Annotated in this window: 101 protein-coding genes, 1 tRNA gene and 3 pseudogenes (1 of these 105 running past the window's edge); 47 read left to right on the top strand and 58 right to left on the bottom strand. The window is 42.2% G+C overall.

The genetic code is table 11. From position 1 onward, the window contains the following. Positions 1–2,285: pseudogene (locus AC1D0K_RS15340) on the bottom strand (GH92 family glycosyl hydrolase); the annotation flags it as partial. 182 nt (positions 2,286–2,467) lie between these two features. Here AC1D0K_RS15340 and AC1D0K_RS15345 point away from each other — a divergent pair. The 5 genes from AC1D0K_RS15345 (at position 2,468) to AC1D0K_RS15365 (ending at position 5,453) form a co-directional block, all read left to right on the top strand. Next, on the top strand, positions 2,468–3,046 hold the full coding sequence (locus AC1D0K_RS15345; RefSeq protein WP_295716400.1) for a LemA family protein: 579 nt from the start codon (positions 2,468–2,470) through the stop codon (positions 3,044–3,046). A gap of 112 nt (positions 3,047–3,158) precedes the next feature. Next, positions 3,159–3,593 (top strand): TPM domain-containing protein, encoded by a 435-nt coding sequence (locus tag AC1D0K_RS15350; protein ID WP_295716401.1) that lies wholly within the window; start codon positions 3,159–3,161, stop codon positions 3,591–3,593. A 13-nt stretch (positions 3,594–3,606) separates the two neighbouring features. After that, positions 3,607–4,395 carry a TPM domain-containing protein gene (locus tag AC1D0K_RS15355; protein WP_477394596.1) on the top strand — a complete coding sequence of 263 codons (789 nt, stop codon included), beginning with the start codon at positions 3,607–3,609 and terminating at the stop codon, positions 4,393–4,395. Positions 4,396–4,504: 109 nt separating this feature from the next. Beyond that, a complete protein-coding gene (locus AC1D0K_RS15360; protein ID WP_477394594.1) occupies positions 4,505–4,909 on the top strand; it encodes a hypothetical protein in 405 nt (134 codons plus the stop codon). Continuing rightward, positions 4,902–5,453 carry an NUDIX hydrolase gene (locus AC1D0K_RS15365; protein WP_295716404.1) on the top strand — a complete coding sequence of 184 codons (552 nt, stop codon included), beginning with the start codon at positions 4,902–4,904 and terminating at the stop codon, positions 5,451–5,453. The genes AC1D0K_RS15360 and AC1D0K_RS15365 overlap by 8 nt, the downstream gene beginning before the upstream one ends. Positions 5,454–5,456: 3 nt before the next feature. On the opposite strand, the gene AC1D0K_RS15370 is transcribed toward AC1D0K_RS15365, so the two are convergent. From AC1D0K_RS15370 to AC1D0K_RS15425, 12 genes and pseudogenes are all read right to left on the bottom strand, one after another. Then, positions 5,457–5,912, bottom strand: a complete 456-nt coding sequence (locus tag AC1D0K_RS15370) for a nuclear transport factor 2 family protein (protein WP_477394592.1) — start codon at positions 5,910–5,912, stop codon at positions 5,457–5,459. A 137-nt stretch (positions 5,913–6,049) separates the two neighbouring features. Further along, positions 6,050–6,805, bottom strand: a complete 756-nt coding sequence (locus tag AC1D0K_RS15375; RefSeq protein WP_477394590.1) for an ABC transporter ATP-binding protein — start codon at positions 6,803–6,805, stop codon at positions 6,050–6,052. A gap of 2 nt (positions 6,806–6,807) precedes the next feature. Further along, positions 6,808–8,282, bottom strand: a pseudogene (locus AC1D0K_RS15380) (DUF5687 family protein). A 315-nt stretch (positions 8,283–8,597) separates the two neighbouring features. Further along, positions 8,598–9,878, bottom strand: coding sequence for a replication-associated recombination protein A (locus AC1D0K_RS15385; protein WP_477394588.1), 1,281 nt, complete (start codon positions 9,876–9,878; stop codon positions 8,598–8,600). 235 nt (positions 9,879–10,113) lie between these two features. Next, entirely contained in the window at positions 10,114–10,977 is an 864-nt protein-coding gene (tatC, locus tag AC1D0K_RS15390; protein WP_477394586.1) for a twin-arginine translocase subunit TatC, read from the bottom strand. Positions 10,978–11,052: 75 nt separating this feature from the next. Further along, positions 11,053–12,387 carry an acetyl-CoA carboxylase biotin carboxylase subunit gene (accC, locus tag AC1D0K_RS15395; RefSeq protein ID WP_477394584.1) on the bottom strand — a complete coding sequence of 445 codons (1,335 nt, stop codon included), beginning with the start codon at positions 12,385–12,387 and terminating at the stop codon, positions 11,053–11,055. 141 nt (positions 12,388–12,528) lie between these two features. Next, complete coding sequence (gene accB / locus AC1D0K_RS15400; RefSeq protein ID WP_295716413.1) at positions 12,529–12,996, bottom strand: acetyl-CoA carboxylase biotin carboxyl carrier protein; 468 nt, start codon at positions 12,994–12,996, stop codon at positions 12,529–12,531. Between the two features lie 258 nt (positions 12,997–13,254). Further along, the gene (locus AC1D0K_RS15405; protein ID WP_295716415.1) at positions 13,255–14,244 is read right to left on the bottom strand and encodes a beta-ketoacyl-ACP synthase III; all 990 of its coding nucleotides are present in this window, start codon (positions 14,242–14,244) and stop codon (positions 13,255–13,257) included. A 10-nt stretch (positions 14,245–14,254) separates the two neighbouring features. Further along, entirely contained in the window at positions 14,255–15,193 is a 939-nt protein-coding gene (gene plsX / locus AC1D0K_RS15410) for a phosphate acyltransferase PlsX (protein ID WP_477394582.1), read from the bottom strand. Positions 15,194–15,209: 16 nt separating this feature from the next. Continuing rightward, positions 15,210–15,401 carry a 50S ribosomal protein L32 gene (gene rpmF / locus AC1D0K_RS15415; protein WP_295716420.1) on the bottom strand — a complete coding sequence of 64 codons (192 nt, stop codon included), beginning with the start codon at positions 15,399–15,401 and terminating at the stop codon, positions 15,210–15,212. A gap of 16 nt (positions 15,402–15,417) precedes the next feature. Then, positions 15,418–15,942, bottom strand: a complete 525-nt coding sequence (locus AC1D0K_RS15420; RefSeq protein ID WP_295716422.1) for a YceD family protein — start codon at positions 15,940–15,942, stop codon at positions 15,418–15,420. A 178-nt stretch (positions 15,943–16,120) separates the two neighbouring features. After that, complete coding sequence (locus AC1D0K_RS15425; RefSeq protein WP_477394580.1) at positions 16,121–16,924, bottom strand: hypothetical protein; 804 nt, start codon at positions 16,922–16,924, stop codon at positions 16,121–16,123. Between the two features lie 374 nt (positions 16,925–17,298). On the opposite strand from AC1D0K_RS15425, the gene AC1D0K_RS15430 reads away from it, so the two are divergent. Further along, positions 17,299–17,622: a GYD domain-containing protein gene (locus AC1D0K_RS15430; protein WP_477394578.1), complete on the top strand. Its 324-nt coding sequence runs from the start codon at positions 17,299–17,301 to the stop codon at positions 17,620–17,622. 240 nt (positions 17,623–17,862) lie between these two features. On the opposite strand, the gene AC1D0K_RS15435 is transcribed toward AC1D0K_RS15430, so the two are convergent. Both AC1D0K_RS15435 and pdxA read right to left on the bottom strand, forming a co-directional pair. Continuing rightward, positions 17,863–19,047 carry a heparan-alpha-glucosaminide N-acetyltransferase domain-containing protein gene (locus AC1D0K_RS15435; RefSeq protein WP_477394576.1) on the bottom strand — a complete coding sequence of 395 codons (1,185 nt, stop codon included), beginning with the start codon at positions 19,045–19,047 and terminating at the stop codon, positions 17,863–17,865. A gap of 82 nt (positions 19,048–19,129) precedes the next feature. Then, a complete protein-coding gene (gene pdxA, locus AC1D0K_RS15440) occupies positions 19,130–20,185 on the bottom strand; it encodes a 4-hydroxythreonine-4-phosphate dehydrogenase PdxA (RefSeq protein ID WP_477394574.1) in 1,056 nt (351 codons plus the stop codon). A gap of 511 nt (positions 20,186–20,696) precedes the next feature. Here pdxA and rsmA point away from each other — a divergent pair. The 9 genes from rsmA to AC1D0K_RS15485 all read left to right on the top strand — a co-directional run bounded on the left by rsmA (position 20,697) and on the right by AC1D0K_RS15485 (position 29,609). Then, entirely contained in the window at positions 20,697–21,476 is a 780-nt protein-coding gene (rsmA, locus tag AC1D0K_RS15445; protein ID WP_477394572.1) for a 16S rRNA (adenine(1518)-N(6)/adenine(1519)-N(6))-dimethyltransferase RsmA, read from the top strand. A gap of 413 nt (positions 21,477–21,889) precedes the next feature. Further along, complete coding sequence (locus AC1D0K_RS15450) at positions 21,890–22,945, top strand: NHL repeat-containing protein (RefSeq protein ID WP_477394570.1); 1,056 nt, start codon at positions 21,890–21,892, stop codon at positions 22,943–22,945. A gap of 276 nt (positions 22,946–23,221) precedes the next feature. Beyond that, positions 23,222–23,971, top strand: a complete 750-nt coding sequence (locus AC1D0K_RS15455; RefSeq protein ID WP_477394567.1) for a carboxypeptidase regulatory-like domain-containing protein — start codon at positions 23,222–23,224, stop codon at positions 23,969–23,971. Positions 23,972–24,145: 174 nt separating this feature from the next. Next, positions 24,146–25,045, top strand: a complete 900-nt coding sequence (locus AC1D0K_RS15460; protein ID WP_477394565.1) for a helix-turn-helix domain-containing protein — start codon at positions 24,146–24,148, stop codon at positions 25,043–25,045. A gap of 82 nt (positions 25,046–25,127) precedes the next feature. Further along, the gene (locus AC1D0K_RS15465) at positions 25,128–25,961 is read left to right on the top strand and encodes an SDR family NAD(P)-dependent oxidoreductase (RefSeq protein ID WP_477394563.1); all 834 of its coding nucleotides are present in this window, start codon (positions 25,128–25,130) and stop codon (positions 25,959–25,961) included. A gap of 31 nt (positions 25,962–25,992) precedes the next feature. Continuing rightward, on the top strand, positions 25,993–26,724 hold the full coding sequence (locus AC1D0K_RS15470) for an SDR family oxidoreductase (RefSeq protein WP_477394561.1): 732 nt from the start codon (positions 25,993–25,995) through the stop codon (positions 26,722–26,724). 82 nt (positions 26,725–26,806) lie between these two features. After that, entirely contained in the window at positions 26,807–27,646 is an 840-nt protein-coding gene (locus tag AC1D0K_RS15475) for an oxidoreductase (RefSeq protein WP_477394559.1), read from the top strand. Then, positions 27,613–27,891, top strand: a complete 279-nt coding sequence (locus AC1D0K_RS15480; RefSeq protein ID WP_295716441.1) for an Atu4866 domain-containing protein — start codon at positions 27,613–27,615, stop codon at positions 27,889–27,891. The genes AC1D0K_RS15475 and AC1D0K_RS15480 overlap by 34 nt, the downstream gene beginning before the upstream one ends. Positions 27,892–27,986: 95 nt before the next feature. After that, positions 27,987–29,609, top strand: coding sequence for an NADP-dependent glyceraldehyde-3-phosphate dehydrogenase (locus tag AC1D0K_RS15485; protein WP_477394557.1), 1,623 nt, complete (start codon positions 27,987–27,989; stop codon positions 29,607–29,609). Positions 29,610–29,719: 110 nt separating this feature from the next. Here the strand turns inward: AC1D0K_RS15485 and AC1D0K_RS15490 are convergent, their stop codons facing one another. After that, positions 29,720–32,179, bottom strand: a complete 2,460-nt coding sequence (locus AC1D0K_RS15490) for a PIG-L family deacetylase (protein ID WP_477394555.1) — start codon at positions 32,177–32,179, stop codon at positions 29,720–29,722. 535 nt (positions 32,180–32,714) lie between these two features. Between AC1D0K_RS15490 and AC1D0K_RS15495 the strand changes: the two genes are divergently transcribed. Genes AC1D0K_RS15495 through AC1D0K_RS15510 form a run of 4 tightly spaced genes read left to right on the top strand, consistent with a single transcriptional unit; the run spans position 32,715 to position 37,356 of the window. After that, positions 32,715–33,362 carry a TetR/AcrR family transcriptional regulator gene (locus AC1D0K_RS15495; RefSeq protein WP_295716446.1) on the top strand — a complete coding sequence of 216 codons (648 nt, stop codon included), beginning with the start codon at positions 32,715–32,717 and terminating at the stop codon, positions 33,360–33,362. After that, positions 33,346–34,719: a TolC family protein gene (locus AC1D0K_RS15500; protein WP_477394552.1), complete on the top strand. Its 1,374-nt coding sequence runs from the start codon at positions 33,346–33,348 to the stop codon at positions 34,717–34,719. The genes AC1D0K_RS15495 and AC1D0K_RS15500 overlap by 17 nt, the downstream gene beginning before the upstream one ends. A 19-nt stretch (positions 34,720–34,738) precedes the next feature. Then, positions 34,739–35,800 carry an HlyD family secretion protein gene (locus AC1D0K_RS15505; protein ID WP_477394550.1) on the top strand — a complete coding sequence of 354 codons (1,062 nt, stop codon included), beginning with the start codon at positions 34,739–34,741 and terminating at the stop codon, positions 35,798–35,800. A gap of 5 nt (positions 35,801–35,805) precedes the next feature. Next, positions 35,806–37,356, top strand: coding sequence for a DHA2 family efflux MFS transporter permease subunit (locus AC1D0K_RS15510; RefSeq protein ID WP_477394548.1), 1,551 nt, complete (start codon positions 35,806–35,808; stop codon positions 37,354–37,356). A 258-nt stretch (positions 37,357–37,614) separates the two neighbouring features. Here AC1D0K_RS15510 and AC1D0K_RS15515 read toward each other — a convergent pair whose 3' ends face one another. Together AC1D0K_RS15515 and AC1D0K_RS15520 are read right to left on the bottom strand one after the other, a co-directional pair. Beyond that, positions 37,615–38,199, bottom strand: coding sequence for a carboxymuconolactone decarboxylase family protein (locus AC1D0K_RS15515; RefSeq protein ID WP_477398510.1), 585 nt, complete (start codon positions 38,197–38,199; stop codon positions 37,615–37,617). 201 nt (positions 38,200–38,400) lie between these two features. After that, positions 38,401–38,946 carry a peroxiredoxin gene (locus AC1D0K_RS15520; protein ID WP_295716455.1) on the bottom strand — a complete coding sequence of 182 codons (546 nt, stop codon included), beginning with the start codon at positions 38,944–38,946 and terminating at the stop codon, positions 38,401–38,403. A gap of 186 nt (positions 38,947–39,132) precedes the next feature. On the opposite strand from AC1D0K_RS15520, the gene AC1D0K_RS15525 reads away from it, so the two are divergent. The 4 genes from AC1D0K_RS15525 to AC1D0K_RS15540 all read left to right on the top strand — a co-directional run bounded on the left by AC1D0K_RS15525 (position 39,133) and on the right by AC1D0K_RS15540 (position 43,869). After that, on the top strand, positions 39,133–41,046 hold the full coding sequence (locus tag AC1D0K_RS15525) for a WG repeat-containing protein (RefSeq protein ID WP_477398508.1): 1,914 nt from the start codon (positions 39,133–39,135) through the stop codon (positions 41,044–41,046). Further along, the gene (locus AC1D0K_RS15530; RefSeq protein ID WP_477398506.1) at positions 41,043–41,672 is read left to right on the top strand and encodes a DUF2306 domain-containing protein; all 630 of its coding nucleotides are present in this window, start codon (positions 41,043–41,045) and stop codon (positions 41,670–41,672) included. Before AC1D0K_RS15525 ends, AC1D0K_RS15530 begins: the two co-directional genes overlap by 4 nt. A 187-nt stretch (positions 41,673–41,859) precedes the next feature. Further along, the gene (locus AC1D0K_RS15535; RefSeq protein ID WP_295716460.1) at positions 41,860–42,051 is read left to right on the top strand and encodes a hypothetical protein; all 192 of its coding nucleotides are present in this window, start codon (positions 41,860–41,862) and stop codon (positions 42,049–42,051) included. A 108-nt stretch (positions 42,052–42,159) separates the two neighbouring features. Beyond that, positions 42,160–43,869 (top strand): sodium:solute symporter family protein, encoded by a 1,710-nt coding sequence (locus AC1D0K_RS15540; RefSeq protein WP_477398503.1) that lies wholly within the window; start codon positions 42,160–42,162, stop codon positions 43,867–43,869. Between the two features lie 150 nt (positions 43,870–44,019). Here AC1D0K_RS15540 and AC1D0K_RS15545 read toward each other — a convergent pair whose 3' ends face one another. Continuing rightward, positions 44,020–44,868: a DUF2911 domain-containing protein gene (locus tag AC1D0K_RS15545; protein ID WP_477463083.1), complete on the bottom strand. Its 849-nt coding sequence runs from the start codon at positions 44,866–44,868 to the stop codon at positions 44,020–44,022. Between the two features lie 215 nt (positions 44,869–45,083). Between AC1D0K_RS15545 and AC1D0K_RS15550 the strand changes: the two genes are divergently transcribed. Continuing rightward, entirely contained in the window at positions 45,084–46,271 is a 1,188-nt protein-coding gene (locus tag AC1D0K_RS15550) for a class I SAM-dependent rRNA methyltransferase (protein WP_477398512.1), read from the top strand. Between the two features lie 176 nt (positions 46,272–46,447). Here the strand turns inward: AC1D0K_RS15550 and AC1D0K_RS15555 are convergent, their stop codons facing one another. From AC1D0K_RS15555 to AC1D0K_RS15590, 8 genes are all read right to left on the bottom strand, one after another. Further along, entirely contained in the window at positions 46,448–46,870 is a 423-nt protein-coding gene (locus tag AC1D0K_RS15555; protein WP_295716465.1) for an endonuclease domain-containing protein, read from the bottom strand. Positions 46,871–47,059: 189 nt separating this feature from the next. Further along, entirely contained in the window at positions 47,060–47,836 is a 777-nt protein-coding gene (locus tag AC1D0K_RS15560) for a TerC family protein (protein ID WP_477398500.1), read from the bottom strand. An 81-nt stretch (positions 47,837–47,917) separates the two neighbouring features. Next, positions 47,918–49,366 (bottom strand): DUF4097 family beta strand repeat-containing protein, encoded by a 1,449-nt coding sequence (locus tag AC1D0K_RS15565; RefSeq protein WP_477398498.1) that lies wholly within the window; start codon positions 49,364–49,366, stop codon positions 47,918–47,920. Next, positions 49,347–49,913, bottom strand: a complete 567-nt coding sequence (locus tag AC1D0K_RS15570) for a hypothetical protein (RefSeq protein ID WP_295716469.1) — start codon at positions 49,911–49,913, stop codon at positions 49,347–49,349. Before AC1D0K_RS15570 ends, AC1D0K_RS15565 begins: the two co-directional genes overlap by 20 nt. Next, positions 49,910–50,470 carry an RNA polymerase sigma factor gene (locus AC1D0K_RS15575; RefSeq protein ID WP_295716471.1) on the bottom strand — a complete coding sequence of 187 codons (561 nt, stop codon included), beginning with the start codon at positions 50,468–50,470 and terminating at the stop codon, positions 49,910–49,912. The genes AC1D0K_RS15570 and AC1D0K_RS15575 overlap by 4 nt, the downstream gene beginning before the upstream one ends. A gap of 429 nt (positions 50,471–50,899) precedes the next feature. After that, positions 50,900–51,421, bottom strand: a complete 522-nt coding sequence (locus tag AC1D0K_RS15580; RefSeq protein ID WP_477397729.1) for an AAA family ATPase — start codon at positions 51,419–51,421, stop codon at positions 50,900–50,902. A 375-nt stretch (positions 51,422–51,796) separates the two neighbouring features. Beyond that, a complete protein-coding gene (locus AC1D0K_RS15585) occupies positions 51,797–53,095 on the bottom strand; it encodes a M28 family metallopeptidase (protein ID WP_477397727.1) in 1,299 nt (432 codons plus the stop codon). Then, complete coding sequence (locus tag AC1D0K_RS15590; RefSeq protein ID WP_477397725.1) at positions 53,095–54,969, bottom strand: M61 family metallopeptidase; 1,875 nt, start codon at positions 54,967–54,969, stop codon at positions 53,095–53,097. Before AC1D0K_RS15590 ends, AC1D0K_RS15585 begins: the two co-directional genes overlap by 1 nt. Before the next feature lie 294 nt (positions 54,970–55,263). On the opposite strand from AC1D0K_RS15590, the gene AC1D0K_RS15595 reads away from it, so the two are divergent. Continuing rightward, positions 55,264–55,545 carry a hypothetical protein gene (locus tag AC1D0K_RS15595; RefSeq protein ID WP_295716478.1) on the top strand — a complete coding sequence of 94 codons (282 nt, stop codon included), beginning with the start codon at positions 55,264–55,266 and terminating at the stop codon, positions 55,543–55,545. A gap of 63 nt (positions 55,546–55,608) precedes the next feature. Here AC1D0K_RS15595 and AC1D0K_RS15600 read toward each other — a convergent pair whose 3' ends face one another. Beyond that, positions 55,609–57,138, bottom strand: a complete 1,530-nt coding sequence (locus AC1D0K_RS15600; RefSeq protein ID WP_477397722.1) for a serine hydrolase — start codon at positions 57,136–57,138, stop codon at positions 55,609–55,611. Positions 57,139–57,243: 105 nt separating this feature from the next. On the opposite strand from AC1D0K_RS15600, the gene AC1D0K_RS15605 reads away from it, so the two are divergent. After that, positions 57,244–59,427, top strand: a complete 2,184-nt coding sequence (locus tag AC1D0K_RS15605; RefSeq protein ID WP_477397720.1) for a S9 family peptidase — start codon at positions 57,244–57,246, stop codon at positions 59,425–59,427. Between the two features lie 217 nt (positions 59,428–59,644). On the opposite strand, the gene AC1D0K_RS15610 is transcribed toward AC1D0K_RS15605, so the two are convergent. From AC1D0K_RS15610 to AC1D0K_RS15620, 3 genes are all read right to left on the bottom strand, one after another. Next, positions 59,645–61,684 (bottom strand): M13 family metallopeptidase, encoded by a 2,040-nt coding sequence (locus tag AC1D0K_RS15610; protein ID WP_477442100.1) that lies wholly within the window; start codon positions 61,682–61,684, stop codon positions 59,645–59,647. A 259-nt stretch (positions 61,685–61,943) separates the two neighbouring features. After that, positions 61,944–63,995, bottom strand: a complete 2,052-nt coding sequence (locus AC1D0K_RS15615; protein WP_477397716.1) for a M13 family metallopeptidase — start codon at positions 63,993–63,995, stop codon at positions 61,944–61,946. Positions 63,996–64,079: 84 nt separating this feature from the next. Beyond that, the gene (locus AC1D0K_RS15620) at positions 64,080–64,322 is read right to left on the bottom strand and encodes a helix-turn-helix domain-containing protein (protein WP_295716485.1); all 243 of its coding nucleotides are present in this window, start codon (positions 64,320–64,322) and stop codon (positions 64,080–64,082) included. A gap of 403 nt (positions 64,323–64,725) precedes the next feature. Between AC1D0K_RS15620 and AC1D0K_RS15625 the strand changes: the two genes are divergently transcribed. Together AC1D0K_RS15625 and AC1D0K_RS15630 are read left to right on the top strand one after the other, a co-directional pair. After that, positions 64,726–65,865, top strand: a complete 1,140-nt coding sequence (locus tag AC1D0K_RS15625; protein ID WP_477397713.1) for an acyl-CoA dehydrogenase — start codon at positions 64,726–64,728, stop codon at positions 65,863–65,865. A gap of 60 nt (positions 65,866–65,925) precedes the next feature. Next, on the top strand, positions 65,926–67,179 hold the full coding sequence (locus AC1D0K_RS15630) for a peroxiredoxin family protein (protein ID WP_477397711.1): 1,254 nt from the start codon (positions 65,926–65,928) through the stop codon (positions 67,177–67,179). 224 nt (positions 67,180–67,403) lie between these two features. On the opposite strand, the gene AC1D0K_RS15635 is transcribed toward AC1D0K_RS15630, so the two are convergent. The 3 genes from AC1D0K_RS15635 to AC1D0K_RS15645 all read right to left on the bottom strand — a co-directional run bounded on the left by AC1D0K_RS15635 (position 67,404) and on the right by AC1D0K_RS15645 (position 72,200). Beyond that, on the bottom strand, positions 67,404–68,576 hold the full coding sequence (locus AC1D0K_RS15635) for a PepSY-associated TM helix domain-containing protein (protein ID WP_477443670.1): 1,173 nt from the start codon (positions 68,574–68,576) through the stop codon (positions 67,404–67,406). Positions 68,577–68,578: 2 nt separating this feature from the next. Continuing rightward, positions 68,579–70,996: a TonB-dependent siderophore receptor gene (locus tag AC1D0K_RS15640; RefSeq protein WP_477397072.1), complete on the bottom strand. Its 2,418-nt coding sequence runs from the start codon at positions 70,994–70,996 to the stop codon at positions 68,579–68,581. A 268-nt stretch (positions 70,997–71,264) separates the two neighbouring features. Then, positions 71,265–72,200, bottom strand: coding sequence for a hydrogen peroxide-inducible genes activator (locus AC1D0K_RS15645; RefSeq protein WP_295716494.1), 936 nt, complete (start codon positions 72,198–72,200; stop codon positions 71,265–71,267). An 87-nt stretch (positions 72,201–72,287) separates the two neighbouring features. Between AC1D0K_RS15645 and AC1D0K_RS15650 the strand changes: the two genes are divergently transcribed. Then, positions 72,288–73,781: a catalase gene (locus AC1D0K_RS15650; RefSeq protein WP_477397075.1), complete on the top strand. Its 1,494-nt coding sequence runs from the start codon at positions 72,288–72,290 to the stop codon at positions 73,779–73,781. Positions 73,782–74,098: 317 nt separating this feature from the next. On the opposite strand, the gene glmS is transcribed toward AC1D0K_RS15650, so the two are convergent. The 3 genes from glmS to AC1D0K_RS15665 all read right to left on the bottom strand — a co-directional run bounded on the left by glmS (position 74,099) and on the right by AC1D0K_RS15665 (position 78,365). Next, on the bottom strand, positions 74,099–75,934 hold the full coding sequence (gene glmS / locus AC1D0K_RS15655; RefSeq protein WP_477397077.1) for a glutamine--fructose-6-phosphate transaminase (isomerizing): 1,836 nt from the start codon (positions 75,932–75,934) through the stop codon (positions 74,099–74,101). A gap of 190 nt (positions 75,935–76,124) precedes the next feature. Beyond that, positions 76,125–77,525 carry a DUF4270 family protein gene (locus AC1D0K_RS15660; RefSeq protein ID WP_295716499.1) on the bottom strand — a complete coding sequence of 467 codons (1,401 nt, stop codon included), beginning with the start codon at positions 77,523–77,525 and terminating at the stop codon, positions 76,125–76,127. A 15-nt stretch (positions 77,526–77,540) separates the two neighbouring features. After that, on the bottom strand, positions 77,541–78,365 hold the full coding sequence (locus AC1D0K_RS15665; RefSeq protein WP_295716500.1) for a glycogen/starch synthase: 825 nt from the start codon (positions 78,363–78,365) through the stop codon (positions 77,541–77,543). A 155-nt stretch (positions 78,366–78,520) separates the two neighbouring features. Between AC1D0K_RS15665 and panC the strand changes: the two genes are divergently transcribed. Both panC and panD read left to right on the top strand, forming a co-directional pair. After that, positions 78,521–79,351 carry a pantoate--beta-alanine ligase gene (gene panC, locus AC1D0K_RS15670; protein WP_477397082.1) on the top strand — a complete coding sequence of 277 codons (831 nt, stop codon included), beginning with the start codon at positions 78,521–78,523 and terminating at the stop codon, positions 79,349–79,351. A 128-nt stretch (positions 79,352–79,479) separates the two neighbouring features. Further along, a complete protein-coding gene (panD, locus tag AC1D0K_RS15675; protein ID WP_477397084.1) occupies positions 79,480–79,830 on the top strand; it encodes an aspartate 1-decarboxylase in 351 nt (116 codons plus the stop codon). 126 nt (positions 79,831–79,956) lie between these two features. On the opposite strand, the gene AC1D0K_RS15680 is transcribed toward panD, so the two are convergent. Next, positions 79,957–80,487 (bottom strand): hypothetical protein, encoded by a 531-nt coding sequence (locus tag AC1D0K_RS15680; protein WP_295716504.1) that lies wholly within the window; start codon positions 80,485–80,487, stop codon positions 79,957–79,959. A 368-nt stretch (positions 80,488–80,855) separates the two neighbouring features. On the opposite strand from AC1D0K_RS15680, the gene AC1D0K_RS15685 reads away from it, so the two are divergent. The 4 genes from AC1D0K_RS15685 (at position 80,856) to AC1D0K_RS15700 (ending at position 85,553) form a co-directional block, all read left to right on the top strand. Continuing rightward, positions 80,856–81,206, top strand: a complete 351-nt coding sequence (locus AC1D0K_RS15685; protein WP_477397087.1) for a sterol desaturase family protein — start codon at positions 80,856–80,858, stop codon at positions 81,204–81,206. Positions 81,207–81,371: 165 nt separating this feature from the next. Next, complete coding sequence (carB, locus tag AC1D0K_RS15690) at positions 81,372–84,188, top strand: carbamoyl-phosphate synthase large subunit (RefSeq protein WP_295716507.1); 2,817 nt, start codon at positions 81,372–81,374, stop codon at positions 84,186–84,188. Positions 84,189–84,291: 103 nt separating this feature from the next. After that, positions 84,292–84,984: a hypothetical protein gene (locus AC1D0K_RS15695; RefSeq protein WP_477397090.1), complete on the top strand. Its 693-nt coding sequence runs from the start codon at positions 84,292–84,294 to the stop codon at positions 84,982–84,984. 89 nt (positions 84,985–85,073) lie between these two features. Further along, complete coding sequence (locus AC1D0K_RS15700) at positions 85,074–85,553, top strand: hypothetical protein (protein ID WP_477397091.1); 480 nt, start codon at positions 85,074–85,076, stop codon at positions 85,551–85,553. Between the two features lie 18 nt (positions 85,554–85,571). Here the strand turns inward: AC1D0K_RS15700 and AC1D0K_RS15705 are convergent, their stop codons facing one another. Further along, a complete protein-coding gene (locus AC1D0K_RS15705) occupies positions 85,572–86,036 on the bottom strand; it encodes a DUF4920 domain-containing protein (RefSeq protein WP_477397093.1) in 465 nt (154 codons plus the stop codon). Between the two features lie 260 nt (positions 86,037–86,296). Here AC1D0K_RS15705 and AC1D0K_RS15710 point away from each other — a divergent pair, with 260 nt between their 5' ends. After that, entirely contained in the window at positions 86,297–87,667 is a 1,371-nt protein-coding gene (locus AC1D0K_RS15710; protein ID WP_477397095.1) for an NHL repeat-containing protein, read from the top strand. Positions 87,668–87,788: 121 nt separating this feature from the next. Here AC1D0K_RS15710 and radA read toward each other — a convergent pair whose 3' ends face one another. Continuing rightward, complete coding sequence (gene radA / locus AC1D0K_RS15715; RefSeq protein WP_477397097.1) at positions 87,789–89,267, bottom strand: DNA repair protein RadA; 1,479 nt, start codon at positions 89,265–89,267, stop codon at positions 87,789–87,791. 315 nt (positions 89,268–89,582) lie between these two features. On the opposite strand from radA, the gene AC1D0K_RS15720 reads away from it, so the two are divergent. Continuing rightward, the gene (locus AC1D0K_RS15720; protein WP_477397099.1) at positions 89,583–90,026 is read left to right on the top strand and encodes a DUF1569 domain-containing protein; all 444 of its coding nucleotides are present in this window, start codon (positions 89,583–89,585) and stop codon (positions 90,024–90,026) included. An 86-nt stretch (positions 90,027–90,112) separates the two neighbouring features. Here the strand turns inward: AC1D0K_RS15720 and AC1D0K_RS15725 are convergent, their stop codons facing one another. Continuing rightward, positions 90,113–90,742 carry an acetyltransferase gene (locus AC1D0K_RS15725; RefSeq protein WP_295716534.1) on the bottom strand — a complete coding sequence of 210 codons (630 nt, stop codon included), beginning with the start codon at positions 90,740–90,742 and terminating at the stop codon, positions 90,113–90,115. A gap of 530 nt (positions 90,743–91,272) precedes the next feature. Between AC1D0K_RS15725 and AC1D0K_RS15730 the strand changes: the two genes are divergently transcribed. Further along, the gene (locus AC1D0K_RS15730) at positions 91,273–92,133 is read left to right on the top strand and encodes a glycosyltransferase family 2 protein (protein WP_295716535.1); all 861 of its coding nucleotides are present in this window, start codon (positions 91,273–91,275) and stop codon (positions 92,131–92,133) included. A 285-nt stretch (positions 92,134–92,418) separates the two neighbouring features. On the opposite strand, the gene AC1D0K_RS15735 is transcribed toward AC1D0K_RS15730, so the two are convergent. From AC1D0K_RS15735 to AC1D0K_RS15745, 3 genes are all read right to left on the bottom strand, one after another. Beyond that, the gene (locus AC1D0K_RS15735) at positions 92,419–93,969 is read right to left on the bottom strand and encodes an Rne/Rng family ribonuclease (RefSeq protein WP_295716537.1); all 1,551 of its coding nucleotides are present in this window, start codon (positions 93,967–93,969) and stop codon (positions 92,419–92,421) included. 231 nt (positions 93,970–94,200) lie between these two features. Then, entirely contained in the window at positions 94,201–95,043 is an 843-nt protein-coding gene (locus AC1D0K_RS15740; protein ID WP_477394374.1) for a tetratricopeptide repeat protein, read from the bottom strand. Positions 95,044–95,053: 10 nt separating this feature from the next. Beyond that, a complete protein-coding gene (locus AC1D0K_RS15745; protein ID WP_259093777.1) occupies positions 95,054–95,347 on the bottom strand; it encodes an HU family DNA-binding protein in 294 nt (97 codons plus the stop codon). A 361-nt stretch (positions 95,348–95,708) separates the two neighbouring features. Here AC1D0K_RS15745 and mutY point away from each other — a divergent pair, with 361 nt between their 5' ends. The 3 genes from mutY (at position 95,709) to AC1D0K_RS15760 (ending at position 98,840) form a co-directional block, all read left to right on the top strand. Next, on the top strand, positions 95,709–96,761 hold the full coding sequence (gene mutY, locus AC1D0K_RS15750; RefSeq protein WP_477394377.1) for an A/G-specific adenine glycosylase: 1,053 nt from the start codon (positions 95,709–95,711) through the stop codon (positions 96,759–96,761). Between the two features lie 23 nt (positions 96,762–96,784). Next, the gene (locus AC1D0K_RS15755) at positions 96,785–97,204 is read left to right on the top strand and encodes a single-stranded DNA-binding protein (protein WP_295716543.1); all 420 of its coding nucleotides are present in this window, start codon (positions 96,785–96,787) and stop codon (positions 97,202–97,204) included. A gap of 145 nt (positions 97,205–97,349) precedes the next feature. Beyond that, positions 97,350–98,840 carry a serine hydrolase gene (locus AC1D0K_RS15760; RefSeq protein ID WP_477394379.1) on the top strand — a complete coding sequence of 497 codons (1,491 nt, stop codon included), beginning with the start codon at positions 97,350–97,352 and terminating at the stop codon, positions 98,838–98,840. Positions 98,841–99,054: 214 nt separating this feature from the next. Here AC1D0K_RS15760 and AC1D0K_RS15765 read toward each other — a convergent pair whose 3' ends face one another. Genes AC1D0K_RS15765 through AC1D0K_RS15775 form a run of 3 tightly spaced genes read right to left on the bottom strand, consistent with a single transcriptional unit; the run spans position 99,055 to position 100,963 of the window. Further along, the gene (locus tag AC1D0K_RS15765; RefSeq protein WP_477394381.1) at positions 99,055–99,852 is read right to left on the bottom strand and encodes an ABC transporter permease; all 798 of its coding nucleotides are present in this window, start codon (positions 99,850–99,852) and stop codon (positions 99,055–99,057) included. Between the two features lie 5 nt (positions 99,853–99,857). Next, positions 99,858–100,757: an ABC transporter ATP-binding protein gene (locus tag AC1D0K_RS15770; protein WP_477394383.1), complete on the bottom strand. Its 900-nt coding sequence runs from the start codon at positions 100,755–100,757 to the stop codon at positions 99,858–99,860. Continuing rightward, the gene (locus tag AC1D0K_RS15775) at positions 100,751–100,963 is read right to left on the bottom strand and encodes a hypothetical protein (RefSeq protein ID WP_295716550.1); all 213 of its coding nucleotides are present in this window, start codon (positions 100,961–100,963) and stop codon (positions 100,751–100,753) included. The genes AC1D0K_RS15770 and AC1D0K_RS15775 overlap by 7 nt, the downstream gene beginning before the upstream one ends. A gap of 237 nt (positions 100,964–101,200) precedes the next feature. Between AC1D0K_RS15775 and AC1D0K_RS15780 the strand changes: the two genes are divergently transcribed. The 3 genes from AC1D0K_RS15780 to AC1D0K_RS15790 are packed head-to-tail and all read left to right on the top strand — an operon-like array spanning position 101,201 to position 104,381. Then, on the top strand, positions 101,201–102,253 hold the full coding sequence (locus AC1D0K_RS15780) for a sensor histidine kinase (protein WP_477394386.1): 1,053 nt from the start codon (positions 101,201–101,203) through the stop codon (positions 102,251–102,253). Between the two features lie 16 nt (positions 102,254–102,269). Continuing rightward, complete coding sequence (locus AC1D0K_RS15785) at positions 102,270–103,604, top strand: 3-keto-disaccharide hydrolase (protein WP_477394388.1); 1,335 nt, start codon at positions 102,270–102,272, stop codon at positions 103,602–103,604. Positions 103,605–103,655: 51 nt separating this feature from the next. Beyond that, entirely contained in the window at positions 103,656–104,381 is a 726-nt protein-coding gene (locus tag AC1D0K_RS15790) for a LytR/AlgR family response regulator transcription factor (RefSeq protein WP_295716556.1), read from the top strand. Between the two features lie 295 nt (positions 104,382–104,676). Here the strand turns inward: AC1D0K_RS15790 and AC1D0K_RS15795 are convergent, their stop codons facing one another. Together AC1D0K_RS15795 and frr are read right to left on the bottom strand one after the other, a co-directional pair. Further along, positions 104,677–106,434: an ABC transporter ATP-binding protein gene (locus AC1D0K_RS15795; protein WP_295716557.1), complete on the bottom strand. Its 1,758-nt coding sequence runs from the start codon at positions 106,432–106,434 to the stop codon at positions 104,677–104,679. A 73-nt stretch (positions 106,435–106,507) separates the two neighbouring features. Beyond that, positions 106,508–107,071: a ribosome recycling factor gene (frr, locus tag AC1D0K_RS15800; protein ID WP_477394393.1), complete on the bottom strand. Its 564-nt coding sequence runs from the start codon at positions 107,069–107,071 to the stop codon at positions 106,508–106,510. Between the two features lie 196 nt (positions 107,072–107,267). Between frr and AC1D0K_RS15805 the strand changes: the two genes are divergently transcribed. Further along, positions 107,268–107,645 (top strand): hypothetical protein, encoded by a 378-nt coding sequence (locus AC1D0K_RS15805; RefSeq protein ID WP_477394395.1) that lies wholly within the window; start codon positions 107,268–107,270, stop codon positions 107,643–107,645. Here the strand turns inward: AC1D0K_RS15805 and AC1D0K_RS15810 are convergent. The 4 genes from AC1D0K_RS15810 to AC1D0K_RS15825 form a co-directional block, all read right to left on the bottom strand. Continuing rightward, positions 107,642–108,472: a sterol desaturase family protein gene (locus AC1D0K_RS15810; protein ID WP_477394397.1), complete on the bottom strand. Its 831-nt coding sequence runs from the start codon at positions 108,470–108,472 to the stop codon at positions 107,642–107,644. The two genes, AC1D0K_RS15805 and AC1D0K_RS15810, sit on opposite strands and share 4 nt — an antisense overlap. Positions 108,473–108,537: 65 nt before the next feature. Continuing rightward, a complete protein-coding gene (cdaA, locus tag AC1D0K_RS15815) occupies positions 108,538–109,329 on the bottom strand; it encodes a diadenylate cyclase CdaA (protein ID WP_295716566.1) in 792 nt (263 codons plus the stop codon). A 37-nt stretch (positions 109,330–109,366) separates the two neighbouring features. Then, on the bottom strand, positions 109,367–109,852 hold the full coding sequence (locus AC1D0K_RS15820) for a group II truncated hemoglobin (protein WP_477394399.1): 486 nt from the start codon (positions 109,850–109,852) through the stop codon (positions 109,367–109,369). Between the two features lie 86 nt (positions 109,853–109,938). Further along, complete coding sequence (locus AC1D0K_RS15825) at positions 109,939–110,910, bottom strand: polyprenyl synthetase family protein (protein ID WP_295716569.1); 972 nt, start codon at positions 110,908–110,910, stop codon at positions 109,939–109,941. 264 nt (positions 110,911–111,174) lie between these two features. Between AC1D0K_RS15825 and AC1D0K_RS15830 the strand changes: the two genes are divergently transcribed. Further along, a tRNA-Ser gene (locus tag AC1D0K_RS15830) sits at positions 111,175–111,265 on the top strand. A gap of 172 nt (positions 111,266–111,437) precedes the next feature. On the opposite strand, the gene AC1D0K_RS15835 is transcribed toward AC1D0K_RS15830, so the two are convergent. From AC1D0K_RS15835 to AC1D0K_RS15855, 5 genes and pseudogenes are all read right to left on the bottom strand, one after another. Then, positions 111,438–111,947, bottom strand: a complete 510-nt coding sequence (locus AC1D0K_RS15835) for a hypothetical protein (RefSeq protein ID WP_477394402.1) — start codon at positions 111,945–111,947, stop codon at positions 111,438–111,440. Positions 111,948–112,001: 54 nt separating this feature from the next. Beyond that, positions 112,002–112,319: a hypothetical protein gene (locus AC1D0K_RS15840; RefSeq protein WP_477394404.1), complete on the bottom strand. Its 318-nt coding sequence runs from the start codon at positions 112,317–112,319 to the stop codon at positions 112,002–112,004. 467 nt (positions 112,320–112,786) lie between these two features. After that, a complete protein-coding gene (locus AC1D0K_RS15845; RefSeq protein WP_477394406.1) occupies positions 112,787–113,692 on the bottom strand; it encodes a helix-turn-helix domain-containing protein in 906 nt (301 codons plus the stop codon). A gap of 62 nt (positions 113,693–113,754) precedes the next feature. Further along, entirely contained in the window at positions 113,755–114,567 is an 813-nt protein-coding gene (locus tag AC1D0K_RS15850; RefSeq protein WP_477394408.1) for an SDR family oxidoreductase, read from the bottom strand. A gap of 195 nt (positions 114,568–114,762) precedes the next feature. Next, positions 114,763–114,936 (bottom strand): annotated as a pseudogene (locus AC1D0K_RS15855) (transposase); the annotation flags it as partial. A gap of 351 nt (positions 114,937–115,287) precedes the next feature. Between AC1D0K_RS15855 and AC1D0K_RS15860 the strand changes: the two are divergent. After that, positions 115,288–115,343 carry the 5' portion of a sensor histidine kinase gene (locus tag AC1D0K_RS15860; RefSeq protein WP_477394410.1) on the top strand. 1,036 nt of this gene lie beyond the right edge of the window, so the window shows 56 of its 1,092 coding nt (coding positions 1–56); its start codon is at positions 115,288–115,290; its stop codon lies off the right edge, out of view.

A 115,343-nucleotide genomic window follows, 5' to 3' on the forward strand; every position in this document is an offset into this window, starting at 1 on the left:
GTGATCTCGCCACCGTTCATGATCGTGATCTCGCCACCGTTCATGATCTGGGCATGGCTGATGAACAGGCTATCCAGCGTTTTGCCGTTCAATACCATCTTTTGCACATAAACATTCTTCGGACTTTGGTTTTTTACGTTGATAATGAACTTTTTGCCATTGTCCAGGTTGATCGTTGCGCCGTTTACCGCCGGGCTGCCCGTGGAGTATTGGTCTGAACCTGGGGCTACCGGGTAAAAGCCCAGTGTGCTGAAGATATACCAGGCGCTCATCTGCCCGGTGTCGTCATTCCCGCCCAGTCCGTCCGGGGTGGGTTTGTACATCCTTGGCAGGATCATCCTGATCCGTTCCTGGGTTTTCCAGGGTTCGTGGGTCCAGTTATACAAATAGGCTATGGTGCGATGGTTCGTTGCCATGTACATAGTTGCCGATGATGCCATCCCGGGTGATGTCTTCTGTCTCGGCAAAGTATTTATCCGGCAGGTTCATCGTGAACAGGGAATCCAGGTAGGTGGTGAATCTTTTGTTGCCGCCCATTAACTCAATCAATGCCTTGGGGTCCTGCGGGGCAAAAAGCGTATAGTTCCAGCTGTTGCCCTCGATGAAGCCTTCATTGATCGTGCTCAGCGGATCGAATGTTTTCCGGAAAGTGCCGTTATTCAGTTTGGGGCGCATGAAGCCCACGGCTTTATCGTATACGTTCTTATAGTTTTCCGAGCGTTTGATGAATTCATTGTAGATCTCCATCCGGTTCAGCTTTTTGGCCAGCTGGGCGATGGCCCAGTCGTCAAAGGCATATTCCAGCGTGGAGGATACCGATACCCCGCTTTTTTCATCGGGGATATAGCCTTTATCCATGTACTCGCCGATGCCTTCATAGTCCCGGTGTTTGGCTGTAGCCACGCAGGCATCCAGCGCCTTGTTCGCGTCAAAGTGCACATTGCCTTTGACCACCGCGTCGGCGATGACCGCTACGCTATGGTAGCCGCTCATACACCAGTTCTCGTTACCCGAGTTGGACCAGATGGGCAGCATATGTTCCGGGCTCTGGTCATAATGGGCCAGCATGCTTTGGATCATATCGGCATTCCTTTGGGGCTCGATGATGTTGAACAGCGGGTGCAGGGCCCTATAGGTATCCCAAAGCGAAAAGGTGGTATAGTTGGTAAAGCCTTCGGCTTTGTGTATGTTCTGGTCTATGCCTTTGTACTGTCCGTCGGCATCCATATACATGGTCGGGTTGATCATGGTATGGTACATGGAGGTATAAAAGTTTTCTTTGATCTCCCGGTTACCCTGGATCTCGATTTTATGCAGTTCGGTTTCCCAAAGCTGCTGGCCATCCGCCTTTACCTGCTCAAAGTCCCAGCCCGGATTTCGGTCTGCATGTTGTTCAGCGCCCCGGCCATGCTTACCGGCGACAGCGCGAACTTGATTTTGATTTTCTCCCCTGCTTCGGTTTTGAAATCGAAGTAAGCCCGGAGCTGTTTGCCGGCTATCTCGGGGAAGTTTTTGGTTTGGTTGAACTTACCCCAGAAACCGCCGTACACTTCCCGTTTATCGTATTTTTTGTAGCCGTGTTTAAAAAAGGCTTTATTAAAGCTCATCGCGAAGTACAGGGTCCGGGTGCGGGCCCAGCCATTGGTTTGGCGGTAGCCCATCACCGTGCTGTCATTCAGTACCCGCAGGTAGGTCCACACGTTTTTATCGGGGTAGTTATAGATGCCCGCCATCAGGTCCAGGACGATATGCGACTGGTCTGACTTGGGAAAGGTGTATTGGTGAAAGCCTACCCTTGTCGTGGTAGTCATCTCAGCTATGATATTGCTTTCATCCAGCTTTACTTTATAGTAATTGGCCTGGCTTACTTCGTTCTGGTGCGAAAAGCCGGAGCGGTAGCCGCTGCCCGGTTTATCGGCTGTGCCGGGGTTGAGTTTTAATTGGCCTACGGTCGGCATAATTAAAAAGTCGCCGAGGTCGGAGTGGCCGGTGCCGCTGAAATGGGTATGACTGAAGCCTACAATTGTTTTATCGTCATACTGGTAGCCTGCGCAGTATTTGTATACATCGGGGTTGTATTTGCCGTTCAGCTCGTAGCCTGCCGTATCGGTTTCGGGACTCAGTTGTACCATCCCGAAGGGTACCGTCGCGCCCGGGTAAACGTGTCCCATCCGCTGCGTGCCGATGATCGGGTGTACATATTGGACCAGGTTTTCGGACGGGAGGGTTTGCGCCTGCGCATCTAAAGCAATAATAGCTAAAAGAACGTAAAATATCTTCTTCATTGTTATCAACCGTATCAATTGATAAAACGTTTTAAGAGCTCAAATATAGGGCATAACACTTAAATGTTTCCATAACAGTAATAAAAACTGTACCTTGACATAATGTCATTAAACCCTACCTTTTGTAACATCGGTATGCGTTTTGCTATCTAACTGAAACACATCTAAAAAACAAAATATCAATGAAAAAGCTACTATCAGTAATATTAGTGGTTGCGGTTGCCATGTCCCTAAGTTCATGCAGCTACAACAGTATGGTTAAGCTCGATGAAAATGTAAAAACTCAATGGGCCGCCGTACAAAGCCAATATCAACGCCGCAGCGATCTGATACCAAATTTGGTGAACACTGTTAAAGGTGCCGCCAACTTTGAAAAAAGCACACTTACCGCCGTTGTTGAGGCCCGCGCCAAAGCTACATCGGTACAGGTTGATCCTACTAAATTAACTCCAGAATCGATAAAAGCATTCCAGGCTGCACAGGGAGAATTGAGTACGGCTTTGGGCAAGTTATTATCTATTACAGAAAACTATCCCACCCTGAAAACCAACGAAAACTTTTTGGGCTTACAGGCACAGATAGAGGGTACAGAGAACCGCATACAGGTTTCTCGCCAGGATTTTAATACAGCAGTACAGGAGTTCAATACCAAGATCAGATCATTCCCGGCTAATATCACCGCGAAAATGTTTGGCTTTTCCGAAAAAGGATATTTTACTGCCGAGCCTGGATCAGAAAAAGCCCCTAAGGTTCAGTTTTAACTAATTAGTGAATTAGCGGGTTAGTGAATGGGTGATTTCACCAGCAGAAAAACTTCACTCTTCCGTTCATTAACTAAAACACTCACCCATTCACTCAATCACGAATTAAAAAATGGCAGTATTTAACGAAGAAGAACAGCAGCGGATACGCAAGGCCATTGAGGAAGCCGAGAATCGCAGTACCGGTGAAATACGGGTTTGTATTGAAAAAAAGTGCAGTGAAGATGTGCTTGATCGCGCAGCAAAATATTTCTATCAGCTTAATATGCATAAAACAGCCCTTCGTCATGGGGTGCTTGTATACGTAGCTACTGTTGACCGTAAGTTTGCCATTATTGGCGATGCCGGCATAAACAAGGTTGTCCCCCCCAATTTTTGGGATGAAACCAAGGAGGATATGCTTAAGCATTTTAAATATGGTGATATTGTTGAAGGCATTGTTACCGGCCTAAAAATAGCAGGCGAGCAATTGCAAAAATATTTCCCTCATCATGCAGGCGACATTAACGAACTCCCCGATGATATTGCTTTTATGGATGGCGAATAACCAAAAGAAACACATGTTTAAAAAACTCATCATATTTTTTAGCCTGGTACTTTGCACCGCCGTGGCGTTTGCCCAGGAACTTCCTGAGCGATCTAATACGCTGGTTACCGATTATACCAATACCTTATCGGCAGCTGAAAAACAAAAACTGGAAGATAAACTGGTTGCCTTTAATGATTCTACCTCTACGCAGATAGCCGTAGTAATAATGAAATCAACCGGTAACTATGATATTAATGCCTATGGTGTACAACTATTGCGCAAATGGGGTATCGGCGAAAAAAAGAAAAATAACGGCATTTTAGTGCTGGTTGCCATGAGCGATCGCAAAATGAGCATCCAAACCGGTTATGGCGCCGAAGGTGCGGTACCGGATATAATTACGCAGGAGATTATCCAAAAGGATATGAAACCGCACTTTAAGCAGGATGATTATTACGGCGGGCTTGATGCTGCTACCAATAGCCTCATTAAGTACATGAAAGGGGAATACAAAGCTGAACCAAAAGAAGAACAGGGCAAAAGTGTTGGTGGCAGCGCATTTATTGTTATTATTATAATAGTAGTTATCCTGATATTGGTATTCCGCAACCGTGGCGGTGGTGGTGGTCGCCAGATTATTGGCCGCAGGGGTGGCGCAAGTCCCTTCTGGTGGTTTCTGGCCGGTAACCTGCTTGGTGGCAGCGGCCGCAGCAGCGGATCTGACTGGGGAGGTTTCTCTGGCGGAGGTGGCGGCGGCGGTGGTTTTGGCGGCTTCGGCGGTGGTAGCGGTGGCGGCGGCGGTTCAAGCGGCAGCTGGTAGTTTTATTTAGTGAATTACCGAATTAGTGAATTGCTGAGTTAGCGAATTATTTACAGCCAATAATTAATTAGTGTTGAATTAGTGATGGCCAGCCCAAATTATCCTTTGAATGTATAAAGACTTTATTTTAAATGAGCTGGAGAAAATTTCACTCATGATGGCTCGTATTGCGGGTTTCAAAGAACAGGCAAAACCGGATGAATTTATAAAGCTCGCAGATACCATGCTGCAAAATGAGTTTAATATTAAGCTGGATGATTTATTAGCGTTAACTACCGAAGATTTTGAACTTTTACTATTAAAAGGAAATTATAAAGCCGATAAGCTGGACGCTTTGGCGCAATTACTATACATGCTTACCGAGCCATTTACCCCCTCGCCCGAAACTTTAGCTTCACTACAAAAAACATTAATGATTTTTGAATGGCTGGAGAAAAAGCATCATAGCTCATCATTTGAAAATATTAACAAGCAAAACGCCATCTATCAATTTATAAAAAACAACTATGAGTAAAAATCTTACCTGGAAACTGCTTTCTTCTGAATATATACACAAAGGTCCATGGGCAACACTGCGTATTGATCGCTGCGAAATGCCCAGCGGCAAAATTGTTGACGATTACTATGTTTTAGAATACAGCAACTGGGTTAACGCAGTTGCCATTACCGAAGATAATATGGTGCTCATGGTAAAACAATACCGCCATGCAGCAGGCATCATATCACTCGAAATACCGGGCGGGGTTATTGATGGTGATGAATCTCCGGTTGAAGGACTGCGCCGCGAGTTACTGGAAGAAACCGGTTACCAGTTTGATGATTTTGAATTGCTTTGTACCGTGTACGGCAATCCATCAACTGCCAATAATCAAACTTTTACCTACCTGGCTAAGGGCGGCAAAAAAGTGCAGGGACAATCATTGGATGAGCACGAGGAGCTAATCGTAGAAGAATACACCATCCCCGAAGTGAAACAATTACTCCTGGAAAATAAAGTTGTACAGGCTATGCACTGTGCCGGTCTATTTTACGGGATGGTGAAACTGGGGGCGCTGTAGTTACTACGGGCAATTACCTTTACGGCGGGTATCAACTACATAAATAATCTTCCAGCCGGCGGGTGTACGCATTAGTGTAAATACATCAACCCCGCAATGGCTAAAGGTTTTGCCCAAATAAAATTTGTAAGGAGCCCAAATGCTGGCCATGTCGCCATCAATTTTAATATCACCAAAAGAGATCTGCTCGTCGTAGATCTCTTTGTGTGGTGTGCCAACCGATTTAATAAAATCATTGGGGTTATCAATATCCAATGCAACGGTTCCGTCTTTTTTATTAGAGATGCCCTCGAAAACGATATTTTTATGAAATGTTGACCGCAGCAATGTGCTATCTCCTTTGCGCATAGCATCAAACATAGTATTGATGGTTTGCTTTACAGCATCCTGATCGGTTTGCTGGGCAAAGGTTTTGAATGATGCAAACAGGATAAAGATGAACAGGATAATCTTTTTCATAACTATGTGTTTAATTCAATTTCTCTTTTTGTAGAGACGCATATTTGCGTCTCCCGCTTTACAGGGCCAATAAATTTTTCACGCGTGTGATTTGCATGCGGGAGACGCAAATATGCGTCTCTACAAGAAAGCCCCTCCTAATGATTCTCTTCCTCATCAATCTTTAAAACAAAGGGCACTGGCTCTTCTATTCTTTGCCCCACTCCAAAATAATCTTCCAGCTCTTTTAAGGTTGATGAACTGGTAGCGATATCCTTAATGATCACCCCTTTTTCCATCAACAGGATCCGGTCGCAAATATCGGTGATGTGGTTAAGATCATGGCTGGATACTATATTGGTAATCCCCTTATTTTTATTTGCATCCTTCAGCATATTTTTAAGCCTAAACTGCGTGCTGGGGTCAATATTGGCAAAGGGCTCATCCAGCATCAACAACTGCGGATTTTGCAGCAGGCACGATGCCACGCCCACCTTGCATTGATTCCCTTTGGATAGGTCGCGGATGTATTTGCCTTTTTTTAGTATTTCTTCGTTAAAAAAATCACCCAATCCTGCTAAAGTATCATCTACCACGGCTTTACTTTGCTGATGCAGACCGCCGATAAAATACAGGTATTCCTCTGGCGTAAGATAATCTATCAGGAAACCCTCATCCAGGTATGATGCGGTGTAGGTTTTCCAGTTTTCATGACCGGCTACAACTTCACCATTTGACAATACCTCTCCGGTTTCCGGGCGTATCAGATCAAGGATCATGCGGAACAGTGTAGTTTTACCCGCGCCATTATTACCAACCAGGCCTACGCTTTCGCCCTTATTGATCACCAGGTGCGGCACATCTACTACCGTAATGCCGTTGTATATTTTTTTAAGGTTCTTTATTTCAATCATGATTATTTATTTCTGAAGCCTTCGGCTATTTGATATCTTTTTTGCATAAAATCCTCTTCCAGCTTTTTCAGCCAAAAGTTGCGGGTTAGTATAAATATTATGCCTGTTAACGCCAATACTAATAACCCTATGTTGTCCTGATTAAATAATGAAAAAGGAATGTAAATAATGTAAGGTGTTAATATAAGCGGCAACGACAAGAGCATCTGTGTAGCACCAACACCTTCCCAATTAAATGACGCCCCTTTTGAAAGATCGATGCGCTTAGCGTTACGATTGGCAAAAAACAATACTATTGTGGTATTAACGCCGATATTCCACAGGTACATTACAAAATGCACCAGTAATCTCTTCCATCCAAAATAAATGTAAGGTGTTGTTAAAAAGAAGGCTACGGTTGATACTATGGTAAACAGCAAATACTTAGCCTTTAAAAAATCTATAAAGTTAATTTTGCTCACCAATATGCCATCAAAGTGTGATGCCTGCCAGCTAAACATAAACTGACCGTAATTAATGATGAATATACCCGTCATGAACATCCCTACAAAAATGTACCAGCTTTGGCCGTAATGGTTGTTGGTATAAAATATGAGCCCATAAAACATAAAAAACAATCCCATAATCAGGGTCGATCGTGGGCGTTTATTGCGCAGAATAAGTTTAATCTCGTTGGCCGCCAAATCGCCAACGCTGCCAAACCGGGCCAGGAATGGTATATCTGTACTGCTTTTGTATGATTTTATTTTGTGGGCGGTAAGCTCTTCCAGGTAAAGGTTTTGCTTTAAATAATAAAAGTTAAAGTAATACATTACAAGAGCCAGCACAAAAGGCAGCAAGGCCAACACCGGCATAGTAATTAAATGCCCGAAAAAAGCGTATGAAATATCGCGGAACGAAAACAGGTGCCATTTGAAATCGCAGGCGATGATCAGGCCTAAAACGGCGGCGGAAATCAAAAACACCCAGCCATTCAGGTTCGATCGTCTTTTAATGTACAATGCCAGGTAGTTGTTAAACACCGTGAGCCCGGCAATAGCCACAACAAAGCTCAATGCAACCAGGCTGCCCGAATCGTGGGCAACTATCTTGAACACAAATGGCAAAACAATATGAAAGGCCACAAATTAAATACCGACAGAGCCGCAGTTAATGCCAGGTAGCGCACCAAAGAATCTCTTTTTATAGGCAGATGTAAATACGGCTGAACCCTAAGGGTAGGTAACTCCTGCAACTGCAGCCGCGTCAGCAGATCGAACAGGAAATAAATGAGTATGATGCCACAGAAAGCCTTAACCAGATCTTCGTTAGGAAACATTGCCTCAAGCATTTTATCTAAAAAGATACCTATAGCAAGTACATTTAAAAACAGGTAAAGAATTAAAATGCCCATTACTACGCGTATAGCAATGCTTTTACCCGTATTTTTTGATCGCCAGAAAGCTTTTAACTCATGACCGAAAAAGGTAGATACCATGTTTTATAGATAAGATATGTTTTGTTGAAGATAGGAAACAGAATCAAGAAATAAGAGTCAGGAATCAAGATTGATTAAGTAGAGCTTATTGTCTCGTCACTACGAGGTAGGATGTGTTTGCAAAAAACCTTTTTGTCATCCTGAACGCAGTGAAGGATCTATCCGCCATGCTTCTTCGCCCTGCAAAGTCTGCGAATAGATCCTTCACTGCGTTCAGGATGACAAACCTTTCAAAACGTCATTTCTTCTTCTGATACTCTGGATTTTACCAATTTCCTATCCTGATTCTTGATTCTTAACTCTTGACTCTCTTCTTCAATATTTATACCTATCGCCCCAAAGTTTCTTCAACTTCTCTTTTGATTCGTTTTCTTTAGAATTGTTACCTGGCTGGTAAATTTTTGTACCCCTGATGGCATCCGGCAAAAAATCAAGGTCGGTAAAATTGCCCTCATAGCTGTGGGCATATTTATAGTCTTTACCGTAGCCTATATTTTTCATGAATTTGGTAGGTGCGTTGCGTAAATGCAGAGGAACTGGCAAGTCGCCGGTTTGGCGTACCAATGCCATTGCCGCACCAATAGCAGTTGTTGCCGAATTACTTTTGGCTGATGTTGCCAGGTAGATGGCGGTTTGCGACAATATCAGTTGCGACTCGGGCATACCAATCTTATTCACCGCTTCAAAACAACTTTGCGCCAGTAAAAGGGCATTGGGATTGGCGTTCCCAATATCTTCAGACGCCAGGATGAGCATACGGCGGGCAATAAACAAAGGATCTTCGCCTCCAATTATCATGCGGGCCAGCCAGTAAACCGCCCCATTGGGGTCGCTGCCGCGCATAGATTTGATAAAGGCCGAAATAATATCATAATGCTGCTCGCCGGTTTTATCATACAGCGCCATGTTTTGCTGTACGTGTTCCAGCACTACCTCATCGGTTAAAACTATATCCGGGCTATCAAAGGCGTTTACCAACAGCTCGAAGATGTTAAGCAGTTTACGGGCGTCGCCGCCAGACAAACGGAGCAGCGCTTCGTGGTCTTTGATATTGATGTGTTTTTCTTTAAGCACTTCATCATCCGCCATGGCTTTATCCAGCAAGTTCAGCAGATCCTCTTCTTCCAGGGGTTTCAAGATGTATACCTGGCATCGTGATAACAAAGCCGAAATTACCTCGAAGGATGGATTTTCTGTAGTTGCACCTATCAGCGTAACTATCCCCCGCTCAACGGCGCCCAATAGCGAGTCCTGCTGAGATTTAGAGAAACGATGAATTTCATCAATAAACAATATGGGGAGTATTTCGCCTTGCTTCTTTAATATGGAGGCCTTTTCAATCACTTCGCGCACATCTTTCACCCCCGAGTTTATTGCACTAAGCGAAAAGAAGGGACGAAATAATGATTGCGAAATAATATAGGCCAGCGTAGTTTTACCCACTCCCGGTGGGCCCCAAAATAACATGGATGGCAACGATCCGGATTCAATAGCCTTGCGCAATACGGCACCCGGTCCCACCAAATGTTTTTGCCCTACATAATCATTGAGTGATTTTGGGCGCATCCGTTCGGCTAAAGGGGGGAGATTGGTCATGTAATTTATTAGATGTGCAGATTTCAAATGTGCAGATATGCAGATGAAGAGCCGCATATGTGTACACTAATTAAATCAAGGGTTGTATCACTCAAATGTGCAAATTGTGGCTCAATAAAAAAAGCCCCACCGCTAATAAACGATGGGGCTGCCAATAAGTTTTTTTAATATCTGGTTATCTAAAAACAGATCACTTCTTCATCTGCACATTTGAAATCTGAAATCTGCACATTTTTTAGAAGCCATCGGCCTCAGCTCTTTTCAGTTTTCTTTTTTCAACCACTGCCGATACCAGGATACCTACCTCATACAAAATAAATAAGGGGATACTTACCACGGTCATGGTCATCATATCGGGGGTTGGAGTTACAACGGCTGCTACAATCAAAATGGCAACTATGGCATAGCGCCTTGTATCGCGCATAAACTTAGCTGTAAGTATACCAAGGCTTGATAATACATAAACCAAAATAGGCAATTCAAACACGATACCTGTTGCCAGTGTTAATGTGGCTACAGATGACAGGTAAGAATCGACATCAAAAAAGTTATGAATATCAGGACTTACCGTATAGCCCGCCAGGAAGTTGATCGACTCGGGTGTGATCACGTAGTAACCAAACATTACTCCCAAAAGGAAAAGGCCTGTTGCATAAAATACAAAGCCCGATGCCGCCTTACGCTCCTTTTCATGCAGGGCCGGGCGAATAAAACGCCATAGCTCAAACAACAAATAAGGGAAGCCCAAAGTGATGCCTATCAATAACGAAGAGTTGATCTGCAAAGTAAACTGCCCGGCCATTTCGGTATTAAGCAGCTGGATATTGATCTTATCAATACAAAAGCCGGGGCGGTGCAAGGCATCGCCCAACGCGCAAAGCATTCTGTAAGTCCAAAACGTGGGCCTGCTTGGCCCCATGATCACGTTGTAAAATATCCAGTCGTAATAATAAAACACAACACTGGTAAATACTACAATGGCTATAGAAGCCCGTATCAAATGCCATCTTAAAGCTTCAATGTGATCGAAGAAAGACATTTCTGCCTCCATCGTTTTACCTTTATCTTTTATGGCTTTAATTAATTTATTGTCGCTCATTGTATATTTAATACCGCTGTATAAACGCTATTGTGCTAAGTACGTTTTATTATATGAAGATAGTTTGAATTTAAATTACATTTCAAACGTTTCCATAAATTTAGTAGTAAAGTTACCCGCGCGGAAGTTTGGATCCTGCAATAATTTCAGGTGAAAAGGTATCGTTGTTTTTACCCCTTCAATAACAAATTCGCTTAAAGCGCGCTCCATGGTACATAAAGCCTCATCACGGGTTTGGGCACAGCAAATTACTTTTGCTATCATGGAATCATAGTTTGGCGGTATCACATACCCAGTATACACATGGGTATCAATACGCACACCATGACCACCGGGTGAGTGAAAATTGGTTATTTTACCCGGTGAAGGGCGGAAATTATTGTAAGGATCTTCGGCGTTGATACGACACTCAATGGCATGCATTGTTGGCTCGTAATTTTTACCGGAGATAGGGATACCCGAAGCTACTTTGATCTGTTCTTTGATCAGGTCAAAGTTGATCACTTCTTCGGTTACCGGGTGCTCTACCTGGATCCGGGTATTCATTTCCATGAAGTAGAAATTACGGTCTTTATCAACCAAAAACTCTACGGTACCCGCTCCTTCGTATTTTACGGCTTTCGCGCCTTTAATAGCAGCTTCGCCCATTTTTTTCCGAAGCTTTTCGGTCATAAATGGTGATGGAGATTCCTCAACCAGCTTTTGGTGACGGCGCTGGATAGAGCAGTCGCGCTCAGACAAGTGGCATACTTTACCATACTGATCGCCCACTACCTGGATCTCGATGTGGCGCGGATCCTGAACATATTTTTCAAGATACAAGCCATCGTTACCAAAGGCAGCGCCAGATTCTGCACGGGCAGAGTCCCAGGCATTCTCAAACTCCTCATCTTTCCAAACAATACGCATACCACGGCCACCACCACCGGCAGTTGCCTTTAATATAACCGGATAACCAATTTTATTGGCTATCGCTATGCCCGATTTAATATCAGAAAGTAAACCATCAGAACCAGGTACAATTGGTACGCCTGCCTTTTTCATGGTTTCTTTTGCCGAAGCCTTATCGCCCATCGAGTTGATCTGATCGGCAGTAGCTCCAATGAATTTAATTCCATAATCGGCACAAATGGCCGAGAATTTTGCATTTTCTGACAGGAAACCATAACCCGGATGTATCGCATCCGCGTTGGTAAGCTCGGCAGCCGAAATGATATTAGGAATACTTAAGTAAGAATCGCGGCTTGGTGGGGGGCCTATACAAACAGCTTCATCAGCAAAACGTACATGAAGGCTATCGCGGTCGGCAGTTGAATAAACAGCTACGGTTTTAATACCCATCTCTTTACAGGTACGGATAATTCGCAAGGCGATTTCGCCCCGGTTAGCTATTAATATTTTTTTAAACATGATTTCTTTGATGTGCAAATTACAAATGTGCAAATATGCAGATGAAAAATACTAATGAATGATGTTAGAATATGTAAACCACAAATGTGCAAATGAATTAAAAATCATTTGCACATCTGAAATCTGCACATCTGCACATCGTTATATAGGTTCTACTAAAAATAAAGGCTGGTCGTACTCTACAGGTGATGAATTATCAACAAGTACTTTTACAATACGGCCGGATATTTCTGATTCGATCTCATTAAAAAGCTTCATGGCTTCAATGATACAAACCACACTTCCGGTTTTAATTTCATCGCCAACATTTACAAACAATGGCTTATCAGGACTTGCAGAACGGTAAAAAGTACCGATCATTGGCGATTTGATAGTAAGATACTTAGATGTATCCGGACCAACTGGTGCTGCCGGTGCCACTGGCTCGGCTGCAACCGGGGCAGCTACCAATGCAGGTGCAGTTTGCGCCGGGATGCTGGCATGAATAAGTTGCGGCTGAGTCTCGTTGGTTTTAATCGTGATCTTGAAATCTTTCTGCTCAATTGACACTTCGTTTACGCCCGATTTTGACACAAAGCGAATAAGGTCCTGAATTTGTTTAATATCCATAGTTGGGATTAATTGGTTGGGGACAAAGTTATATCTAAGTTATACAAATGTATGCAAATGTGCAGATTACAGATGTGCAAATACAGATGTATAAATTTGTTTAATTATTTATCAATTAGGTATTATTAACGTTTAATAACAGGCAGATGTTTTAAATTTTTGACATGTGCATCTTCCCTTTTTTCATCTGCACATTTGAAATCTGAAATCTGCACATTTTTTTTCATCTGCACCTAAGCGCATCTGAAATTTGCACATTTAATACGCCCACCTTAAATAGATGCTGCCCCATGTAAAGCCACCGCCAAAGGCAGCCAATATAAGGGTATCACCTTTTTTAAATTTACTTTCCCACTCCCATAAGCATAATGGGATGGTACCGTTTGTGGTATTGCCGTAACGTTCAATGTTGATGATCACTTTATCATCGCTTAAGCCAGTGCGCCTTGCGGTAGCATCAATAATGCGCTTGTTGGCCTGGTGTGGCACCAGCCATGCAACATCATCGGCAGTCAGGTTATTGCGTTCCATTACTTCATGAGCCACATCGGCCATATTAGTAACAGCAAATTTAAAAACAGCCTGACCTTCCTGGTAAGCATAGTGCTCACGGGCATCAACAGTTTCATGTGATGCAGGTTTTATAGAGCCGCCTGCTTTTTGGTGCAGGTAAGCAACACCGGAGCCATCGCTTTTTAATATGGAATCCATGATCCCGTTACCTTCGTCATTAGGTTCAAGCAAAACTGCACCGCAGCCGTCGCCAAAAATAATGCAGGTAGCACGATCCTGGTAATTGGTTATTGATGACATTTTATCGCCGCCAACTACCAATACTTTTTTATGCTTTCCGCTTTCGATAAACTGCGAACCCGTTGCAAGGCCAAATATAAAGCCGGAGCATGCGGCAGAAAGATCATATCCCCAGGCATTTTTAGCGCCTATTTTATTAGCTAAAATATTGGCTGTAGCCGGGAAAACATAATCGGGAGTAGTGGTGCAAAAAATGATAAGGTCGATTTCCTCGGCACCGATGCCGCGTTTTTTTAACAACGCCTGCACGGCGGGTACTGCCAGATCAGATGTACCCAAACCTTCGCCCTTTAATATACGGCGCTCCTTAATGCCTGTACGGCTAACAATCCACTCGTCATTAGTATCAACCAATGTTTCCAGTTCCTGGTTGGTTAACACATAGTCGGGCACGTAACCATGTACAGCAGTAATAGCGGCATGAATTTTACTCATCTTTATATTTTTACTGAAAAGCTTGTTTTATTTTATCAACCAGGCAGCTCTCAACCATGTTTTTTGATAAAAGCACCATGTTTTTAATAGCCTCCGGGGTTGATATCCCGTGGCCAACAACAACAGGGGCATTTACACCCAGGATGGGGCTGCCACCATATTGTTCATAGTTAAACCTATCAAAAAACTCATCCTTAAATTGTTTTTTTTGCGTAATAACGTAAAAAGTTTCGGCAAGCTTTAGTATTACATTACCTGTAAAACCATCGCATACAAAAACATCGGCCCCTTCGCTAAACAGGTCGCGGCCTTCAACATTACCAACAAAATTAAACAGCTTGGTTTCTTTCATTAACGGATAAGTGGCCTGGGAAAGGATATTTCCCTTCTCTTCCTCTTCACCAATATTCATAAGCGCTACACGCGGATTATCAATATTGTATACCGCCTGGGCAAATAAACTGCCCAATACGCCAAATTGCAATAAAACTTCGGGTTTGCAATCGGCATTGGCACCTACATCCAACAAAATACCCAAACCTCCTTTAAGCTTGGGTACAATAGTTGTCATTGCAGGGCGTACTACACCTGGAATGGTTTTAACGCTAAACATAGCGCCAACCAGCATAGCACCAGTATTCCCCGCCGACGAGAAAGCCTGAATTTTACCCTCTTTAAGCAATTGAAAACCAACCGAAATGCTCGAATTTGGTTTTTGAACAATAGCTTTTGTGGGATGTTCGCCCATGCCAATCACTTCGGTTGTATGAACAAACTCGAAATGATCGGGGCTAACATTATTTTCCTGAAGAATAGTAGCAGCTACTTCTTTATCTCCAATAAGTACCAGTTTTTGGTCAGCAGATAAAGCCTTATAAGCTTCGATTGCTCCTAAAACAGTTGCTTTGGGAGCAAAATCACCGCCCATAATATCTAAGCCAATCTTCATTTTCAGAAAATTAAACTTATGCTACTGCTGCTTTCTCAATAAGTACTTTACCGTTATAGTAAAGGTTACCATCAACAGTATAAGCTCTGTGCGGCAAGTGGATTGCACCTGTAGTTTGACAGGTAGTTAATGATGGCGCTACAGCTTTGTAATGTGTTCTGCGCTTATCTCTTCTTGATTTGGATATTTTACGTTTTGGATGTGGCATGATCCTGTTATATTTATTATTTATTTATTTTCTTGAGTACATCCCACCGTGGGTCTGTATGCTCGGTTTGTTCTTCGTTTCCTGAAAGGTTTTTCAACTTTTCAAGCATTTCTGTATCACAATATGAAGTGTTACCCTCATCGTTACACACCGATATAAATGGCATGGCAACGTTAATGTATTCATAAATCAACCCTGCGATATTGATCTCATGATCATTTTTACTAAGGGTGATGATCTCATCATCTTCATCAATAGGCTCCTCGCTAAACTTGGCAATCTGCTGTTCGGTAATATCCAACACTTGTGGATATTGGGCCAAACACCTGTCGCAGTTTGCATCAACGGTACCTTTGATCACAAAATTCAGGATGATCATTGTTTCCTGTTTGTCCAAATCTACAGAGCACTGCAAGTTAGCCTTTTTAACCAGTGAATATTCAAATTCGTTAAAAAAAGCGTCGTCAACAGCAAATTCAAACTGGTGTTTCCCCAGCTTAAGTCCCGTAAAAGGAATCGAATATGTTCTAAGCGATTTCAATGAGCAACAATTAGCCCGCAAATGTAGGGAAAAATACCATAAGTGGAAAGTGTTTTTTGAAAAAGCTAAAAGGCGGAAGATTCAAGAGGTAAAAGGCGAAAGGTGAAGGGTAAAAGGGTATTACAACGATGCCGGTAATCATCGCATTGTTTTAGATGCTGAAGTGTCCAAATCATAGCTAAATTCTAAATTTTATCCAGAGAAGATTACATAACCGGTCGAATTTTTCGTCAGGTAAGGATTGCTTTCCAGCCAGGAATAAATCTATTTCTTCTGGGGTGCCAACAAAATGAGGCAGGCTTTGCGGCGTAATTTCCAACATTTCCATCTTATACTTCACAACATCCAGCATTTTTAACTCCGGTAGCCCGAGTTTACTTTGCTCATAGTGCGCTATCAAAGGGATCAATTTGTCAAGTTCATCAAACTCAGGCGTGCCCGGCTCCGACTCAAAAACCGCTATCGCCCGGGCTAAAGCTTCTTCATATTCGGCTGCTGTTTTAAAATCATTATCACTTTCAATATAAGGCGCTTCAACAATAGGTATTGGTTCCTTAACCGTCCGGACTATTACTTGTTGAACAGTTTTGCTTGTGGGGGTCCCATTGAAAGGGAACGGAGGCGGAGGAATAAGCACCACCTCTGTTATTTTCACTCTTACCTCAGTTTGCAAACCAGGGTTTTCAGCATGCATTTTATTAATTTTAGCCTGCTCGCGAGCTTCCAGCTCTTTTCTTGAACCTACCCATACAATATAAGTAGTTTTAAGCGGATAGTTGGTACGGCATTCCACCTGGTAGTCGTCCCGGCCTACCCCAGCCATGATCGTAAACAGCTGCTCCATGTGCGGCCTTCCCAGCATATCGGCTATGCTTTTAGCCTCACGGTCGGGGTGTTCCTTGAGCCATATTAAAAAAGCGGTTTGAGCTTCGGGATGCTGCCGAATATAATCGGCTATTTTGTTTTTGGCGATAAGGTTCATGTGATGTAAAAATTATACCATGTAATTTAGGGCTTTTAATTTAATTGCCAGCGCCCCTTGCCATTAATGATTTTGTTAGCTGCGAACGGAAGCCGTGTTTCAACTTTTATTTTTCAATCTACATACATAACATACTGAATGTTATTAATTTAACTATGAATATCATCAACTTTTATTTATAATTTTAACTTTAGTTAGCGGGGCCGACGGATTTCTATTTCCCCCACATTCGTAAGCCCCGAACGTTATGTGCTATACTGCAAGCATTCTCTAAACGAACATTGTTTCTCAACACAAATGGAGACCAGAGACCATTTTAAAAACGGGGCGCTTCCGAAAAGCCATAAGAGTAGGGTAATTCAAACATAACAATCATGAAAAAGTATTTGATTAAAGGAACTTATAACTCCGATGGAGCAAAGGGGTTAATTCAAGAGGGCGGGTCTGGACGCAGAACTGCCATTGAAAAAATGCTGGAAGGAATGGGAGGTAAAGTGGAGTCATTTTATTTTGCCTTTGGGGAGGAAGATGTGTATGTTATTGTAGAACTCCCTGATGATATTTCTGCAGTGGCTGTTGGGCTAGCAGTTAATGGTTCAGGCCTTGTTAGGATTTCAACCACTGTATTACTTACAGCAGCGGATATTGACGCAGCATCTAAAAAATCTGTCAGTTACCGGGCCCCTGGTAAAAGCTAACAATAGTATTTTGCTCAATAAATTATATTCATTTCGTTACCAACGAAAGTACAGCACATAACAAAAGGTTTGGCAAAAGCGGGGCAAAACAATGAGACTGGTTCCCGCTACATGAATTATTTTTAACCTTGCAAATCGAATATCATATATTATAATTGCAAGGATGATCAAGAGAAAGAAGCCAAACCTTTTGCCTTTGACCTTTCGCCTTTAACCTTTTCCCTTTTCTCCTCCAAAAATCTATATCTTCAGCCTGATATTTATTTTATCAAGCAGCCCCGTTAACCAAACCATTGCAAATGCAAACACAATGCATTTAATAAGCCCCCCGGTGCCCTGGCTCAGGTATTCGGGATAGCCTATGTTGCTCATTTCATACATAGGGTAAAACAAAAACGGCACTATATAGCAGGTAAAAGTATTGGTGCCCGCGGGTTCAATTATCTTGAACCATTTATACTTATGCTTAAAATCAACCACATAAATAAATATAGCGTATACAATGAGGCTTATCCCGGTACATATCAGTACCCAGGAAGGGGTATCCCGTGCTTTTGAAATGCCACCGCTAAAATAGCGCACAATAAAGCCCATGTTGAACAGTATAATAGCCATGAGGAAAAGTGCCGTCCCCAACATCTTAAGCTCGTTATTGGCCTTAAGACGCATGTACAGCACCGAAACAAACACCCCCGCCATGGTAAAGGCCTGCATGGCGCCATTGCCAGCTATCCATACGTATTTTTGCACCGGGGCCAAAAAGTTAAGAAACCCAAAATGAACATCCATGTTAAAAAACATGAAGAAGATCCATGCGGCAGCCTGGATCCATAAATGCCCGCCAGAATAGTAATAGATTAGTGCACACAAAAGGTAAGCCCAGCCAATAAGCCCCAATATACCCCACCATGTAAAGTGCAGCCAGGTATGCCCGGGATCGCTGGTTTTGTAGAGTACAGACATGGTTATCAGTAACACCACACCTACGCCCTGGAGCAGGTAACGCTTAAGATTGCTGGTTTCTTTACCGTAATCTAAAAAAATAAAAAAGAAGCTGAAAGTTACCAGGCTTTCCCATACAGGTTTGGGCAGTATGGTGGTATGTTCATTATAGGTTTCCATATTGGCATGAAAAAACCCAATAAATACCAACGCAAATGAGCGGCTTGCTATACGGGATAGTATTTTATAGTTGCCACTTTTTAACCTGTTTTGAAACGCGAAAGGAATGGATAAGCCTACAATAAATAAAAACGCAGGAAAAATTGTATCGGCAAGTCCCAACCCGTCGGCGTTTTCTGCAACATGTTTAAGCCATTGTGGTGTGCCCGGGATGCCGTCAAGGTCATTCACAAATATCATGAGCAACATGGTAACAGCACGAAGGGCATCAATAGATCGTATCCTGTCCGTGAAATTATTCATTATGGGAGTAAGTGCATTAACAAAGCAAATGTTTTAACTTAACGGCAATTAAATTGAAACATTATAGTTACCTGACCGTTTTTTAGTCTCTGTCGCGGCTTAGCTTGGTAAATACAAGTGGGTTTTCGTTCAGCTCCAGCGTTTCTTTGCGGTGTTTTACAATATGTATAGCCGTAAATAATGCCTCGCGAAAAGAGATCTCTGATGCCATATTTTTGCCTGCAATATCATACGCGGTTCCATGATCTGGTGACGTGCGTACAAAGTTTAATCCTGCAGTAAAGTTAACACCGGTTTCAAACGCAATTTGTTTAAAAGGTATCAGCCCCTGGTCATGATACATAGCCAGTACAGCATCAAACTGCAAATAAGTTCCGTTGGCAAAAAAGCCATCGGCAGAGTATGGACCAAAGGCCAGTATATCATTATTACGGGCTTCTTCAATGGCAGGTATAATGGTATCCTTTTCTTCATTACCAATAAGGCCATTATCGCTGGCATGCGGGTTTAGCCCCAGGACCGCAATCTTAGGTTTCCGAATCCAGAAATCATTTTGAAGGCTGTGGTTCATCAACTTAAGCTTAGCCCCAATTTTATCGCCGGTGATGCTTTCAGATACCTTTGAGATAGGGATATGACCGGTAACCACGCCAACACGCAAGGTATCGCTCACCAAAAACATCAATGATTCGGCAGCGCCATCGCGTTCCTGTAAATATTCTGTATGACCCGGAAAATTAAACTGATCGCTCTGGATATTATCTTTATTAATAGGCGCCGTAACCAGGGCATCAATATAACCTTCTTTTAAATCATAAACTGCGCGCTCCAATGATTTAAAAGCATACTTGCCACCCGCTTCTGATACTACGCCGGGTTCAATCTTTACATCCTCTTCCCAGCAATTGATCATGTTTGGTTTTTTATGCTGAACCTGCGACGGATCATTTATAACATGAAAATTAAGTTCGCTCACACTTGTAGCGCGGCGGTGGAATGACGCCACTTTGGTATGGCCATAAACAATGGGTGTACAATAATCATAAATTTTACTATCGGCCAGGGTTTTTATAATAATCTCTAAACCTATACCATTCACATCACCTATACTGATACCTACTTTTATTTTATCGCTCATTTTCTTATTTATGATTTCACCGGTTATTGAGGGATTTCACCGATTGTATTTCGGGTGATTTCACTGATGATAACCGTGATTAATTTATATTGGTTTACCTAAAATTACGTTCAGGCTTATTTTTTTCTTATTTCCTTATTGTTTAATCCAAAACCCCCCTTGATTCTTCACTCTTTCCGGGGCGTTCCCTGCGGGCGGGCTTTACGTTCATACTGCTCAAGGCCTTTATCCGCCAGCTGGCGGACGGTATCCACTTCAATCCCTAACGCTATTGGCTGAACCTGGATTTTTCACAAGTTGTTTATTTTCACATTTGCCATTCATCAGATCAACAGATTTTCAGAGTTTTTGCCTTATCCAACCACTCACTATTCATCCATCTGCACTCACCTTTTCTCCCTGTCTTGATACTTGATACTAACTACTTAATACTCCTTCAAGCTACAAATAAAAGATTTGTTCCTGATTAAAGCACAAATATGACGTAATTTGCTCAAATATTTGATTAATAATGACGTTGGTAAGGGCAAAAAAACATTTAGGGCAACACTTTCTTACTGATAAAAACATAGCAGCTAAAATTGTTGACAGCCTTAAACCAGATGATAGGTACAAGCACGTGCTTGAAGTTGGTCCGGGGATGGGCATCCTGTCGGATTTTTTATTGCAGAAACCGGAGTATGAGGTATCGATGATTGATATCGACACAGAATCATTCCATTACCTGAAAAAGAGATACCCGCAATTGGGTGCGCGCCTTTTCAATGCCGATTTTCTGGAGATGGATTTTAAAACCATAGTTGATGGTCCGCTGGCTATTATTGGCAATTTCCCCTATAACATATCGTCGCAGATACTGTTTAAAGTGCTTGATAACCGCCAGCAGGTAATTGAGGTGGTTGGCATGTTCCAGAAAGAAGTAGCAGAACGCTGCGCATCCAAACCCGGCAGTAAGGAATACGGCATCCTGAGCGTATTTTTGCAGGCATATTATAAAGTGGAATATTTATTTACCGTAAAGGCCGGCGTTTTTAATCCACCGCCAAAAGTGCTATCCGCCGTGATCCGCCTTACCCGTAACAGTGCCGAAGGACTGGGCTGCGATGAAAAACTATTTTGGCTGATAGTTAAAGCTGGTTTTAATCAACGCCGCAAAACACTGCGCAATGCCATATCATCCCTCATCAACAAAGAAAAAATGACGGAAAACCCTACGCTCGACCTGAGGGCAGAGCGTTTGAGCGTGGAAGATTTTGTGAAGCTTACCAATGAGGTAGCAGCAGCGAGGTAGGGCTGAGTGAAAAAAAGCGAAAGCATAGCGAAAATTTGGCTAAAGCCGAAACCTGTTGATGCTTATATCCGTTGGCTGAAGCCAACTGCAACGGGTGGCAAATCCATCAAACTATAAATTAATTTCATTGACCTCCAAATTTATGGAACGGCTAAACTGCGCTGTAAAGATATTTTTGAATCTCCACTATCCTATTTAAAAGCGACAACGTACGTCCCGGACACTTGCTGTCAGGGAAATTCTAACGCCCTCATCAAATAAAAAAGAATGCTTACCCAGAAATGGGAAATCAATCCAGCTTTCTGAATAGTAACAAGGATCACTGCATTTGGTAACGACTGTCATTTCAGCCTTTCCTGTGCCTATTTAAGTTTGTATTTAAATAGGTTATCTTTTATTTAAATCACAATATCATGAAAACTCAAATAACTTTTATTTTAGGATTAGCCTTCCTTTTAGGCAATACCTCATGTATTAAAGATTTTAAAGACTTCCATAAACCAACCACGGTAACAGTAAGTACGTTTGCCGGAAGCGGACTGGTGGGTTCATTAGATGGTGTAGGCACTTTGGCTTCATTTTACACGCCAACGGCTGTTACAGTAGATTTTGCCGGTAATTTATACGTGACAGATGAGTGGACCGGCTTGATCCGTAAGATAAGCCCGAAGGCTGTGGTAACAACCCTTGTCGGCAACGACAAGGTTGACATGGATGGCCGGGGTAATTTGTTTTGGTATCCGGCTGGCATAGCGCTGGATGCTTCAGGCACTGTCTATGTGGCCGATAGTCATAACAACAGAATCCGTAAGGTAAGCCGGGAGGGCCTGGTGACAACCTTTGCAGGCACCGGTGTTCAGGGATTTGCCGATGGCCCGGGCGCTACAGCTAAATTTTATAATCCAAGAGGAGTGGCCTTAGATGCCGCGGGTAATTTATACGTGGCAGATCTCACTAATAACCTGATCCGGAAGATAAACCCGGAAGGCGTAGTAACAACCTTTGCAGGCAGCGGCGCTACCGGTGCGGCCGATGGCAAAGGTACTACAGCCTCATTTAACTCGCCATATGATGTAGCAGTGGACATCATAGGTAACGTATATGTGGCAGATACCCATAATAACCTGATCCGTAAGATTAACCGGGGAGGGGTGGTAAGCACGCTTGCAGGAAGCGGCGCCAAGGGTGCAGCGGACGGCAAGGGTTCTGTAGCCTCATTTGATACTCCAATTGGTTTGGGCTTAGATGCCTCCGGTAATATATACGTGGCGGATCGTAACAATAATAAGATACGCAAGGTGACCCCGCAAGGTGTGGTAACTACGTTTGCAGGCAGCGGCGAGTTTGGGTCGGCTAACGGCCCGGGCGCTTCAGCTTCATTTACAATGCCAACTGACGTAGCCGCAGATATTTTCGGGCGTATATATGTGTTAAATGGTAACCAGATCAGGCTAATAGAGCTTAAGTAATAGAAAAGGAGATGCGTTCAACAGCAACCCTGGGGTCTATTTTATAGATGCTCACTAAAAATTGCGAACTGATTAATTCAACAGCAATCATAAGAATAGTTTTAGTGTTTCTTTTCACGGGGTAGCTACTGTATGTTTTGCTATATGCTCATAAATTATATTTTCCGTAGCCATTAGTATAGTACATGATGGTTAAAAGATGTTAAACCCAATCTAGTAAGCCAGGCTGCTTGTTATATTTGTAATATACTGATCACTAAACCAATCATTACAAATATGCGGTACTTGCTTATTATACCTTGTATATGTACCTGCCTTTGCTCATATGGGCAAAGGATAAATGGCATAGTAACCGATAAAATAACAGGGCAGCGCATCAGCGGGGCATGGATTACAACCACCAGCTCAACTGCAATTAGTGGCATGGAGGGTGGGTTTACCATAGGCCTTAGCCCACAAAAGGATACGCTTAAAGTGAAGATGCAGGGCTACAAATCATTTGCCTTACCTATCGACCCCTCAAAAATTAAAGATTTGATTATCCGGCTGGAGCAATTCACCATTCAGATTAACCAGGTAAACATAACCGCCCGCCGCGATAGGGTGAAAGACTCCATCAGTAACCGCATCCAGTTTGCAAAGGATTTTAACAGCCATCCGCCCAAATTTTCAGATATCATCAGGCCGGCAATGCCAGGTGGCCCATTAGCTTTTGCAGGTGTTACCATTAGCCCAAGCCAGCTAATTGGCGCGCTTACCTATAAACATAGCCGCGCTTATAAATTTAAACAAGTACTGCTAAAGGACGAACAGACAAAGTATATAGATAGCAGGTTCAGTGACGAAAGGGTAGCCCAACTCACCAACCTGCAGACCGATTCGCTGTTCAACTTTATTAACCTATACCGCCCTACCATTGAACAGTTGAAAAAAATGAGCGACTATGATATTTTTACTTACATCAAAAAGTGCCTGGTAAAATTCAGAAGGCCCCACTCAGATTCGATCCGTGAGGTAGAATTTTAAGTTTGCATATTCCATACAAAGTTTTTATGCCATTGGCCCGAACTTGCACAAAAGCGATAAAAAATTGACTATAAGTTATTAAAAAATTGTAATTATTGGCCGAAAAGCCGTGCAATTTTTATGTAAAAACTGCAGTACTACTTGACATGCGGTTTGAATTTTGTAATTTTGAATATGAACACTGAGTCACTTGAGGATTTTTACCGCCACAAATTTGATTGGCTGCCAGATAATCTGCAGCAAAACATAGGGCACTTTAATGTTTTCAGGATTGAAGATTGTATTGGCCCCAATGCCAAACCGGTTACCTATAGCCGCAGAAGTTTTTATAAGATCAGCCTGATGCATGGTGATAATATTATTCATTACGCCGATAAAAGCATCACGCTCTCGGGTACTTCGCTCATGTTCTTTAGTCCGCATGTACCTTATACATTTGAACATATGAGCGATGACCGCTCGGGGTTCTTTTGCATCTTCACGGAGTCGTTTTTTGCCGAAAGATTTAGAGGAGGCATAGGTGAACTGCCCATGTTTGGCCTGGGCGCAAAGCCTGTTTACGCTTTAGACGGCGCTCAGAAAGATTATGTAGCCGGATTGTTTTTGAAGATGATAGAAGAGATCAACTCCGATTATGACTTTAAATATGACCTGATCCGTAACTACGTTACCGAGCTGTGCTATTATGCCCTTAAAACCCAGCCATCCGAAAACGTTTACAAACATGCGGATGCCAAATCAAGGATCACATCAGTTTTTACGGAATTGTTAGAGCGGCAGTTCCCAATTGAAACTCCATCGCAGCGCTTTGCTCTACGATCTGCCAATGATTTTGCAACGCGTTTATCTGTTCACGTAAACCACCTTAACAGGGCCATCCGTGAAACTACAGGCAAAACCACAACCGACCATATTGCCGAACGCCTGCTAAGCGAAGCCAAATCACTACTAAGGCATACTGATTGGAATATATCCGAGATTGGCTACTGCCTGGGCTTTGAAGAACCGACCCATTTCAACAATTTTTTCAAAAAAAACACCCAACTTACCCCTTCTTCATTCAGAAATGTTTGAATTTTGTAACCATTGGTTTGATTAGCGTAATGCTTTGCCTTTGTTGCCATGTTACCTTTGTTTTATCAAAACAAACAAAAACATGGACAACAAAAAAGTATGGTTTATCACTGGTGCCTCCAAAGGATTTGGGCTCAGTTTAGTAAAACAATTACTGGATGCTGGTCAGCTTGTTGCCGCCACTTCCAGGAATCAACAAGAGTTAACCGAAGCAGTTGGCTCAAACAGCAATAATTTTCTACCCCTACAGGTTAACCTTGTTAACGAGAGCAGTGTATCACTGGCCCTGCAACATACCTATGAAACATTTGGTCGGATAGACGTAGTAATTAATAATGCCGGCTATGGCATTGGTGGTGCTATTGAAGAGGTTACTGACCAAGAAACCCGCCAGGCCTTTGATATAAATGTATTTGCCACTCTTAATGTGATTAGGTTTGTGATGCCTTACCTGCGCAAACAGCGTTTTGGCCATATCATCAACATCGCCTCAATTGCAGGCATTACCGGCGGCACTGGCTGGGCGGTTTATGCAGCGGCTAAGCATGCAGTGATCGGCCTGTCAGAAGTATTGGCTGCCGATGTTAAAGCTTTAGGCATTAAAGTTACAGTAGTTGCTCCCGGCGCATTCCGTACCAGCTTCCTCACCCCCGGCTCCCTGGCTATTACCCAGAACCCTATTGCCGACTACGAAGATGTAAGGCTATCGCACTGTAAATACCTGAGCATGAATGGCGAACAGGCCGGCGACCCTGAAAAGGCTGCAACCTCCATCATCAACATGGTTTATGAAGAAAACCCACCACTATATTTATTATTAGGGGGTGACGCCTTTAACCGGGCTTTAACCAAACTTGATGGCTTGTACAAAGAGATTCACCAGTGGGAAGACCTCACCTGTTCAACCGATTTTTAATGATAAGCATCTATCTATCAAAAACAATAAAATGGAAAGCATTAAAAATAAAGTAATTGTAATTACCGGCGCCAGCAGCGGCATAGGTGCGGCCACTGCCCGCAAACTAATTACCCTTGGTGCCAAAGTAGTTTTAGCTGCCCGCCGGGAAGATCAGTTAAAAGCTATGGTTGCAGAATTGGGTGATAATGCCATTTATGTAACAACGGATGTGAGTAAACGTGCAGATCTGGATAACCTTATTCAACAAACCATTCAAAAGTTTGGCCAGGTGGATGTATTATGGAACAATGCAGGCATCATGCCTATCTCCTTTTTTGAAGAAGGGTTGGTAGATGAGTGGGACCGCATGATTGATATCAATATTAAAGGTGTGCTATATGGCATTAATGCCGTGTTACCCCACATGCTGCAAAGGGGGCAAGGCCATATCCTGGCTACATCATCAGTAGCTGGCATAAAAACATCGCCGGGTATTGGAGTTTATTCAGGAACCAAATTTGCAGTAAAGGCCATCATGGAAACCCTGCGCGAAGAAGTTGCCCAAACCATCAAAGTAACTACCATTTTCCCGGGAGCCACACAATCAGAGTTAGGGCATGATATTACCAGCCCCAAGATCAAGGCCTTGTATGGAAATTTAAAAAACATGCCCAAGATGGATGAGGAAGCCATTGCCAACGCCGTAATATACGCGATAAGCCAACCAGGCAATATCACCGTAAACGAAGTAGTGCTAAGGCCGCTTGGACAAACCCGATAATCAACAACATTAAAAGTCAACCGCAACATTAATCAGTGAAATCACCTTCAAAATCGGTGAAATCATCTAAAAAAAATATAAAATGGAAAATCAAAAAATATGGTTTATAACCGGAGCTTCAAAAGGATTGGGGCTTAGCTTAGTAAAAAGATTATTAAACGAAGGCTATAAAGTAGCTGCCACATCAAGAAATATAAACGACCTGGAAAATGCGGTTGGCGTTACCAATGATCAGTTTTTACCACTGGCGGTTAACATCACCAACGAGGCGAGTGTACAGGAAGCTATTGAAAAAACCATCAGCACCTTTGGTAAAATTGATGTAGTGGTGAACAATGCCGGCTACGGTTTGCTGGGCGGCCTTGAAGAACTAACCGATGCAGAAGCACGCGATAATTTTGAAGTGAACGTTTTTGGCTCATTAAATGTTATCCGCAAAGCGCTGCCTTATCTGCGCGAACAAAAATCCGGACATTTTCTAAACATCTCCTCTATTGGTGGCTTTACCGGTAATTTTCCGGGCGGCGGCATCTATAGCTCTACCAAATTTGCTGTTAATGGCTTCTCTGAAGCACTTGCGGCCGAAGTTGAACCTTTTGGCATCAAAGTAACCATTGTACAGCCGGGCTATTTCCGCACCAGTTTCCTATCGCCGGGATCATTGGTAGTCCCTAAGCATCAAATACACGCCTATCAGGCTGTGCGCGATACCGTAAACTTACACCAGGGGCCCTTAGATCAACAACAGGCCGGTGATCCGGAAAAAGCCGCTGCAGCTATGATAAAAATAGTAGCCGACCCCAACCCTCCGCTCAATTTATTTTTAGGTGCCGATGCCTACCAGCTGGCCAACCAAAAAATAGCAGCGGTACAAAAAGACCTTGAAACATGGAAAGAACTAACAACATCAACTGGTTTTTAACAATGAAAAACAATGAGCATATAGGCGTTTGGGTAACCAAAGACGGTTATATACGCCATGAGTTTTTACCAAACGGCCGCTATAACGAGGCCCGCGGAAATAAAAAAAGCGCCTACACCGGCTATTATAACATTTTGGGTAAACACGTTGAATACCTGGATGACTCTGGCTTTACAGCCGATGGCGACTTTAAAGACGGCGTTTTTTATCACGCCGGCATGGTATTATATAAAGAAAGCGCCTGAATTGCAAAATTGTCAATAATTCATAATCGCCATAAAAAGCTTGCTTATTAAAGCAGGCTTTTTTTATCTTTATAAAAATCAAACCCCTGAAAAATATGAGTTTTAAAGACCAGCTCAGTTCAATATTTGTAGAGGAAAACCTAATCCCGCCAGAATTCCGGATCACAGAAGTACACCAGCGCGAATACTTAAGCAATGGCGAAATGAAGCCATGGCACGGTGAAGTAAGTGAGGTTTACTCGCCCGTAGGCTTTTTAAATGGTGACGGCTTTACCCGCAAATTAATAGGTACCTACCCCGTTTGTACAGAAAAAGAAGCTTTTGAATCATTAGATGCCGCTTTGGCCGCTTATGATAATGGGCGCGGCGAATGGCCAACCATGAGTATTGCAGACCGCATCAAATGCATGGAGCAGTTTATTTATAAGATGAGCGAGCAACGTGCCTTGGTTGTCAATTTGCTGATGTGGGAGATAGGCAAATCATACGGCGACTCGGCAAAGGAGTTTGATCGTACTATTGAGTACATCAATGCTACTATAGATGCATTGAAAGATATCGACCGCCATTCCTCCCGTTTTGAAATGGCCGAAGGGCTGGTGGCGCAGATCCGCCGTTCGCCGTTGGGTGTAGTGCTCTGTATGGGGCCGTTCAACTATCCGCTTAATGAAACTTTTACCACCCTGATCCCCGCTTTGATCATGGGCAATACCATATTATTTAAACCACCCAAGCATGGTACATTATTACACTACCCATTGCTGAAAGCTTTCCAGGAATCATTCCCTAAGGGAGTGGTAAACACCATTTACGGTCGCGGCGCGGTTGTTACACCGGGGCTGATGGCATCTGGTAAGGTTAACGTACTGGCTTTTATTGGCTCAAGCAAAGTGGCCAATGATTTGAAAAAACGCCATCCTAAAATAAACCGTTTACGCGCTGTTTTGAGCCTCGATGCCAAAAACGCTGCCATCGTTACCAAAAATGCCGACTTGCAGCTGGCTGTTAACGAATGTATTTTGGGCGCGTTATCATTTAACGGGCAACGCTGTACTGCCATTAAAATGATATTTGTGCAAAAGGAAGTTGCCGATGAATTTTTAAAATTACTAAGCGAAGGTGTAGCCAAACTAAAATTTGGTTTACCCTGGGATAAAGATGTAAAGCTTACTCCCCTGCCCGAACCGCACAAACCGGCTTTCCTGACAGATATTGTTGAAGATGCTATTGCCCATGGCGCACGCATCATCAATGAAAATGGCGGCGAAACCGTAGCCTCATTCTTTTACCCGGCCATTATGTACCCGGTTAACGAAAAAATGAAACTGTACCGCGAAGAGCAGTTTGGCCCCGTTATCCCGGTGGTTCCGTTTGAATCTATTGAGGAGCCTATTGATTACCAGATAGATTCTCCGCATGGTATGCAGGTGAGTATTTTTAGTAACGATGCTAAAGAGATCGCATCACTGATAGATCCGTTTGTGAACCTGGTAAGCCGTGTAAATATCAACAGCCAGTGCCAGCGCGGACCAGATGTGTTCCCTTTTACCGGGCGTAAGGATAGTGCCGAAGGTACCTTGTCCGTACATGATGCCTTAAGATCATTCTCTATCCGATCGTTGGTTACTACAAAAATGACCGAGACCAATAAACAGATCCTCAACCAAATTGTAAACGGCAACGAATCCAATTTCCTGAGTACCAAGTTTATATTGTAGGCAATCATTTTATAGCATTAAACGCCACACTCACGAACTATGCAGTTTATCCTGTAAAGTTCGCGAGTATGGCGTTTGCTGTTTAGAGGTAGAAAACTGAAATTGACTAATCAATTTTTCGGTTTACTCAATAAGTTCACAAACAGGCGGTAAGCACCAGGCACTCCGGCAGGCAGCTCTCTAAAGAAAGCCAGCGAGGTGTATACAAACCTGCCTTTACCGTAGTCGCCGACTATTAATGAACCGTTCAGGGGCGATTCGCCTTTATCATTCATCTGGAAAATGGTTTGGTATTTAGGGTCTATGTCGGTTACAAAATATAGTCCGCGTTCCTGGATCCAATCTTTAAAATCATCCTGTGTTATTTTGTTGGGGTAATTAAGTACCGGGTTTTGCTGATCTAAAACAGTAACTACAGCGTCCTCATCGGTAACCCTGCGGTTTACAACCGTAAATGGGTATGGACCAATTTGTTTAGTAACCAAACCGGAGTTGTTATTATACTGAACTACCAAATTACCGCCGTTTTTAACATACTCCATCAGTTTGGGTTGTTCAAATGCCAGGCGTTCATTCACGTTGTAGGCACGTACACCCGTGATGATGGCATCATACACTGATAGATCGCTGTTCATGAGCTCATTTTCTGATAGTATATGCACATCATAACCTACCTGATGTAAAGCTTCTGGCATTTGATCGCCGGCGCCGGCAATATAGCCTAATTTTTTTCCGGCAGTTTTCAGATCGAGGCTCACCAGCTTGGCTTCGGCCGGCGGGAATAGGGTGATAGTTGGTACGTGGTCGTATTTTATCTCCTTTATTTCATACTCATATAAACGCGAATCAACGTCAACTGCGACTCCTGTTACCGCAAGTCCGTTTTGCGCTTCGCGGGTTGGTGTTATGGTGAATCGCTCTGTCCATTCCTCACCTTTGTTTTTATCCTTAAAATTAATGATGGCCGGATTAGCCTTCCATCCTTTAGGTAATTTTAACTGAATGCTTCCTGTATGTACATTTTTAAAGCTCTTGAGCTTAACCTGCAGACTTTGAGATGATGGTCCGTAGGATATAAATACATGATTTGTCATATTAACCGTAACCGGTGGGGTAATAACCAGCGGCTGATAAACTTCACCCCTAACCGGATCAACGTATTTGTATAATAAGCGACGCTCAAAATTTACCGGCTTACCCTCAATAATAAACTGAAAGTTCACCTTAGTAAGATCTGGATTTTCCGGATTACCGGCCAGCGTATCTGGAATATTGTATGTGCCTGTTTTATGCGGAGTTTCTAACCAGTATGGCTGGGTAATTTTATCGGCTACGGTTGATCCGCTAAATACTTGCAGCTGATTAGCCGGTATTTCTTTTGAATTTAAATTTAAAGTATTGGATCCTGCAGCTATCGTATTAATCTTCACCTTATCGTTATACCTGTTCACCACCTGCGCTGTAAAGCTAACGGTATCGTGAATAGCAGAGGTAGGAGCACTGGCGTAAGCCTCAAACCATAAACCCGCGCAAGCTGCGATCAGATTGCTCAGCTCTTTTGTTTTTTGCGCTCTCCAGTAAACGTCAGACACCTTTTCAACTCTACTCAGTAAGGCCACCAACGCAGGTACCGATTTTTCGGGAGCCTCTGTATCAAAATTCCTCCTGATCACCTTGATAGATTCGCCAATGTTCTCGCCGTCCTTAACACGTTTCCAGGATGTTTCCACGCCATCCATCAGATCGGTTTGCGGGGCATCGCCTAAAATAGTCTTGAAATACTCAAATGATTCTCCACGCTGTTTAGCCGAGCCAAAGCCCTGCGTTTTGTGGTTACTGCGGCTTTCGGCAGCTATTTCGCCATAGCTTTTGCCAATGGTTGGGTTGTATACGCCAACATCAATCTTAAACTGATCTGGCGCGGTAGTATTGGTGTTGCCAAAGTTGAACGTATTCCACAAAAGGCGCTTAACCTGCCATGGTTTTACATATTTTAACTGCTCCGGGTATCGGCTTGGGTCAGCAGCGGCGGCAAATGCTTCTTTGGCCAATATAGCCGAAGAGGTATGGTGACCGTGACCGCCCTCTCCTGTTGTTGGAAAACGGCAAATGATCACATCCGGGCGAAACTTACGAATCACCCAAACCACATCGCCTAAAACCTTTTCCTTATCCCAGATCTTCAGGGTTTCTTCGGGGCCTTTTGAAAAACCAAAATCGTTGGCTCGGGTAAAAAATTGCTCGGCGCCATCAACCTTGCGGGCTGCCAAAAGTTCCTGCGTGCGTATCAGCCCCAAAAGCTCGCTTTGCTCATTACCTATTAAGTTTTGCCCGCCATCGCCCCGGGTAATAGACAGGTAACCTGTACGGTAATGTTTTTCCTGTGCCAGGTAGGCCAGCAGGCGGGTATTTTCATCATCGGGATGGGCTGCCAGGTATAATACGCTGCCCAACGTATTAAACTTTTTAAAATTTTGTTGAATGGTACCCATATCCGTAGGCGGCGAAGTTCGGGCAATTACACAGTTATATAGAAATAATAAGGCAATAACGAGGTTGGTACGCTTCATGGAAACAAATATATTGAAAGATACCTATTTACAATTTGATGTATCAAGAATATAACAGAGACATGATGGAGCGCATGATTTCAACGTGTATCTCATTATTTTAACCTGAATGCTCCGGTGTAACTGTTCCACCGGAACGCCTGGAACAACCGGAGCGGGTGAAACACCTTTATACTTGATAATCAGCAAAGTAGCCTTTCACAAAACCACGGCACGGAACATCTTTTCATTTGATATACAACAACTTACAACTTTTCGTTTTTGCTGATAATTCTACTTTTCTTCATTTTATACATAAAAAAGCTTCATCCCCTCAATAACATAACATCAGCCAGGCTTTTTATATGTGAGTTTTCGCTTAATTAGAATTGTCAATAACATAACAGTTTAAACGCATAATTGCCAATTTCAAAAAAAATGAAGCCGATAAAAACAATTTTGTCATTCAATAGTAATCATTAATCAAACGATTAACTTTTGATGTTGGAAATCTTTGATTAATCAATCGTTTGATTAATTTTGTGCCGTTAAAACAATGGACAAAGATAAAATAGACAAAAAAGACCACATCCTCGACGTAGCAGAACGCGTGTTTGCTGACTTCGGTTTTGATGGTGCCTCTACCCGTACAATTTCTGGTGAGGCCGGTGTTAATATGGCTATGCTCAATTACTATTTCGGTTCAAAGGAAGGACTCTTCCTGGCAATTTTTGAGCGTAAGATCTCGTCGTTCCGTACACTGCTTCAAAACATCGGGAATGACGACAGCATGACTGCATGGTGCAAGCTTGACAAATGCATTGATAATTATGTGGAGCGTATCATCGTAAATAACTGCTTTCAGAAACTGATTAACAGGGAAATATCGATGAATAAACGCTGGGACCTTACCGATAAGATCACCGAAATACTGATGGTGAACATTGTTGAGATCAGAAAGATCATTGAAGAAGGCCTTAATAACGGTAGTTTCTACAAAGACATTGATGTCCCCATGGTGATAGCTACCATCTTCGGCACCAAAAATTATATCATTAATACACCGCAGCTATCCTCCTTAATAATAGGCCATGATATTCGTGATGAAAAATTTATGGAAGAAGAACTGAAGCCCAGGATTAAAACATACATGAAAAGACTTTTAAAAGCTTATTTAGTTAACGAAAATGACAACTCAAAATAATAAAACCGACCACCTTAAACTGTTGAAAAACACAGCCCGCGTGTTTTGGAGGTATGGTACTGCCCTTGCAGTATCTGGTTTGCTATTCGCAGGAACAGCAACGGCCCAGGACCGCACAATCACTTTAGATGAGGCCATTAAGCTGGGCCTTGATAACAGTAAAGTTTTAAAGCTTTCGCAATCAAAAATTGACCAGGCTGTATCACAATACAAACAGGCAAAAGATGAGGCGCTGCCAACCGGTAAAGTAAGCTACGGATACAACCATGCCGAAATACCAGCCAACAAATTATCACTTGGAGAAAGTAACTTTAATTTACCCGACCGGGCCAATGCTTATCTAGGCATACTATCATTAAGCCAGGTGATTTATGCCGGCGGTAAATATAAATACGCCCAGCAATCAACTGAATTGCTTACACAGGTTGCCCGTTTGGATGTAACTAATGATAAGGACCAGATCACTTATGACATCATCTCTTCCTACTATAACCTGTATAAAGTTTTACAGAGCAAAAAGGTAGTAGCACAAAATTTAACAACTATTGATGCACAGATCAAACAATCGCAAAGGTTTTTTGACCAGGGCCTGGTTACCAAGAATGATGTATTGCGTTTTCAACTACAACGGTCAAATGTTGAACTGAACGGCATCGATCTTGAAACCAACCGCAGGATTATTAACTATAACCTGAATGTGTTGCTGGGCTTACCAGAAGGCACGCAACTAAACATCAATCAAATAGTTGAAGCCGACAGAGCTGTAGCACCATTGACCAATTATTTAGATACCGCTTATGCAAGCCGTGCAGAATTGCAACAAGCTGATTTGCGCACCAAGGTTGCAGAAACCGGCATCAAAAATATAAAAGCCAATACTTTGCCCACTTTAGCAGCATCCGGAAGCGCTTATTATGTTGATTTAAATGCCAACCCACTTCCTAAAAGCGGTCATTATGTTACCCCGCTTACGGTAGGCTTAACCCTGTCATGGAATTTTGGCAACCTCTGGACCAACAAAAACAAAGTTACAGGAGCCCGTATTGAGCGCGAGCAGGTAGTTATCAATAAAAGCCTCACTGTTGACCGTATTAAGGACGAGGTGAATCAAAACTACCAGAACTGGACTATGGCCCTGGATAAGATCAAGCTTTTACAAACATCTATTGAGCAGGCAGGCGAGAACAACAAGATCCTCGAATCAAAATATAAAAGCAACATAGCATCAGCTACAGATAGGGCCGATGCCGAAACATTGCTTTACCAGGCACAGATAAACCTGGAACTGGCTAAGGCCGACGCGGGTCTTGCTTACTATACTTTATTAAAATCAACAGGAAGAATCAACAACAAATAATACTAAACCACATAATACAATGGCACAGGCACAAGAAACACAGGAACAGGAACCAAAAAAGAAACCAAATAAAGTTATTCCTATTATATTAGGTGTATTACTTATTGGTGGTATCATTTTCGGTATCAAAGAATACTTATACTTTGGCAAACACATCGATACTGATGATGCCCAGATTGACGGCGATATAAGCCCGGTAGTTGCCCGCGTTGGCGGCTATGTTGACTCTATTTATTTTGAGGATAACGTACATGTAAACGTTGGTCAAACTTTAGTTAAAATTGACGACCGCGATTACAAGGTTAAATTAGAGCAGGCACAGGCAGCACAAGTAGGTGCAAGTGCAGGCATAAACGTTAACCAATCACAAATTTATGCTACACAGGCAAACTCATCTGGCGCCAGGGCGCAGGTTGAATCAAATGCTGCCCGTTTAGATAAAGTTCAAAAAGATTATGCACGTTATGCCGACCTGATCAAGGACGGATCAGTAACCCAGCAGCAATTTGACCAGGCCAAAGCCGATCTTGATGTAGCGAAAGCTAACCTTAGGGCATCACAGGATCAATACAAAGCTGCGGTTGAGCAAATTGGTACTACACGCAGCCAGTTAAAGGTTACCAATACAGGTGTAAGCCAAAGGCAGGTTGATATTGATTATGCCAAACTGCAATTAAGCTATACTACCATTAAAGCGCCATCAAACGGCTTAGCTGCCAAAAAGAGCGTTCAGTTAGGCCAGCTGGTACAGGCAGGGCAAACATTGTTCAGCATAGTAAATGATAACAGCTTATACATTACTGCCAACTTTAAAGAAACTCAGCTGAACGATATGAAAAACGGACAGAAAGTTGAAGTGGAAGTTGACGCTTACCCCGATATGAAACTGGAAGGCCAGGTATACAACTTTAGCCCTGCTACAGGCGCTAAATTCTCTTTACTGCCACCAGATAATGCAACCGGTAACTTTGTAAAAGTAGTACAACGTGTACCTGTTAAAATTAAAATAACTGCCGATAAAGCTACCATGGATAGGTTACGTCCGGGTATGAGCGTAAAGGTTTCTGTAATTAAAGGATAAATAAAATGGCTGAAACAGGCTTTAAAAAATGGATCATCACCATTACGGTTATCATAGCTTCGTTACTGGAGCTTATTGATACCACAATTGTGAACGTATCCCTGCCCGATATACAGGGTAACCTTGGTGCCACCCTGGAAGATATTGCCTGGGTAATTACCGGTTACGCTGTTGCAAACGTAATTGTACTCCCGATGTCAGGTTGGCTGGGGAGCCGTTTCGGGCGTAAAAATTACTTTATTACCTCCATTATAGTGTTTACCATTGCCTCGTTTTTATGCGGTAATGCAACCAACTTAAATGAGCTGGTGATGTTCAGGATATTGCAGGGTATTGCCGGTGGTGGTTTAATATCAACCTCGCAGGCTATTTTGATAGAAACCTGGCCACGCGAGCAAATTGGTACTGCTACAGCATTATTTGGTTTAGGTGCGGTAGTAGGTCCAACTGTTGGCCCAACTATAGGCGGTTACATTACCGACCACTCTTCATGGAGATGGATATTTTATGTAAACATCCCGGTAGGTGCCCTTGCAGCATTTTTTGCCTACACCTTTGTGCGCGAAACACCCAAGGACGAAAAAGGAAAACCTGTTGACTGGTGGGGTATTGGTTTACTGGCAATAGCTGTAGGTAGTTTACAAACGATATTGGAGAAAGGTGAATCGGAAGATTGGTTTGCCACGCCTTATATAACTGTATTAACTATTACCGCCATATTAGGATTAATCCTTTTTATATGGCGCGAAGTGAGCATCGACTACCCTATTGTAAACTTCAGCATATTAAGGCACCGGAGTTTTGCTGTGGGGATGTTCACCTCCTTTATTCTCGGTTTCGGGTTGTATGGATCGGTGTTCGTGTTCCCCATATTTTGCCAGAATTTGCTTGGCTTTACGGCACAGCAAACGGGCGAGATCCTGTTCCCCGGCGGGTTATGTACCATAGTAATGATGCCATTTATAGGCAAAATGCTTAATAAAGGTATCCCGGCGCAGTTTATGGCAACCGCGGGTATGTTCCTGTTCTTTGTATTTACCACAATGCTCAGTAATTCAACACTGGCTATGGGTACAGGCAACTTCTTTATTCCCCTGGTGATACGTGGTGTGGGTATGGCGCTGCTATTTGTGCCATTAACTACACTTGCCATTGCCGACCTTAAAGGGCCCGAAGTTGGGCAGGGTACAGGATTAAACAATATGATGCGCCAATTAGGCGGTTCATTTGGTATAGCAACGTTAACCACCGTTATCCACATACGCCAGGGGGTGCACCGCCAAAACCTGTTAACAAATATTACGGCAACCAACCCGGCCTTTGTTGATCGTTATAACGCGGCACTACATGGTTTTATGGCAAAAGGGCACTCATTGATGGATGCAACCCGTATGGCCTATGGAGCTATTGAGGGCGCGCTAACCAAACAGGTGCTGTTACTGACCTATGATGATGCCTACTGGATCTCGGGTTTAGTGATGTTGTTTTCGATACCATTGCTTTACCTGCAGCCGTTCAAAAAATCGAACGTTAAAATCCCTGTAGACGCGCATTAAAACGATAAAAGCCGTTCCACTATTACCTGGAACGGCTTTCCCCAAAAAAAATTAACAATTAAAATTTAATAACTCCCCCGGGATACAATTGATTTAATGAAAAATTAGTGTAGTCGAGGTTTGTTTAATCTTAGGCATAAATTTAGAAGTTTTTAATTAACAAACACAAATTAAATTCAGTAATAAAGTGTTATTTATGAAAAAGGCATGAAATCTTTAAATCTCATGCCTTTTCTGTTGCAATTAATAATTAAAGCCTTAAAAAATAACTTTCCCGGTTGCTGTTACCAATGATGCAATACGTATGGCATCAAAAATACGCTCCTCGGTAGTGGCCAATTTTATCAATGAATCTTCGTGAGAGTTTACACACATTTCGCAACCATTAACGGCTGATACGGCAAGGCTCATCAACTCAAAAAATTCTTTACCTGTTACAGGCTTCATCATCAGCTGCATGCGAATGCGGGCAGGGATCTGGGTATATTTTTCCTTTTGAGTAAAATGTCTGAACCTGTAAAACACATTATTGCATGCCAGCAGAGATGCACAGCCAACAGCTTCAGCAATTTCGGCGTCTGTTGCCTCCTGCACTTCGGCGTATTGAGTAAAATAAGCAGTTAGCGGCGTGTTATTGTTATTTACGGCAATGCTTAAACCTAATAAAGCGCATTCCTTAGCACTTAACTGCGCAGACGTAAGAATACTTGTAAAATTAAGTTTCAGGTCGCGCAGGTAGCGCGATTCGCCTTTTTCCAGCAGCGTAAGGCTGTTGGTGCGGTAATCTTTATCTAATCCAATACTTTCCAGTATTTCCTGGATCACTTCGGTACTTTCGGTCATTTGTATTTATTTTGAGCTCAAAGCAGAAAGCCGATAGCTTAAAAGCTTTTAGCAGAATTTGATTGTTATAATCCGTTTAAACCATTTAAACAGCCACATGGGCTTTCGGCCTTATGCCTTCTACTTTCAGCTTATACGTAGCTTAAAAAGAAATCCCCGCACAATGATTAATTGTACGAGGATATATATTAATAGGGGTAATTAAACGGTAAGGGTTTCCTGGCCTTTTTCCCAGTTACATGGGCAAAGCTCATCAGTTTGTAAACCATCAAGTACACGTAAAACTTCTTTAACGTTACGGCCTACGCTCAGGTCGTTAACTGATACCCAACGGATGATACCTGTAGGATCGATAATAAAAGTTGCACGGTAAGCAATTTTTTCAGTTGGCTCCAAAATACCAAGGTCTTCGGCTAGTGATTTTGAAGTATCAGCCAACATTGGGAATTTAAGATCGCGCAAATCATCATGATCGCGTCTCCAGGCAGCATGAACAAATTCAGAATCTGTAGAAGCACCAATTAAACGGGTTTCGCGGTCGCGGAACTCACCATAGTTTTTATTGAACTCAGCAATCTCAGTTGGGCAAACAAAAGTAAAATCCTTTGGCCACCAGAACATTACTGTCCAAACGTTATCATCATTTACAAGATACTCAGAAGTAAGTGTTTCAAACTCTTTTCCTTTTTCAAGACTTGTTACAGCAGTTTTAGAAAATTGAGGGAATTTTTGTCCTATCGTTAACATATTTGTTCTTTTTTTATTAGATATGCAAATATACTGATTTATAAGTCAGCGTTTCATACTAAAAATCTATACGATATAGATTTTATTGATATACATATTAAACATCATCTATTTTAGCTATTTACAGAAAACAGGCAATTTTATAAATGTTTTTTTGCGGTTCATTAATATATCTATATTGGTATCATGAAAACCAAACCTGTCGTTATTGTTATTATAGCAGTTATTGTTATAGCTGCCAGCGGATTTCTGTTTATCCGAAGCAAAAATTTAGTATCACCAAAAAAGGGAGAGATCACGCAGTTTTTAAATGCCTTTAACGTGCAGATTAAAGCAGGCAATATTGATTCGGCCAGTCTATACTTTGAAGACAAGCAAAAAAGTAAGCTTGTAAAAGTGCTGTTAAGCGTGCTTACTAATAAAACCAATACCGGTGGTAAAGCGAAACCTATATTTAAAGTAAGCTTAAATACCGAAGACGCCCTTATTACAGTTGTAAACCCCGAGTTTGCAACAGCTTTGGTAGTTACAAGCTTTAACCACGACAACCTGCCAACAGAAAAATCATCCCTGTTATTCACTATTCATAAAATAGATAACAAACAATATAAAATAACCCAGGTAAACGCTACCGACTTTGTTAAAGATTATATTGCCTACCAAAATAAAGTAGTTAACAAAACCATCCCCGAAAAAGATATTTATAGCCCAATTACCCTTGCCGCTTTTAAAACTGCCGAACAGTTAAAAGCACGCTATGATAGCGTATTATGGTTTGATCATATAAACAACAAAACATATTACTATGTGGTAAAAGGCAAACTACCCGAAAATTTTTACTACATGGACGAGCGTAAAATCAACCACGATGATTTTAAAATAGGACTTGTAAATCCAGAGCTGAAGGAAATCATTCCGGCTGAGTACGACCTGATACATAACATCAACGGAACCATAGAAGGGCTTATTGAGGTTGAAAAAGCTGATAAAAGAGGACTTTATAACCTCGACGGTAAACTGGTAGTACAGGTTGAATATGACCAGATCTATCCATTAAAAGCAGGAGAGAATTTGGCCGTTTTAAAAAATGGAGAGAATTTCTTTTACCTTAAGGCAGACACCACACTATCAGAAAAAATAGCTGACTTTAAGATAGCCGATATTGTTTCGCAGATTAAAACCCTTGGCCAATCCTATACGCTAACTGAAGAAAGCTCAAAAAACGTGATGGAATATAATTCACGAACACAAGGCACTTCGCTTATTATCCCGCCATCATATCTCACCGGCCTGGAGATACTGCCTAAATTTATTGATTTCCCAAATCCGCTGAGGAAAATTTTTAGTAATGAAGACGAGGATGGCGGTGAAGGCAGCCGCTCAATAGCCGTTGCCTTTGATGGTGATAAAAACGATGATGATGCCAATTGGTTTCAAAGTGCTTATTACACCATTGTTAATGATTACCTGGGCGGCAGAGGCGGTCTTTATACCAGCAAAAACCTACTCGTGGTTGATAAGAAGCATAACCAGATCCTGGGATTTAATACATCTATAGATTTAGGCGAAGGCGAAGGGTCCGGTTCCCTTTCCAGTACTTGTAAGGAAAGCTCTACAAGGGCAATTAACGATTCGCTGTTTGAGTTTAAATCTTCATCTTATTTTTACCAGCCCTTATTAAACGAAGATGAAACCCTGGAAGAAGGTCCATCCTATCATTATCTGCAGGTTAAGAACGGCAAACTGGTTGATTTAAAATCCGAAAGGCTCTTCCCTACCCAATTTATAAAACTCGATGATTCATACCTGCAGGGCTGTTACACCATTATAACAGGCCCATATAAATCCTCAAAAAAAACAACTATGGATCATGTAAATCAATCCCTGCTGCAGTACATGAAAAACGAGATTTATGCATCCTACAAATACAAATTTAAAAACCCAAAGTGGAATGATATTTTTGAATACCGTTTTTCGCAAGGCGATACAACCCGCAATGCCAACGTTGACGATTCATTAACCACCATTGATAAATATAATATCAGCTTCATCAACAATAAGCTAAACAGGCAAAAAAACAATACACTGGCAGCTAAATGAGTATTACCGGCCGGCTATTAAGGTACTTTGCATTTGTATGGATTTTTATTTTGAGTGTGGGCACGTTTTACGAAAGCTTTGCCCATAACCATGCCTTCTTTTTAGGCTTTAAGCAGGCGGCTATTAAAACAGGCTGGTACATGCCTGCGTTTTACTGCCATATTTTCGCCAGCAGCATCATTCTGCTGGTTGGTTTTTTCCAGTTTTCAAAAAAGATATATAATAACCGGCAACTACATAAGGCACTGGGAAAAATATATGTTTTTGGAATTTTGTTTATTGCCGCACCGGGTGCCTACGTCATGACCTTGTTTGTTAACCGGGGCAATGGTGTTTTTGCGTCGTTTATGCTCCAGAATACCTTATGGGTTGCGTCAACACTGGCGGCATTCCTGCTGATTAAAAATGGCAAGGTTGATGAGCACGTTAAAATGATGCGCAGGAGCTATGGACTTGCCTTTGGCGCCGTAACCCTGCGCTTTTATATATTACTATTCCATGTTTTTGGCAATGGCGTTAACTTTAATAACAACTACATCATTATTGCTTTTTTAAGCTGGGTACCTAACCTGATATTGGTAGAGCTGATAAACCTATATGATAAAACAACCTACAAAACTGTGTAAAAATGTTATTATAAATAATAGCCTGGCAATCACTAAACAAGCGGATTGGGCTGGCATAACCTGCTCTGTATAGCTCATAGTTTATACAGGCTTAGGATAACAGTTATAATAATCATCTTATCCTAAATAAACTGTTGCTAAAATTCAATTAAACCCCTATTTTTGCCGGGGTTATAATACAACAAATATGAAACATCACGAAGAAGAGAAAGAAAACTTAGATTATATATACTACTTAGTAGCATTAGTATCGGGTATGTTTGTAGGCGCAATCATTGACAAGGGTTATACCTGGATCTTTGTTGGTGGTGTATTAGGTTTATTAACTGCCGCTTTCTTCCTGAATGTTATGGTTAGAGGCCGTGGTGAAAAGGCCTGATCCTGATCTGCCCTCATTTATAAGTAATTGGAACCAGTTTTACGGCATCGTAGTCGCATGGCTGGTTTTTTTAGTTTTTGTATTTTGGCTCATTACAAAGTCTTTTGAATGAGTTTACCCGACTGGATAGTTTTAGGCTTAACGCTCTTTTGCATTGTGCTTTATGGCATGTGGAAAAGCGGCAACAATAAAAACATCGATCAGTTTTTAATGGGCAACCGATCTTTGCCCTGGTACCATGTTGGGTTTTCGGTTATGGCCACCCAGGCCAGTGCCATCACTTTTCTTTCGGCCCCCGGGCAGGCCTATTCCGATGGGATGCGCTTTGTACAGTTTTATTTCGGTTTGCCGCTGGCCATGATCGTGCTATGTATCACCTTTGTGCCCATCTTCCATCGCCTTAAAGTTTATACGGCCTATGAATTCCTGGAGCAACGGTTTGATTTAAAGACACGGGCACTCACCGCATTCCTGTTCCTGGTATTGCGCAGCTTATCAACCGGGGTAGCTATTTACGCGCCAGCCATCATTTTATCAACTATTTTAAATATCAATACCGTTTATACAACCCTGTTTATAGGCGGGTTGGTGATATTTTACACTGTATATGGCGGCAGTAAAGCGGTATCATATACCCAGCTGCTGCAGATGAGCATCATATTTGCCGGCATGTTCCTGGCGGGCATCCTGGTAGTGCATTTATTGCCACAGGGAGTAGGCTTTACCCATGCCATTAAAATGGCAGGCAAGCTGGGCCGCATGAACGTAATTGACTGGAAATTTGACTGGGATAACCGCTACAATGTTTGGAGTGGTTTAATAGGCGGCTTCTTTTTGCAGCTATCCTATTTTGGTACAGATCAAAGCCAGGTAGGCCGCTATCTAACCGGCAGCTCTGTAGGGCAAAGCAGGCTTGGGTTAATCATGAATGGACTGATCAAAATCCCGATGCAGTTTCTGATCCTGCTGATAGGGGTATTGGTTTTTGCTTTTTACCAGTTTAACAGGCCACCCATGTTTTTCAACAATTACGAGGTTGATAAGGTAAAACAAAGCAGCTACGCCACGCAATATAATTACCTGGACCAGCAATATACCCAGGCCTTTGAACAAAGAAAAGCGAAAGCAAACAACCTGTTAACAGCTATTGACAGCAAGAACCAAGGCCAAATAGACCATGCCCAGGACGACCTGAAACTGGCGGATATGCAGGCCCGCATCATCAGGCAGGACGCTATTGCGCTGATGAAAAAGAACAGCGCAACTGCCGATGATAATGATACCAATTACGTGTTCCTCACCTTTGTTAAACAATACCTGCCAAAGGGACTTGTAGGGTTGCTGATAGCTATTATATTCCTGGCATCCATGGGTTCAACAGCAAGCGCGCTTAACTCATTGGCATCAACTACCGTGATTGATATTTATAAGCGTACTATAAATAAAGACGCATCAGACAGAAACTACCTGCTTGTCTCGCGTTTAGCAACCGTATTTTGGGGAGTTGTATGTGTAATTATGGCCCTTTATGCCAGCAAGCTTGGCAACTTATTGGAAGCTGTAAACCAGTTAGGCTCCTACGTATACGGAACGGTATTGGGAGTATTTGTGGTTGCTTTTTACATGAAGCGGATAAACGGTACATCGGTATTTATTGGCGCCATTGTCAGCGAGGCAGCCATATTATATTTAGGATTAAGCAAAACAGTAGCCTATTTATGGCTCAACCCTATCGGATGCTTTTTGGTGATGATTGTGGCTTTTATCATCAACAAAACTATCTCACAAAAAAGTCCGGTGCAAGTACCCGTTGTTTAATACTAAAGCTTGCATAGCCAACGATGGACCTGTAATCCTCTTTTGAAAAATTACTGTGTGTGGGTGTAATTACGCATAAAAAAAGACCTTCTGCCAAATGCAAAAGGTCTTTTTAAACTCTCCCTTCGGGGGAGGATTTGAGTGGGATGGTTAATCTTTCGCGTGATCCAGAGCCTCTTTATTCAAACGCGCATACTCATCATCTTTGCTTGCTTTTGAAAGTGCTATACCTTCTTCGGCTGCTGCAATGGCGCCAGGTTTATCGCCTTTGCGTAATAACAGGCGGGATTTCCATAGTTTATACCATGGGCCTTTAGGGTCTATTTTCTCGGCTTCGTAAACCCAGCCTAATGCTTTATCAACATCCTTATTGTTCTCGTAATAGTATTGGATAGCATTAAAATAATAAGGCTTCCGGTCGCCCTTCATCAATTCATCAATGTTGGCGGTAATTTTTGCATCATCATCCGTTTCTAAATGGATCATGGCCGCGGTTTTGTCCCAAACAAGGTACAAATCGGTTGCTTTGGTGGTTGTGTTGGCAAAAGCCATGGTAAAGGTTTCCCTTTTTTCGCTTACGCGTATAGGCTTAATCACAAAGCGTAAAAAATCCTCACTTTGTTTGTAGCTGTAAGCGCCCCATTGCTTAACTACTTTATTTAGGATGATGGTCCACTCATTTTTTTCGGGGATACTGAAAAATGAATAAGTGCCAGCCGGTACACTGTGGCCTTCAACAAGCACTTTTTCGGTAAAGGTGATGGTGGTGGCGGCGTTTGCTCCTGTGCGCCAAACCTCGCCCCAGGGAATAATACTTCCAAAAATTTTACGATCCTTCACATTTGGGCGCGAGTAAGTGACGGTAATTTTTCCTAATCCAAAATCCTGGATAATAGTTTGCGTAGAACTGGCCWCAGGAATGCGCGGAATCTGGGCATAGCTCTTATAGCTCAAACACGCTAACAGCATGGTGGCTACCAGTAAGTAAGTTTTTCTCATGTTATGTTTTCGATACTAAGATACCAAATGTTTTTAATCGGGAAATATTGTGTTGGAGTAATAATATTGGTAATAGTTTAATGGGCGTTTGGTGAATTGTGAATGGTTGATTAGGTGGGTGGTTTGTATTAAGAAATCTGCTTTCAAATCTAAATACTATGCAACTACTCACAAATCAACCACTCACTACTTACCAATTTATTACCTTTGCGGCTATGATTGATGTTGTATTAAGTAAAGGCAAAGAGAAAGCTGTTGTGCAAAAGCACCCATGGGTATTTTCGGGGGCTATTGATAAGGTAAAAGGGAAACCTGCAAATGGTGATGTAGTACGCCTGCTTAATGCCAAAGGCGATTTTATGGCCTATGGCTTTTACAACGATCAATCGCGTGTTGCCCTGCGCCTTTTGGAGTGGGACGAATCAGTAGAAATTAATGACGACTGGTTTCGCCGTAAACTGGCAACCGCGGTTAAAAGCCGTGCCAATGTGCTGGAAAATGGCACCAATACCTGCCGCCTGGTTTTCAGCGAATCTGATTACCTGCCGGGATTAATTGTTGATAAATACGCGGGACATTTAGCCGTACAGGTGCTTACATCGGGTATGGAACGCATGATGCCTTTAATTATTGATGAACTGCAAAAGCTGCTGAACCCCGAAAGCATCTCGGACAAGAGCGATACCGCATCCCGCGCGCATGAAGGCATGGGCGAAACCGAAAACAAGGTTTTAGCCGGTAGCCCTCCACCCGAAATTGTAGAAGTACTGGAAAACAACATCGTATACGGTATCAATATCACCGAAGGCCAAAAATCTGGTTTTTATTGCGATCAGCGTGATAACCGCCATATCCTGGCCTCCTATGCAAAAAATAAAAAAGTACTGGATTGCTTTTGCTACACCGGCGGTTTTACCTTAAACAGCCTAAAGAATGGCGCAGCATCTGTAACCAGCGTGGATAGCTCGGCACTGGCCATTGAAACATTAAAAGAAAATATCCTGCTCAATAAACTGGATGCCGATAAACATACCTCCATCAAATCGGACGTAAACACGCAATTGCGCAAGTTTAGGGACGATGGTGAAAAATTTGATGTTATCGTACTCGATCCACCAAAATATGCACCCTCGCGCTCTGCGCTAACCAGGGCTTCCCGCGCTTATAAAGATCTGAACCGCTTAGGCATGCTATTGCTGAACGAAGGCGGGCTGTTAGCCACCTATTCCTGCTCTGGCGCTATGGATATGGAAACCTTTAAACAGGTAATTGCCTGGGCCGCATTAGATGCCGGCAAACAGGTACAATTCATTTACCAGTTTCACCAACCCGAGGACCACCCGGTAAGGGCATCATTCCCCGAAGGTGAGTATTTAAAAGGGCTACTGTGTAGAGTATTTTAGGAATTTTTAGGAGAGAGTCAAGAATTAAGAGTCAGGAATCAAGACGGGAGAAAAGTACAACTTGCGGCGGGTGTGACGGGTGAAAGGAAGAAAAAAATTAAAAAAAGCATAGGCCAGGTGCGATTCCCTCCCCCGGGAGGGTAGGGAGGGGTTTCTACGCCATACAAGCAAAGCAGCTATTTCAATAACTCCAAGTCAAACTCTTTAGGTAATTTAATTGCAGGATCATTCTTAACAACTTCAATTATTGTACTTTCTATAGTTCTGATCACATTTAGCATATCGCTTTTCATTTCGGCCTCTGAAAAGCGCAGGAATCGGATCCCAAAACCCTCTAATTTTTGTTGCCTTATTCCGTCTTTATTGAATGCCTCCTCATAATTATGCGACATTCCATCAATTTCTATTGCAAGCATTAGAGCTTTACAATAAAAATCAACTATGTAATTATCGATACAGCATTGGCGGTCGAAATCAAACCCAAATACCTTATTGTCTTTTACTTCATTCCACAATAGCACTTCGCCAAAGGTCATATCCTTTCGCAGCTTGCGGGCTAAGGCCTTTAGTTTTGGGTTATAGGGGATGATTTTGGGCATATCGTTTATATCTATTAGAATATCGCTTCAGGAATATCGCTTCAAGAAACCCCTCCCTACCCTCCCGAGGGAGGGAATCGCACTGGCCCAATGCTTTTTTCGGAGCAAGAGCTTTCATCTTGATTCTTGTATCTTGATTCTTGATTCTTGATTCTTGATTCTTGACTCTTGACTCTCAACTCTTGATTCTTATTTCTTGATTCCCGACTCTTGGCTCCTGGCTTTCTTCGCTCTCATTTTCAGATTCAGCATCTCTACCAACATCGAGAACGCCATGGCAAAATAGATGTATCCTTTAGGGATATGCTGCTCAAATGCTTCGGCTAATAGCGATACGCCTATCAGCAATAAAAAGGAAAGTGCCAGCATTTTAACGGTTGGGTGTTTGTTTACAAATGCAGCTACACCATTTGATGCCCACATCATGATGCCTACGGCTATTACAACGGCCAGGATCATGATCTCTACATGGCTGGCCATACCTACGGCGGTAATTACCGAATCGAGGGAGAAAACGATATCCAGCAGCATGATCTGGATGATGGTGGCTATAAAGCCTTGTGGTTTTACGTTTTCGCTGCCTTCTTCTTCGCCTTCTATTTTATGGTGAATTTCTGCAGTGCTTTTATAGATCAGGAACAAGCCACCGATGATGAGGATCAGGTCGCGGCCAGATATGGCCAGTTTTTCTACCCAACCGGCATCGGTGATGCTAAGCAGGTGACTTAGGTTAAACAACGGTGCAGTAAGCGTCATCACCCAGCTAATGGAAAGCAAGAGCAATACCCGGGTAATCATGGCCATACCTAAACCTACCCGGCGGCCTTTGGCCTGCTGTTTTGCGGGTAGCTTATCTGATAGGATGGATATGAATACAATATTATCAATCCCTAAAACAATTTCTAAAAGGGTTAGCGTAACTAATGATATCCACGATTCGGCCTGGGTAAATATCTCTAAATCCATAGGTGTGATGAGTTAAGCCCAAAAATAACAAAACCCCTGCCGTTTAGGGCAGAGGCTTGCGTAAAAGGATAAATTTATTGATTAATCAAAGTTTACACTTCCGAAGGTGGAATTGATGGTAATGGTTTTATCGGTACCGCCCTTACCAAAATGACCTTTATAATTTTTGGTCGGGTTAAATCCGCGTTCGCCATCGGCAGGAGTTTTACTGGTCAAACTTACATCGCGGTTGCCATAGTTAAAGCTGCCATAACGCACAGTTACATCAAAATCGGCAGTCTGGTCATCGCCCAGGCCAAGCTTGATGCTTGAATAGCTTGATTTAACAGACAGATCTTTCAGGTTTTTATCAACACCCTCAATACTTATACCGCCCCCAAATTTAACATTGATGTTACCCGATGTTTTTATGCGGCCAATTTTTGCCGAACTGTAACTCAGGTTTGCATTAAGCCTGTCGCAATCACCAAGGCTTAGGCTGCCATAGGCAACATCAAGGTCGCTGCCATTTAAGTTCCCGATGGTGGCATTGCCATATTTTACCTTGATCTGGTTACCGGGGTTACTCAGCGTTTTAGCCACCAGGCTCCCGAAGGAGTTATTGATAATGAGCTTGCCGCTCAGATCGGGCAAATCTGTACTGCCATATTTATTGCTGATAGTTAGCGGACTTTTAGCCGGCATATACACCGTATAGTTCACTTCAATTGAACGTACCGAATTACGGGTCCCTTTAAAAAACGAGCCCCATGAACCATTGCTGTCCTCATCAGAGCTGATGGAGGTTTTAAAGTAAACCCCGTTGCCATCTTTACCGTCTTTGATATTTACATCATCCAAAAGTTTTTGTGCTTTATCGTCGTTGTTGGTGGTCACTTTTATCTGCACATCAACTTTTACTTCATTTTTGTTCCAGGTGTTTACGATTACCTTACCAAACTTATTGTCGATATTAATCACATCATTAGCATCAACATTATAGCTTTTGCTATAGCTTTTGGTTTTTACTACTTCTTCAGCGCTTTGTTGCTGTTTGTCGTTATCGTCGTCGCTGCTATCATAGCTAAAATTAAAGCTTTTATCAAAATCCTTAAATCCATAAGCAATCATGGGAGCTATATTGGTATCAAATTTATAAGCAAAGTTTAACATGCTATCGTTAAGCTTAAAGGCAAAGCCTTTTAAGCTATCCAGCTTGAAGTTTTTATCGAGCCCTTTGAAGCTTTTATTGAATTTCTTCATTTTGAGCTTCATGCTTTTGTTGAATTTTTGCTTGTTAAGCGCGCTCATTTTTATTTGCAAGTCCTTCATTTTTATTTGAAGGTCTTTCATTTTAAGCTGATAGTCTTTGGAGTCCATGTCGGCATCATCGCTGTCATCATCGTCAGACTGGACAACTTTAGGCGCAGCAGCAGGTTTGGCCGGCCTTGCCGGTTTAGCGGGCTTTTTTTGCTGTGCAAAACTTCCTGTACCAAGGGCCAATAAAATCATCAGCGCAAACAGGAAGGGATTAAATATTTTTGATTTCATCTTTTTGATCTTTATTAGTTTCGTTAAACTGCTCTATTACATTTAATTGCTGACTAAGCACCTCGGTTTGTATTTGCAAGTTCCGGATCATTGCACGTAAAACACGTTCCTGGTTAGGGCTGGTGGCTAAATCATTATTTAGTTTTTTATAAGTAGAGTCCATTTTGGCAATCTCGGCAGTAAACTCCTTAAACAGTTGCGGATCGCCTTTTGAGGCTGCCTTCAACTCAGTAAGCTGGGTTTCAACCAATGATGCATAGTGTACTTGTTGTTTGGCATACTCTGGGTTGATAGCAGCCAGGTCAACGTTTTTTGGGCCTTTTTGACTTTGGATATACACCCCGAAACCTATGCCCATCACCACGATGATGGATGCGGCCACCTTTAGCACAAAAGCGAGCGAAAAGGTTTTGGCTTCGCGCTTTTTTGGCTCCGCCTCCAGCACGTTTAAACGCGCCTCTATTTTACCCCACAGATCTGCCGATGGCTCGATCTCGTCAAAATCGTCCTGATTCTCTTTCATGAAATCTTCAAATCGCTTGCTCATATCACTTTTCCCTTTCTGCTTAAAATTTCCATTAGTTTTCTTTTAGCTCTCAAGAACTGGGTTCTTGATGTGTTTTCTGATATATTTAAAATTTGCCCTATTTCTTCGTGGTCGTAACCTTCCAATAAGTAGAGCGATATTACAACCCGGTAACCATCCGGTAATTGTTTCATAGCCTCTTTTACCATTGTTACCTGGTATTGTATTTCATCATCATCGGCAGGTTCCTCATCGGGGATATCCTCCAAATGATTCCCATCCAGTTCTATCAGTTCCATCTTGCGTTTGCGCAACTGATTTATTGAACGGTTTACCACTATTTGCTTAAGCCATAAGCCAAACGTGGTTTCCTGCCTAAAATCTTTCAGCTTATTAAATGCATCCAGGAAAGCTTCCTGTAAAACATCTTCAGCCTCGGCAATATCGCCCACTATTCTAAAGGCGACGTTCAACATCGCTTTAGAATATAGACGGTAAAGTTCATAGCAGGCTTTTTTACTTCCCTGCTTGCACTCAACCACCAGGCTGTAATGTTTATCTATGAATATTGCTTCCAAATCTGTTAAGCTTCAGTATAATAGACGCAGGCTATTTTACAACGTTGCACGGATGCTTGATTATTTTTGAATATTATCGATTTTACCGATAATAATGGATATAGCATCGTCAAATGAAGAAAAAACTGCGTTATTGCGAGGCACGAAGCAATCTCCACGATGGCAGGGCGAATATGCAGGCTTAGCTTTTCTGTCTGCTCTGTATAGTACGGAGATTGTTTCGTGTCTCGCAAGGACGTATTGGATTTTGAGGCGTGTGGGCCTGTCAGTCTGAGCCTGTCGAAGACACGTGCGGAGAGGCCTTTGCCCACTATCCTTCGACAGGCTCAGGATGACAGCCTTTTTTGTTACGTCATTTTCCCTTCACAGTTCACCGGATTTTAAAACTCACAGCTATGACGTGAAAAAAACGACGTTAAAGAAATGCTATCATTTCAAAAACTCATCTACCGCCTTCACCGCGTTCTGATACCTGTCATCGCCCGTGCCTGAGATCAGCACATATCTTGCGTTCAGGGCATCCAACTCTTTATACCAAACATCCATAAAATGTTCGCGCATGGTGGGGAAGTTGCGTAAGGGATCATCTTGCCAGGGCAGATCGATATTGAGGAGCAGATAGAGATCATAAGGGTGTTTGGGCAATTCATCCAATACCTCCTGCGGCGATTGACCAAACATTTCGTCGCTCCAAATTTTTACGGTGATAAAAGTAGTATCGCAGATCAATATTTTATTGGCCCGGGGTACCAGCGCGTCCTCCAGTTCCAACTGACCGTAAAACATATTAATTTCATCCTGCCAGGTACAGAGATCTGTAAGCTTTTCGCAATAACCACGCGCATACTCGGGCACAGCAACCGTTTGGTAATGCGCCGCCAAATAATCAGACATAGTTGATTTACCTGTTGATTCTGGACCTACTACTGCTATTTTGAGAATGTTGTTCATGGAAATGAATAATAAACGATTGTCATTTCGAACGAGGTACGAGGAGAAATCTTGTACGAGATGCAAAATCCTTTAGCATACCGCATAAGATTTCTCTTTCGCCCCACCACTATTCCTCCCCTTGCTCAATCGAAATGACAATTTTCTTTTATTAAAAACTTGTGTACACACAGTAACCCTTGGGAGAGGGGTGCGGCCGTCATGTGCGCAATGGCAGGGAGGGGTTTCGCCGGCGCACCATCTGGAACAGTGCTTGAACGCCTGATTTAACCCCTACCTCCCCTTCCCCGAGGAAGGAATCGCACGTTTCCCCAGCTTTTTATATCTTTCGAACAACTATGATTTGAAACCCATCACTAAGAGCAATTAACATTTCTATCTTTCCAGTTTAGGCACCCTTGTAGGGGTATCTGTACCGGCAACTAAACTGCGCGAGCTTAATGCTATAGCCCTTATGGTTGATGTAATATTGTTTACATCCAATGAGCTAAACTCATCTTTTACGGTATGGTAAAGCTTATCAATATCTATCTGATCTGTTGATATCGTATGCGCGGGTACACCCACTTCGGCCAGTGAGGCGTTGTCGCTGCGATAAAACAGGTCTTGTTCAGGGTATGGATCCGGGTAAAACTTAAAGGTGGTTTTTTCCAGGTTCTTTTGCAGGATCTTGCCAAAATCAGACCGCTCATAGCCGGTGATGAATGCCGAGTTTGTACCAAATTTTGAAGCCTTGCCTATCATCTCGATGTTAAACATCGCCGTCACCTTATCAGGCGCAACCTGGGTAGCAAAGTACTGTGAACCGTATTCGCCAATCTCTTCGGCAGTAAAGGCCACAAAAATAAGGGTGCGGGCATTATTGTTTAGCTTTTTGTAGTATTTGGCTAAAGTTAAAACCGCTGTTGTACCCGATGCATCATCATCAGCACCGTTAGCGATACTATCGCCTTCCATCGGTTTTAAAATGCCCAGGTGGTCATAATGGCCCGAGAATACTACAAACTCTTCGGGTTTGGTTTTGCCGGGAATCATACCCGCCACATTAAACAGAGGTAGTTCTTCGGTTTTGCTTTCGTAGCTTACATCAAATGTGGTTACCGCATCCAACCTGCCCAATACAAATACAACTGGAGTTGCTGTTTTACCCTTGAAGCTCATGCTACCCCTGTTGTTAAAACTCCACACACGGCTAAACAGGTCTTTAAATTTAGGATCAACCAGTACCAGTGTTTTTTTGCCACTTTTGGTGATAGCGCCATATTCCTGCCTGAAATTTTTATCAGCCGTTACCTGTACCACCTGCACATCGGCGTTGGTAGCCCAGCTAAATGATTCGCCTCCTGTTGTAAAAGCGCTGTCGGCTGCTATGCTTTTGCCATTAATGCTCACAGTTAGCTTAACCGGCTTGGTACGCACCATAGTAAAATTCTGCCTAAAACTGCTATTACCTGTTAATGGTACCAAACCGGCCTTGGTATATTCGCCCTCAATAAATTTGGCGGCTTTTTCAATACCGGGGGTAAAGGTAGCCCTGCCCTGCATATCATCTGCCGAAAGTGTTTTAATGATGCGCGCTACATCATCCTGATTGATCAGTTTATTTACGTCCTGTGCAAAGCCGCAGGTTGATACAGCTAATAAAGCCGCTGCTAATAAGGTTTTTTTCATCATTATTTGACTTTTGATTGTAACCAATTGTTACGGAAGGTTTCCTGTTCTTTAGATAGTTGTTTACCTGCTTTTTCGAAAGTAAGTACTTCAAAATTAGGATTTTCTTCCAGTACGATAGTAGTTTCGTGATTACCGGTACGGTTTTTATAATTTACGGTAAGCTTATCTCCCGGTTTTTTCCCGTTTAGCTGATCGTCAAATCCTTTTTGATCTTTAATATCAACACCGTTAACTTTTAAAATAATGTCACCAGCATCAAGCCCTGCTTTGTAAACGGGCGAGCCTATGATTGTGCTTGATAATATAGGTAAACCATCAGCATTGGCGGCCCGTGGCTGACCAGCCCTGCCACGACCGGCAGTGGTTGCCAATGAGCCTGCCCATCCCTTCTCAGGGTCTATCCTGCGTAAAACCAAACCTGCTTTGGTTAATAATTCGGCGTAATTATTTTTATCGATACCTGTAATATATTTCTTGAAGAAATCGGCAGCGAATTTGGGGTTGTTGGTTGCTTTGGCCAAATCGGTTTGCAGATCAGGCACGGTATAAGGTTTCATAACTTTACCGCGGGTTAACCAAACCTGGCGCATGTAATCATCAAGCGTCATATTAAAATCGCTGCGCAAACGCAGATCAAGCGCAAGAGCTATGGCGCCGCCGTAAGTATAATAGCTTGTAAAATCGTTGGCATTGTTGTTTGGATCAATAGATACGCCGGCATCAGCAAATACCGAGTAGCGGCTCATTTGCGTTGCCGGATATTTTGCAGCGGCAGGGGTGTTTAATATTTGGTTGACGAGGCCACCCAATGTTCCGGTATAGTCATCAAGATCAACAAAGCCAGAGCGCACAAGCAGCAATTCGCCATAATATTGGGTAAAACCTTCGGCAAACCAAAGCTCACTGCTCATGTTTGCATGTTCAAAATTAAAAGGCTCCAGCGTTTTTGGGCGGATGCGTTTCACATTCCAGCTGTGGAAGTATTCGTGTGCATACACACCTAACAATCTTTTCTCTAACCCTTCAACCTTTGGCGCTGGGATAGTGATACAGGTAGAGTTACGGTGCTCCATACCATCGCCCGATGTAGTTGGATAAATATCGCTGATGAAAGTGTACTCACCATAATCATAGGCAGGCAGCTCACCAAACACAGCTTTTTCTTCCAATACCATTTTGGCAACCATTTTACCAAAATTATCAATCACCTGCTGGCTATCATCAGAGTGTACGGTAAGGTTTATTTTCAATTTTTTATTATCGGTGTTCACCACATCCCAGCTGGTTACTTTATGATCAGATAGTTCGGTAGGGCAATCCATCATATATTGCAGGTTGGGGGCGCTGTACACATTACTGCCTTCATGTTTAAGTTGGGTTGCAATATGCCATCCATATTTTTCAAGATCATTAAACTGGAAGGTAAGAGGTCTTTTATCCTGCCCTACTACCCACATAAATGTGGCAGGCATGTTAAGGTGGGCGTGGCTGGGGTCAATACTGGCGTAGGTGCCATCTGTCCAGTTGCCAAACAGGGTATAGCTTACTTTTACAGTAGCGGGGTGTTCTTCTACCTGGTATAAATCGCCTTCCAGCTGTTTAAGCTCAAGCGCTTTTCCGTTAACATCTGTTGCTGCTACGTTGTAAATATTTTTACCAAACTCGTGCGTGGCATACCTGCCTGCTGATGAACGGCTCATGCGTAACAGCAATGGCCCTGTTGGCGCCTGCGGAATGGTTATGGATACCTCGGCCTCGTGGTGGACCGCGTTAGGGAACGATATGGCGTAATAAATGGCTTTGGGGGCATCTTGTTGCGCTATCGCAACAGATGTAAATAAGGTAGCAAATGCGAGTAAAAATGATCTTTTCATGTAATCCTGGTTATCAGCGCTGAAAATACAACTAATAGCGGAAATGTATTATATCAATATTATTACATCGTGTAAAAAGAATAAAAGCAGAAGAGTCTTTTTGAGTGAGGATGAAGTAGTATGGTTAAGATTTGCCTGAAACTAATTGAGTTGTTAAACTATGCGGCGGACGAAACCACTATACATAAGATGTTACAATTTATTAACGCCAGTTTAATTTTTGAACCTATATAAAAACGTCTTTCACAAAATACCGGGCTAATTATGCGTACCTTTAAAGAAATTCTTTAATCCATGATCCTTTTTTCGCGAAGAAACCTACACTATACCGATTACAAATGGACAACCTATACCCCAACCGATCCACGCGTTAACGGTAAACCAGATGCAACTCCTTTTGCTAAGGACGAGGGTAATGAAATTGTTTATTTGATAAACAAACTGATGATATTATGGGATTACCGTTTTGCCAACACCGGCAATAAAATGGAAAAACTCATTCATGATAAACTACCTGAAGAAGTTAGTACCCAGGAAGACGTACAGCAATGGCTAAAGGCCAATTTGAAGTTTTAAGATTAGGTGAGTAGTTGATGGTTACATTAACTACTCACTGTTCTCCAAATACTACTCACCAGCTCATTCCTTCTTAAAATCATAAGGATTATACTCTACAAAATCAGCTACCTTAACTCTTACACCTGTTACCTTTCCATTTTGCACAGTGAACGGAAAAACAGCTTTGCCCAGTGTAGGATCTGAAAAAGTTACATAAAACCGATTGCCGCCCAATGGCTGTAGTTTAGCAAACATTTTAGGATGATGTTCAAAACGCATCTCCAGGTCATTGTTTTCTCCCTGGGTAACCTCCATTGATCCGTATAGGCTGTTGGTATATTTACCCATATAATCACTGGCAGCCAATAATGGGCGAAGGTTCAACAATACAGAGTCCCGCAGTTTTTTATCGGTTGCCTGAGCAGTAGCCGTTTGTGTTTTAAAGTTTTTTAGGTAAGCCTCGCTGTAGTTGCGGTATCCCTGTCCAAAATAGGCATCAAGAATTTCCCAGCGCAGGGCCTCAAAAAACAGGTTTTGATCGGTGTTGGTTAAGATGATAATACCCAGATTATCCTTTGGCGATAGCGTTACTGATGACAGGTAACCATTTACCCCACCATCATGCATCACCAGGCGATGACCGGAGTAATCCTGTATAAACCAGCCCAAACCATATAACTCAAAGTTATCTTCGCCATTTAAATGATGAATACTGCTTACAATATCCTGCGGCTGCCTGGTGGCTTGTATCGCTGCAGATGGGATCACCTGCCTGTTGCCAACCTTGCCATCATTCAGCAAAGCCAATACCCATTTGCTCATATCATTTACCGATGAGCTGATGGCCCCCGCAGGTGCAAGTCCATCTATCTGGCAATAAGGTATGGCAGATAGCCTGCCATCGGTAAAGGTATGGGGCACCGTACGGTTTAATGATTTGGGCATATCGGCCGTTAAAGCCAGTGTATTACTCATGCCCAATGGTGCAAAAATATTTTCTTTAAGATACACTTCCCATGGCTTGCCGGTTACTTTAGGGATAATTTGCCCGGCAGTTAAAAATGCCGCGTTGGTATACCCCCATTTGGTGCGAAAAGCATAAGGCGCTTTAATTTGCCCTAATTTTTTAATCACCTCATCGCGGCTAAGGTTGGTATTGTAAAAAGTAAAATCGCCCTGGAATGTTTGCAAGCCCAGGCGATGACACAATAAATCGCGTACTATGGCCTGCTCCCCGGCAAGTTTATTATCCAATTTAAATTCTGGTATATATTTGGTCACCTTATCATCAAGAGAGAGCTTGCCGCCAGCCTGCAGCATGGCCAAAGCGGTAGCTGTAAAGGCTTTGGTGTTACTGCCTATCATAAACAGGGTGTTTACATCAACATTATTGGGCATACCAAGTTCTTTGATGCCGTAGCCTTTCATCAACACTACCTTGTTGTCTTTTACAATACATACCGCCACACCCGGAATACGCCAGTTGGTAAGCGCCCGGCTTACATAAAGGTCCAAACTATCCCTAATGAATTTGCTCCTGTCTGCATGCTGGGCATGAGTAAAATTTATAAATAAAAGGCAGAGGACGACAGGTAGGAGTATTTTTTTCATTACAACAGATCTTATACTTTGTTAATGTACTAAATTAACGCAATTTTTACGACGGCATTAATTATTCTCAAAATAATGCCGCATTCATCATTCAAAGTAAAATATATGAGATTTTTCCGTTCGGGATCATTATTCCTGTTGATCGTTTTATTCGTTTTGAGCAGCAATTTGGTAAAAGCACAACGTGCGCTCACCCACTGGGCAAACAATGGCTACCAGTATTATAAAATTACAGGCGGCGAAATAACCGTTTTTGATACCCGCGATACCAGCAAAAAAACCGTTTGGATAAGCAGTGCCATGCTTACACCCAAAGGAGGCAAGCCTATTGGTATAAAAAGATTTACGATAGCCGATGACGGTAAAAAAGTGCTCATCAACACCAACACCCAAAAGGTATGGCGTTATGATACCCGCGGCGATTACTGGATATTTGATACCGGCACACAAAAACTTTGGCAATTAGGTAAAAACCTGCCAGAGTCATCACTGATGTTTGCCAAGCTTTCGCCAGATGGCAGCAAGGCGGCTTATGTAAGCGGACATAATATTTATGTGGAGGATTTGGCGGGCGGAGCTGTAAAGCAACTCACTACTGATGGCAGCACACATTTAATCAACGGAACTTTTGATTGGGCTTATGAGGAAGAGTTTGGCTGCCGCGATGGTTTTCGCTGGTCGCCGGATAGCCGCAATATAGCTTACTGGAAAATAGATGCCACTAAAATTAAAAGCTATTTGATGCTGAATACTACTGATTCTATTTACCCATTTGTAGTACCGGTTGAATATCCTGTTGCGGGCGAAGACCCAAGCTCGGCCAAAATTGGCGTGGTTGATGTTAACACAGCGGCAACCAAATGGATCAATATACCCGGCGATGCAGTACAGCATTATATCCCCCGCATGGAGTGGACGCTAAGCCCGAACGAGATTATCCTGGAGCAGTTGAACCGCGCACAAACCGAAAGCCGCGTGTTTATCGGTAATATATCAAACGGAACAACCCGCATCATTCGTGAAGAAAAAAGCGACTCATGGATAGATGGTAAAGAACGCTGGAATAATGGCGACCCGATTGGATGGGAGTGGATCAACAAAGGGAAAGATTTTTTATGGGTGAGTGAAAAGGATGGCTGGAAACATATTTACCGCGTAAATCGCGAAGGCAAAGAAACCCTGATCACCAAAGGCAATTATGATGTGATCACAGTAAGCCTGATTGATGAGGCCGGTGGTTATATTTATTTTATGGCTTCGCCGGATAATGCTACCCAGAAATACCTTTACCGCATAAAAATAGCCGGTGGTAATGCCGAGCGTGTTTCACCTGCCGATGAGCCGGGAACTCATGGTTATGATATTTCGCCAAATGGTAAGGTGGCTTTGCACAATTTCAGCAATAGCTACACGCCGCCGGTGAGCGAGGTAGTAAGTCTGCCCACCCATAAACACATTGGCGGTAATATGATTGTACTGAACAAGAATGCCAAAAACAAACCGGAATTTTTTAAGGTAAAAACAGCCGATGGCATTGAGATGGATGGCTGGATGATGAAGCCAACCAATTTCGACCCCAATAAAAAATACCCCGTTGTATTTACCGTTTATGGCGAACCCGCAGGGCAAACTGTTACCGACAGCTGGGGAGCAGGCCGCAATGGCTTATACGTAGGCAGCATGGCCGATGATGGATACATCTATATGTCGGTTGAGGGCCGTGGCGCACCTGCACCAAAGGGCACTGCATGGCGTAAGGCTATCTACAAAAACATTGGCATCATCAACATTCGCGACCAGGCGATGGCCGCCAAAGAGATTCTGAAATGGCCATTTGTTGATTCAAGCCGCATAGCGGTACATGGCTGGAGCGGTGGCGGTTCATCGACCCTTAACCTGATGTTCCAGTTTCCTGAAGTTTACAAAACAGGAATAGCTGTAGCCGCCGTAGGCGATCAGTTAACTTATGACAATATTTACCAGGAGCGCTATATGGGCGTACCGGTGAATGACGAAGGCAGGGCAGCATTTATCAAAGGCTCGCCCATTACTTATGCTAAAAACCTGCGTGGTAACTTGTTGTACATACACGGTACCGGCGACGATAACGTGCATTACAAAAATGCCGAAGAGCTGATTAACGAATTGGTTAAATATAACCGCCAGTTTGAGCTAATGGCATACCCTAACCGTACCCATGGTATTTTTGAAGGACCAGGCACATCGCTGCACCTGCATACCATGTTCACCAAGTATTTGAAAGAACATTGCCCTCCTGGAGGAAGATAGTCTGTTGATTTAAATGAAATTAAAATGCCCCCTTTTGTAATTATGAGGGGGCATTTTTGTTTTTACTTATATTTTTCAGACAATCCCATTGGGATTAACTCAGCGATTAGAAGATAGCTCCGGAGCCTGGTTTTTCTGCAAACAGGTAGCTCCCGACAGAGCATCTTTACTTTTATTTGCTTTAGGTATACTACAGTAGCTTTAGTAAGATGAACTTCTACCAGATTCTCACCCTTTTGCCAGGATCAAGCCACATCTTATCTCCTTTTTTAATATGGAAAGCTTCATAAAATTCCGGCACATCGCTAAACGGACCATTCACCCTTAAAAAGCCCGGGGCATGTACGTCGGTCAGGATTTGGTTGGCAAGGGCCTCATCGCGTTCTTGCCCAAGCCAGCCAAGTGCATAGCCTAAAAAGAAACGCTGCATAGGGCTTAAGCCATTAATTTGCTTGCCATCTTTATATTGTTTGGTTTTTTTAAATGCATCTATACCTAATACAATCCCGCCTAAATCGGCAATATTTTCACCTAAAGTGGCTTTGCCATTTACATGCAGACTATCCAATACAACGTAACTGCTAAACTGATCAGCAAGCATGGTGGCGCGTTTGGTGAATTTAACAGAGTCGGTTGGTGTCCACCAGGTTTTGAGGTTTCCTTTAGCATCAAACTGGCGGCCTTCATCATCAAAGCCGTGTGTAATTTCGTGGCCAATGGTTGATGCCGCTACATATCCATAAGCTACAGCATCATCAACTTCGCTGTCCTTTACACCCGGTATAGTGAACTGCGCTGCCGGCAAAGTTATCTCGTTATTTGATGGACTGTAACTGGCGTTATAAGTTTGCGGTGTCATCCCCCATTCGGTATGGTCAACCGGTTTGCCCAGCTTGTTAATGTTCACCATGTAGGCCCAGTGCCTGGCGCGCATCACGTTGCCTGCGTATGATTCACGGTCCATCACCAATGACGAAAAATCTTTCCATTTATCCGGATAGCCGACTTTGGGGTGGATAGCATTGAGTTTAGCCAATGCCTTTTGCTTCGTTTCGGGAGTCATCCAATCCAGTTTGGCAATATGCTCACGGTAAGCCTGCCGAATGGCTTCAACCATTTCGGTATAGCGGAGTTTTGCTGTAACCGGGAAATACTCTTTCACAAACAACTGGCCCAAAGCCTCGCCCATCAAACCGTTTTCGGTATCCAATACACGTTTCCAACGTGGAAGTTGTTCTTTCCGACCAGATATCACCTTGCCGCCAAAACGGAAGCTTTCCTGGTCGGCAACGTTATTGAGGTATGGCGAGTAGGATGAGATTAGTTTCCAACGCAGGTACGCTTTCCATTCATCAGCAGAGAAAGTTTTCAACGCGGTATTTAACGCCCTGTAATATTCCGGCTGGCCAACAATTACGGTATCTACAGGTTTTAATTCCAGCGTTTTAAAAACAGTATTCCAATTGATGTTTGGTGTAAGCGCGTTTAATTGCGCAATGGGCATTTTATGGTAGTTGGCATAAGGATCGCGGAGCTTTTCAAGCTTGCGGCTGCTATCGGCCAAAAATTTTTCTATTTTATAAATACTTTCGGCACCTGTTTTAGCCTGCTGCTCGTCATAGCCGGTTAGCCTGAGCATGGCAGGCAAATGGTTGGTAGTATAATCCGAACGAATTTTAACCGTACGGGCATCCGTTTTAAAATAGTAATCGCGGTTAGGTAAACCCAAGCCTGCCTGGCCTAATTGCAGCATCATTTTGGAGCTATTCTTAGCATCCTGGCTAACCCGGCTGCCAATCATGTTACGTGTACCGGTAGTTGTTAAAACAGCCGCGGCGTTTAGTATCCCTGTGATGTCATTTGCCTGGTCTATGAGTGCCAGTTGTGTTTTTAATGGAGCGATGGCGCTTTTTTCGATATTAACAGTATCTAAACCGGTAAAATAAAAATCGCCTATTTTTTGAGTTGTAGTTCCTTTGGGGGCATTGGCAGCTAAAGCATCCTCATTTATTTTCTTTAGCCTGTCGCGCAGTTCTTCTGATACCACATTGCCTATTCCCCAGCTGGAGTAGGCGGCCGGGATAGGGTTACGTTTCAACCACCCGCCGTTGGCGTATTTAAAAAAATCGTCACCAGGTTTAACCGATTGATCAAGGTTGTTGAAAACTGGGTCGTTTGGTATAGCTATGTACGCGCTTAACGCCAGCGTGGTTAAGGCTGCGCACCTTAAAATAATTTTTGTGTAATGTTTCATCATGCAGAAATACGTTTGCATCAAATTTAATTAAAAAACAAACGCCTTATTAAAAGGCGTTTGTAACAGTGTTGTGTGAATTATTTTCCGTCATGTCATTGCGAGCGTTTCCATCAGCGTGTCGCAAAAAAAAACTTTTTGTCATCCTGAACGCGGTGAAAGATCTACTCTCTACCATGCTTCTTCGCCCTGTACAGTGTGCGAATAGATCCTTCGTTCCTCAGGATGACAAACTTTTCAAACGCCATTTTCAACTTAGAGCCTACCAAATTTTCACCCTCTTATCCGGATCTAACCACATCTTATCACCTTTTTTGATATGGAAAGCCTCATAAAACTCGGGCACATCGGTAAACGGCCCATTTACGCGCATAAAGCCGGGGGAATGCTCGTTGGTGAGTATTTGGCTGGATAGTGATTCCTGCCTGTCTTGCCCAAGCCATCCTAAAGCATAGCCTAAAAAATAGCGCTGCAATGGGGTAAACCCGTTGATAGGCTTACCTTCTTTATATTGTTCTGTTTTCTTGAACGCATCAAGCCCAATCACAATGCCACCTAAATCGGCAATATTTTCGCCCTGTGTGGCTTTGCCGTTGATGTGCAGGCCGTAAATGGTATACCCATTAAACTGGTTTATTAACATTTGAGCGCGCTGGGTAAACTTTACCGAATCCTGCGGTAACCACCATGCTTTTAAATTTCCTTTGGCATCAAACTGGCGACCCTGGTCGTCAAAGCCATGGGTCATTTCGTGGCCGATGGTTGAAGCTGCGGCGTAGCCGTAGATGATGGCATCATCTATATTCTCGTCCTTAAAACCCGGGATGGTAAAGATCCCCGCCGGCAATACAATCTCGTTATTTGATGGATTGTAGTAAGCATTATAAGTTTGCGGTGTCATCCCCCACTCTGTACGGTCAACAGCTTTGCCTAACTTGGCCGCGTTAAATTTGTGCCACCAGTTATTGGCACGCATTACGTTTAAAGCAAATGGGCCACGGTTGATATCCAGGGTCGAAAAATCTTTCCACTTATCCGGATAACCAACTTTAGGCATTACTTTATTTAGCTTGTAATAGGCTTTTTCTTTGGTTTGGGGGCTCATCCAATCCAGTTTTTGTATGTGTTCCCTAAAAGTTTCGCGCATGGTTTCTACCAGTGTTACATAGCGCTCTTTTGTTTTTTCGGGGAAGTATTCTTTTACAAAAATTTGCCCCAAAACTTCACCCATCAGGCCGTTCTCGGCATCAAGCACCCGTTTCCAGCGCGGTAACTGTTCTTTGTTGCCATAAAGCACCATATCATAAAAGCGGAATAGCTCCTGATCAAAAGGCTTACTTAAATATGCACCAAAGGTTGTTACCAGGTTTTTACGCAGGTAATTTTTCCAATCGTCAATACTATAATCATGTAAGGCTTTATTTAATTCGCGGTAATACTCCGGCTGACCAACAATTACCGAATCTGTATTTTTGTAATCCATTTTATCAAATGTGGATTTCCAGTCAACATCCGGTGCCAGTTTGCTTAAGCCGGCCATGGTCATTTTATTATAGTTATGGTATGGGTCTCGCAGGTCTTCCAACTTACGGCTACTATCGGCCAGGGATATTTCTAAAGCGTATGTTTTTTTAGCGGCGGCGTTCGCGGCATCGGCGGATAGTCCACCCAGTTTAAAAATGGTTGGTAAGTGTTTCTGCTGATAATCTGTACGCACGGTTACGCTGTGCGCATCCTTATTGAAATAATAATCTCGGTTTGGCAATCCTATTCCCGATTGGCCCAACTGCAGCATGATCTTATCACTGTTTTTGCTATCCTGCCCGGCATAGGTGCCTAAGGGAGTAGTTACTCCAATCCCGTCGAGGTGAGCAAACTCCTCTACCAGGCTCTTTATATCCTTTATGTCATCAATCTTCTTCAGTTCGTCTTTAAGCGGAGAAAGGCCTTGCTTTTCAATATCAACGGTATCCATGCCGCTGTAATAAAAATCGCCTATTTTTTGGGTACTGCTTCCTTTAGGAGCGTTTGCTTCAAGTGCGTCCTGGTTGATTTTCTTCATGCGATCTCGCAGCTCTTCCTGCACAACATTGCCTATACCCCATGAGGAGTAGGCGCCGGGAATAGGGTTTTTCCTGAGCCAGGTTCCGTTTGCATATTTAAAGAAATCGTCGCCCGGCTTCACTTTGGGGTCCATGTTTTTAATTACCGGATCATTTTCGGCGTAAATTTTTGCGTTGTCTTTGCAAGCTGTAATTAAGGTAAGGCTCAGTGCACCGGTAAATATTGCCAATGACGAAAACTTTTTTATCATAGATTTATTAGTGTATAAAAAAAAATACAACGATTGTATGGAATAATAGAATTCAGGACAGCAAATTAAGTAAAAAGGACAACTTTAATAAATGCCCTGAAAAAAACCGGCTAAAGAAACGTCGAAATAATAGCATACTTTTCTGAGGGTATCCAGCCTGATATCTATTTTTCCAGACTCCAGCCGGGCAATGTTAATATTAGTTTCGGCAAAAAACTTTTCCTGGGTAACTTGATTTTGCCTGCGCAGATTTTTGATCTGAAGCGCGATCTTCTTCTTAAATGCCTCATCGGAGTTGCTAAGATATTCAAAGTCAGTAAGTAGCATAATTCAATTTGATTGATTGAAAAAAATGATCTTTGATAGGGGCTTCAAAAATAATTGGCAATTTGTATTTAAAGTTCGTGAAAAATATTTGCAATAATAATGTGCAAACAACTATTATTTAAGTTAAAGTATATGCCGCGCAACAATTAGTGGCAACGAATTTGTTTAGTATGTTTTGCCCTGCATAAAATCTGTGAAAAAAAAATTAAAATCACCTACCTGTGAAAAACTTTTTTTGAATTCTCAGACGCCCAAGTTGAGATTTTTTGTTCTTTGTTTTGGGTTTAATCAATAGTTTAAATTAATTAGGGGAAAGGGAGCTTCCAAAAAGGCTCTCTTTTTTTGTTTACTATTTTTTACTATGCATGCATAGCAATTACTATATTTAGCTTTTTATCATACTATGCAATTTAAATATACAGAAGAGCAGCTGATGATTAAACAGGCTGCCCGTGATTTTGCCCAAACAGAATTAAAACCCGGCGTAATTGAACGCGACGATCAGCAAAAGTTCCCTGCCGAACAAATAAAGAAATTGGGCGAACTTGGTTTTTTAGGGATGATGGTTTCGCCGCAATATGGCGGCAGCGGTATGGATGCTATATCATACGTACTGGCCATGGAAGAAATTTCAAGGATAGATGCATCTACGGCGGTAGTGCTTTCTGTAAATAATTCATTGATTTGTAATGGGCTGGAGCGATTTGGAAATGATTTTCAGAAAGAAAAATATTTGATCCCCCTGGCCAAAGGTGAAAAGATAGGTGCTTTCTGCCTTTCGGAACCGGAAGCCGGCTCTGATGCCACCTCCCAAAATACTACTGCTATTGATATGGGCGATCATTACCTGTTAAATGGGGTAAAAAACTGGATCACCAATGGCAGCACTGCCTCAACCTATATTGTAATGGCCCAAACGGATGCTTCAAAGGGGCATCATGGTATTAATGCCCTTATTGTTGAAAGAGGGATGGAAGGCTTTACCATAGGTGCAAAGGAAAACAAGATGGGCATCCGCGGGTCTGACACGCATTCAATTATGTTTACCGATGTTAAAGTGCATAAGGAAAACAGGATTGGAAAGGAAGGTTTCGGGTTTAAATTTGCCATGACTATGTTAGAGGGCGGGAGGATAGGTATCGCCTCGCAGGCTTTGGGAATAGCGGCCGGGGCTTATGAACTGGCTTTACAATATTCAAAAGATCGCAAAGCTTTTGGAAAAAGTCTTGCCGATTTACAGGCTATTCAATTTAAACTGGCCGATATGGCTACCGAGATTGAAGCAGCCCGGTTACTTTGTGTTAAAGCCGCCTGGTTAAAAGATCATAAACAACCTTATGCACAAGCCAGTTCAATGGCCAAGCTTTTTGCATCAGATGTTGCCATGCGCGTTACCGTTGAAGCGGTACAGATACATGGTGGATACGGCTATGTAAAGGAATATCATGTGGAACGTTTAATGCGGGATGCTAAAATTACCCAGATTTATGAAGGCACATCAGAAATTCAGCGAATTGTCATTTCGCGCGAAGTGTTGAAATAGTGGGCTGATTTTTATACTTTTGACAAAGTATATCGACTTAGTAGACTATTTTTAATCGACATGAATTTAAAGGCAATCATAACCATCATATCATCCGCCGCGCTTTTGCAGGTTGCATCAGCCCAAACCAAGCTTAAAACAGGTGTTTGGCGCGGAGCGCTTACCACTAAATCAGATACCGAGATCCCTTTTAATTTTGAAGTTAAAGATACCGCCGGGAAACAGCAGCTTGCTATTATTAACGGCGCCGAAAGGTTTAAGGTAACTGATGTTACTTCCCGGGGCGACTCCGTTTTTATACAAATGCCCCTTTTCAATTCGGAATTTAAACTGAAACTGGAAAATGATAAGCTAACCGGCAACTGGGTGAGGCACCTGGCCAGCCAGGATGTTTTGGTTAAATTTGCCGCGGAGCCCAACACCGCTTGGCGGTTTTTAAAGAGCCCGGTAAAGCCTGCTTTTAATATAGGCGGCAGATGGTCGGCCATAATAGGCGAGGGTGATGGACGGGATACGACAGTTGGTGAGTTTAAGCAGGTGGGCGCAAAGCTTACAGGTACATTTTTAACTACCACCGGCGATTATCGTTACCTGGAAGGAATTGTATCAGGAGATAAACTATACCTTTCCTGCTTTGATGGCGGCCATGCCTATACATTTACCGCAACCATTAAAGATGAACAAACCATTACTGATGGTAAATTTTACGCGGGCTACTCCTCTGTACAATCATGGGCAGGCGTAAAAGATCCGAATGCCAAATTGCCGGATGCTTATTCGTTAACAGCGCTTAAGCCGGGTTTTAAAAAGATAGATTTTGCTTTTAAAGACATCGATGGTAAAACGGTTTCTTTACAGGATGATAGATATAAAAACAAAGTAGTTATTGTCCAGATATTGGGTTCGTGGTGCCCCAACTGTATGGATGAAACAGCCTATATGGTTAACTACTACAAAAAATACCAGGCTAAAGGTGTAGAGGTTGTGGGTTTGGCTTATGAGCGCACCGCCGATTTTGCCAAATCGCAAAAAGCTTTGCAACAGGTAAAAAATCGCTTTAATGTACCGTATCCCCTACTGATAACCGGGTACACCAGTGATAAGGCTGAAACATCAAAAAGCCTGCCCATGCTATCAAAAGTGGTTGGTTTCCCTACAACCATCATCATTGATAAAAGCGGCGATGTACGCAAGATCCACACCGGCTTTAGCGGCCCCGGCACAGGTGAATATTACACCGGGTTTATCAATGAGTTTGAGAAACTGACAGATGATTTATTGGCCGAGCCATCAGGAGCTGTAAAGGGGAAGTAAGGAAGGATTATTGCCGCCATTGCTTCGTGCTTGCTTATGACGTTTTTTTGAAAAAAATTGTCATCCTGAACGCAGTGAAGGATCTAATCGCAGACTTTACAGGGCGAATAATAGATCCTTCACTGCGTTCAGGATAACAAACATTTCAAAATGTTATTTTTCATTCAGTATCCCAGGATTTTTAAACTTGCACTGAGCCGGGGTATTTTATAGTTTATCAGCGGTTAGAATTTCTTTTCTATATGCTGTTTCTGCACCCTGCGATGCACTACCTCTTTTACTTTTTTTGATTTGCCTTTTTTTCGCTTCCCTAACCAGATAATAAAACCGGTTACCGGTAGCGAGGCGCAGATCAAACTGGCTAAAAAAGCGATGATCTTGCCGGGCAGTCCCAACACCTGGCCAACATGAAGATCGTAATTCATATCATTCATCTTCATGCCCGGGCTTTTTTGGGTATGTGGGGTTTGTTTGAGTAGTTTGCCTGTATATTTCTCAAACACATAGCCATCGCTTTTGTAGAAATAGAGGCTTTTGGCATAGGCTGTTATCCCAATGGTGCCTGCGGCGGCGGCATCGTCATAAACCAAAAACATCTTAGCCTGCGGAGAGCGGCTTTGTGCCTTTGAAAATACCTTATCAATAACAAACCGGTTATCCGTTTTGGTCTTTAATAACGAATCGGATTTTGGGTTTACTTTTTCAGATGGATAACTTTTGCCCAGGTTAGCAGTAGCATAAATGCCTTCCCGTACCGATTCAAAAACCATTGACAAACCTGTTAGTGCTAATATAAGGGCAATGCCGGTCGCGTAAAAGCCCAGTACATTGTGTAAATCGTAATTTACCCTGCGCCAGCGGCCATTCCATTTAATGTTAAAGCTGCGCTTACGGTCGCTTTTACGTTTGGGCCACCAGAGGATGATGCCGCTGATCATCAGCACTATAAATATAATAACAGAGATACCTACAACAAGGCTGCCAATATTGGGAGGTAGCAGCAAGTAAAGGTGGATGTACTCAACAACGATAAAAAAGTTACGGGCCGGGTTTTCGGTATGGGTAATCTGCCCTGTATAAGGGTTCATGTATACATATAACATCCCTTGCTCCTTAGGCAAATTTACCAATAATGCTGCGGGCCTGTCAAAGCCATAATAATACATATAGTTTGCCGTAGCGCCAGGGTGTGCTTTCAGTCCTTCGGCTTTTAGGGTTGATGGAGGCAGGTAGGGCTTATGGTTAAATTCAACCTTGCGGTAATTATATAATGCATCCTGTATCTCATCCTGGAAACAAAATATACAGCCCGTGATACTTACAATAAACACCACCAGCCCGGCAATAAAGCCCAGCCAGCGGTGTATAAATAATATGACTTTTTTAAACCGGGTCATTATTAAAATTTGTAGGCGATGCTTAAACGATAGTTACGCGGCGCTTCCGCCTGCCAGTAAAACGCTTTTAAATAGGAGTAATATGAACCTGAGTATAAATATTTATCAAGCACGTTGAACACGTTGGCGGTGATCTTCATTTGCTTTCCTTCCCAAAACATACCACCATCCAATTTAAAATAGTTTGGCAATCTTACGTCCGATTCGCTCCAGCTATCAGTTTGGCGACCGGCCAGGTAGGTAAAGCCAGCAGATACACCTGTACCTTTTAACGCGCCATTTTGCAATTTATAACCTAACCAAGCGTTGGCTGTGTGTTTTGCATACCCCGGCACAACATCGCCAACTTTAATGGTTGCAGGCGTATATTGATCAACCTTGCTCACTTTCGAATCGGTAAGCGCGTAATTGGCGGTAAGGTTTAAACCCGGCAATATTTCGCCACGTAAATCAAACTCAATACCCTGGGCTCTTTTTTGACCAAGTAAAAAGCTGACCGGGCTTTGAGGTGTACTGCTTGGATCAGCCTGTGCCTCGTTGTTTTTAATTATACGATAAACAGATAAGGTGGTGTTCCATTTGCTGTCGGCCCAATCTTTTTTGATGCCAAACTCCAGGTTGCTGCCGGTTATCGGTTTAACTGATCCACCATCTAAAAGCCTGGCTGCACCCTGTGGTATAAATGCCTGGTCATACAAACCATATACCGATGTGTGCTCATCTACCGAAGCACTTAAGCCAACACGTGGGGTAAAATGTTTACCAGTTACAGCCGCGCTGCCAAAATCGCCTTGTTTTACATAAGTATACCGGCCGGCTAAAGTAAGCCTTACCCTGTTATCAATAAAGCCAAGTTCATCCTGTACATATAAGCTGCTGTAAGTTTGGTTAATATTGCCGTAACCTGCTGCAGAGCGTGCTTCCAGGTTGGTGCTGCGATCAAACACGGGGTAGCCGTTACTCGGCACACCAAGATTAGGATTTTGCGGATCAAACTCAGCCCCAACTTTGTCTAAGGGGTGCGACTGAGCGTAATCGGCATCATAATTTTTTGTACCCATATCTATACCGGCAAGTATCCTATGGTGGATGCTGCCAGTGGTTACCTTTCCATTGATGAAGGCCTGTGCCAGGGTCATATCGCTTTTGGCATCCCAAATACCTATACTCCTGATATATTTACCGCTTGCGCCAACAGAATCGGCCCACATGGACGAGCCTTTTTGGCTGTAATTATAGTAAGCGGCCTGCGCGGTTAGTTTCCAGTTGATATTTAACTGATGTTGCAGGTTTATGGTAAAACTTTGATCGTTGATGTTTGTAGGAGGCAGGCCTGCCGGCAGCGCGGTAAAATTACGCGGCAAAGTAGCATAACCGTTCGGACTGAAAACGTAGAATGAGCCCACATCAGACATGTTAGCGTGCTGCAGGGTATATTCGGCAGTTAGTTTGGTGGCGCTGTCTATCTGGTATGAAACTACCGGTGCTATGCTGTAACGGTTATTAAACTCATTGGCTCGGAAAGAACCTTTCTTTTGCCCAGCCAGGTTTAACCGGTACAAAAATTTACCGTCCTTACTTAATTTACCGTCCAGATCGAGTATACTCCTGTACAAACCAAAGCTACCTGTGGTTAAGCTAAATTCACCTTTGGTTTCGCCTGTAGGCTTTTTAGTAACCACGTTATATAAACCACTCGGATCACCGTTACCCAGCATAAAACCCGCAGGGCCTTTAACAAATTCAATATGGTCAACAAAGCTCATGTCTTCGGTAAGCGGTCCCCAGTATGAACTCACTACGTTAAAACCGTTTCTGAACGCCTGAATCTGCGAACCGCGCATGGTGATGTTGGTATATAAATCGCCCCAATGCTCTAACCTTACGGCACCGCTAACATTGCGTATTAAACCGTCGCTCATGCTTATTACCTGCTGATCGGCCAGTACCTGTGAGGTAACCACCTGGATATTCTGCGGAACCTCCAGCAATGGCTCATTCAGCCTCAAACTTGGCGACGGATTGCTGATTTTATATTTCTGTTTTGTGCCGGATATGGCTACTTCCTTTAGCTGGTTGGCGGTGGCTTCTAAAGTAGCATTTACTATTATTGTTTGGCCGGCTATTACTTCAACCGCGGTTTCATATACTTTAACGCCCACATGTGTGAAAGCTAAGGTGTATTTTCCATGAGGGGCTCTTAGGGTGTAATCCCCGTTTTCATCGGTTATCCCGCCGTATTTAGTACCCTTCAGCAGCACCGAAATATTATCGGCCGGTTGGTTATTGTTGGTTATTACATGTCCTTTAATGGTTCCGCGGGTTTGCTGAGCCAGTGCCGGGATGGTATTGGATAGTAATATAATTGATAGAAAAAGAGAAAAGAATAGTTTGTGAACAGATAGTTGGGGTTGTTTCATTTTATTTAGACTAATTAAAAATAATGCCCAAAAGTACTCCAACATGACTATCCATCCAAATTTATTTAGAAAGATTATAAATAGGCCGTCAGAAAAGTATCAGGTAATTAGTATCAAGTAGCAAGACCTTGGGAATATAGGCTTGCAGATAAGCGGAGTTTGCGCCGGTAGGTCAGCTATAACTGGAAAATAGATTTTCAGATGAAGAAGTCATTAAACAATATCATTCTTCATCTGCATATTTGCACATCTGAAATCTGCACATCAATTAAATGTCCATCAATTCTTTCTTCTTTTTACTTTTCATTCGTTTGGGTACAAATTCAAGTATTTCGTTTTTTAAGGCTTCTATCATGCGGCGCTTTAAAAAATTGCGTTGTATCACAATGCTCACTTCACGGGCGGGCTCGGGCGATTTAAAATAGCGCACCTTGTCTAATTGTTTGTCAGAAAGTTCGGCCAGTGCAAGTTCGGGCAATATGGTTGCCCCATTGTTTTGGTCAACCATGCGTTTAAGGGTTTCCACACTGCCGGTATTATATTCAAAATGCTGAAATCCTTTAGTCGCTTTACGGCGTTGGCAGATGTTTAATACCTGCTCACGCATGCAATGCCCCTCGTTCAGGATCCAGATCTCTTCCATATCAATATCATCTGGTGTGATGCTTTTCTTTTTGGACAGCTTGCTGTGTTTGGATACGTAGGCTACAAAATTTTCATAAAACACGGGGATCTCTGTTAAATTATTTTCGTGCAGTGGGGTAGATAGGATACCGCAATCAATCATGCCCAGCTTTAACTGTTGAACTATCTCTTCGGTGGTTTGCTCCCATACTATCAATTTTACCTGCGGATACTTCTCAATAAAGCCATGGATTATCTTTGGTAATATATAAGGTGAAATGGTAGGGATGATGCCAACCCTTAATTCGCCGGATAATTCCTTTTGCCTGTCGGTGATGATCTCCTTAATCTTCTCACTTTCTGACAGCATAACGCGTGCCTGGGTAATTATTTCTATACCTATTTCGGTAGGTGTTACGGGCTGTTTGCTGCGGTCAAATAGCTTTACGCCCAGGGTATCCTCCAGCTTTTGCACCTGCATGCTCAGGGTTGGCTGGGTAACAAAACATTTCTCGGCGGCTAACACAAAACTCCGGTAAGTGTCAACGGCTACTATGTATTCGAGTTGGGTAATTGTCATATAGATAAATTCTATACAAACATAGCAATTATTGATTTTTTCTATTGATTTATTATTGTGAAGTTTGATATAATAAAACTAACCTATATGGAAACCAATAAAAGAAAGCTGACCACTGCCTCTGGCAAGCCTTATGCGGAAAATGAGAATACCCAAACCGCGGGACCAAGGGGGCCAATTTTGCTGCAGGATTTTATACTGCATGAAAAAATGGCGCATTTTAACCGTGAGCGTATCCCTGAGCGTGTTGTACATGCAAAAGGTTCCGGCGCTTATGGAAAGCTCACCATTACGCATGATATTTCGCAATACACTCGTGCTAAGATATTTAACATGATTGGTAAAGAAACAAAGGTATTCTTACGTTTTTCTACCGTTGGCGGCGAAAAGGGATCAGCAGATACCGAGCGCGACCCGCGTGGCTTTGCTATTAAATTTTATACCGAAGATGGTAACTGGGACCTGGTTGGCAACAATACCCCGGTGTTTTTTATAAAGGATGCTAAAAAGTTTGGTGATTTTATCCACACCCAAAAACGCGATCCATACACCAATAGCAAAAGCGCTACCATGATGTGGGATTTTTGGTCGCTTAATCCCGAAAGCCTTCACCAGGTAACTATCCTGATGAGTGATAGAGGCACACCTTACGGCTATCGCCATATGGATGGCTTTGGAAGCCATACATTTTCGTTCATCAACGCCAAAAACGAAAGATTTTGGGTGAAATTCCATTTCAAAACCCAGCAGGGTATTAAAAACTTTACAGATGCAGAAGCTGCAGATATGCGTGGTAAAGCACCTGATTTTGCCCAGCACGATCTGCTGACACATATTGATAACGGTGACTTTCCAAAATGGAGCCTGAAAATACAGGTAATGCCGGAAGCTGATGCTGCAACGTACCACCTTAATCCCTTTGATTTGACCAAAGTATGGCCACATGGAGATTATCCGCTGATTGATGTAGGTGTGTTGGAACTTAATGAAAATCCCGACAATTATTTTGCTCATGTGGAGCAGGCTGCTTTTGCCCCGGCGCACGTGGTAGATGGTATTGGCTACTCGCCCGATAAAATGTTACAGGGAAGGATATTATCATACCCGGATGCCCACCGTTACCGCTTAGGAGGTAATTATGAGCAAATTCCGGTAAATAAATGCCCCTACCTGGTAAGCAATTATGAAAGGGACGGACAAATGAGGGTTGACGGCAATGGTGGTTCGGGACCTAACTATTTCCCAAACAGCTTTGATGATATTGAAGCCGATCAAAGCTACAAAGAACCTGCCTGGGATTTTGGAAACTCGGTAGGCGATTGGTATGACAGGAACGCGGAAGGCGAGAACGATCATTACACGCAGCCAGGCGACTTGTATCGTTTAATGGATGCGCAGGCCAAACAGGATCTGATCAACAATATCGTGAACTCTATGAGTGGCATAGATGGCCCTAAGAAGGACATTATCACCAACCGCCAGCTTTGTCACTGGTTTAGGGCTGATATTAACTTAGGTATGGCTATTGCCAAAGGCCTCGAGCTTGATTTGGCAGAAACCATGAAACAAATGCCGGCTTAGGTTAGTTTGCAGTTTTTGGTTTGCAGTTTGCAGGCTCCAATATAATAGAAAAAGCGATGGTTTAAACCATCGCTTTTTCTATTATTAGTCTTTTGTACCCGCTGTTTGTGTCCTCACAAACAGCTTGCAGAAAGCCGCTCTCATAGTTGTTTGTGAACACACAAACAACGGAAGGGGTATTTTTCTCTTTAACCAAAAATGAGATTTGAAATCTGTACCCGCTGTGAGGACACCGGAAAAGGATATTAAACAAAAATGAGATTTGAAACGCTTTTGAAGCTTTCTCAAATCTCATATCTAACATCTCATATCTATAACTACTCTACCGTAACAGATTTGGCCAAATTCCTTGGCTGATCAACGTTACAGCCGCGCATTACAGCAATGTGGTAAGCCAATAGCTGTAATGGTATGGTAGCAAGCAGCGGCACAAAAGCTTCGTTGGTTGCGGGGATTTCAATCACATAATCGGCCATCGCTTTAACTTCTGTATCACCCTCGGTAACTATTGCTATTACGTGGCCTTTGCGGGCTTTAACCTCCTGTATATTGCTGATCACTTTCTCGTACGATGAACTTTGGGTAGCAATTACCACAACTGGCATGTCATCGTCAATTAAGGCGATAGGGCCGTGTTTCATTTCGGCAGCCGGATAGCCTTCCGCATGTATGTAAGAGATTTCCTTTAGCTTCAAAGCACCTTCCAGTGCAACCGGGAACGAGCTACCCCTGCCCAGGAATAGGCAATTGGTGGAGTCTTTAAACTTAGCGGCAATCTTCATTACATGGTCATTGCATTTTAAAGCCTGCTCAACCAGCTGCGGTATTTCATCAAGCTCGGTTAAATATTCAACCAGTTTGCTTTGGGTTATTGTGCCGCGTTGTTGCGCTATGTAAAAAGCGATAAGGGTTAAAACACTCACCTGTGCGGTAAATGCTTTGGTTGATGCTACACCTATCTCGGGCCCGGCATGGGTATAAACTCCCGCATGTGTAGTGCGGGGTATAGATGCCCCAACTACGTTGCAAATACCAAAAATGGTGGCTCCCTTTTCTTTGGCCAATTCAATGGCTGCCATGGTATCGGCGGTTTCGCCGGATTGGGAAATGGCTATAACCAGGTCTTTCTCTGTAATAATAGGATTTCGGTACCTAAACTCCGATGCATATTCAACCTCTACAGGTACACGGGCATATTCCTCAATGAGGTACTCGCCTACTAAGCCGGCATGCCATGAGGTTCCACAGGCAATAATAATGATCCTGTCTACATTCTTTAGCTTCTCGGTGTATTCTTTTATCCCACCCAGTTGTACTTTGCCCTGCTGCGGGTAAATACGGCCGCGTAAACAATCGCGGATAGAACGTGGCTGCTCATAGATCTCTTTCAGCATAAAATGATCGTAGCCGCCTTTTTCCAGCATTTCCAGCTTAAGATCGAGTTCCTGAATATATGGGGTTTGTACCGAATTATCGATATTTTTTATCAGCAGGCTATCGCGGTTAATAAAGGCAATTTCGTTATCATTTAAATAGATCACGTTTTTGGTGTACTCCACAATAGGCGTAGCATCAGATGCAACAAAGTATTCGCCCTTACCAACACCAATTACCATAGGGCTGCCTTTCCGGGCTGCTATAAGCAAATCGGGCTCATTGGCACTCATGATCACAATAGCGTAAGCACCTATAACCTTGTTCAGGGCCACCCTTACTACTTCGCGCAGATCAAGGCCGGTTTCGTCCTGAATATCCTCTATCAGGTGTATTAAAACTTCTGTGTCGGTATCGCTTTTAAAAACATGGCCTTTGGCGGTAAGTGTTTCCTTGATGATGCCATAATTCTCGATGATGCCATTGTGAATGATGGTAAGCTTACGGTTACCTGAAGAGTGCGGGTGAGAGTTACGATCGCTTGGAGCACCGTGTGTGGCCCAACGGGTATGGCCCATGCCTACTGTCCCTTTAAGGTCAATATCTTTAACAAATTTTTCAAGGTCATCAACCTTTCCGGCCTTTTTGTAAACTTTAAGTTCCTTATCAAATAAAGCTACGCCGGCGCTATCATAGCCCCGGTACTCTAAACGATGAAGGCCTTTTATAATGATGGGATAAGCATCCCTGTAACCTATATAACCAACAATTCCGCACATAGTAAATTTTATAAAATGTAAATGGAGCAAAAATAATCAGCTATATAACATACTTCACAGCTAATTATTTTAATTATTTGAGAATAGTGCAAGGTTTTTACTTACTTAAAAATTATTTTTAAGAAGTGCTGTTGGCTTAAACAAAAAAATCCCCTAAGCGGGGATTCTTTTTATTTAACTTGAAGTTTTTTTACTTGGGGATCTTGGTATAAATGATATTCAACTTAATGCGGTAAGGTGAATTTTTATCGTTACCGATCAGTATAGCGCGGGCAGCGGTTTGTACACTTGTAGCAATACCCGATGCACCTGTTGTTGAATTTACCTCGGTGGTATCAATAGGAGCTATGTAAGTTCCGTAATCCACCGTCTTTTTACGGATCAGGTCCTGAATGTAGCCGGTGATAACAAAACGGTAGGCTTTAACAGGCTCTTTGGTTGTTCGGGTATAAAAGCCGCCAAATAAACCAGCCTGGTAACGGGCATCAGTTGACGAAGCATCCTGTATCAGGATACGCTGATGTGCAATATCCAATTGATACATTGTCAATTTAGAAAAAGGCGCATATGGTATTCCTGAACCTTGTACCGGTGTTATAACCAGTTCGGCACGGTTTAGTACAATTGAATCCGGATTAAGCTTGCTCAGTCCAGGGAAAGAAATCTTACTGCGTAAACCACCTAAGCCTTGTAAGTAAAAAGTGGCTTGTGTAGTTGTGGCGGCCCTGGCTGCAGTTATGGTTGAATTATATTTGTGGATGATCTCTGCCGCATGTATCGGGAAGGTTAATGACACGGTTGTTGTATCGGTTGTCGTGTCGTTTTTGGCCTTGTAAAAAATATCTAAATGAGATGCAGTAGAAGCAAGATTTAACTGTAAAGTACCGCCTGCATTTGATGGCTGAGCCCTTTCTACAGTAAGGTATAAACCCTTAACGGCATTTTGAAAAGCCGCGTCAGATGATAATTGAGTACCACTTGCATTAAACAGGTTATCATAAATGAATTTTTTGCTGAATGCTACGCGTAATTGAGGGGCTACCCTTTGCACAGTATCAATTGTGTCTTTACGTATCCTGGCAATTGTTAAACTATCATGCGTGTTAGCTGTAAATGTTTTGGTTGCTAAAACGGTTGCCTCATTATCCCAGTGCTGGTTACTATAGTAGGTTTGATTAAGCGGCTTCACTTTTAGCTGATACACATTGATCTTGTAACGTGTAGCTACTGAGTCGCCATAAAAACCATTTGCATACCCCAATACCAATACAGCCGAATCAATGGTAAGCGTACCCGGAGGCACCGTATAAGGAGCGGTAGGCAAAAGCATACCTAAGGCAACATTTGCTTTAACTGTGCCAAAAGCAGGATCAACAAAATCACCCAGTGGTGTTTTGGTAAGGCCTGATGTAATTACCGTGGAAGAGTCTTCGGCAACGGTATTGATAACCACATTGGTATCAACAATTAAGTTACCGCTTATCTGGTTTGATGTATCAATACCTAAACCAATGCCATCCTGGCGCTTACAGCTATTCAAAATAAAAAGACTTATTAACAGGGTCAATAAGTCTAATCGGAAAAATTTCATATATAATATTAAGTATTATGCAACATGCACCAATTCGTCGTTGGTAATTTCGTCGTAAAAATTGTAATAATTTTCGAAATCTGCGGTAGAATCAAATTCTAAAACCGATTTATTGCTGTTTTTAACATTATTTAACACATCTGCATCGATATTTTCGCTGCCCAAAACAATGCCATCAGAGTATTGAATGGCGCCTGCATATAGCGCAGAATTTGTACCTTCCTTATAGGTATCCACATGCTCTTCGGTCATGTTGCTCATGATTGCTTTTTGGGCGAAATCATTAGCCAACTTGTCCTTAAAGTCATTTTCATAGATGGAATAGATGATCTTTGAATTTTTAAATGTCGGATCGTCTTTGTAGGTAGTTTTTAAATAAGCAGGTACCAAAGCGCTTAACCATCCATGGCAATGGATGATATCAGGAGCCCAGCCTAATTTTTTAACTGTCTCCAATGCACCTTTGCAAAAGAAGATCATCCTTTCATCGTTATCGGCGTAAAATTTGCCGTCTTTATCACCAAACACATGTTTACGCTGAAAATATTCTTCATTATCTAAAAAATATACCTGCATACGTGCTGCCGGGATAGATGCTACCTTGATGATCAGCGGGTTATCATTATCGTTGATAATAATATTCATACCCGATAAACGGATAACTTCATGAAGTCTGTTCCTGCGCTCATTGATATTGCCAAAACGAGGCATAAGGATACGGATCTCGTAACCCTTCTCCTGCATTGCCTGCGGAAGTTGTCTTGTTATTTCAGCAATTTTTGTGAGTTCAAGGAAAGGAGACATTTCATGAGTTATAAACAATAGCTTAGATTTACCCATCACTTAATCAGTATTAAAAATATGTAAAGAAGTCAAAAAATTTGAGTTTGCAAATGTAATCATTATTATATAAACTGTCAACGAATTATGCAAGTAACTTTTGGAATTTTTTACAAAAAAGTACACCTTTGCCAAATTTTGTAATTTAAATTGCATTGAAAATATTTACCACCAGGCAAGAGGTAGCGCAGTATTTTACCTATAAAACGGGCAAAACTATTGGCTTTGTTCCTACTATGGGCGCGCTTCACAACGGCCATATATCATTAATTAAACAGGCGCAGCAAGTGTGCACCGAGGTTGTTTGCAGCATTTTTGTAAACCCTACACAGTTTAATGACCCTAAAGATTTAGAAAAATATCCCCGCCCGATAGCTGCAGATATTGCTATGCTGGAGCAGGCAGGCTGCGATATTTTGTTCAATCCAACTGTAAGCGAAATTTATGATGACGATGAGAAATGGCATTTGGACATAGGCGATATGGAGCATTTGCTGGAAGGCAAATTCAGGCCGGGGCATTACCAGGGTGTGATGCATGTGGTAAATAAACTGTTTAATATTGTTAAACCAGATATGGCTTTTTTTGGCCAAAAGGATTACCAGCAGGTTATGGTAATCACTAAAATGGTTGAACTGCTGAACATGCCTGTTAAACTGGTGATGTGCCCCATACAGCGCGAAACCGATGGGCTGGCCATGAGCTCAAGGAATGTTCATTTAACAGCTTATGACAGGGAGCACGCGCTCATCTTATCTAAAACCCTGGGCTGGGTTAAGGCGCATTTTAATGTGGATAGCATACCAGAGCTACAACAACAGGCAGAGCAGATGCTGAATAACGAACCTGGCATTATCCCTGAATATTTTGAAATAGTTGATGGGGATACCCTGAAACCGATTACCGCCGCTACAAAAAAAGTAGTTGCCCTGGTGGCTGCCCGCGCCGGTAAAACGAGATTGATAGATAATATGTTGATATATTAATGAATAGATGGTCCTATTTAGGGCATGTTAATTGGGTTATTTATAGCTAAAATGCAGGTGATAATCATTTTACAATCCATGGACTATCGACCATTAACAATGGACCGAATTATTTATAACTTTGCACCATGATTATTGAGATATTAAAGTCCAAAATTCACAGGGTGAAGGTAACACAGGCGGAACTGAATTATGTGGGCAGTATTACAATTGACGAAGATCTGATTGAGGCAGCCAATATTATACCTAATGAGAAAGTTCAGATCGTAAATAATAACAACGGCGCCCGTTTTGAAACGTATGTTATAAAAGGCGAGCGTGGCAACGGCACGGTTTGCCTAAACGGTGCTACCGCACGGCTGGCCCAGGTTGGCGATGTGGTTATCATCATGTCATACGCATATATGGAGAGGGAAGAAGCCCGTGTGTATGAGCCAATATTGGTATTTCCGGATGGCGATAATAAGCTGATTAAATAACAGCATTCTTTTTCCCCAATAAATTCCTGCGGCGGCCCTTAAAAATGTCGCTTTAGCTTGCTCTGCAATTGCTCATGCGCCAGATGAGTTAATTGTATAACATCTGTTTAAGCAGTAATTAACAAATTATCGCTGCCTCGGTTCGGCGCCGATGCCAAGTGATACTTTTAAACTGATATCAACGTCGGAGGCTTTGCGCAGCAAATAAACCATTCTTACGCGTACGCTCGGCTGGCGTACAAGCTCATCCAAAAAGTGGGAGTTATCAATATCAAGAACAATGCTATTGCCTACGTTTGGGGTAATATCCTTACGTACAGCCACTAAAACCTCGTCGCTGCCATCGGTTTTTGACATATAAATTCTTAATGCCTCAATGTTGCCAATATTATAATCTGACGGATCTTTGGATTGTAATTTAGCCGAGATAATACGAACCTCGCTGATTCTGTTGGCGTTGTTACCGTCTTTTGTAAAATCCTGATCGAAACTGTTTGCAATGCTTATGGCCGTATGAGGCTCACCTACCTTTGACGATGCAGGGATTGCCAGATCGGCAGTATAAGGAAAAGTAGATTTCATTATTGACTGCAGCATACCGCAACTTCCTAAAAACAAAATAGCAGCAAGCAAAAAAAATGTTGGTTTCTTCATCATGATTATCGCCGTAAGGTAATTGTAGAATACTACAATTACAAGTTTAATTGGTTTATTAGGTAATTTACACACTATAAATATATTAAGATTTTATGGAAACAACAGGCTTATTGCAGGTATTGAATAATATAAATATGTATACGAGAGGAGATGAAAATCGTCCCCCCGGAGATAGTTGTAAACGGCTGTGATAGGCGGCTTGTTGATGTATCCATCTCTTATTAATAAAAGAAAATGTCATTTCGAGCGAACCAGAACGGGAATTGAGCGCCGTGGTGAGGAGAAATCTTCGACGCCTGCATAGTCGACGCCTGTCGCATAGGATTTCTCTTTCGCGCCCCGCTCATTCCTCCCCATGCTCCATCGAAATGACATTTTTTTTTAACAATCCCGGGTGGAAAGATGTGTACTCCCTACTGGGACTAAATCCCGAAGCCGGAGCTATATACACCTTATGCACCGCTTTGGGCGAGTTTTTTTATCATACCAATATAAAAACCCCTAAATGGATTGGCTACATTTTTCAAAGACCCGAAATGCATCGCATACACCACGAGTATGAAAAACATACCAGTAATTACGGCGATATTGTTTGGTGGGATATGTTATTTGGCACCTACGTAAATCCACAAAATTTTAATACATCATGCGGGTTTGATACCGAAAAGGAGCTTAAACTCATCCAAATGCTCAAATTTAAGGATGTACATAAAATATAAATATTAATTCAAAAAAAAGATTAATTGTGTTTAACAAAACCCTATCTTTGCACCCCGACACTGAGGTCGGGATTTCTCGCCTTCAGTGCATAGGAAAAATCGTTTACAGGCTTGCAAAAAGCCGGTAACTTTTGACTTAGAACTTTTGAATTAAAAAAAAGCCCTATGCCCAAAGATAATTCCATCAAATCCGTTCTGATCATTGGCTCTGGTCCCATCATTATTGGCCAGGCCTGCGAATTTGATTACGCTGGCTCACAAGCCGCCCTTTCCCTTAAAGAAGAAGGTATTACCGTATCCATCATCAACAGCAATCCGGCAACTATCATGACGGATAAGGTTATTGGGGATCATGTTTACCTGCTTCCACTCACCTGCGCAAGTATTGAACAGATACTTACCGAACAAAAAATTGATGCTGTACTGCCTACCATGGGCGGCCAAACCGCGCTCAACCTTTGTATTGAGGCTGCCGAACGTGGAATTTGGGAAAAATACGGTGTTAAAATTGTAGGTGTAGATATAGCCGCAATTGAAAAAACAGAAAACCGCGAGGCTTTCCGTCAATTAATGGTTGATATTGGTGTAGGTGTTGCAAAATCAAAAATTGCCAACTCTTTTTTAGAAGGAAAAGAAGGCGCACAGGAGATTGGCTTCCCGCTGGTTATTCGCCCAAGTTATACACTGGGTGGTAAAGGAGCAGGATTTGTTCATAAAAAAGAAGATTTTGACGCCGCTTTAAACAAAGGCCTACAGGCATCGCCAACCCACGAGGTTTTGGTTGAGCAGGCCGTTATAGGCTGGAAGGAATACGAATTAGAGCTGCTGCGCGATAGTAACGACAACGTGATCATCATCTGCTCTATCGAGAATTTTGATCCGATGGGAATCCATACCGGCGATTCAATCACCGTGGCCCCGGCCATGACCCTGAGCGACCGCTGCTACCAGGATATGCGTAACCAGGCTATCCGTATGATGCGGGCCATTGGCAACTTTGCCGGCGGCTGTAACGTACAGTTCTCGGTTAACCCTGCCGATGAATCTATCATCGCTATTGAAATTAACCCACGCGTTTCGCGTTCATCGGCACTGGCATCAAAAGCAACAGGTTACCCAATTGCTAAAATCGCTGCCAAGCTGGCCATAGGTTACAACCTTGATGAAATAGAAAACCAGATCACCAAAACAACTTCGGCCTATTTTGAGCCTACTTTGGATTATGTGATCGTTAAGATACCCCGCTGGAACTTTGATAAGTTTAAAGGCGCAAACAAAGAGCTTGGCCTGCAAATGAAATCAGTAGGCGAAGTGATGGGTATTGGACGCAGCTTTATCGAAGCGTTGCAAAAAGCTTGTCAGAGTTTGGAGATTGGTCGTGCCGGTTTAGGTGCCGACGGTCGCCAGAGCCGCAACCTGGATGAGATCATGTACAGCCTTGAGCATCCAAGCTGGGATAGGTTGTTCCATATTTATGATGCATTAAGCTTAGGTGTGCCTATTGAATCGGTACGTAAAGTTACCAAGATAGATCGCTGGTTCCTGAACCAAATCATGGATGTAGTTAATTTAGAGAACGAACTGCGCCGTTATTCACTGAATAACATTCCAGAGGAATTCTTCTTCACCCTTAAACAAAAAGGTTTCTCGGATACGCAGATTGCCTACATTTTAGGTAACGTAACCGAAGAGGATGTTTACCAGCGCCGCAAGGGATTGGGCATTAAGCGTGTTTACAAGATGGTTGATACCTGCGCCGCCGAGTTTCCTGCTAAAACCCCTTACTACTATTCAACTTACGAGGGCGAGAACGAATCCGTTTGCTCAGATAAAAAGAAGATTATTGTGTTAGGATCAGGCCCTAACCGTATAGGACAAGGTATTGAGTTTGATTATAGCTGCGTGCATGGTTTATTAGCCGCAAAAGAATCAGGCTTTGAGGCCATCATGATTAACTGTAACCCGGAAACAGTATCTACCGACTTTAACATGGCTGATAAGCTATACTTTGAGCCGGTTTACTGGGAGCATGTTCGCGAGATTATTGAACTGGAAAAACCTTACGGTGTAATAGTTCAGTTAGGTGGGCAAACTGCTTTGAAAATGGCAGAGAAAATGCAGGAGCATGGCATCAACATTATCGGAACATCATTTAATGATATGGATGTGGCCGAGGATCGTGGCCGCTTCTCAGATTTGCTGAAAGAGCTTGATATTCCATATCCTAAGTATGGTGTTGCCGAAAGCGCTGAAGAGGCTCTTGAGGTTGCTCACCATGTAGGTTACCCTGTGTTAGTTCGCCCGAGCTATGTTTTAGGCGGACAGGGTATGAGTATAGTTATTAATGACGAGGACCTGGAGAAAGCTGTTGTAAGCTTATTGCGTAACCTGCCGGGTAACCGTGTACTGATAGATCACTTCCTTGACCGTGCGGCGGAAGCCGAGTCGGACTCGATAAGCGATGGAGATGATGTACATATCATTGGCTTAATGGAACATATTGAACCTGCCGGGATCCATTCTGGCGATTCATTTGCGGTGTTGCCGCCCTTTGATCTTTCTGACAATGTGATCAGCCTCATGGAGGAATATACCGTTAAAATTGCCAAAGCATTAAATGTGCGTGGCTTGCTGAATATACAGTTTGCGGTTAAAAATGATAGTGTGTATGTAATTGAAGCTAACCCGCGCGCATCACGTACGGTGCCTTTTATCGCGAAAGCTTATGACGTGCCATACATCAACATTGCCGCCAAAGTAATGCTTGGAGTTAATAAACTTAAAGACTTTACCATAGAGCGTAAGCTATGGGGCTATGCTATAAAAGAGCCGGTATTCTCCTTTGATAAATTCCCTGAGGTAACTAAGGAATTAGGCCCCGAAATGAAATCAACAGGTGAATCCATCCGCTTTATACCTAACCTGCAGGATCCATACTTCAGGCACTTGTACAAAGAGAAATCAATGTACCTGAGCAGGTAGTAAAATATTGAATTACTAAACGTTGTAGTTTAAACGCTTATAATAGTTGCCTGTAACCCCACCCGGTTACAGGCAAATTATGGTTAAATTTAGTTGCTATAGTTTGAAAGTTAATTTGAGTAATAACCAGGCATTCAACCTAAATAATGTTGATCCTGAGGATTTGGATGACGTTCTTGTAAAAATTGAAAGATCATTTAATATCAGTTTAGAAGATACATCTTTTAAAGATGTTAAAACCTTCGGCAAACTTTGCGATATCGTAGTTGAAAAAGTAAAGCAAACCAACAACGAAAGCTGTACCACACAGCAGGCATTTTATAAGATCAGGAATGCCATTAACACCACCATTGCCGCCCCTAAAGAGCTTGTAAAACCCCAAACCAAGCTGGAGGATATCTTTCCCCGTGATAATCGTATTGTAGTTATAACCGAGATAGAAAAAGAAATGGGCTTTCAGCTTAACCTGCTGCAGCCTAAGCAAGGCATCATAACTGCATTTGCATTTATACTTATCGCATCATTAGCCGGGTTCTTTTTTCAGCCTATGATGGCTGCTTTAGGCCTTGTTGTTGCCGGATCAGGATTTGCACTTGCCGGGAGGTTTGGCAAAGAGCTAAAAGTAAAAACGCTTGGCGATCTGGCCGAAAAGGTGGCAAAAGAGCATCACCTGAAATGTAAACGTGAAGCCGCTACCGTGAACCGGGCCGAAATAGCGCAAAAAGTAAAAGAGCTTTTCACTCAAGACCTTTACCTGGAGCCGGCAGTATTAACCCGCGACGCGAAATTTAATTAGGCATATCCGTATTTTGTAATTTCAACATATTGTATTATTTTTCAAAGGCTCTGTTCAGGAGCCTTTGTCATTTGCCCTAAATCAACCTTATGAATACTGCCTGCAAAGCTGTAATAGCCCTTATCCTGTTTATTTTTATCACCGGTTACGCCAATGCACAGGCGAAAAATGCAATCGGACTTGGCCCTGCGTTTAGTACGTCAGCAGAAAATCCTACAGGTTTTGGCATCGTTTTCCAGGGCGAAATAAAACTCAATAAAAGTTTTAGTATAGTACCCTCGGTTGGTGTAGAGGTACCTTACGTTGTTTATGCAGGATTGGCCGGAAGATATTATGTGGAGCCCCGGTTTTATGTGCACCTGGGTGGTTTCATTCGTGCCGGCGGCGATACTTTCAGCGATAGCGGCCCCGGCGGAACCGCTGGCTTAGGGTATATGCTGCTCTCCACCAAAAGAAACGTTATTGATCTTAACTTCCATGGCGACATCTTGAGCTCTGAAAACAGATCAAGGGCAGTAGGTGGCATCCGTATAATCTATAGTTTTTCGTTTACACGCCTGGATAAATAAGTTATTGGCAAAAAGAGGCTACTTATCCACCATCAGCCCTGTCACCTCAAAAATTAATCTTCTCCTGGCATCTGTTTTTACCTTGTGTTGCTTTTTTCCGGTAACGGTGTCACCGGCCAGGTGTTGCAGATCATCAGCGATAAATAGCTTTTGAGCAACACCTTCAATAATTACCCTGCGCCCGGTTATATTTTGGGGAATGGTGATGTTATAATCTTTAAAATGAGCTGCAATTATTTTTCCGCTGCCCGCATCCATTTCAAACCAGCCGCCTTTTTGTTTGGTCACCCGCGTAACCTTGCCCTCAATGGTCGTGCTGATCCGTGTTTTCTTGCCCATAAATGCCTCCGTTTTGGCGGCAGTCATTAAGGTGGTGGTATCCGGTTTTTTTCCATAAACCATACCATGTGGCAGCGGTGTATGCAATTGGGCCAATGCCATTGTTGTGCAAAACACAGGAACTATTAACAGCGCTGATTTCATTTTATAGTTTATTGCTGAATAACATCATAAAATGTAAAATGTTGGCCACTCTTTTTATTGAATTTTGTTTGTTACGTTTTAGCGTAACCAAACGTATATGTTCACAGTAAACTCATTTATTTATGTTCAATTTGCATCTATCATTTGTTAAAATGTTAATGAATGTTAAAATATCTTAATAAAGTAATAAGCTTTAACAAGTTGGACTATTTTTACAGCTAACAACATACCCTTGCTTAATTAATTCATATAACAACCCAATGAACAAAACCCATACTAAATTAGTCCTGTTTGTGGCAATCCTTTTTGCTTTTGCCGTTACAGGATGCGTTAAAAGCAGCGATCCTGTGGCTGGCTCTATACCAGTAATTACTACTACCGATGTAGTTAAAGATGCCGCCGATACAAGTGCCCACAGCGGTGGATTGATCACCGAAACACTTACCGCTGGTATTACTTATTATGGTGTTTGCTGGAGCACTACAAATACAAGCCCTACCATTACCGATTCAAAAACCCAGGATACTGTTATCTCGCTAAGTTTTACAAGTAAAATGAAAGGGTTAAAAATCAATACTAAATATTATGTGCGTGCTTATGCAAGTAATGTTGTTGGTACCGGTTATGGTAAAGTAATTGAGTTTACTACCGGAGGTGATCTTACCTCAAAAGTTGGTACAGTAAGCACATTTGCAGGTAATGCTGCCCCGGCCTTTGTTGATGGTAGTGGTACCGCTGCATCTTTTTACAGCCCACAGGGTATTACGCTTAGCAGCGATGGTAGTTTTTATGTGGCCGATGCATTTAACAGCGCGATAAGGAAGGTTACCAGCGCCGGCGATGTAAGCACACTAACCGGTAACGGAACCATTGGCTACGTAGATGGCTCATTGGCTAATGCCCGTTTTTATGCGCCGCAAAGCCTGGTAACTGATGCTGCAGGTAACATTTATGTGGCCGATTTCAGTAATAATATTATCCGTAAAATTACACCTGCAGGCGTAGTAAGTACCCTGGCCGGAAGCGGTAGCGCAGGATATGATGACGGAACAGGTGCGGCGGCTTCATTTAATAATCCACGTGGCCTTGCTATTGATGCTGCCGGTAATATATACGTAGCCGATAGAGGTAACAACCTTATCCGTAAAATTACACCAGCTGGTGTGGTAACAACGTTTGCAGGTAACAGGTCATCTGCCTATGTTGACCAGGTTACGGGCACCAGCGCTTCATTTAATAAACCATCGGGGCTGGCAATTGATGCTGCCGGTAATATTTATGTGGCCGACGCGCAAAACTATGCTGTTCGTAAAATTACATCTGCTGGTATTGTTACTACTTATTTGGGCAATGCAAAACACCAGGTGCTTGGTTCACCATCAGCAATAGCAATTGATGCTAAGGGAAACCTGTTTATAACTGACCAAACCGGTCGTGTGTTTGAAGTTACTACTGATAAGGTTTTATTGCCATTAGCCGGCCGGAGTTCAACTGCAGGTTTTGCAGATGGTGCTGGAGCAAGTGCTTTGTTTAATTCACCACAAGGTGTGGCTGCTGATGCCAATGGCAACATTTATGTAGCTGATGCCGGCAATAACCGCATCCGTAAAATAGTATTACCTACTTTTTAAGCTAAAAGGTGAAAGCCAAAAGCTTAAAGCAAGACTTTAATAAAAAAGCTCAGGGAAACATTCTCTGAGCTTTTTTTTGATTAGCTTTTTGCTTTGAGCTTTCTGCTTTAAGCATTCCCTGCTATCCAAATAGCTGGCCAAAAACCTCCTCTATGCTGCTTACAATTTTTATGTCGATATCATAGCGGGATAGGTCCATTCGTTTTTTGTCCTGCCCTCCGGATGGGAGGTTGTATTTGGAGATAAATATTTGGTTGAATCCCAGCTTTTGCGCTTCGGCTATGCGCTGTTCTACACGGTTTACCGCCCTGATCTCGCCAGAGAGCCCTATCTCGCCGGCAAAGCAGGTTTTAAAGGGCACAGGCATATCCTCATGCGATGATATGATGGCTGCTGCCAAACCCAGGTCGATAGCGGGATCTTCAACCCTGATGCCCCCGGTAATATTCAGGAACACATCTTTGGCCGCCAGCCTGAAACCACAGCGTTTTTCAAGCACGGCCAATAACATACTCATCCGTTTGGTATCAAAGCCCGTAGCGGTGCGCTGAGGCGTGCCATAGGCCGATGTACTTACCAATGCCTGGGTTTCTATCAGCATAGGCCGCATGCCCTCTAAGGTTGCAGATATGGTGATGCCACTCAAAGGTTCATCCCGGTGTGATAACAGTATTTCGGAAGGGTTGGATACTTCCCTGAGGCCCTCGCCTAACATTTCATAAATACCAAGCTCGGACGAAGAGCCGAAACGGTTTTTTATAGTGCGCAGGATGCGGTATACATGGTGCCTGTCGCCCTCAAACTGCAGTACGGTATCAACCATGTGTTCCAGTATTTTGGGGCCGGCTATCATGCCATCTTTGGTAATGTGGCCTATCAGGAATACGGGGGTTGAAGTTTCTTTGGCAAAGCGAAGCATCTCTGCCGTACATTCGCGTACCTGTGACACACTCCCCGGAGTAGATTCGATATGCGATGAATGCAGGGTTTGGATAGAGTCGATCACCACCAGGTCGGGCTCCAGTGCCTCTATTTGCTTAAATATGTTTTGGGTGGATGTTTCACAAAGCACGTAGCAAGCCCCCCCGCCCCCTGAAGGGGGAGTTTCTGAGTTTATGATTAATGAGCTATTCTTTTTAGCTCCCCCTTCAGGGGGCGGGGGGGGCATCGCCAGCCTTTCTGCCCGCATCTTAATCTGCCTTTCGCTTTCCTCGCCCGATACATAAAGTACCTTGAGGTTGGGCATGTTGAGGGCCAGCTGCAACATCAGGGTTGATTTACCTATGCCCGGCTCGCCGCCTATTAATACCAGTGAGCCTGCAACTATACCACCACCCAATACCCGGTTAAACTCTTTATCGGGAGTAAGCATGCGGTGTTCTTCACTAAAGGTGATATCGGCAACCTGCACCGGCTTATTGGCTCTTTGCTGGGTGTTTGAAGTAACCTTCCATGTAGGTACAGCGTTGTTGGTGTTACCCTTATCTATAATCTCTTCTACGAAGGTGTTCCACTGCTGGCACGAGGGACATTTACCCAGCCACTTGGCCGATTCGAAGCCGCAGCTTTGGCAGAAATACGCAAATTTAGTTTTGGCCATTATTGTTATATGTGCAGATTACAAATTTCAGATGTGCAGATTTTTTTTCTAAAGCATTCATGAAACCACGCCATTTTAGATGTACAAATATGCAGATTAAATCATAGGTTTTACTAATTAAATTAGTAAAATATACCCGTTCGCTTTTTGGTGAGTATAAGTATTACCGGGGATTTACTCAAAGCAGGCACGCTGTTTGTAAAAATCAGAACAATGACAGGATCATAGCAGTGTTTTTTATCAGGCTTTATCACTTATTTTTGTTTGATAACCTCTTAAATTAGCCAACCTATCATTTCAAAAATAATGAAGCCTATGAAAACCATATTTGACCAAACAACCAGGGAGGAACTATTAACCCGAATTAAAAAACTTGACGAAACCAATACTGCGCAATGGGGCAAAATGAATATTTACCAAATGGTGAAACATTGCACCCTTTTTGACGAAATGGTATTGGGCAGGCAAAAGTATAAACAATCTTTCATCGGTTATTTATTTGGCAGGATGGCTTTGAAAGGTATGATTAAAGATGAGCTCCCGGTAAAGAAAAATATGCCTACTGTTGCCGGATTTAAAGTAACCGGCAACGGGGATGTTATAGCCGAAAAAAATAAATGGATCGGCCTGGTTGAGGAGTATTCGGATTTTTCAAACTATGATTTTGTTCATCCATTTTTCGGAAAAATGACTACTGAACAAATTGGCTATTTGGTTTATAAACATACCGACCACCATTTGCGGCAATTTAATGCTTAGCGATCAACAACAATTTACTATTAGCGCATACTGCCGATCCTAAACAATTGGCCGGTTTAAAATCCGGACTATAAAAAAGGCAAGTACTAAAAATGTGTAAGTACCTCGTTGACTACCCTGGCCGGGTTGCCATACGCCACAGAATTGCCAGCAATGTTGTGGGTAACCACTGAGCCGGCTCCTATGGTAACATTAGAGCCAATAATTAGCCGTGGTAAAATAGTTGCATTGGCGCCTATGCTGCAATTAGAGCCTATCTTTACATCTCCCAGTATGGTTGCCCGTGGTGAAATTTCGGTAAATTCGCCAATTTGAACACCATGATGAATTTGGGCTCCGGTGTTTATTAAGCAACCTTTTCCAATCACAACTCCCGAGCCAATGAAACAATTTTTCATCACATCGAAACATAAATTATTTACAAATTGACTAAATGTAGATGTGATGGATTTTAACGGGCAATACACCCCTCCCAGTTTAACAAACTTGTTGAAAAGAAACCGCCTTTTAGCAGGATCGCCAATGCCTAAAATGAAATTGAATTTACCATGTGAAATACCTCTAATATCATCTGCTGATTTCAGTACATCGTAATTCCGCAATCTGACGTTTGAAATATTGATGTCGTCATAGAAAAACATCTCATCAGTTACCGGATTTTCCAATAACACATCCAGCACTTCTAATGCGTGTCCGCCTGCTCCAATTACTATCATGTCAATTCGTTTTTTGTATTATTTGGTCTATTTCATTTAAATGCTTTAGGTTATTGCCTGCTTCATTAAAATTTTTAATTCTTAAAAAAAAAATCAACATTTAATATTGATATGAACCCGGCTTTGAGACATGTGTTTATTGCAATAAACGTACCAACGCTATTTTTTAGTGTTCATTAATGATTCATTTTTCAGCTAATTTAAAATGCTTTTCAGCTGTAAATCAGCTGTGAAACAGACATGTATTTTTTTGCCGGTTTGTGTCTAATTGTAAAGAGATTTTACACTTTTTGTAAAACATTTGGTTGCTATTTACAATTTTATAAAATTATTACAAATTTCTATAGCATTGACTTTCAATTAAATACATTTGGAAAATGAACTTTGGGCTGAGCAATACTTGCAGGGTTTTGCAGACACTAAATTAAAACGGTATCCAATAAAGGGCACAAGTTGCTTACAACCTGCATTATCTACTTTAACCTTTAGCTAATTTTATCGTTTGCAAAATAAACCGAAATGAGTGAGTTATGATGAAAAAGCGCGAATTAGTGGTAAGCATATGCTGTATTACTTTCAATCAAAAACAATTTATTTTCCAGGCGCTTGATGGCTTTATCATGCAGCGAACTAATTTTAAATTTGAAATTGTAATTGGAGACGATTGCTCAACCGATGGTACATCGGAGGTTGTTAAATTTTTTAAAGAAAGCTATCCTACAAAAGTTACAGTGATTGCAAATGAAAAAAACAAGGGTTGTTATTATAACCTGATGAACACACTTAAAGCTTGTAAAGGTAAATACATTGCGCTTTGTGAAGGTGATGACTATTGGACAGATGAGCATAAATTACAAAAACAGGTCGATTTTTTAGATCAGCATCCCGAATACATAGTTTGTTGCCATTACACCCGGGTAATTGACGCGTTTGGCAAAACGCTGCACGAACACCCAAATCCGGTACCGCGTGAATATACGTACCTCGATTTACTTGTGGGGAAGCAGGAAGAAACCAAAACAGCCACCGTGGTATATCGTAATGTACCGCAGGTAAACCAGTTTTTCCAGAAGCCCTGGTATTTCAACGTTTTTGCTGCCGATAAGCTATTAAAGATTTTTGCAACCTATACCACAGGTCTTAAAATATATGTCATGCCAGAGGTAATGAGTTGTTACCGCAACCACGTTGGCGGTATCTGGAGTATGATAAAAGATGATGCGCGGATGGAAATGATGATCAGTGATTTTAATTTGATCATTAAACAATTTGGCTATCCCGTAAGGGAGAAAAGAAAGCTATTGCTGCTTTACATAAAAAGATATTTATTATTTGAGCTTACACGGTATAAAATGCGGAAGGCTTACAACACCGTAAAATACCTGCTTTAAGTATTTGGATGCGTGTTCGGGCGGTAGCGCTGTTGATTACCCTTTTGTCATCCTGGAACGCAGTGAAGGGGCTGTTAATCGCCATGCCGCTTCACCCTGTAGAGCCCGCGAATAGATCCTTCACTATCGTTCAGGATGACAAATCTTTTGGAGCGTTATTTCTTTTTTAATAAATAAAATCGAGATTTTTAACCTACTACAACCGCACTTGGTTTGTTCTAAAACAAAAAATGTGCAGACGTTTTATCAACATCTGCACATCTTATACCTGTATATCTAAAAAACTTACAGCTTAATCTCTTCGTCTTTATTGGAGAAGAAGTGAAACTCGGTGATCTGGTAGGCGGGGTTACTTTTAACTTTAATCCACTGCCCGTATTTCAGGAACCACTTCATTTGGCGGGTATAAATACCCTGTTTAATAAAGGCTTCAATATATGGGTGCACGGATAGGGTAATGCCCTTTTCGTTTTGCTCATCCAATATATAATTGAAGTTATTTTCAATGTCGTCCATCAGCAAAATGGTTGGCCTAATGGTACCTGTACCATTACATGTAGGGCACACTTCGCTGGTTACAATGTTCATTTCGGGCCTTACACGCTGGCGTGTAATTTGCACCAATCCAAATTTACTCGGAGGTAAAATGGTATGCTTTGCCCTGTCCAAAGTCATTTCGGTACGCAGGTAATCAAACAGTTCTTTACGGTTTTGGGGCTTGTGCATATCAATAAAATCGATAACAACAATGCCACCCATATCGCGTAAACGTAACTGGCGGGCAATTTCTTTAGCCGCTTCTTTGTTTACCTGGTAAGCGTTCTCTTCCTGGTTTTCTTTACTGGCTGTACGGTTACCGCTGTTCACGTCAATAACGTGTAACGCTTCGGTATGTTCAATAACCAGGTAAGCGCCGCCGGCAAGGTTTACGGTTTTACCAAAGGCTCCTTTAATCTGTTTATCAACGCCAAAATGCTCAAATATAGGCTCCTTATGCTTATGCATACGAACTATACTTTCCATATCGGGCGATATTTCATGGATGTATGACCGAATTTCTTCGAACATACCGTTATCATTTACATAGATATGCTGAAAATCGGGGTTCAATATATCCCTTAGGATAGTTGATGTACGCCCAATTTCGCCCAAAACCTTTTTAGATGGTTCTGTTGACGGCAACCTTGTTATAAATGATTCCCACTTTGATATCAGATCAAGCAAGTCTTTTTGTAATTCCTCAACGCCTTTACCTTCAGATACCGTACGGATGATTACCCCAAAATGCTTTGGTTTAATACTTTCAACAACCTTGCGTAAGCGGTTACGCTCTGTATTACTTTTTATTTTTTTGGAGATAGAGATTGCTTCCGAAAACGGAACCAATACAACATATCGCCCTGCGATAGAAAGATCAGAACTTAAACGCGGTCCTTTGGTTGATATAGGTTCTTTGGCTATTTGTACCGGTATAAGCTGGCCCTTTGTCAATATATCAGAGATCTTACCTCCTTTATTGATATCGGCTTCCAGCTTAAAGCCATCCAAAAGCTTTGACTGATATCCCCCGCTACGTACTTGCTTGGTCAGCTTCAGCAGGCTCTGCACCTGCGGACCAAGATCAAGATAATGCAAAAAGGCATCCTTCTCGTAGCCTACATCCACAAAGGCAGCATTTAAACTGGGCATAATTTTCTTTATACGCCCAAGGTAAATGTCTCCAACAGTATAATTATTGCTGGTTTGTTCTTTGTGAAGTTCTACAAGTTGTTTGTCCTGTAATAATGCAATGGTAGCCCCATTGGGGGATGAATCGATAATTAATTCTTTTATCAACTGCTACTCCATTTCTTAAAACGGCAAAAACCGTATGTAAATAAGTGGGTAAAAAACACTCGTAATAAAAAGTTACCCACCTTTAATAAAGGCAGGTAAAATCTGCTAATTTATAGCAGCTTATTTCTTTTTATGTCTGTTTTTTCTTAAACGTTTTTTGCGTTTGTGGGTAGCCATTTTGTGTCTCTTACGTTTTTTACCGCTCGGCATAGTAATAATTTTTAAATGTGATTAATTCTTTAATTCCTTTATGTATTCATCAATACGTTGCCCAAACACTTGGTCGGGCATCATTTCTTTGCATTTTTGGTAAGCAGCAATTGCTTCCTTTTTCATGCCCAGTTGTTTGTAACTTTCGGCCAGGTAAAATGTTGGCTCCAGTTCTGTTTTTTGGGCAAGTAACGTTTTAAACCTTGTAACCGCTTTTTCGTACTGTCCCGATTTCATGGCAAACATTCCTAAGTTGAGGTTTGCACTCCAATTGTTCGGGTCTTTTTTAACTACTTCAAGCAGTAAGGCTATACCTTGCATAGGGGCACCTGCGCCATTAACGTACGCTATGCCTAATCCTGTTTTACCCACAAGGCTTTCAGGTTGTAACTTTAAGGCATTTTGAAAAGCCTCTGCAGCGTTTGTTACAAAAGCAGGCTGCAATAAAGTATCCTGGGTAATTTTGTATGCATCGTTAAAACGATTACCTGCATTTAACCAATCTTCGGCTTTATTTTGCTTACGGGCCAAAGCCTGGTAGTAAAATGCTGCCGGTGCAGGCTGGTTATCATCATCCCACTGTTTTGCCAGTTGCTGTTGCAACATATCGGCATCAGTGCCTGATGCTTTTTTTAATTGCCCTTCAAGGTCGTTTATCTTAGCTGCCAAACCCGCCCCAATTGCGGCTTTGGCCGGTTCTGATACCATATCAACCGTTACTGCTGTAGCCTTGCGGCTGGTGAGCACGTTTGTTTTATCGCTTTTGGCCTCTTTGGGTTTTATTAAACCTTTAACAGGTAAATAATACAAATAGCCCATAACAATAACTATTGCTACACTTATGGCTATTTGTTTCTTATACATATCTTTAAAATTATTTGGTGGTTTTGTTGCCTGTTTTTACTTTCTCAACAAAAGTTTTTGCTGGTTTAAAGCTGGGCACAAAATGCTCGGGGATAATGATGGCAGTATTTTTTGAAATGTTACGTGCTGTCTTTTTTGCTCTTTTCTTTACTACAAAGCTACCGAATCCTCTAACGTAAACATTTTCGCCGCCAACCATTGAGCTTTTAACAACTTTAAAAAACGCCTCAACAGTTTCCTGCACGTCTACTTTCTCTATACCTGTCTTAGATGAGATTTCAGTTATAATTTCTGCCTTAGTCATATCTGATTTACTTTTATTTAATTATATAAATACTTAACTGTTTTGGGGTTGCAAAAGTATCGCTTTAAAATTTAAGAGCGAAATATTTAATAGATTTTTTTTACTCAGTACCTAAAACGCATATTTTCGTTACAAAGTATAGACAATTGGGCTTATTTACGCCGCTATATGAATACGTTTTTTGGGATGAAAGATTAGTTGAATAAAGAGTGAAAACCTGGCAATTCTCCCGGCTTTTCAAACGGCACTTTTAGCCAGTATTTTTCTTTCGTTTGGGTTATTTTATTATCCCTGTTGTTTCTTTTAATCCAGAAATCGTCCGTCTTAAATTCCTGCCACCAAATCCATTACTTTTACATCAATGAATTTTACCGACGAACTGGTGCAATGGTACCTTGAAAATAAACGCGACCTGCCCTGGAGAAACACTACTGATGCTTATACCATTTGGCTGTCTGAAATTATTTTACAGCAAACCCGTGTTGAGCAGGGTTTGCCTTATTTTAACCGGTTTGTAGAAAAGTATCCGACAGTAAGCCATTTTGCTGCAGCCCATGAAGATGAGGTACTTAAGCTATGGCAAGGGCTTGGTTATTACTCCCGGGGGCGCAATATGCTTAAAACGGCGCGCCTTGTGCAGGAGGTATATGAGGGCGTGTTCCCGCGAAGTTATGATGAGCTGATTAAGTTGAAAGGTATTGGCGAATATACTGCCGCAGCGATAGCGTCGTTCTCGGCAAATGAGGCCAGGGCTGTTGTTGATGGTAATGTTTACAGGGTACTGGCCCGCTATTTTGGAATTTATGATGCTATTAACTCTACCACCGGCAAAAAGGCATTTCAGAACATCGCAAACGATTTAATTAATACGAAAAACCCCGCGCTGCATAACCAGGCCATGATGGAGTTTGGGGCTATGCTCTGCAAGCCCAAAAATCCGGCTTGCGGCACTTGCCCGGTACGTACCGGCTGCGTGGCGTTTATCAGCAATGCAACCGCTGCCTTACCGGTAAAATTAAAAACGGTTAAAGTTCGCGAGCGCTTTTTTAACTACTTTTTAATTACTGATGGTAACACTGTATTGATGAATAAAAGGGGCGATAAGGATATCTGGGCCAACATGTTCGATTTACCAATGGTTGAAACCTCCTCTTTACTGACTGCCGGCGAACTGGTAAAACTACCAGAAGTGGTAGCGATTTTTGGCGACGGCGCTGCCATAAATATTATAGAAGATACTCCCCCATTGAAACACATTCTTACCCATCAGCGATTATTTGTGAGGATGATTAAAACTATTAGCACCCCCCAAATGTTAAATAAAAACTGGATATATATACCCATAGTCGATTTGCATGAATTGGCGCTTCCAAAGGTTGTTTTTATATTATTAAAAAATATTTTTAATTTGTAAATAATTTTTCAGTACTTTATACCATGTCTGGAATAAATAAAGTTATCCTTGTTGGCCATTTAGGCAAGGATCCCGAGTTGCGAACATTAGATGGCGGGGTTGCTGTAACAAGTTTCCCCTTGGCTACTTCTGAAACCTTTAATAAGGACGGGCGCAAGGTTGAACAAACCGAATGGCATAACATTGTTATGTGGCGTGGCCTTGCCGAGATGGCAGCCAAATTTTTGCAAAAAGGTAAACTCGTTTACATTGAAGGTAAGCTGCGTACCCGCTCGTTTGAGGATAGGGATGGAGTAAAGAAATACACTACAGAAGTAGTTGCTGAAAACTTCACAATGCTTGGCAGAAAGAGTGATTTTGATCCTGACCTTACAAAACACGTTGCAAAACCAGGCGAATCATTTAATTATATTGAAGGGGAAGATAACGTTAACGGTTACTAAGCATAACACATTTTTTAAACAACGATAATTGGATACTCTTTGCTGTTAAGCAAGGGGTATTTTTTTGTGCTTTTTACTTATGAGGTGTGAATTGGAATTGTATTTTATGCCTATATTCAGCACATAAAACCTTACCATTAGTATTATGAAGTTTTTAAAGAGCCTCCTCTTCACCTGCTTGTTACCGGTTATGTTGCTGGCGCAAACTACGCCGGATATTAAGGAGTTTGATAAATACGTGCAGCAGGCAGTTACTGATTGGCATGTGCCGGGTTTGGCTATAGCTGTTGTAAAGGATGGCCGGGTAATATTTGCTAAAGGCTATGGCCAGCGGGAGTTGGGCAAACCAGGTAACGTTGATACACAAACCATTTTTGGTATTGCATCTACAACAAAGGCACTCACAGCTGCCTGTGCCGCAATGCTGGTTGATGAGGGTAAGCTGCATTGGAGCGATAAGGTTACAGATTACCTGCCCGATTTTCAGCTCTATGACCCCTATGTAACCCGTGAACTTACCGTTAGCGACCTGTTTCTGCATGATAGCGGCATTGGCAATACCGATTATTTATGGGGAACGATGAATATATCATCTGATGAGATCCTGCACCGGATGAGGCTGGTAAAACCTCAGTATGGCTTTAGGGCGGGCTTTGTTTATCAGAATATATTTTACATGGCCGCAGGTAAGGTTATTGAAAAAGCCAGCGGCATGCCCTGGGAAACTTTTGTTCAGAAAAGAATTTTTACGCCTTTGAAAATGACACGCACGGTGCCTGTTTTTTCAAAATCCAAAGGTATGCCTAATCAAACGGCGGCTCATGTTAAAGTTGACAGCACCATTATTGTAGTTGAAAAAGATATGACAGATGCCATCGCTCCGGCAGGTGGTGTGTGGTCATGCGTGGATGATATGGCCAAATGGGTTAACTGTATGCTGGATAGCAGCAAATACGGCAATCAGCGTTTGCTGAAACCCGAAAGCTGGGCCAGGTTGCTTAAACCGCAAACATTTGTATCGCAGGAAGAATTTTATCCAACCGCGCGCATTACCCAACCGCATTGGATCACTTATGGCATGGGCTGGTTTCAGCAGGATTATAAGGGGCAAAAGGTTGATTTTCATACCGGTAGCCTTGGTGGTTTGGTAGCTATTAACGGCATGATAGTAGACAAAAAGATAGGCGTATATGTATTGGCCAATCTTGATCATGCAGAAGTGCGCCACGCGCTCATGTTTAAAGCCTTTGATTATTTCGCGTTGGGTGGCGATAGGGATTGGAGCAAAGAATTTCAGACCCTTTACGGCGGATTGCGGGCCAAAGGTGAAAAAGCCGAAAAGGATTACGAAGCAAAAAGAGTAATGGACACGCACCCTACATTGGATATAAAATCCTATGCGGGTACCTATACTGATCCGCTTTACGGCTCGGTGGTGATAACCGCAACCGGGGATAAGTTAAGCCTGGATATAAACAAGTTCCTTAGCGCCGAAGCCACCTGCTGGAACTACGATACTTTTAGAGGGCCATATGCCCGCAAGGAGTACGGCAAAGTAACCGCGACATTCAGTGTTGATGAATTTGGTAAAGTGAGCACGGTGAATGTTGATGGATTAACGTTTGCAAAGCAGTAGTAAGTATTGCTTCCGGGCCGACAAACGTGTTATAAACTAACCCGTTAGGGGTAACCTCTGCGAGGCAAAGGTAAATGTTCTGCGTTTTCTACAAATAGGGAGTACCTAACGGTGCAGAGCTGCCTTTTATTGGGATATAAACAGTAAGTCACCCTAAAAAATAGTTTTTTTTGATTGGTTGGCTAAAATGAAGCCCCCCTTAAAACCTGCGTATTTATTTTATACTCTTCTTCAGCACTATAAAATAGCCCAGTATAAAAACAACTGCGGCTACCGCCATGCTTACAAAAACATCTTTGGTAAAAATATCTATTTGGATTCCCTTTGCCGGATTATCACCACCATGTAACATCGTAGCTATAGCTACCATAGGGTGCGAATATGGAAAAAGGTAACAGTACTCCCAGTTTTTAGTTGCCAGGATAACGCCTGTAATTGTGCAAACAAAGCCTATCCCCATCGGCTTTAAAAAATCGGCCCAAAGCAGGCTGAGCAAAAATTGGATGGAAAGTATACCCAATGATGATAAAAACAATTTTAAATATACCTGCCCCAGCTCCTTTTCCATATGGTAATTATCAAACCGTAAGTCGGGTTTTACCACACTTAACAAGTTACCAAAACCTATAGTGAACAGCACAAACAGCGTGAGCGTTAAAAATATCAGGAACACCGCATATGAAAACTTAGCGCCATATACCGCCCAACGCGAAATTGGTAAGCTAAACAGGCTTTTCCAGGTATCCGCCTTATGCTCAATACTATTTACCGAGTAGGCTATAAAAATGGTGAACATGGGTAATAACAACGACCCCATGATGCCTAATATAGCACCCGCAAATTGCAACCATAACGTAATGGGTGGCATACCGGTTAGCTTTTCGCTTTTAACATAAAAGCCTACAAAAAGTAATAGACATATAAACAAAGGCAATAATATGGCCGCCCAAAAACCCAGCGTTTTGCGGCTCTTGTAAAACTCCGAGCGGAACGATAATATAAATCCATTCATGGGGTTCAGGCTTTTTGGGTAATATCTAAAAACAATCGCTCCAGATCTTTTTGTTGCTTGCCAATACTGTATACAGCATGCCCATTGCGATTTAGCAAGGAATTGATCTCGGCAATTTTTTGTTTGTTGCTATAAGGTACATACAAGTAGTTATCGGTAACATCGGTTACCATAAAATGATTGCGGGTAAGCAAATTAGCGGCATCAACCGTATTATCAGCTTCGATACATACCTGCGGCTGGCTCAATGCCTGCAATTCATTTATACTGCCCTGAAAAAGCAGTTCGCCATTGTTAATGATGCCTACATGTGTAGCCATCCGTTCCACCTCGGCCAGTAAATGGCTCGATATAAATACGGTTTTGTTATATTGCCTTACCAGTTTAATAAGTAACTCGCGTACTTCTATAATACCATTAGGGTCAAGGCCATTGGTAGGTTCATCCAGTATAAGCAGTTTAGGATCAGCAAGCAGGGCCAGCGCAATACCCAGGCGCTGTTTCATCCCCAATGAATACTGACCTGCCTTTTTATCGCCAGCGCCGGTAAGCTGCACAAGCGCCAGCATATCATCAACCCGCTTTACAGGAACACGTAATAACAGGGCACGATTAAGTAAATTTTCTTTTCCGGTAAGATGCTGGTAAATGGCTGGCTGCTCAATAAGCGAGCCTATTTGTGATAATATATTGATGCGGTGATGTTGAATATCCTGTTCAAATATGTGGATGCTGCCGCTTTGTACTTTCAGCAGGTTTAACAGGAGTTTGATGGTGGTGGTTTTCCCGGCGCCATTTGGGCCAAGAAAACCGTATATGCTTCCCTCAGGAACTTGTAGACTTAGCGATTTAACAACTTGCTGATCGCCAAAGTTGAAAGATAAGTCCTGGGTGCTAATTACCATACATTGTTACTTTTTGCTATAGAGCAAACAGTCTTAACAAGGCTTATACCTTTGTAAAACAATGAAGTAGCATGCACAGCTGAAGCACCCATCATTGATGATTCCCTTTTTTGTTCAAACTGATAGCTTACACCTAAAATAAGGGCAAACATTACAGGTATCAATAACATGATAAAAGGATTTGAATTTTTGATAAGCGTTTTCATTGCGAGTGATTTGATAGAACAAAGAAATACTTATTTCTTCACCCGCTAAAAAGTATTAGACCAACACACGGAGTTTATAGATGAACGGCTTTTTACCCACTTTAAGTGGTTCATCGATTGTAAAGGCCAGTTCATCGACAAAATAAATTACTATATATAAATATCCCCCCATATCACAATCAAAATATTAAATTACATGCCATTACCACTGGTATATAAAGGTATTTTCAAAATAGCATGCAGGACTCTATTTCAACTGATAAACAAACCCGTATTATAAAAACAGCCTGGCACATTTTCTGGCATCTGCTTTTTTGGCTTGCCATGATCTCATTCTTCGTTTTTCTGGCAAGTATGAATGATCATTTAAACACCAGGCAACTGCTGATTATATTTTTATTATACCCCGCAATTAATATCAGCTTGTTTTACCTCAACTTCCTGCTCTATATTCCACAGTTTCTTGATAAAAAACGATACTGGGCTTATGCCTTTGTTATACTCATCACCATTATTGTTTATGGTGTTAGCAAATATGGCGTAGGTCTGCTTTTTAAGGATGTTGTACTCACCCGGATGAAAGGCCAGGTAATCAGTTTTACCGCCTATTTCTTCAGTACGGTTTTTGCCAGTTTGATATTTGTTTTCCTGAGTACGGTACTCAAGTTTACAACAGATTGGTTTATGAACGAACGCATTCAGCGCGACTTGGAAAATCAAAGGCTAAGCGCCGAACTGGCTTTCCTTAAATCGCAAATAAACCCGCACTTTTTGTTCAATTCGTTAAACAGCATTTATTCGCTCGCCTATCAGCGATCTGAAACTACGCCCGAAGCCATCCTGAAGTTATCAGAAATTATGCGCTATATGCTGTATGAATGCAATGATAATAAGGTTGATTTAACTAAAGAACTCCAATACCTGCAAAACTATATCGACCTGCAAAAAATCCGCTTTGGTAACAAAGCGTTTATTGATTTTAAGGTGATGGGAGATGTAACTAACCAGCAAATTGTTCCCTTACTCCTTATTGCTTTTATAGAGAACGCCTTTAAGCACGGCGTGGCTAATGATGTGATGACACCAATTAAACTGCTCATCAACGTTGAAGAATGTAAGCTTCACTTTTACATCCAGAATAAAAAGCATACCCATAACCGTGATGCCATAGGCGGCATAGGCTTAACTAATGTGCAAAGGCGGCTCAATTTGCTCTACCCCGGAAAATACACTTTAAATATAAGGGATGAGGCAGACACCTATACTTGCGAATTATCTATAATTTTATAAGATAATAACCAAACCTATGAACCAGTTAAAAAGCACCTTACTTTTCCTGTTTTTAGTAGTATGCGGATACCATGCTTCAGCCCAAAACGACCCCAAGCTTACCGAAGTATGGGATCCGGAGCCTGCTGTTGTATTACCGGGCGCAGGTAATAAAGCGCCATCAGACGCTATTATTTTGTTTGATGGGAAAAATCTTAACGAGTGGACCAATCAAAAAGGAATGCCGCCGGGCTGGACCATCAAAGATGGCATCCTCACCGTTAAACCGGGCAGTGGCTCCATCATCACCAAAAGAAATTTTGCCGATTGCCAGCTGCATATTGAGTGGCGCACACCAGCGATAGTTAAAGGTGAAGGCCAGGAACGTGGCAACAGCGGTGTAATTATGCAAAGCCGTTACGAACTGCAGATATTAGATAGCTATAAAAACCGCACTTACTCCAACGGGCAGGCAGGCGCTATCTACAAACAGCATGTACCCCTGGTTAATGCCTCGCTTAAACCCGGCGAGTGGCAAAAATATGATATCATTTACACCGCGCCCCGTTTTAATCTCGATAGTTCGCTTAAAACACCGGCCTATATTACCGTATTGCACAATGGCGTATTGGTACAAAACCATGTAGCTATAAAGGGTACAGTAGCCCATGTTGGTCAACCTAAATATACCAAGCATAATTTTGCGCAGCCTTTATTGTTGCAGGAGCATGAATTTCCGGTATCGTTCCGTAACATCTGGATCAGGGAGATCAACGTGCAAAAACTATTTAACGGCAAGGATAAAAAAGGATGGTACACGTTTTTAGATACTTTGGGTAAAAACAATGATATCCATAACAATTTCGCTGTTGAAAATGGTGCGGTACATGTAATGGGTAAATATTTTGGCTACATGAGCACGCTTAAATCGTATTCCAATTATTACCTGAAAGTTGTATTTAAATGGGGCACCAAACAATACGCTCCACGCCAAACAGGCAAGCGTGATGCAGGTATTCTTTACCATTTTGGATTAACGGAAGAGGATACGGTTTGGCCAAAATCAATAGAATTTCAAATACAGGAACAGGATTGCGGCGACTTTTGGTGTGTAAAACATACCAATGTTGATTCGCCCAATAAATCGGAAATAGCCTGGGATCAGAAACATATTTTCCGTACAGCAAATTTCGAGAAACCGAACAGCGAATGGAATACCATTGAAATTATTTGCAATGGCAACCAAATTGAGCATTATGTGAACGGGCATTTAGTTAACTGGGGGTTGGGCTCCATTTGGGAAGGGAAAATTTTGCTGCAATCAGAAGGGGCAGAGATTTTTTACAAGTCGGTGGAGTTAACACCATTTTAACAGGGATAAAAAAATTAATTATTAAATCATTTTAACACTTATTTTTACAGCATGATCAGATGCCTGGTAGTTGATGATGAGCCTTTAGCGCTGCATATATTGGAAGATTATATATCCAAAATGCCCTTTTTGCAATTGGTGAAAGCCACAACCAATCCTATTGAGGCCCTTACCTTAGTACAGGCGGGTGAAGCAGACCTGGTTTTTTTAGATGTTCAAATGCCCGAGCTTACCGGCATTCAGTTTTTAAAAATTGCCAACGGTAAGGCCAAAGTGATATTAACCACTGCCTACCCGCAGTATGCGCTTGAAGGTTATGAACTTGATGTAGTGGATTACCTGTTAAAACCGATAGCTTTTGACAGATTCTTTAAATCGGTACAAAAAGCGCAAACCATTATACAACCGGTAACCAAAACCGTTATACAGGCCGAACCCGCGCAACAGGATGATTTTTCTACCGATTTCATTTTCGTGAAAACCGAGCATAAAATACAAAAGGTTTACCTGCACGATATTTTGTTTATTGAAGGCCTAAAAGATTACATATCCATATTTACCCCTGCCGAGCGTATAATCACCCTGCAGGGTATGAAAAAAATGGAAGATGCCCTGCCCGAAAAGCATTTTGTAAGGGTGCATAAATCATACATCGTTGCCCTCAATAAAATTGACAGCATTGAGCGTAGTCGCATCCAGATAGGTGAAAAGATTATTCCGGTTGGCGATACCTACCGGGATGAATTTTTCAAGATCATAGATGATAAGAATGTTTAAGCCCCCTAGCCCCGAAGGGGGAACTATGGTGGTTAGCGCGGGCATAAGCACGAAGTTTTTGCAAGAAAAACTTTTTGTCATCCTGAACGCAGTGAAGGATCTATTGTTCGCCATGCTTCTTCGCCCTGTAAGTCTGCGAATAGATCCTTCACTGCGTTCAGGATGACAAATCTTTTTAAACGTTTTTTCCTTCAGAGCTTCCCGAAATTTTGTCCCGCGCAATAAGGTGATTAAAACACCTTGCCGCTTGATTCAAAATTTGCACATCTGGAATTTGCACATCTGAAATCTGTAGCTATTCCACCTCTACAGTAACCTTTTCGCCTATTTGCTGGCGCCACATGGCGTAGTAGAGGCCTTTTTGAGCAATCAGATCAAGGTGCCTGCCCTGTTCAATTATACGGCCTTTTTCAAGCACGTAAATACAATCGGCGTGCATAATGGTTGATAGGCGGTGGGCAATCAGGATAGTGATATGATTTTCCTGTTCTGATACATTGCGGATTGTTTCTGTGATCTCTTCTTCGGTAATTGAATCCAACGATGAAGTAGCCTCATCAAACACCAGGATATCGGGCTTACGTAATAGTGCACGGGCTATAGAAAGGCGTTGTTTCTCTCCGCCGGATACTTTTACACCACCTTCACCAATCACAGTGCTCAAACCTTTATCAGCACGGGCCAGCAAGGTTTGACAGGCTGCACGCTGCAATACGTTCATACACTCCTCGTCAGTGGCATTGGGGCGAACAAACAGCAGGTTCTCGCGGATAGTGCCCGAGAACAGCTGCGTATCCTGAGTTACAAACCCTATCTTCTCGCGCAGCTGATCAAGATCAATCTCCTTGCTTAAAATATTATTATATAAAATATCACCTTCCAACGGCTGATATAAACCTACCAGTAACTTCACCAGCGTAGTTTTCCCCGAGCCCGACGGGCCAACAAAGGCGATGGTTTCGCCGGTATTGGTTTCAAAACTGATATGGTTTAGCGCGTTGCGGTTGGCGGTTAAGTGCTTAAAGGTAACATCGCTAAAGGTTAGGGTATTTACTTTTTCGAGCAATACAGGTCTTTCGGGCTTTTTATCGATAGGCGTGCTTAGTATTCCCTTAAAATTACCTAAGGAAACTTCTGCTTCGCGCCACGAAAGAATCACATTACCTAACTCCTGCAAAGGGTTAAACAGGAAGAATGAGTAAAATAAAAAGCTAAAATATTGCCCCGGCGATATGGTGGTCTTGAATATCAGCAGTAATAGTACAACCACCATTACACTGCGTACAAAGTTAACCGTTGTGCCCTGCACAAAGCTCATGCTTCGTACGTATTTCACTTTCTTAAGTTCCAGATCGAGGATCTTGTAAGTGGTGTTATTTAATCGCTCTATTTCCTGTTTGGCAAGCCCAAGGCTCTTTACCAGCTCTATATTCCTTAATGATTCGGTAGTGGAGCCTGCAAGGGCAGTAGTTTCTGAAACTATCTTTTTTTGGATGGTTTTAATTTTACGGCTCATGGCCATGCTCACAAAAGTGATAATGGGTATGGCTGCAAAATAAACCAGCGTTACCTGGTAGCTAACACTTACAGAGTATACGATAACAAATACCATCCCGATAAGGGATACAAATAATATGCTGATAAAGGCTGTAATAAACTTTTCACAATCCAACCTCACCTTTTGCAATATGCCCAGCGTTTCGCCGCTGCGCTGATCTTCAAAAACCTGGTAAGGCAGCTCAAGCGAATGGCGCAAACCATCGGCATACATGGCAGCACCTACCTTTTGGGTAATAATGTTGGTAAAATAATCCTGGAAATTTTTTGCTATGCGCGATACCATCGCTACGCCAATAGCCGCGCCAACCAGCAATAATACCTGGTGCAGGTACTGCTCATACTGAAGGCTGCTGCGTTTTTCAATAACACGATCAACAATACGACCGGTTATCCATGGATCAAGCAATGAAAACCCAATATTCATGGCCGCCAGAAATAGGGCCATAACCACTATCCAGCGGTGCTTTTTTAAATAAGAAAGTAGTATATTCATGTTTCGGCAGTAAAAATAAAAAAAGGGAATGGCTAAGTAGCTCATTCCCTTTTAATTTGACATAAGGTTAATATTAAACCGTCATGATATCTTTTTCTTTGGCTTCTGAAAGCTGATCAACCTTAATAATATAAGCATCGGTCAGTTTTTGAATTTCGGCTTCGCCTACTTTTATCTCATCTTCAGATACACCTTCAGTTTTTAATTTTTTGATTTTTTCGTTGGCATCTTTGCGGATGTTACGAACAGCTATTTTACCAGTTTCGGCTTCGGCTTTTGCTTTTTTAACCAGATCACGGCGGCGCTCTTCAGTTAAAGGCGGCACATTGATACGGATGATGATACCATCATTTTGTGGGTTGATGCCAAGATTAGCTTCTTTTATAGCTTTTTCGATAAGTGGTAGTAATGATTTTTCCCATGGCTGTACTATAATCGTACGCGCATCGGGAGTGTTTACGCTACCAACCTGGCTTAGTGGCGTTGCTGTGCCATAGTAATCAACCATAACATCATCCAGCATAGATGGATTGGCTTTACCGGCACGTATTTTATTCAATTCGCTGTCAGCATGATCAATGGCTCTATCCATGGATGCCTTTGCATCAGTTACTTGTTTTTTAATGAGTTCGCTCATCGGGTTTTAATTTTTCACAAAAATAATAAAATCTATCATTTTACCGCCACCGGATGTATTAATCACTTAGCACTGGTTGAGGTTTGCCAATTAACGTAAATATTATCCGTATGTTTTTGGCAATAAACGTAAAATAACTTTTTTTTACACTTGAAATGCCGATTTGTATTTATATTAGTATAAACCTGTTACAGCCATGAAAAAAGTATTCCTATTTACGATGTTGGCTACTTGCACCGGCCAGGTAATGGCACAAACTTTAAACCAGCCTCTTTTGGGTAATAAAAAATACTGGAGCCCCTATTTAAAACCTAAAACGGGTAACGATCTGTTTAAAATAGCTCCTGTACTGCCACAATTAAATCAGCCTTTGCTAAATGATCTGGAAATAACCAAAACCATACCGGCTATTGCAGACGCCACGCAGATGAAATATAATATGCCAATAGCTAAGGTTTCAAGTAATGACAGGATGCCGATAGTACAAACTGATGAACCGGGCGTTCATTATACCATGCTTGTTAAGCGATACGGCTTACTTAAACCGGATAGTTTGGCTAAGATAATTCCTTAATCAGGAGTTGCCAGTTCAGCTTCCTTTACTTTGGCCCATATAACTTCTTTTTCTTTACGGTTTTCAACCACCGCTTCAAAGTTTTTCTCATAATCTGGGTGGTTGGTATTCATCAGCCTGTCCCAGATGTTAAAATACAGGCCGTAGTTGCACTTAACCAGGCGATGGTGCATGTTGTGATGGGTAGATGTATTGTGCCATTTAAACAGCTTATGACTTGCAAATCCTTTAGGAAAAAGTTCAAAGCCCAGGTGGCCGGTAACATTCAGCAATAAAGAATAAAGCGAAAACAAGGTTAAAGCGGTACCATGATAGGGTATGGTGAACGCTATCAATGGAACTATACCAATTTCAATAACAGCCTCAACAGGATGGAAGGCGTATGCAGCGAATGGCGTAGGGTTTGTTGACAGGTGATGGGTTTTATGCACCAGCTTAAACAGTGGCTTCCAATGCATGGCACGGTGGGTCCAGTAAAAGTAGGTATCGTGCATAAATATCATCAATACAATACTGAAAATGTAATAGCCATAGCCGCGATCGCTTATGCTGGGGTAAATGCGGGTATAACCTGCCTTACTGGCAAAAATAACCCCCATGATCACCAGGCCAAAAATAATGATCGTAATAAAAGAGTTCACGATCTCGCGAATCACGTGTTTATTTTCGGGATAACGTTGCTGAATTTTGGCGCGCCAGATGGCCTTGTTCTTCCAAACATAAAACACCAGGTAAAAGGACCCTGCAAATAACAGGTAGCGAAAGGCCAGCCGAAGTAAAACGTTCGATATCGTGATTAACTGCTCTATGTGGAAATCATCAAACATGGCTTTAAACTATATATCCATTTACCTGGTATTAAACGCTTATTGAGCCAGGATTATATGCCATATTAAAAATCCTTATTCAGCACTTTTTCCAACTCGGCAAAGCTGATATTCATTTTTACACGCCCTTGTTTGGCGTAAGATATTTCGCCGGTTTCTTCGGATATGATAATGGCTGTTGCCTCGTTAGCCTCGGTTACACCTATACCCGCACGATGGCGTAGCCCAAACTGTGCGGGCAGATCTGTTTTTTCGGTAAGTGGTAAAATGCAGCTTGCCGATTTAATTTTATTCTCAGATATCACTACAGCCCCGTCATGCAGCGGACTTGTTTTTTGAAAGATACTTTCCAAAAGGCGTTTAGAAATCCTGGCCTCTACCACCTCGCAGCTGTTTTGGTAAAACTGCTCATCGTAATATTTAGCAAACACAATGAGCGCGCCGGTACGGGTTTGCTTCATGCTTTTACAGGCATCAATAATTGGTTTTATACGGGCGAAGTTATTCTTCTCCACCTCCTTTTTACCAAAAAAATACTGCCACCATGCTTTATTGCGCTGTAACGACGCGTTTTTACCCACGAGCAGCAAAAAACGCCGTACCTCCTGCTGAAAAACCACTATAACGGCAATGATCCCCACATCAACAAACTTGCCCAATATGGCGGTAAGTAATTTCATGTGCAATTGATTAACCACCAAATTCATGGCAAATATCACCGCGAAACCAATAAAAATATTGGCCGCTATTGTACCCCTGATAAGATTATAGAGTTGGTAAATGATGAAGGCAACCAAAACCACATCCACTATATCGAATACGGTGATCTTTGGAAAGTTGAGGAAAAAGGAATGCATTTACGAAGTTAACAAGTTTATGGAAGTTAAGAAGTAGTTATTTGTTACCTAAATACGGGCCGCCAACTTCACCCCAGCCCCACCGCGGCATTGGCGCATCAATTGCCTCTGCTGCTTCATCCTGCTTTGAGTTAATTACAGCAATGCGGGTGCCCCATTCAAGATAGGCCAAAAAAGCCGAGCGAAATTCAGGATCATCAGGAAGCAGCAGCTCATCGGCAGTTTGCAGCAACAGCTCCATCCAGCGTTTACGATGCGCCTCTGTAAGGTATTTTTGCAAATGTTTGCTTATCATAATGAAGTGGCTCCCTTCTTCCGCGCTGTATAGTTTGGGGCCGCCTAAAACTTCGGCTACAAAATGTGCCACATGCAACCGGTGATGGGCCGACATGTGTTTAAATACAGGCTCCAGCAGTTCATCGGCTAAAACCTTATCGTAAAACTTATTAAAAAGCGCTTCGAATACCTTCATACCACCTGCCCACTCAAAAAGTGTAGGAATGTGTTTATCATGAGTTGCCATATCCTTGTCTGGTTAATTCATAATAAAGATAAATGAGATCAACCGATATGCGCCAACAAATTTTAAATAAGATGAATGATTGTTATTTATGTACTACGCTCGGTGGTGAAGCGTACCAGCTGCTCCAAAGCTTTATGCGAATCACTCTCGGGGAATGTGTTCAGTATGGCAAAGGCCTCGTCCTGGTATTTTTTCATTTGGGTTTCAGCATACTGTAAGCCACCGGTTTCGTTCACAAACTTAATGATCTGGGCAATTTTAGCGGGATCATCATTATGATTCTTAACCAGGTTGATGATTCTTTTCTTTTCGGAAGATGTGGTATTTGCCAGCGAGTAGATCAGCGGCAGCGTAACTTTCTTTTCCTTGATATCGATACCCAAAGGCTTGCCTACGTCATCGGTGCCAAAATCAAACATATCATCTTTAATCTGGAAAGCTATACCGATCTTCTCTCCAAACAAGCGCATTTTTTCAACCACCTCATCACTGGCCCCTGCAGACGAAGCCCCGCAGGCACAGCAGGATGCAATGAGCGACGCCGTTTTTTGGCGAATCACCTCATAATAAACCGGCTCGCCAATATCCATGCGGCGTACCTTTTCTATCTGCATCAACTCGCCTTCGCTCATTTGCTTCACGGCATCAGATACAATCCTAAGCAACTGAAAGTCATTATTCTCTATAGAAAGCAACAAGCCCTTTGATAGCAAATAATCACCCACTAAAACGGCGATCTTATTTTTCCATAAGGCATTGATGGAGAAAAAGCCCCTGCGCTGATAGGAGTTATCAACCACATCATCATGTACCAGCGAAGCGGTATGCAACAGTTCAACAAGAGCAGCGCCCCTGTGCGTTGATTCATTAATGCCCCCGCAAATTTTGGCAGCAAAAAAAACAAACATCGGTCTGATCTGCTTGCCCTTACGTTTAACAATGTAATGAGTAATGCGATCAAGTAATGGCACTGAACTTTGCATAGAAGACTTAAACTTCTCCTCAAACGCATCAATATCAGCTTCGATAGGTTTCTTAATGTCGTTGATGCTCAGCATTTAAACTAAACAAGCTTTAAGGTGTAAAACTGCCTTGTGGCAATATGAGGCAAACATAAGCTAAAATTATTTATCTGCATTGGCACGATATATTTTTTACTCAAATTAAACCATTGGCGTTACTTATTGTCAATACAGATGAATGCCATATTTTATTAAGTTGAGTTAAAGTTTTAGTGTGAGCGGGCCCTGTAAAAAGGTACCCGCTTTTTTATTGCCTATAAATGCAATAATATTTTACCTTTGCAATCCATTTAACAATCCGGAGAGGTGTCTGAGTGGTCGAAAGAGCACGCCTGGAAAGTGTGTATACTTCAAAAGGGTATCGAGGGTTCGAATCCCTCCCTCTCCGCCAGAAAAGTTCGGTAGTACTTGAAATTACTGAAAGAATTTTTTAATTTTATAAGGCTGTTTCTTTGGAGCAGCCTTTTTCTTTTATTTTAATGGTACGGTGATAACCCCGACCATAGGCTAATAACAGTCATTACAACACTCTATTAATGCCTGTATTTTTATCTTTAAACATCTTAAAGAATGCTAATCGTATTTTTTGATAAATTCACCAAGTATCTTGCGTCTTTTGTACAAGGATCTTCATCTAAAAGAAGGGCAATTTGATCTTGCCAATCTGGATAACATTTCTTAATACCACGGCAGCATTTTAACAATCCGATAAGGATCATTCGATCATTATCACTATTAGTATAGGCGAAGTATTGTCTGTACCATTCTTTATAAAAACCCTTGTCCTTTGTTTGGTCAAATACATGGTTGCCATTTAGTTTATTGGATAAACCAATGAAGTTTTCAGATAATAGTTTTTCTGCGCTAACTAAATCACTATCAGTAGGACTATACAGACTTTTATAATTTAATTTAGACGTTAAAAAAAAGGGCTCATTTTTAATGATTACCCCTTTCTCTGAATAAAATTGGGGAGCCGCGATTAACGCTCCTTTTCGAGTAATTAGACTGTTTTGGCTTTTACAGGCAGAGCAAAAAGATAAACATATTAATAGTGTGATTATTTTAATCATTTCAAACTTGTAAGTAAAAAAGCACCGATCACGATTATTTGAATCCATCTTTATTTAATAATGATATGTTGGTGCAACGTGTATAATTGGTATATAATATAACCATAATGGCGTATTTGTTGCATTGCCATTTTGATCATTTACTGCACTATTTCTCGTACCGGGGATTAAAAGTACTCCTCCAAGTGGATCAGGCGTCCACTTACCGCCATTTCCAGGGTCAACAAAACTATAATTCGCTCTCAAACCAAGATGATTTTCAGAACGGATTTTGTTTTCCCACCAAGTAGCGACCTTATCACTATTAGATACATCTTCACTACTGCTGGCTTTGTACCAAGTAGTGCCGGTATTTTGTCCTCCGTTTTGCATTATGTCCCACACGTGCCCTAATTCATGCCCTAAGCAGCGCCATTCTCTGTTAATTGTCCTTGTGTATATGTAACCGTATGTTTTTTGCCTAATCCCAAAAAGCCCGTGTGAAATGTAACCTGGATTGTATCACCCAAAAAGTCGCCGTGCAAAACCGGATTATTATTCATGGCTACATAAGGGCTTACCGAATAATCCGGCTTCGGGTCCAAACTTGTCCAACGACCGGTTTTCGGATCTAAACTTCTAAAAAAGGCATCGTAATTATCAATTCCTTATTTTGTTCTATGCCATTAAATTTAAGAATCTGAAAATCAATATTTTCAACGGCTCAACATCTTGTTTTCAGTATGGTTAAAAACTACCTTTATTCACTTAAAGAGCAGGCCGCTATGAGCACATCTTTTGCGCTACTCTTTTACGTAAAGAGATCTAAAACTACCGGTGAAGGCCCGATAAAAATAATTTCAGTTTAATAACCTGTACTCACTCGGCGATTTCCCTGTTTTTGTTTTAAATATTTTTGTAAAGTGCGATGGGTGCTCAAACCCAAGTCCGTAAGCAATTTCGCTGATGGACTGATTGCTGCCCCACAGCATGGTTTTTGCTTTATCTATCAGTTCCAGATGAATATGTTCCTGTGTGGTTTTACCCGTGAATTTGCCCAACAGATCTGACAGATAATTAGGCGACAGGTTGAGCCTGGAGGCAAAATAACCCACGTTGGGCAGGCCGGTTTCTATGAGGTTGTTTTGAGAAAAATAATCTTTTAATAATTTTTCAAACTGCTGTACCACATCCGAATTAACCTTGGCCCTGGTATAAAACTGGCGGTCATAAAATCGGTTGCAATAATTCAACAGCAATTCAATATTACTAACGATAAGGCCCTGCGAATGCTTATCGATGTTTTGCGCGTACTCTTTTTCGATCTTGGCCAAACAATCTTTGATGATCAGTTTTTCCTCTTCCGAAATGTGCAGCGCCTCGTTTATCTCATAATTAAAAAACGAATACTGATGTATCTTTTTGCCCAGGTCGGTGCCATGGATCAGGTCTGGGTGGATGAACAGCGCCCAACCTTCTTCCACTTGAACATCAGGTCCGGGTCCAAGAACCTGGTCGGGAGCGGTAAACATCAGGGAACCCTCATTAAAATCATAATGTCCCTTACCGTATTTTAACACTCCGTCAAACTTTTTACACGAAATGATATAAAACCCGAACCGGTAAAACACATCTGCCTTAGGATTATAGCTTTTATAAAAGTCGCAATGATTTATCACACTCACCAGGGGATGCCTGGGTGGGGTGTATTGTACCATCCGGTGCAGATCGCTGATCGATTTGATTTCAATATATTTATCCGGCATGTTTTTATTGTAAAGTTAAAGCAAAAAATCATTGGCTGCCCAACCCGGGCAGCCGATGATTTTTAAATGCCCATTTGGCCCACTATCATGTTTTTGAAATCCACATCATCCATTTGATGCCTTGCCTCAATTATTGGCCCGGCGTCATGACCTACGGGGTAACGCAATTTTTCGGTACCATCGGTGGCTGCCTCATAAATGGCTTCAGCCACTTCGCCAATGTTTTCAGACATCGGCCATTGCTCTACCGCGCTGATAAATTTATCAAAGGGAGCCTGGTAATCGCCTGATTCGCCTACGCCGAAAATGGATATCGAACGACCTGCGAACTCAGTTTTATAGCCGCCCGGTTCAACAATTTTTAACCGGATACCCAATGGGTTGAGTTCGTATTGTATAGATTCAGTTAAACCTTCCACCGCAAATTTAGTGGCATGGTAAAGCGACGAAAATGGGAAGGTAACCTTGCCACCTATAGAAGAAACATTGATGATAACGCCCGATCTTTGTTGACGCATAACCGGTAATAAAGCTTTTGTCACTTCGATCAGCCCAAAGAAATTAACGTCGAACTGTCGTTTGATCTCAGCTTCGGTAGCGGCTTCCAACGCGCCAAATGAACCATAACCCGCGTTGTTCACCAATACATCAATCTGGCCAAACTTTTCGATGCCGGCTTTCAAGGCGTTCTGTATGCTGGTTTTGTCGGTTACGTCTAACTTAGTTACCAAAATTTGGTCAAGTGCCGATAATTCTGTTTCTTTTTCTGGTGAACGCATGGTAGCGATCACGTTCCAGTTGTTTTTATGAAATAATTTAACGGCTTCTTTCCCAAAACCTGATGAAGCGCCGGTTATTAATACTGTCTTTTTCATTGCTTTTATATCTAATTGCTGAAACAAAGGTGCGGCGAAAGGCGATGGCTGATTTATACTTTTCTACTGATCACTTATACATTTCGGGGATTATCACCCAACTACCGAAGAACAGTCAAAAAGCCCCCTTCAGGCTGCTTTTTTTCTGAGATTTTGTGCGATAACAGGTAAACCCCATTAAATCGTTACTTTTTCCCGGTTACCTTTCAATTTATGACAGGCACCGTTTAGCGGGCAATTCCTACAATTCCAGGCCTGGTATCTTTTTGCATTCTGTTCAAATCCGGTGCTGGTTTCCTTCCTGTAATTTCCAATGAAGTCCATCCGCTGGCCCATCGGGCAATTGTAACAATCCTTTTCGTGTTTATAAAGTTGGGAGCAAATGCCGCGATACAGGATTACAGCAACAAGAAATTGAGCTTAATAAAAAAAGAGGCTGATCATGACTTATGATACAGCCCCCTTTTATGGTTTATCAAAATTGGAGGTAATAAACCAGGTTGTTTTTTTATAAAAAAAAGCTTTTTTACTCACACCTCCTGAGCTTTTTTTGGTCTGTTAGTTTTTTCATTTCATCGCCTGTTTCTTCCTTTCTGTCGCTTTTTCAGAATTTAATTGAAGTATTTCTTTACTTACGTTGGGTTTGAATGGGGGCGAAGATTTATTTAAAGATGAAATAGAGATTGAAAATCCTACCGGGATTTACATAAATTTCTTATTATGAATGGTTTAAGCAGGAGTGCTTTTCTTGAAACTATGGATCAGGCTATTACTCC

It is taken from the genome of Mucilaginibacter sp. P1_A3 (assembly GCF_056406855.1).

Coding starts and splice junctions, on each gene's coding strand:
- AC1D0K_RS15345 (WP_295716400.1), top strand. CDS start 2,468: ATGAAAAAGCTACTATCAGTAATATTAGTGGTTGCGGTTGCCATGTCC.
- AC1D0K_RS15350 (WP_295716401.1), top strand. CDS start 3,159: ATGGCAGTATTTAACGAAGAAGAACAGCAGCGGATACGCAAGGCCATT.
- AC1D0K_RS15355 (WP_477394596.1), top strand. CDS start 3,607: ATGTTTAAAAAACTCATCATATTTTTTAGCCTGGTACTTTGCACCGCC.
- AC1D0K_RS15360 (WP_477394594.1), top strand. CDS start 4,505: ATGTATAAAGACTTTATTTTAAATGAGCTGGAGAAAATTTCACTCATG.
- AC1D0K_RS15365 (WP_295716404.1), top strand. CDS start 4,902: ATGAGTAAAAATCTTACCTGGAAACTGCTTTCTTCTGAATATATACAC.
- AC1D0K_RS15370 (WP_477394592.1), bottom strand. CDS start 5,912: ATGAAAAAGATTATCCTGTTCATCTTTATCCTGTTTGCATCATTCAAA.
- AC1D0K_RS15375 (WP_477394590.1), bottom strand. CDS start 6,805: ATGATTGAAATAAAGAACCTTAAAAAAATATACAACGGCATTACGGTA.
- AC1D0K_RS15385 (WP_477394588.1), bottom strand. CDS start 9,878: ATGACCAATCTCCCCCCTTTAGCCGAACGGATGCGCCCAAAATCACTC.
- tatC (WP_477394586.1), bottom strand. CDS start 10,977: ATGAGCGACAATAAATTAATTAAAGCCATAAAAGATAAAGGTAAAACG.
- accC (WP_477394584.1), bottom strand. CDS start 12,387: ATGTTTAAAAAAATATTAATAGCTAACCGGGGCGAAATCGCCTTGCGA.
- accB (WP_295716413.1), bottom strand. CDS start 12,996: ATGGATATTAAACAAATTCAGGACCTTATTCGCTTTGTGTCAAAATCG.
- AC1D0K_RS15405 (WP_295716415.1), bottom strand. CDS start 14,244: ATGAGTAAAATTCATGCCGCTATTACTGCTGTACATGGTTACGTGCCC.
- plsX (WP_477394582.1), bottom strand. CDS start 15,193: ATGAAGATTGGCTTAGATATTATGGGCGGTGATTTTGCTCCCAAAGCA.
- rpmF (WP_295716420.1), bottom strand. CDS start 15,401: ATGCCACATCCAAAACGTAAAATATCCAAATCAAGAAGAGATAAGCGC.
- AC1D0K_RS15425 (WP_477394580.1), bottom strand. CDS start 16,924: ATGAACCTTATCGCCAAAAACAAAATAGCCGATTATATTCGGCAGCAT.
- AC1D0K_RS15430 (WP_477394578.1), top strand. CDS start 17,299: ATGAAAAAGTATTTGATTAAAGGAACTTATAACTCCGATGGAGCAAAG.
- AC1D0K_RS15435 (WP_477394576.1), bottom strand. CDS start 19,047: ATGAATAATTTCACGGACAGGATACGATCTATTGATGCCCTTCGTGCT.
- pdxA (WP_477394574.1), bottom strand. CDS start 20,185: ATGAGCGATAAAATAAAAGTAGGTATCAGTATAGGTGATGTGAATGGT.
- rsmA (WP_477394572.1), top strand. CDS start 20,697: ATGACGTTGGTAAGGGCAAAAAAACATTTAGGGCAACACTTTCTTACT.
- AC1D0K_RS15450 (WP_477394570.1), top strand. CDS start 21,890: ATGAAAACTCAAATAACTTTTATTTTAGGATTAGCCTTCCTTTTAGGC.
- AC1D0K_RS15455 (WP_477394567.1), top strand. CDS start 23,222: ATGCGGTACTTGCTTATTATACCTTGTATATGTACCTGCCTTTGCTCA.
- AC1D0K_RS15460 (WP_477394565.1), top strand. CDS start 24,146: ATGAACACTGAGTCACTTGAGGATTTTTACCGCCACAAATTTGATTGG.
- AC1D0K_RS15465 (WP_477394563.1), top strand. CDS start 25,128: ATGGACAACAAAAAAGTATGGTTTATCACTGGTGCCTCCAAAGGATTT.
- AC1D0K_RS15470 (WP_477394561.1), top strand. CDS start 25,993: ATGGAAAGCATTAAAAATAAAGTAATTGTAATTACCGGCGCCAGCAGC.
- AC1D0K_RS15475 (WP_477394559.1), top strand. CDS start 26,807: ATGGAAAATCAAAAAATATGGTTTATAACCGGAGCTTCAAAAGGATTG.
- AC1D0K_RS15480 (WP_295716441.1), top strand. CDS start 27,613: ATGGAAAGAACTAACAACATCAACTGGTTTTTAACAATGAAAAACAAT.
- AC1D0K_RS15485 (WP_477394557.1), top strand. CDS start 27,987: ATGAGTTTTAAAGACCAGCTCAGTTCAATATTTGTAGAGGAAAACCTA.
- AC1D0K_RS15490 (WP_477394555.1), bottom strand. CDS start 32,179: ATGAAGCGTACCAACCTCGTTATTGCCTTATTATTTCTATATAACTGT.
- AC1D0K_RS15495 (WP_295716446.1), top strand. CDS start 32,715: ATGGACAAAGATAAAATAGACAAAAAAGACCACATCCTCGACGTAGCA.
- AC1D0K_RS15500 (WP_477394552.1), top strand. CDS start 33,346: ATGACAACTCAAAATAATAAAACCGACCACCTTAAACTGTTGAAAAAC.
- AC1D0K_RS15505 (WP_477394550.1), top strand. CDS start 34,739: ATGGCACAGGCACAAGAAACACAGGAACAGGAACCAAAAAAGAAACCA.
- AC1D0K_RS15510 (WP_477394548.1), top strand. CDS start 35,806: ATGGCTGAAACAGGCTTTAAAAAATGGATCATCACCATTACGGTTATC.
- AC1D0K_RS15515 (WP_477398510.1), bottom strand. CDS start 38,199: ATGACCGAAAGTACCGAAGTGATCCAGGAAATACTGGAAAGTATTGGA.
- AC1D0K_RS15520 (WP_295716455.1), bottom strand. CDS start 38,946: ATGTTAACGATAGGACAAAAATTCCCTCAATTTTCTAAAACTGCTGTA.
- AC1D0K_RS15525 (WP_477398508.1), top strand. CDS start 39,133: ATGAAAACCAAACCTGTCGTTATTGTTATTATAGCAGTTATTGTTATA.
- AC1D0K_RS15530 (WP_477398506.1), top strand. CDS start 41,043: ATGAGTATTACCGGCCGGCTATTAAGGTACTTTGCATTTGTATGGATT.
- AC1D0K_RS15535 (WP_295716460.1), top strand. CDS start 41,860: ATGAAACATCACGAAGAAGAGAAAGAAAACTTAGATTATATATACTAC.
- AC1D0K_RS15540 (WP_477398503.1), top strand. CDS start 42,160: ATGAGTTTACCCGACTGGATAGTTTTAGGCTTAACGCTCTTTTGCATT.
- AC1D0K_RS15550 (WP_477398512.1), top strand. CDS start 45,084: ATGATTGATGTTGTATTAAGTAAAGGCAAAGAGAAAGCTGTTGTGCAA.
- AC1D0K_RS15555 (WP_295716465.1), bottom strand. CDS start 46,870: ATGCCCAAAATCATCCCCTATAACCCAAAACTAAAGGCCTTAGCCCGC.
- AC1D0K_RS15560 (WP_477398500.1), bottom strand. CDS start 47,836: ATGGATTTAGAGATATTTACCCAGGCCGAATCGTGGATATCATTAGTT.
- AC1D0K_RS15565 (WP_477398498.1), bottom strand. CDS start 49,366: ATGAAATCAAAAATATTTAATCCCTTCCTGTTTGCGCTGATGATTTTA.
- AC1D0K_RS15570 (WP_295716469.1), bottom strand. CDS start 49,913: ATGAGCAAGCGATTTGAAGATTTCATGAAAGAGAATCAGGACGATTTT.
- AC1D0K_RS15580 (WP_477397729.1), bottom strand. CDS start 51,421: ATGAACAACATTCTCAAAATAGCAGTAGTAGGTCCAGAATCAACAGGT.
- AC1D0K_RS15585 (WP_477397727.1), bottom strand. CDS start 53,095: ATGATGAAAAAAACCTTATTAGCAGCGGCTTTATTAGCTGTATCAACC.
- AC1D0K_RS15590 (WP_477397725.1), bottom strand. CDS start 54,969: ATGAAAAGATCATTTTTACTCGCATTTGCTACCTTATTTACATCTGTT.
- AC1D0K_RS15595 (WP_295716478.1), top strand. CDS start 55,264: ATGATCCTTTTTTCGCGAAGAAACCTACACTATACCGATTACAAATGG.
- AC1D0K_RS15600 (WP_477397722.1), bottom strand. CDS start 57,138: ATGAAAAAAATACTCCTACCTGTCGTCCTCTGCCTTTTATTTATAAAT.
- AC1D0K_RS15605 (WP_477397720.1), top strand. CDS start 57,244: ATGAGATTTTTCCGTTCGGGATCATTATTCCTGTTGATCGTTTTATTC.
- AC1D0K_RS15610 (WP_477442100.1), bottom strand. CDS start 61,684: ATGATGAAACATTACACAAAAATTATTTTAAGGTGCGCAGCCTTAACC.
- AC1D0K_RS15615 (WP_477397716.1), bottom strand. CDS start 63,995: ATGATAAAAAAGTTTTCGTCATTGGCAATATTTACCGGTGCACTGAGC.
- AC1D0K_RS15620 (WP_295716485.1), bottom strand. CDS start 64,322: ATGCTACTTACTGACTTTGAATATCTTAGCAACTCCGATGAGGCATTT.
- AC1D0K_RS15625 (WP_477397713.1), top strand. CDS start 64,726: ATGCAATTTAAATATACAGAAGAGCAGCTGATGATTAAACAGGCTGCC.
- AC1D0K_RS15630 (WP_477397711.1), top strand. CDS start 65,926: ATGAATTTAAAGGCAATCATAACCATCATATCATCCGCCGCGCTTTTG.
- AC1D0K_RS15635 (WP_477443670.1), bottom strand. CDS start 68,576: ATGACCCGGTTTAAAAAAGTCATATTATTTATACACCGCTGGCTGGGC.
- AC1D0K_RS15640 (WP_477397072.1), bottom strand. CDS start 70,996: ATGAAACAACCCCAACTATCTGTTCACAAACTATTCTTTTCTCTTTTT.
- AC1D0K_RS15645 (WP_295716494.1), bottom strand. CDS start 72,200: ATGACAATTACCCAACTCGAATACATAGTAGCCGTTGACACTTACCGG.
- AC1D0K_RS15650 (WP_477397075.1), top strand. CDS start 72,288: ATGGAAACCAATAAAAGAAAGCTGACCACTGCCTCTGGCAAGCCTTAT.
- glmS (WP_477397077.1), bottom strand. CDS start 75,934: ATGTGCGGAATTGTTGGTTATATAGGTTACAGGGATGCTTATCCCATC.
- AC1D0K_RS15660 (WP_295716499.1), bottom strand. CDS start 77,525: ATGAAATTTTTCCGATTAGACTTATTGACCCTGTTAATAAGTCTTTTT.
- AC1D0K_RS15665 (WP_295716500.1), bottom strand. CDS start 78,365: ATGGGTAAATCTAAGCTATTGTTTATAACTCATGAAATGTCTCCTTTC.
- panD (WP_477397084.1), top strand. CDS start 79,480: ATGATTATTGAGATATTAAAGTCCAAAATTCACAGGGTGAAGGTAACA.
- AC1D0K_RS15680 (WP_295716504.1), bottom strand. CDS start 80,487: ATGATGAAGAAACCAACATTTTTTTTGCTTGCTGCTATTTTGTTTTTA.
- AC1D0K_RS15685 (WP_477397087.1), top strand. CDS start 80,856: ATGACATTTTTTTTTAACAATCCCGGGTGGAAAGATGTGTACTCCCTA.
- carB (WP_295716507.1), top strand. CDS start 81,372: ATGCCCAAAGATAATTCCATCAAATCCGTTCTGATCATTGGCTCTGGT.
- AC1D0K_RS15700 (WP_477397091.1), top strand. CDS start 85,074: ATGAATACTGCCTGCAAAGCTGTAATAGCCCTTATCCTGTTTATTTTT.
- AC1D0K_RS15705 (WP_477397093.1), bottom strand. CDS start 86,036: ATGAAATCAGCGCTGTTAATAGTTCCTGTGTTTTGCACAACAATGGCA.
- AC1D0K_RS15710 (WP_477397095.1), top strand. CDS start 86,297: ATGAACAAAACCCATACTAAATTAGTCCTGTTTGTGGCAATCCTTTTT.
- radA (WP_477397097.1), bottom strand. CDS start 89,267: ATGGCCAAAACTAAATTTGCGTATTTCTGCCAAAGCTGCGGCTTCGAA.
- AC1D0K_RS15720 (WP_477397099.1), top strand. CDS start 89,583: ATGAAAACCATATTTGACCAAACAACCAGGGAGGAACTATTAACCCGA.
- AC1D0K_RS15725 (WP_295716534.1), bottom strand. CDS start 90,742: ATGATAGTAATTGGAGCAGGCGGACACGCATTAGAAGTGCTGGATGTG.
- AC1D0K_RS15730 (WP_295716535.1), top strand. CDS start 91,273: ATGATGAAAAAGCGCGAATTAGTGGTAAGCATATGCTGTATTACTTTC.
- AC1D0K_RS15740 (WP_477394374.1), bottom strand. CDS start 95,043: ATGTATAAGAAACAAATAGCCATAAGTGTAGCAATAGTTATTGTTATG.
- AC1D0K_RS15745 (WP_259093777.1), bottom strand. CDS start 95,347: ATGACTAAGGCAGAAATTATAACTGAAATCTCATCTAAGACAGGTATA.
- mutY (WP_477394377.1), top strand. CDS start 95,709: ATGAATTTTACCGACGAACTGGTGCAATGGTACCTTGAAAATAAACGC.
- AC1D0K_RS15755 (WP_295716543.1), top strand. CDS start 96,785: ATGTCTGGAATAAATAAAGTTATCCTTGTTGGCCATTTAGGCAAGGAT.
- AC1D0K_RS15760 (WP_477394379.1), top strand. CDS start 97,350: ATGAAGTTTTTAAAGAGCCTCCTCTTCACCTGCTTGTTACCGGTTATG.
- AC1D0K_RS15765 (WP_477394381.1), bottom strand. CDS start 99,852: ATGAATGGATTTATATTATCGTTCCGCTCGGAGTTTTACAAGAGCCGC.
- AC1D0K_RS15770 (WP_477394383.1), bottom strand. CDS start 100,757: ATGGTAATTAGCACCCAGGACTTATCTTTCAACTTTGGCGATCAGCAA.
- AC1D0K_RS15775 (WP_295716550.1), bottom strand. CDS start 100,963: ATGAAAACGCTTATCAAAAATTCAAATCCTTTTATCATGTTATTGATA.
- AC1D0K_RS15780 (WP_477394386.1), top strand. CDS start 101,201: ATGCAGGACTCTATTTCAACTGATAAACAAACCCGTATTATAAAAACA.
- AC1D0K_RS15785 (WP_477394388.1), top strand. CDS start 102,270: ATGAACCAGTTAAAAAGCACCTTACTTTTCCTGTTTTTAGTAGTATGC.
- AC1D0K_RS15790 (WP_295716556.1), top strand. CDS start 103,656: ATGATCAGATGCCTGGTAGTTGATGATGAGCCTTTAGCGCTGCATATA.
- AC1D0K_RS15795 (WP_295716557.1), bottom strand. CDS start 106,434: ATGAATATACTACTTTCTTATTTAAAAAAGCACCGCTGGATAGTGGTT.
- frr (WP_477394393.1), bottom strand. CDS start 107,071: ATGAGCGAACTCATTAAAAAACAAGTAACTGATGCAAAGGCATCCATG.
- AC1D0K_RS15805 (WP_477394395.1), top strand. CDS start 107,268: ATGAAAAAAGTATTCCTATTTACGATGTTGGCTACTTGCACCGGCCAG.
- AC1D0K_RS15810 (WP_477394397.1), bottom strand. CDS start 108,472: ATGTTTGATGATTTCCACATAGAGCAGTTAATCACGATATCGAACGTT.
- cdaA (WP_295716566.1), bottom strand. CDS start 109,329: ATGCATTCCTTTTTCCTCAACTTTCCAAAGATCACCGTATTCGATATA.
- AC1D0K_RS15820 (WP_477394399.1), bottom strand. CDS start 109,852: ATGGCAACTCATGATAAACACATTCCTACACTTTTTGAGTGGGCAGGT.
- AC1D0K_RS15825 (WP_295716569.1), bottom strand. CDS start 110,910: ATGCTGAGCATCAACGACATTAAGAAACCTATCGAAGCTGATATTGAT.
- AC1D0K_RS15835 (WP_477394402.1), bottom strand. CDS start 111,947: ATGATTAAAATAATCACACTATTAATATGTTTATCTTTTTGCTCTGCC.
- AC1D0K_RS15840 (WP_477394404.1), bottom strand. CDS start 112,319: ATGCAAAACGGAGGACAAAATACCGGCACTACTTGGTACAAAGCCAGC.
- AC1D0K_RS15845 (WP_477394406.1), bottom strand. CDS start 113,692: ATGCCGGATAAATATATTGAAATCAAATCGATCAGCGATCTGCACCGG.
- AC1D0K_RS15850 (WP_477394408.1), bottom strand. CDS start 114,567: ATGAAAAAGACAGTATTAATAACCGGCGCTTCATCAGGTTTTGGGAAA.